The following is a 111,566-nucleotide window of genomic DNA, read 5'->3' on the forward strand; positions in this document are numbered from 1 at the left end:
GGGGGCCCCCCCCCCCCGCCCGCCCCCGCCCCGGGGCGCCCCCCGGTCTTCTCCTCCCCCTCCCGGTTTGCGGGCCCCGGGGGGGGGCGCCCCCGCCCGGCGCGCCCCGGCCCCGCCCCTCCCCCGCCTCCGTCAAGGAGCCGCCATGACCGCGATCACCGATCCGACGACACGAAGGCGCGTCGGCAACCGCGTCCGCACCACGGGGTCACTCATCTCCCTGGGTGCCCTGCTCGCCACCTCCATCACCCTGCTCACCTCCGCGCCCGCCATGTCCGCGCCCGTCCCGTCCGCCACCGCCCAGTACGACGCGCTCATCGACCTCCTGCCCCCGCACTTCCGCTTCGGTGCCGCCACCTCCGCCTTCCAGATCGAGGGCGCCGCCGACGAGGACGGCCGCACGCCGTCCATCTGGGACACCTTCTGCCGCGTCCCGGGGGCCGTCGACAACGGCGACACCGGTGACGTGGCGTGCGACCACTACCACCGCATGCCCGAGGACGTCGCCCTGCTGGCCTCGCCGGTGATCGCGTCGCCCACTGGACCACCCTCAACGAGCCCTTCTGTTCGGCGGTCCTCGGCCATGTCGAGGGCGTCCACGCCCCCGGAGGCCGTTCCCCGGCCGACGGGGTGAAGGCCGTGCACCACCTGCACCTGGCACACGGCCTCGTGGTCCGGCGGTTGCGTTCCGCCGCCCGCCGCCCGCTCGACCTGGCCGTCACCCATCTCCTCGGCACCAGCCGGGCCGCGACGGACAGCGCCGTCGATCGCGAGGCCGCCCGCCGGGCCGACGCCCTGGGCTTCCGCTTCTACCTCGATCCGATCCTGCGCGGCCGGTACCCCGAGGACCTCGTCGACGACCTGGCCGCCCACGCCGTCGAGATCCCCGTCAGGGACGGCGACCTCGACGTCATCGCCGCCCCCATCGACACCCTGGGTGTCAACTACTACCGCTCGATGCGCACCTCCGGGACCGACGAGCACGGCGCCACCGCCGATGCCCGGGGCGTCCCCGTCACCCGGAACCTGCCGCACGGCGGCCTCCCGGTCACCGGCCTGGGCTGGGAGGTGATGCCGCACGACCTCACCGATCTGCTGCTCCGGGTCTCCCGCGACTACCCCGGCACGCCGATGGTGGTGACCGAGAACGGTACGGCGTACGAGGACCGTCCCGACGCCGGCGGCTTCGTCGAGGACGGCGAGCGGACCGCGTACCTCGCGGCCCATCTGGCCGCCGTGGCCCGCGCCCGGACACTCGGCGCCGATGTGCGCGGCTACTTCGCCTGGTCGCTCCTGGACAACTTCGAATGGGCGTACGGCTACGACAAGCGCTTCGGTCTCGTGCGCGTCGACTACGCCACCCAGAGCCGTACGCCCAAGCGCAGCGCCCTGTGGCTGCGCGACACCGCCCGCCGCGTCCGGGGCGGCGCCTCTGCCGGCGGGTGACGCGGCCGGCGGTACGGAGTGGCGTGCGGCGCGGCGGACCGGGGGGCGCGGCCGGTCCGCCGCAGGTGCGTCAGGACGGGAGCCAGGCCCGCCAGGTGGACTCGTTCTCCTTCACCCAGCGGCCCGCCGCTTCCTCCGGGGACAGCTTCTGCTCCGCGATCATCAGCGCGACGTCGTTCTGCATCTCGGTCGTCCACCGGAACTTCTTCAGGAAGGCGGCGGCGTCACCTCCGCCGTCCGCGAAGCGGGCGTTGAGGAACTTCTGCAGCGGGGTGTGCGGGTAGGCACAGGCCACCTTCTCCGGTTCTGCGTCGCAGCCCTCCTTGTACGCGGGCAGCTTCACCTCCGTCATCGGGACCTTCTCGAACAGCCACTGGGGTTTGTACCAGTAGCTCAGGAACGGCTTCCGCTCCTTGGCGAACTGTTTGATCTGGGTGATCTGCGCCGCCTCCGAGCCCGCGAACACGACGTGGTAGTCGAGGTCCAGGTTGTCCACGAGCGCCTTGTCGTTCGTGACGTAGGACGGGGAGCCGTCGAGGAGCTGGCCCTTGCCGCCGCTCTCCGCGGTGCGGAACGCGTCGGCGTACTTGTTCAGGTTCTTCCAGTCGGTGACGTCCGGGTGCTTCTCGGCGAAGTACGTCGGCACGAACCAGCCGATGTGGCCGGTCACCCCGAGGTCGCCACCCCGGGTGATCGTCCCCTTGTCGTCGATGTACCGCTTCTCCTGCTCCGGGTGGCCCCAGTCCTCCAGGATGGCGTCGACCCGGCCCTGGCTGAGCGCGTCCCACGCGGGTACCTCGTCGATCTGGACGGTGTCCACCCGGTAGCCGAGCTCGTGCTCCAGGAGGTACTGGGCGACGGCGACGTTGGCCTGCGCGCCCACCCAGGACTGGACGGAGAGGGTCACCGTGCGGGAGCTCCTGGCATCGGCGTACGGGGAGGCCTGGCTGGTCATGTCGGCGGCGCCGCAGCCGGCGAGGGCCGTCAGGGCGGCGGCGGCCGCGAGGGCGGCGCCGCCGCGTGCGAAGCGTGAGCGAGTCATCTCAGGCCTCCTTTCCCGCAAGGTCGCGGCGTTCCGTCGGCTGGGTGAGGCGGTCGAGCGTCAGGCCGAGGCAGACGATCGCCGCACCGGCCACGAGACCGGTCGCGAGGTCGCCCTGGGCGAGGCCGAAGACCGCGTCGTAGCCGAGCGCGCCGCCGCCCACGAGGCCGCCGATGACGACGACGGCGAGGACGAGGACCACGCCCTGGTTGACGGCGAGGAGCAGCGCGGGCCGGGCGAGCGGCAGTTGGACCTGGAGGAGCTGCTGCCGTCCGGTCGCGCCGAGCGAGCGGGAGGACTCCATCGCGGCCGGGTCCACCGCGCTGACGCCCTGGGCCGTGATCCGTACGACGGCGGGCAGCGCGTAGACGACGGCGGCGGCGACCGCGGGGGCGCGGCCCACACCGAAGAGGGCGACCACGGGGATCAGGTAGACGAACTGCGGCAACGTCTGGAAGACGTCGAGCACCGGGCGCAGTGCGCGTCCCAGGCGGCTGCGACGGGCCGCGGCGACGCCGAGGGCGACGCCGATCAGCAGGGTCACGGCGACGGCGGCCAGTACCTGCGACAGCGTGTCGAGCGCCGGGTCCCAGACGCCGAGCGCGCCGATCGCGGCCATCGCGAGGACGGCGGTGGCGGCGGTGCGCCAGGTGCCGATGAGCAGGGCGAGTGCTCCGACGGTCAGCAGGACGGCCCACCAGGGCAGCCACTGGAGGCCGTCGCGCAGGGGGTTGAGGATCCAGGTGGTGAACCGTGCGGCCCAGTCGGCGGTGCCGCCGACGAGGGGCACACCGGAGTAGAGGTGGGCGGTCATCCAGTCCACCGTGCCGTTGACGGGTCCGGCGATGTCCACCGTCCACGCGGTGGGCCAGGAGAGCCGGTCGGTCAGGCGGCCCGCCACGGCGACGGCGGCGGTCGCCGCGAGGGCGACGGCCCGGCCGAGCCGGGCCCGGGGGGCCGGAGCCGTGCCGGCGCGCTCGCCGGCCGCGGCGGTGACCCGGTCGAGGACGACGGCGAGCAGCACGATCGGCACGCCGGCGGCGAGCGCGGCTCCGACGTCGACGGAGGCCAGCGCCTGGTAGACACGGTCGCCGAGGCCACCCGCGCCGATGACGGAGGCGATCACGGCCATGCCGAGGGCCATCATGATCGACTGGTTGACGCCGAGCAGCAGCTCCTTGCGGGCCAGGGGAAGCCTGGCCGACAGCAGCCGCTGCCTGCCGGTCGCACCGAGGGAGGCGACGGCCTCCATGACGCCGGCGTCCGCGCCGCGCAGTCCGAGTGCGGTGAGGCGGGCCATGGGCGGGGCGGCGTAGACGACGGTGGCGAGGACGGCGGCGGGCACGCCGATGCCGAAGACGAGGACGACGGGCAGGAGGTACGCGAAGGCCGGCAGCACCTGCATGGTGTCGAGGACCGGTCGCAGGATCCGGTGCATGCGGTCCGAAAGACCGGCGGCCAGGCCGAGGAGCCCTCCGACCAGGACGGACGCGCCGACGGCGACGACCATGAGGGCGAGCGTCTGCATGGTGGGCACCCACATGCCGAGCAGCCCGCACACCGCGAAGGCGGCGACGGATGTCAGCGCGAGCCTGACGCCCGCGACCCGCCAGGCCACGAGCCCGGCGGCGGCGGTGACGCCGGCCCAGCCGAGAGCGAGCAGGACGAGGTACACCGCGCGGACGGAGAGGACGACGACGTTGCTGACGTGGCCGAGGAAGTAGAGGAACAGCGGGTGGCTGTCGCGGTTGTCGATGATCCAGTCGCTGGTGCGGTCGAGCGGTCCTGACAGGTCGACGGCGAGCGACGCGGGCCAGCTGCCGCCGCCCAGGAGCAGGGCGCCGAGGAGGAGCGCGACGGCGGTGACGGCTCCGATGAGCCGGCCGCGGTGGCGCGTGAGCGCGCGGAGCGCACCGGTCTCGGCCTTGACCGCGGTCGTGGTCTTGTCGGCGGTGGTGGTGCCGCCCGCGGTCCTGGGGCCGGGCGGGGCGGGGGTGAGGGTGACGGTCATCGGTCCCACCGCCCGGGGGCGGGGGCACCGGTCGTGCCGCACGGCGGCGGCCAGGTCGTATGGGAGTACATCAGGCCACCGCCTTCCCGGTCGCTGCGGGGACCCCGGCGACGACGCCGAGGAGTGCGGCGTGGTCGACGACGCCGAGGCACCGGCCGTCCTCGACGATCCGCGCGTTGGCTCCCGTGCGGGCGACGGCCTCGATGGCCTCGTGGACGGTGGCGCTCGGGGCGAGCGCGGGGCCGGCCCCTTGTTCGCCGGCGAGCGCGGGGCGCATCGCGGAGCGGACGGTCAGTACCTGTTCGCGCGGCACGTCCCGGACGAAGTCCCGCACGTAGTCGTCGGCGGGGGCGCCCACGATCTCCTCGGGTGTGCCGAGCTGTACGACGCGGCCGTCCCGCATCAGGGCGATGCGGTCGCCGAGTTTCAGTGCCTCGGTGAGGTCGTGGGTGATGAACACCATGGTGCGGCCCTCCTCCTGGTGGAGGCGTACGACCTCTTCCTGCATGTCTCGGCGGATGAGCGGGTCGAGGGCGCTGAACGGCTCGTCGAACAGCAGGACCTCGGGGTCGACGGCGAGCGCGCGGGCCAGTCCGACCCGCTGCTGCTGGCCGCCGGACAGCTGGCTGGGCCTGCGGTGCTCCATGCCGTCCAGACCGACCTTGGTGACGAACTCCGCTGCCCGCTCCCGCCGTTCGGCGCGTCCCACGCCCTGGATCTCGAGGCCGTAGGCGACGTTGTCGAGCACGGTCCGGTGCGGCAGGAGCCCGAAGTGCTGGAAGACCATCGCGGCGCGGTGCCGGCGCAGCTCGCGGAGCCGGCCGGAGTCCATGGACAGCACGTCCTCGCCGTCGATGGTGATCGTGCCCGAGGTCGGTTCGATGAGCCGGGTCAGGCAGCGTACGAGCGTCGACTTGCCCGAGCCGGACAGGCCCATGACGACGAACACCTCGCCCTTGCGGACGTCGAAGGAGACGTCGCGGACGGCGGCGGTGCAGCCCGTGCGTTCGCGCAGTTCGGTGGCGTCGAGGCCGGCGAGCTCCGGGTTGTCGGGCACGCGGTCGGCCTTCGGGCCGAAGACCTTCCACAGGTCGCGTACGGAGAAGACGGGGGACGCCTGGGTCCGCGGCGGATTCGCGGTGTGCGGCGGAGTGTGCGGAGTTGTCATCGGGTCGTGCCTCCCAGCAGGTCGGCGCATTTCTCGCCGACCATGAGGACGCCGATCATGGGGTTGACGGCGGTCATGGTCGGGAAGACGGACGCGTCGGCGATCCGGATGCCGTCGAGCCCCCGGATCCTGAGATCGGGGGTGACGACGGCGAGTTCGTCGTCGGCGGCCCCCATCCGGCAGGTGCCGGCCGGGTGGTAGACAGTGTGGGCGACATGACGGGCGTACGCGCCGAGCTCCTCGTCGGAGGTGACCTCGGGCCCGGGGCACACCTCGCGCTTCAGCCACCCGGCCAGCGGCTCGCTGGCCGCGATCCGCCGGGCCATGCGGATCCCGTCGACGAGGGTGCGGCCGTCGTAGTCGTCCTCGTCGGTGAAGTACCGGAAGTCGAGCGCGGGCTTGTCCTCGGGGTCGGCGCTCGTCAGGTAGAGGCGGCCCCGGCTGCGCGGCTTGGGGATGTTGGGGGTCATCGACACGCCGTGCGCGGGCCGTTCGTAGCCCAGCCGTTCGGGGTTGTCGGTGAAGGGGATCTGGTAGAAGTGGAACATCAGGTCCGGCCCCTCCGACTCCGGGTCCCGGCGGACGAAGAGTCCGGCGTCGGAGTCCATGGCGGAGTTCTCGGGGATCGGGCCGTGCGTCTCCCACACGATGACGGACTCGGGGTGGTCGAGCAGGTTCTCCCCGACGCCCGGCAGGTCGTGCACGACGGGTATGCCGAGCTTCTCCAGGTCGGCTCGCGGCCCGATGCCGGAGTGCAGCAGCAGACGCGGGGTGTCCACGGCGCCCGCGCAGACCAGGACCTCGCGTCGGGCGCGTACGACGTGCTCCGTGCCCTCCTTGGTGCGGATGTGGACGCCGGTGGCGCGGGTGCCTTCGAGTTCCAGGCGGAAGGCCCAGGTCTCCAGGGCGATGTGCAGGTTCGGCCGGTCCAGGAAGGGGTGGAGGTAGGCGACGGAGGCGGACGACCGCTTGTTGTTCTCCGGGTGGTAGGCGAGGTCGAAGAACCCGGCGCCTTCGTGGAAGGGCTGCTTGTTGAAGCCCTCGACGCGCGGGACACCGAGCGCGGTCTGCGCCGCGTCGACGAAGTCGCGGGCGATGGCGTTGCGGTCGGCCTCGTCGACGGGGACGATGTTGTTGCGCAGCCGGGCGAAGTACGGGTCCATGGCCGCCGCGTCCCACCCTTCGGCACCGGCCTCGGCCCACTCGTCCCAGTCGGAGGGGAGGGGCTTGAACGCGATGAGGGTGTTGTGCGAGGAGCAGCCGCCGAGGACCCGCGCGCGGCTGTGACGGATGTACGAGTTGCCCCGGGGCTGCTCGGTGGTGGGGTAGTCGTAGTCGAGTTCGCCGCCGAGCAGGCCCATCCAGCGGCGCAGGGTCAGGACGTCGTCGCGGCCGACGTCGCTGGGGCCGCCCTCGATGACGGCGACGCTGACGTCCGGGTCCTCGGTCAGCCGGGAGGCGATGACGGAGCCCGCCGTGCCGCCGCCGACGACGACGTAGTCGTACACCTGCTGGTCGTTCATGCCTGGTCCTTCTGCGTCTCGCCCGCGAACCAGCGCACGGGGCGCGGGGCGAGGTTCTGGTAGATGTGCTTGGTCTCGCGGTACTCGGCGAGGCCGCTGGGGCCCAGTTCCCGGCCGATGCCGGACTTCCCGAAGCCGCCCCATTCGGCCTGCGGAAGGTAGGGGTGGAAGTCGTTGATCCAGACGGTGCCGTGGCGCAGCCGGGCCGCGACCCGTCGGGCGCGGTCCTCGTCGGAGCTCCACACCGCTCCCGCGAGGCCGTACTCGGTGTCGTTGGCGAGGGTGACGGCCTCTTCCTCGGTGCGGAAGGTCTCCACGGTGAGGACGGGGCCGAAGATCTCCTCGCGGACGACCCTCATGCGGCGGTGACACCGGTCGAGGACCGTGGGCCGGTAGAAGTAGCCGGGGCCCGCGGGCTTCTCGCCGCCGGCCCGCAGGACCGCGCCCTCGCCGAGGGCGGAGGCCACGTACTCCTCGGTCCTGGCGAGCTGGGCGGCGGAGACGAGGGGCCCGCACTCGACGCCCTCGTCGGTGCCGCGTCCGAGCCGGATCCGTCCGGCGCGGTGGGCGAGTTCGGTGACGAAGCGCTCGCGCAGGGACTCCTCGACGATGAGGCGGGAGCCCGCGGAGCAGACCTGGCCGCTGTGGATGAAGGCGGCGTTGAGCGCTTGGTCGACGGCGGTGTCGAACGCCTCGGGCGTGGCGCAGGCGTCGGCGAAGACGACGTTGGGGTTCTTGCCGCCGAGTTCCAGGGCCACCTTCTTGACGCTGTCGGCGGCTGCCCTGGCGACCTTCGTGCCGCTGGCGAGACCGCCCGTGAACGAGACGAGGTCGACGTCGGGGTGCTCGGCGAGCCGGGCGCCGACGGTGTGGCCGGGTCCGGTGACGATGTTGGCGGCGCCGAGCGGCAGTCCGGCCTCCAGGAGGAGTTCGATCAGCGCGACGGTGGTCAGCGGGGTGATCTCGCTGGGCTTGATCACGAAGGTGTTGCCGGCGGCGAGGGCGGGCGCGATCTTCCAACTGGCCTGGAGGAGGGGGTAGTTCCAGGGTGTGATCAGGGCGCAGACGCCGACCGGCTCGTACACGACGACGCTGTGGATGTCCGCCGAACCGGCGTCGACGACCCGTCCGCCGTCATCCTTCTCGACGAGGTCGGCGAAGTAGAGGAAGGCGTCACGGACGCAGTCGACGTCGACGCGGCCCTCTTCCAGCGTCTTGCCCGCGTCCTGGCTCTCCAGGGCACCGATCCGCTCGCGGTCGCGTTCGAGCAGGGCCGCGACGCGTCGCAGCAGGGCGGCCCGGTCGGCGACCGGCGTACGCGGCCAGGCGCCGTCGTCGAACGCGGCTCGCGCCGCGGCCACGGCGTCGTCGGCGTCCTGGGCACCGCCCTCCGCCACGACCGCGAAGGCGGTCGCGTCGACGGGGTCGATGATGTCGCGCGTGTCGCCGGTGAGGGCTGAGCGCCACTCTCCGCCGACATGGATGGTCTGTTGTACTGCGGTCACGTCGTGCACGGCCTTTCGTTCCTTCGAGTCCCCCTGCCGGCAGCACCGGCGGTTCGGCCGCCTGCCCTGGGCCTGGGGATCCATGCGCAATACCTAGCGGAGAGTGCTGTGCCTCACGTCCAGACGGGCAGTAAAGCGCATATATCGGACAGTGCTTCGTGGACTTCCGGGCGGCGTGGGCACCTCGACGGCGCCGCCGCGGCGCAGCATGAGACGTGGGCCACTCGGCCGACATCCCGGGTTGATCCTTTGGCGGCGGGGTAGCGAAGCGGCATGGCCTCCGACAACGCGTCCACCCCTGCGACCGGCTATGTACGGCCCGACATCGACGTCCGGACACTGGCCTCGGTGCTCGACGGCGAGTACGCCGGGATCCGCGGCCTCGTCCGGACCAACCTGGCGACGTACGCCTCCCTCCTCGAAGAGGCCGACGACCTCGGCATCGACGCGTTCCGCGAGCGGGTGCGCGAGGTCGTCGTCGAGATGGCCGCGACGGGCCAGACCGGCATGGGTTTCCCCGAGGCGTACGGCGGAGGCGGCGACGTCGGCGCCTCGATCGCCGCGTTCGAGACGCTGGCCTTCGGTGACCTGTCGGTCCTGGTGAAGGTCGGTGTGCAGTTCGGGCTCTTCGGCGGCGCGATCCTCCACCTGGGCACCGAGCGCCACCACGAGGCCTACCTGCCGGGCCTGATCACCGGGGAGCTGATGGGCTGCTTCGCGATGACGGAGACCGGGCACGGCTCCCATGTGCAGGCGCTCGGTACCGTCGCGCGCTACGACGCCGAGCGCCAGGAGTTCGTCGTCACCACCCCCGGCGACCAGGCACGCAAGGACTACATCGGCAACGCGGCCCGCCACGCCGAACTGGCGGTCGTCTTCGCCCAGCTGGAGGTGGGCGGCAGGTCCGAGGGCGTGCACGCCTTCGTCGTGCCCGTCCGGGTCGGCGGCGAGGTGGCGCCGGGTGTCCGCATCGAGGACGACGGCCGCAAGATGGGTCTCAACGGCGTGGACAACGGCCGCATCTGGTTCGACGGGGTGCGTGTGCCGCGCGAGGCGCTCCTCAACAGGTTCGCCGACGTCAGCCCCGAAGGCGTTTACGAGAGCTCGATCGACAACCCCGACCGGCGCTTCTTCACCATGCTCGGCACGCTCGTGCAGGGCCGGGTCAGCGTCGGCGGCGCCGGGATCAGCGTCGCCAAGGTCGCCCTCGCGGTGGCCACGAAGTACGCCGTGCGGCGGCGGCAGTTCGCGACCGCCCCGGGCGCCGAGGAGCAGGTGCTCCTCGACTACGGCCTGCATCAGCGCCGGCTGCTGCCCCTCATCGCCCGGACGTACGCCCTGCACTTCGCGCAGGACGTGGTGCGTGCCCAGCTGCACGACGTCTTCTCGGGCGCCGGGGAGGACGCGCGGGCGCGGCGGCGGCTCGAGTCACGAGCCGCGGGCCTCAAGGCGCTCGGCACCTGGCACGCCACCCGGGTCGTCCAGGAGTGCCGCGAGGCGTGCGGCGGCGCCGGCTACCTCACCGTCAACCGGTTCGCGGCGCTCAAGAGCGACAGCGACGTCTTCACGACCTTCGAGGGCGACAACCACGTCCTGCTGCAGCTCGTGGCCAAGGGACTGCTCACCGACCACGCGAGCGAGTTCGAGGGCCTCGACCAGCGCGGCATGATCCGCTACGTCACCGGCCTCGCCGTCGAGACGGTGATCGAGCGGACCTCCGCCCACAAGCTGCTCGAACGGGTACGCGATCTGCTGCCCGGCGGCGAGGAGTGGGACCGGGAGGCCGGTCTGCTCGACCCGGAGTACCAGCTCGCCATGGTCCGCTTCCGGGAGGAGCACATGCTCGCCGGCGTGGCCCGCCGGATCAAACGCGGGATCGACCAGAAGCGCGATCCCGGCGTCGTCTTCTCGCAGGTGCAGGACCACGTCATCGCGCTCGCCCGCGCGCACGTCGAGCGGCTGGTGACGGAGGCCTTCGTCGACAGGGTGCGCGCGATGCCCGAGGGCGGAGAGAAGGCGGCGCTCGCCCTGCTGTGCGATCTGTTCGCCCTGTCGACGATCGAGGCGGACCGGGCCTGGTTCATGGAGCACGGCCGGCTGACCGTGCAGCGTTCCAAGGCGATCAGCCGTGAGGTGAACGACCTCTGCCGCAAGGTCCGGCCCCTCGCGGTCGACCTCGTCGACGCGTGGGGCATCCCGCCCGAGCTGCTGCGCGCTCCGGATCTGGTGGGCTGATCCGGCTCGGGCCTTCCCTCCTGGGGACGGGAGCCCGCGGCCCGTACGTACCGGCTGCCTCCCCCGCTCCGCCGAGTCCGCGTCAGCGCCGGAGCAGGGCGCAGACGAAGTCCTCCTGGACGGCGCGGACCTTGGCCAGAAGCTCCGGCTTGAGGCTCTTGCTCGTCTGGGTGCTGATCGAGAACGTGAGGGCCCGTTCGCCGTCCGCGGTGCCGACCGCGAGCTGGGTGTAGCCCGGGAAGTTGCCGGTGTGGCCGTAGACCGTGCCGCACCGTGTCGTGTAGCGGAAGATCGCCAGTCCGCCGGCGTTGACGCCGGGGCCGGCGGGCTCCGAGGCCGCGCCGGGGATGAAGCTCCGCTGCCGGCGGCGGGTCTCCTCCGACAGGAAGCCACGGCCGCCGGCCCAGGCGCGGGCGAAGGCGCTGAGGTCCTCGGGTGTCGAGACGATTCCGCCGGAGGCCCAGACGCCCGACGCGCCGAGGACCTCGCTGATGTCCTCAGGCGGGGCGGGCGGCGTCACGTCGTAACCGTGCAGATACGGTCTCGGCAGCCGGTGGCCCTGGGGCAGGCTGGTCTCCCTCAGGTCGAGCGGCCGGTACACGAGCTTGTCGAGCAGCCGTTCGTACGGCTCTCCCGTGACCGCCTCGGCCATCAGCGCGACGGCGATGTTGTCGGAGTTCGAGTAGTGGTACTGCGAGCCGGGCGGGAAGCGCAGGCCCTCGTCGGCGATGAAGTCGAGCAGTCGCCGGGAGTCGAACCGATGCCGGGGGTCCGCCCGGACGATCTCGACGAACGACGGCGCCGTCGAGAAGTCGGGCAGTCCGCTGGTGTGGGCGAGGAGCTGGCGCAGCGTCACCTGGTGCCACGCCGCCGGCAGGGACGGCAGGCGCTCGCCGATCGTGTCGTCGAGGTCCAGCTTGTGCCGGTCCACCAGGCGCAGGGCGACCGCTCCGCTGAAGGCCTTGGCGACGCTCGCGATCCGCATGTGGTCGGTCGTACGGGGCGGGCGCCCGGTGCTCGTGTCGGCGACGCCCGCCCGGTGGGCCACCGTCCGGTCGCCCAGCCGCATGAGGGCGATCACTCCGGGCGGTCCACCGGGCGTACGGACGAGGTCGTCCAACTGCTTCCGCAGGGCCTTGTCCGGGGCCGGGGGCGTGCCGGTGGCCTGGACGGGCTGGACCAGGACGGCGAGCGCCGCGGACGCGGCCAGGACGGCGAGGGACAGACGCGGACGTACGCGCGAGCGGGAGCGGACTCCAGAACGTGCCGGCACAGGGGCTCCTTCACGGTGACACGGGCGGGCGGGTCCCCCTGTCCAAGGGGTCCGCACCAGCATCGGCCGCACCGCGGTCACCCGCCTTTCCGCTGCTCCAAGCGGCCCAGGGGCGGGGATGCGGTGGCGCGGTGGTGCGGTGGTGCGGTGGTGCGGTGTATCGCGGGCGTATCGAGAACCGCATACGTCACCGCAACGGCTCTCCGGCTCTCATGGGTGCATGAACGACTACGCATCCCTGTCGGATCCGCCCCGCCGCGCGCGCGGGATCGTCCTCATCGGCCTGGCGGTCCTCGGCGTGGCGGGCGCCCTGTTCGTCCTCCGGAGGCCGCTGATGATGGCCGCTCCGAGGTGCGCGGCCGGGCGGTGGCACGGCTGCTACGACACGTTCAACGGTGTGGTGCTCATGACGCTTGTCACGATCCCGGCGGCCGTGCTGGTGGCGTGGGCTCTGGCGCGCCGGCGGCGCGCCGCCGGTGTCGCGTCGGCGTGGCGGACGTCGCTGGCCGAGGTGGGCATGGTCCACGGGACGGTGCCGTTCCTGTGGCTGACGATGATGCCGGGAGGCGGGGCCGGCGTCGTGCCCGCCCGGGTGAGCCTGGTACCGCTGCGGGACCTGGTCACGATGGGTCCCCTCGGGGTCGGCGGCAACCTGCTGGTCTTCGCGTCGCTGGGGTTCTTCGCCCCGATGCGGTTCGCGGCGCTCGCGTCGCTGCCGCGGGTCCTGGCGCTCGGGGCGGGCTGCTCGATCCTGGTGGAGACGGCACAGTACGTCCTGCGTCTCGACCGGGTGTCCTCGGTGGACGACGTGCTGGTCAACGCCGCCGGCGCCGTGCTGGCCGCGCTGGCGTCGCGCCGCTGGTGGCGCACCACGGCGGAGACGCCGTCGGACCGGCTTCGCCCGGTGCCGGCGCGGGTGGGCTGAGCGGCGCCGGACCGGCGGGGCGAGGAGCGGCGCCGGAGCGGCCTCTGCCCCGTCCCGGCCCCGCGCCGGCGGGCCGGGTCGCGTGTCCGGTGTGCGCACGTCTTGTTGCATACGTCGGCGATATGTCGTGCTGCTTAGGCTTCGGTCATGCGCGTACTGATCGTGGAGGACGAGCCGTACCTGGCCGAAGCCGTCCGGGACGGCCTGAGGCTCGAGGCGATCGCCGCCGACATCGCCGGCGACGGCGACTCCGCCCTGGAACTGCTCAGCGTCAACTCCTACGACCTCGCGGTCCTCGACCGCGACATCCCCGGCCCCTCGGGCGACGAGGTCGCCCGGCGCATCGTCGCGTCCGGCAGCGGCATCCCGATCCTCATGCTCACCGCCGCCGACCGGATCGACGACAAGGCCTCCGGTTTCGGGCTCGGGGCCGACGACTACCTCACCAAGCCGTTCGAACTGCGGGAGCTCGTCCTGCGGCTGAGGGCGCTCGACCGCAGACGCGCGTACGCCCGGCCCCCGGTCCGCGAGATCGCGGGCCTGCGGCTGGACCCCTTCCGACGGGAGGTCTTCCGCGACGGACGCTACGTCGCGCTCACCCGTAAACAGTTCGCCGTCCTCGACGTCCTCGTCGCCGCCGAGGGCGGGGTGGTCAGCGCCGAGGAGCTGCTCGAACGGGCCTGGGACGAGAACGCCGACCCTCTCACCAACGCCGTGCGCATCACCGTCTCCGCGCTGCGCAAACGGCTGGGCGAACCATGGATCATCGCGACGGTGCCCGGCGTCGGCTACCGGATCGGCATCGACCCCGCCACCACCCGTCCCGGCGGCCCCCGTGCGTAGACGGTCAGGGCTCAGCGCCCGGCTGAGACTCGCCCTCAGCTACGCCGGGTTCCTCGCCGTCGCCGGAGCTCTCATGCTGGCCGTGGTGTGGGTGTTCCTGCTCCGCTACGTCCCCGACAACTCGCAGGGTCTCCTCTGGACCTCGCCCAACCGCTTCCTCCTCGTGCGCACCTTCGCGCCCGCCGCTGCCGTGGCGATGGGGTTCCTGCTCGTGTTCGGCCTCGTCGGGGGCTGGATCCTCGCCGGGCGGATGCTCGCGCCGCTCACCCGGATCACGAGCGCGGCGCGGACGGCCGGGAGCGGATCGTTGTCCCACCGGATCCGTATGGAAGGCCGCCAGGACGAATTCCGGGAACTCGCCGACGCGTTCGACACCATGCTCGAACAGCTCGAGTCGCATGTCGCCGAGCAGCAGAGGTTCGCCGCGAACGCCTCCCATGAACTGCGCACCCCGCTGGCGATCTCGCGGGCGCTTCTCGACGTCGCCCGCAAGGACCCCACACGGGACCGGGGCGAACTCCTCGAACGCCTGCACGTCGTCAATACGAGGGCGATCGACCTCACCGAGGCCCTTCTGCTGCTCAGCCGTGGCGACCGCGGGCACTTCAGCCGCGAGAGCGTCGACCTCTCCCTCATCGCCGAGGAGGCCGCCGAGACGCTGCTTCCCCTGGCCGAGCGGCGCCGGATCACGCTCGACGTCACCGGCGGGGCGGCCCGGACCGGCGGATCCGCGGAGCTCCTGCTGCGGATGGTGACGAACCTCGTCCAGAACGCCCTCGTCCACAACCTCCCCGCGGGCGGCACCGTGACCGTCCACACCGAGGCGCACGGTGCCACGAGCTCGCTGCGGGTCGAGAACACGGGACCTCGGCTCCCACCGGAGCTGGTACCGACCCTCACCGAACCCTTCCGGCGCGGCACGGAGCGCGTCCGTACCGGCGAGCACGCGGGCGTCGGCCTGGGCCTGGCCATCGTCAGCAGCATCGTCCGCGCCCACGACGGGACCCTCGACCTCCTCCCCCGCCCCGGCGGCGGCCTCGTCGTCACGGTCCGGCTTCCCGGCGCGACGGCGTAGGCCTCGGCCGGGCCGGCGGAGGCGATACTGATCCTGACCGTCGTCCCGCCACCGAGTCGGCTCCGGACGGCCCCGGCCCGGCCGGCGGGGACGTACCCATGTCGATGTCTCCGAGAAGGAGCCGTTCATGACCACGGCGAAAGACCTGTTCATCATCTCCTTGGAGCCGCGGCCGGCGCATGCCGCGGTGGGCCAGGGCGATCTGTCGCTCGCGCTGGCGGGAGCCGAGCTGATCGATCTCCTCGGCATGGGCGCCATCACCGTGGACGGCGACCGCATCGTGCCGGGCGGGCCGCCCACGCCGGACGACCGGCTCCTCGGCGAGGCCGCGGAACAGGTCACTCGGCAGCCGCCCTACGAGCGGATCGAGGACTGGTTGTGGCGCCGGGGCCGCGACCTGTCGGCCACGTACCGGGCCGCGCTGGAGGAGGACGGCGAGCTGACGCGGAAGCGGAGCGGCCTGTTTCCCTTCGGCTCACAGCGTCTGGAGGCCGCCGACACCCCCACCCGTCGGCGGGCAGCCGCGCGCCGGGACGAGAGGGAACCCGTTCTGGCCGTCCTCGCCTCGGCCCTGGGCATCGGCGGCGCGCGAGCCGATGACGAGCCCGACCTCGACGACGAGGCGGCGACGACCGTGGTGGCCGCCGTCCACGACGCGGTGATGGAGCTGGAGGCCGTACGGCAGAGGCGGAACATCGAGAACGCCGCGTTCGCCAACCTCTGGCGCGGCCCCTGAGCCGGCGCCGGGTCCCGGTCCCGGTCCCCGTTCCGCCTCGCCGGGGTGCTCCCCCGGTCCGCACACACACCACGACGTTCGACCCGCCACCGACCGCGGCCCCCGCGCCCTCACCTCCAGGAGCCCGCCCATGCGCCACTTCGATGTCGAGACACTGACGGCGGGCCGGTGGCGCAACGGCGGGGGCGCGACCAGGGAGATCGTCTCCCGACCGGTGGACGCCCGGGCGTTCGGGTGGCGCGCGAGCATCGCCGACATCGACCGGGACGGGCCGTTCTCCACGTTCCCGGGTGTCGACCGGACGCTGACCCTCCTCGCGGGCGACGGCGTTCGTCTGCGCTGCCCCGGCGTGTTCGACCGGCTGCTGACGCGGGCGGGTGAGCAGGCGGCGTTCTCCGGTGACCTCGCACTCGACGCCGAACTCCCCTCGGGTGCCTGCCGGGTGCTCAACATCATGGTGGGGCACGGGCGTTGGTCGGCACGAGTGGAGCAGGTCGCGGGCCCGGTCGTCCCGCCGTCCGGACACGCCGGGGTGTTCCACGTGCTGCGCGGCCGCTGGCAGTCCGGCGTCGACGGGCGTGTCCTGACCTCCGGTCAGGGCATGTGGTGGGACGAGGACGAGCCCGCGTCGGGCAGGGGAGTCGTACCGCTCTCGGCCGATGCCTTGGCCTTGTGGGCGGACGTCGCACCGGCGGGGTGACGCCTGGTCACCCGCCGGGCGTGCCGCACGGTTCCCAGCTGAATAACCGTTCGACCGACCGCGGTGTGCCGTTCTAAGGTCGGCGACGTGGCAACGAAACTCAATCAGATCATCGCCGTGGAGAAGGGCGTCAAGTCCCGGGCGCACCAGGACCTGACGGCGGCCCATCACGGCCTGCAGAAGCCCGCGTTGCTCGCCGGCATCTCCCGTACGTACCAGCCGAAGGACGAGGAGGGCGAGCAGCTGCCGCCCGAGTCGACGCTGGTGCAGGTGAAGGCGGAGGACGTGCTGCGCGACACCGCGCGGGCGCTGACCCGTCTCTTCGACGTGACGGCCACCAAGGACTGGGCGAACTGCGACGCGCGGGCCGACGTCAGCGTCGACGGGCGGGTGCTCGTGGGGCAGGTGCCCGTCGCGTACCTCCTCTTCCTGGAGAAGCAGCTGACGGACATCAACACCTTCGTCCGCAGGCTTCCGGTGCTCGACGCCGCCGAGTCGTGGACGCAGGACCCGTCGACCGACGCGTGGAAGACCGACGTCGTCCGCACGGTCCGTACGAAGAAGGTGCCGCGCAACCACGTCAAGGCGGAGGCCACGGACAAGCACCCGGCGCAGGTCGACGTCTACTACGAGGACGTGCCGGTCGGCTACTGGACCACGGTGAAGTTCTCGGGCGCGCTTCCGGCCCGGCGGGTCAACGAACTGCTGGAGCGGGTGGAGAAGCTCCAGCAGGCGGTGAAGTTCGCCCGCGAGGAGGCCAACAGCGCCGAAGTCACCGACCAGCGGGTCGGCGACGCCGTCTTCGGCTACCTCTTCGGGTAGCGGGGACACCACAGACTCCCCGGCCACAGAACACGGCCGGGGTGCGCGAGGAGCGCAAAGCTGAAGCTGAGCCTTGTCATGACATCCGCGGTTCCAGTGGAGGTTCGAGTCCTCCTCCCGGCTCTTCCCGCCGGGATGGCCCAACAGGCAGAGGCAGACCGCGGTCAATCTCAGACTATTGCTCCAGACTCAGCATGCGCCGCTCATCGCCGGATCGACCGGGCCCGGGCCCTGGTGCGTCGAAATGCCAGTTCGAATCTGGTCCGCCGAGCTCGATCGGCGGTGGTCCAAAGGCAGGACGCGACGCAATGACGAATGACCCGGGTCCTCAAGCGTGCCGGCGTGTGATGTGAGCGGCATCGACAGGGTCCGGGGGCAGGCTACGCCCCCGGACCCGCTCCTTTTTCCCTCGCGAAGCCTCGGGCCTCGGACCCGCCGCGGCGCGGCGCGGCGCGTACGGGGTGTACGGGTGTACGGGTGTACGAGTCCCACCGCGCCGACTCCGTTTCCTGTCACGGCGCTGCGGTGCCGGAGCGGCGCTGGTCGCTTTCGTGGCGGAGGTGGGCCGTGCGGCTGGTGAGGGTGCCGACGCGCTCGGCCAGGTCGGGATGCGGGCCCGCGAGGTGCGTGAGGGTACGGGTGAGCGGCTCCACGAGGAGGGCCGCGTCGCTCTCGGCCAGGGCCTCGGACAGGGCGTCCCTGGTGGCTGCCGGAAGGGTGTCGAGGGCGGTGATCTGTCCTGCCAGCCGGCGCAGTTCGGCGGCGTTCCCCCGGGCCCACGCGGTGACCGAACGGTCGGCGGCGCGGCGGTCGCGGGTGGCCTGGACGCGCTGCTCGGCGGTGGTGCCGGAGCCTCCCGGCCGTACCCGAAGATAGCGGCGCTCGGCGGCCTGCCGACTGGTGACGCCGAGCGGGTGGGCGAGTTCGGCCCAGCTGGCGCCGGCGTCCCGGGCCGCCTCGATGAATCCGGGCTCCCATTCGGCGAGCTGCTCGCGGAGCTCGCGCAGGAGGAGGAGCGCGGTGAGCGCCTCCTCCGGGGAGCCGTGCGGTGCGGCGGCATCGGGGGTGGTGACGGCTCGGGCTGTCCGTACGGCTTCGTCGATCGCGGCGAGGGCCGCGAGCGCCGCACGGAAAGCGACCGGCTGGTCCGCTTCTGTCACGGAATCGCATCCTCTCCGTCATGTCGTCCATTCGTTGACATGAAACTTGTCGTCGTTTGGATGACATGGTACAACGGAGTCAGATGAAGCGCATTGGCAGTCACTGCCCGACTCGACTGGAGGTGTTTCGCGATGTTGATGCGCACCGACCCGTTCCGCGAACTCGACCGCCTCACCCAGCAGCTGCTGGGTACCACAGGGACGTGGTCACGGCCTTCCGCGGTGCCGATGGACGCCTACCGCGAGGGCGACGTCTACGTCATCGCCCTTGACCTTCCCGGCGTCTCGCCGGACGCGATCGACATCGACGTCGAACGGAACATGCTGACGGTCAAGGCCGAGCGCCGGCCGGTCGCGAAGGCCGACGACGTCCAGATGGAGCTGTCCGAGCGGCCCCTCGGCGTCTTCTCCCGGCAGCTGATGCTGGCCGACACCCTCGACACCGAGAAGATCGCGGCCGCGTACGAGGCGGGAGTGCTCACGCTGCGCATTCCGATCGCCGAGCGCGCGAAGCCCCGCAAGATCACGATCGGCGGGGGCGACGACCGCAAGCAGATCAGCGGCTGAGTCCTCAGGAAGCAGGGAGCGGAGGGCGGAAGCCCCTCCCCCTCCTTCGCCCTCCGCTCCCCGTCACCCCGTATCCCTCCCTGCGAAGGGGACCGTGATGAGACTGCGATGGCAGGCGTTCCTCGACAAGGTCATGGAACGCGGCGACTACAGCACACCCCACGAGGCCGAACGCGCCGCCCGCACCGTGCTGGCGCTGCTCGGCGCCCACCTGGTCGGTGACGTACGGGGCGCGCTCGCCGCCCGCCTGCCGGAGACCTTCGCCATGGTGCTCCTCAACCCACTCCAGGCCGCCGAGCCCCTCTCACCGGAGCGCTTCGTGCGCGCGACGGCCGCCTGGATCGAGGGAGCCACCGAGCAGACCGCGGCCTGGGACGTCAGTGCCGTCCTCAGCGTCGCGGCCGACGCGGCCGGCGAGGAACTCACCGGCCGGATCCTCCTTCAGCTCCCGCCCGGCTACGACCTCCTCTTCGGTCGGCCGCACCACCCCGCGTCAGCCGGCACACCCTGACCCGTGTTCGCTCCGCCCGGTCGACGGACCGGGCCCGAAGAGAACGGTGATCCCCACCAGCATGACTCTTCAGACCGAGACCCTGGCAGCGCCCGCGCCCCACGGCGTCACCGTCGCGGCGTCCTACTCCGACCTGCTCGAGCGGGTGCGTTACGAGGGCGCCTATCCCACGCGCGAGCGCGCCGAGGAGGTCGTCCACTCCGTGCTCGCCGCTCTGGGCCGACAGATCGTCGGCGACGAACGGGTCGACCTCGCCGCCCTGCTCCCCACCGAGGCCGCTCTGGTCCTCACCGCCCAGGTCCCGGCCGTCACGCCTCTCACGGGCTGGGAGTTCGTCAAGGACCTCGCCCAGCGCACCGGCGGCACGCCCGCCACCGCCCGCTGGAACGTCGGCGCCGTCCTCGCCGCCGTGTCGCGGCTCGCCGGACCGGAACTCGTCGACCGCGTCATCAGCCGGCTCCCCTCCGGCTACGCCCTCCTGTTCGGGAAGGCCGAACTCCACCAGCCGTGGCGCGGCTCCGGCGCATCGTCCACCTGACGCCCGGCCCGGTCCGACGCCCGGCTCGGCGAGGTGTCTCCGGTGCATACGGCGACGCGTAGGCGTCCATACCGTTGCAGGAACCATTCACCACACAACGGGCACGAGATGATCCGCTTCGGTGGAACGCTGCGGACTCGCAGCGGCTCCCCTCCCCCGAAGCGAGACCCACCCTCGGAGCCTGACCACGAGTTACGGGAACACCCTGCGCCACGCCCTCGCGGAGCCGGGCACCACGCCTTTGATCGGCGTGTACGACATGCACTCGGCGTCCGTCGCAGCCGGGCACTACGACGGACTGTTCGTGTCCGGGTTCGGCTTCGCGGCCTCCCACTACGGTCTGCCCGACATCGGGTTCATCGCCTGGCCGGACATGATGGCGTTCGCGCAGCGGCTACGCGGAGCCTTTCCGCGCCACCACCTCCTGGTCGACATCGACGACGGGTACGTCGACGACCGAAGTGGCGTGCCACGTCGTGGAGGGCCTGGAGCGGATCGGCGCCTCCGGCGTCATCCTCGAGGACCAGAAACGGCCCCGCCGTTGCGGGCACGCCGACGGCAAGCAGGTGCTCCCGCCGGCGGAGTACCTGGAGAAGCTGGAGATGGTGCTCGCCACACGGAAGGACCTGGTCGTCGTCGCCCGCACCGACGCCACGGAGGAGGCCGACATCATCGCCCGCGCGGGGGCCCTGACCGCCACCGACGCCGACGTCGTCCTGGTCGACGGCGTCCGCAGCGTCGAGTGGATCGAGCGGATCCGCGAGGTCGTCGGCGGAAAACCACTGCTCTTCAACCAGATCGCCGGCGGCAGGTCCCCCGTGCTCTCACTCAGCGAACTCGACGGGCTCGGAGTGGACGTCGCGATCTACAGCACCCCGTTGCTGTTCGCCGCGCACCGGGCGATGGACACCGCCCTGACCGAACTCCGGCTCGCGGACGGGCGGCTGCCCGCCGCCGACGGAGGTGATGAGGTCGGCGTCGCCGAGTCCACTCGACTGCTGGCCAGGAACATCGCCCGCCACCGCACGGTCCCCGCGGTCCGGGACAGTACGACCGTGAGCGTAGGCCGCCTGCCGGTACGCCTCGGAGTCCGGCTTCGGGGTGTACAGGCGGCCGCCCTCCGAGCCGGAGACAGTCGAGGACACACCAGCGGCCCGTGAGTCCTCCGAGCCGGAGGGGCCAGCGGGCACGCCGGCCGCCGCGGAGGGGGGGCCCGGCCGACAGGGCGGCCGCGAGAACCAGGGGCAGCGCGAGCACGTGGGCGGCGGTTCTACGGCGCATGAGTGGCGACCTCCGTCGACGGCACCATTCGGAACACTCGGACAGAGGAACGCTCCCGTGAGGTTCCCGTGGCTTCTGTCACGCCGTCAAGGCCACCGTACGGCCACCGGGCGTTACGAGAACGGGGCCGCACCGGTCTCGTACCGCCCGGTGGCCGTACATCGGCGATTCGGCCACCCACCCGCCCGACCACGACCCTCGCGCCGCAAGGGTCGGTGCACCCCGCACGAACGTACTTTCGCTCCGCCACGGGGTTCGTACAGCGTCCGAAACACGTGTGTTCGACAGGCCGGACCTCGTCGTTGAGCCCCACGACACCCGAACCCGCCGTCTGGAGAACTCCATGCACCCCCTTCCCGACCGCCACTCCGCTCCCCTCCCCGCCGGGCCCCCGCGGCTCCGCGTGCCTCGGAGCAGCCTTGCGAGCCCCCTCCGGGGCGCCGGCGCCTTCCGTCCGGCACGTCCGGATACGAGGTGGGGCGCATGACGGCCACGGCGCAGGGCGCCTCCCCGACGGACGGGGCGGAGACGCTCTCGGCGTCCGAGAAGCTGCTGTTCGGCGGTGAACTGGCTTTCGATCACGGCTGGAGCACACACCGAGGTACCTGGGTGAAGCTGGGCCTGTGGAACATGGCGGTGAGCTTTCCCCGGCAGGTCGGAACCGCCGTACGGCTGGCCCGGCGGGCCGACCGGCGCGCCCTGTACACCGTGGCCGTCAGCGAGGTCGGTCGTGGGGTGGCGCAGGCGTTCTCCCTCGTGGCGGTGAACGCGCTGCTGACCGAGCTCCTGGCCTCGGGCACGCTGGTCGACCGGCTGCGCGCGTCCGTCCCGTCGCTGGTGTTCGTAGCGGTCATGGGCGTCGTCGCATCACTGCTGAAATCGGCGTCGACCGCCTCGACGGGGGTCCTGGAACCGAAGGTCCAACGGGTCGCCACCGAGCGGTATCTGGGTCTCGTCGCCCGGGTGGAGATGGACGCGATCGAGGACGACGCCTTCCACAAGTTGATGGACTCGGCGCAGTGGGGCGCCGAGGGGGCACGGCGGATGGTGGGTTACTGCACGGCCGCGGTCGCCTCGGGCATCTCGCTGATCGCCGCGGCGAGCGTGCTGACGGTCCTGCACCCCGTGCTGCTGCCCCTGCTGGTCGCGATGGCGCTGCCCAGCGCGTGGGGATCCCTGACGATGGCCCGGGCGCGGTACGAGAGCTGGCACCGGTTCATCCAGCACGCGCGCGCCGCGCAACTGCTCAGCCGGTTGCTGATCGACCAGCAGGCGGCGAGTGAGGTGCGGGTCCATGACGTGGGCCCGTTCCTCCTGGAGCACTTCCGGGGCATGGCTGAGACGAGCGAGCGGGAGCAGACCCGGCTCGCCTGGATCGGGGCGCGCACGGGCCTGGCCGCCGACGGGGCCCGCGGTCTGGCGACGGTCGCCGCGTACGGGGCGCTCGGTCTGCTGCTGTGGAACGGGCAGATGGCGCTCGCGGTCGGCGGCACCGCCGTGCTCGCGATCCGCGCCGGGTCGGCGAGCATCACGGACCTCGTGCTGCGGGTCGCCGACATCCAGGAGGAGTCCCTCTTCGTCGCCGACCTGGAGCGGCTCTGCGCCGAGGCGGAACGGCGGGCCATCCCGGAGGAAGGACTGGATCTGCCCGAGGACTTCGACGCGATCCGGTTCGAGAAGGTCACCTTCTCCTACCGGGGCGCCGACAAGCCCTCCCTGAGGGATGTGGACCTGGTCATCCCTCGCGGCAGTACCGTGGCGCTGGTGGGCGCGAACGGATCCGGCAAGACCACGGTGTCCAAGCTGCTGTGCGGCCTTCACACGCCCGCCGCGGGACGGGTGACGTGGGGCGACGTGGATGCCGCCGAGATCCGCAGGTCCCAGCTCTTCTCGCAGGTCGCGATGGTCGCGCAGAACTTCCAGCGGTGGCCCTTCACCGCGCGGGTGAACATCGGGATCGGCCGCCCCGGCCGCACGATCGACGACCCCGCCGTCGGCGCCGCGGCCGCCTACGCGGGCGCGGACGAGGTCCTGGCGAAGCTGCCCCGTGGCCTGGACACCCTGCTCGCCCGCGGCTACCGGGGCGGCCAGGAGATCTCCGGCGGACAGTGGCAGAAGGTCGGCCTGGCCCGGGCGAGGTACCGCAACGGGCAGGTCCTGGTCGTCGACGAGCCGACCAGCGCCCTGGACCCGGTGGCCGAGCAGCGGGTCTTCGACCAGATCCACCGGCTCGCCGGCACCGGCCAGACCACCGTCCTGATCACCCACCGTCTGCACAGCGTCCGGCACGCCGACCTCATCTACGTCCTGGAGGAGGGGCGGGTCATCGAGCACGGCTCGTTCGAGGAGCTCATGGACCCGGCCACCGGCCGCGGCACGTTCCGCGAGGCGTACGAGCTGCAGGCCCGGCAGTTCCACGCGCCCGCTGTTCCCGGGCAGGCCGGGCCCGCCGACGTGGTCGCCGCGGCGGAAGGGACGACCACATGAGCGCCGCCGCCTCCGGCCGCGCGTCGGCCGAAGCGCACGGGCCGGGCCGCCTAGCCGCCGCCTGTCATTGGCTCCATCCGACGGGCCCCGTCGCCGGGTTGGTGAGCCAGGTGCGGCTGACGGCCGCGTACCTGGGGTGCACCGTGTACCCGCTCGACGCCGTCATGGACGGCCGTCATCGGAGTGGTACGCCCGAGCGCGCGTCAAGGCTGCCGTCGTACTCCGTGAGCGGCTGGACGAGGCGGAGGAAGTGCTGCGTGAGCACCTCCGGTGACCGCCCGGCGATCGAGCCGTACCGGACGAGGCTCCCGGCCTCGGTGTTCCTCCCCCGGCGCCCTGGCGGTGTCTCTTGAGCGGCGGGGCGCGGCACACGGTGCCGGTGGACGTGCACCTGATCGCCGTCCGTGACGGGGAGAGGGGCCCAGAGGTCCTGCTGTCCCGGCGGGCCGGTGCGGTCTACGCCGCAGGGCACTGGCACTTTCCGTCCGGTCACGTCGACGGGCCCTTCGAGGACGTCGTCACCGCGCTCGTCCGCGAGGCGCGGGAGGAAACCGGCCTGGTCGTGGATCCGGACGACGTACGCGGCGCGGTCACCGTGCATCACCGCTCGCCGGCCGGAGGGGCGCGCGTCGGCTTCTTCTTCGAGGTCCTCCGATGGACCGGGACGCCGAGGGTCATGGAGCGCGAGGTGTGCGACGGCATGGGCTGGTTCCCGCTCGACGCGCTGCCGGAGCCGATGGTGGCCTACTGCCGCGCCGGACTGGACGCGTACCGGACAGGTGCCGGGATCGCGCTGCACTTCCAGGAGCCGGGGGACCCGATCGGCTACGACCCGTCCGTCGACCGGCTCCGGCTGGTCCGGGTCGGTCAAGCCGACGGTCCGTTGCTCCGTTCGTGGCGCGCGTCGACATGAACTCACAGGAGAGTCATGGGATTTGATCCCCCTGTGCGGCCCATCACCGGGCGGCCGCGTGCCGGGCCGGGGCTCCGTCCGGCGACGCGACCGGTTCACCGGGGGTCGTGATGGGCCAGGTTCACGGCCGGAGCGGCCGTGGGCAGCACGCATCGCGAACACGCGGGGCTCCTTCATCCTGAGCGAGAAACGACAGCAGTCCGGTCGCCGCCCGCGCGCCCGTCAGGTCAGGTGGTCGGCGACCAGTTCGGCGAAGGCCTCCGGTGTCAGGACCTCGACCCCGAGTTCGGTGGCCTTGACGGCCTTCGAGCTCGGCTTTCCGTTCGCGGACGGTGCCGCGACGAGTATCGACGTCCTGGCGCTGACGCCGCTGCCGGCCCGTCCACCGGCCTTCTCGATCAGCGCGTTCATCTCGGACCGGCCCAGGCCCTCCAGAGGCCCGGTCATCTTGCCGGTGACCACGACCACCTTGCCCTCCAGCGGGCCCCCGCCGGGCGCCGCCGCCGGGTCCGCGGGCTCGGTCATGTTGACTCCGGCCGCGATCAGTTTGTCGATGACGGGTGCCAGCGCGGCGACCTGCTCGACGACGACCGGTGCCTTCTCCGGCCCGATCCCCTCCACGTCCTGCATCCCGGACGCGTCGGCCCCGCGGATGGCTTCCATCGTGCCGAAGTGCCGGGCGATGCGGCGGGACATGCTGCGTCCGGTGCCGAGCACGCCCAGGGCGCAGAAGACACGGTTGAGGGGGCGGGACTTGGCGGCCTCGATCTGTTCGGCGAGCTTGGCGGCACGCTTGGAACTGCCCGACGCGGCGGTGAGCCGGTCGATCGTCAGGGTGAAGAGGTCGGCGACGTCGCGGACGTCCCCGGACTCGACCAGGGCCGCCACGTACGTCTTGCCCAGGCCGTCGATGTCGAGCATCTCGCGCCCGGCGGCGTACTCGATGAGCGCCGGGAGCGCGCAGGAGGTGCCCTGGGCGCACCGCCACCGCTCCTGGGCGGTGTTGATCTCGCCGCCGCAGCGCGGGCACGCCTCGGGCAGCGGCACGGGCGTCGCCCCGTCCGGGCGGAGCTGGACCACGGCCGCCTGGACGCGCGGGATGATGTCGCCGGCCTTGTACACCGTCACGGTGTCGCCGAGGTGCAGGTCCCGGCGTCGGATGTCCGCCGGGTTGTGCAGGGTGGCCCGGGTGACGGTGGACCCGTCGATCTCCACGGGGACGAGGATGGCAGTGGGAGCCAGGACTCCGGTTCGGCCGACCTCCCAGACGACGTCCTGAAGCACCGTCTGCCGCTCGACGGCGGGCAGCTTCACCGCGATGGCCCAGTACGGGAACCGGGAGCCGCTGCCGATCTCCTCCTGCTCGGCGGAGTCGTCCAGCTTGATCACCACGCCGTCGATACCGACGGGGAGTTCCGCGCGCATCGCGGCGATCGCGTCGACCCGCGCCTGGGCCTCGGCGAGGTCGGAGACGACGATGAGCCCGGCGGCGGTGGCCGCGGTCGTCCGCACCCCTGCCGTGGCCACCGCCGCCAGCGCGTCGGCGTGCGTCGCGCCGGCGGGCAGGAACGGCACGCCGTCCAGCTCGACCACGCCGTAGGCCCAAAACGTCATCCGCAGCCGGTACGGGCGGTCCTTGGCCCTCAGGGTGCCCGCCGTGCCGTTGCGGGGGTTGACGAAGACCTGCGCGCCGTGGGCCGTACGGACCTCGTTCGCCGTCTCGAACTGCTCCTGGGTGAAGGCGACCTCGCCCCGCACCTCGACGGTGACCGGCTCGGCGAGCTGCTCGGGCAGGCCGTCGATCTGGCCGATGACATGGCTGACGTCCTCGCCGTGGCTGCCGTCGCCCCGGGTGATGACCTGCACGAGGCGGCCCTCGCGGTAACGGGCGGCCACGGCCGCGCCGTCGATCTTCGGCTCGACGGTGAATCCGCCGGCCGGAGCACGGCCCAGCCGGCGCTGGACGGACGCGCCCCAGGCCACAAGACCGTCGGCGTCGAAGACGTTGTCCAGGCTCAGCAGCCGGGTGGTGTGCGCGACATCGCCGACGGGGGCTGCACCGTCCGCGACCAGGCCGGTGGGAGAGTCGGGTGAGACCTCGGCCGGGTTCTCTTCCTCCCAGGCGAGGACGGCCAGCCGGAGCCGGTCGTACGTGGCGTCGTCGCAGACGCTGTCGCCGTCTCCGTAGTACGACCGGGAGGCGTCGTGCAGGCGTCGCAGCGCGGCCTCGTACGCGGCGCGGGTGGACAGGCTGGTCAGCGCCTCATCGGCGGGAGAGATCGTCATGGGGTGATCCTCTCGCGAGGGTCTGACAATGGCCCTCGGCCGCCGCGGCCGTTGCCGCGGCCGTGGCGCGGTCGGTCCCCCGGCTCCGACGTCAGGGATGTGCGTAGGCCCGGGCGAGGCTCGCCACGGTGGCGGCCATGGCCCGGCGGAGCTCGGGGGGTGCCATGACCTCGACGTCGGCACCGAGTCGGAGCAGCTCGCCGAGGGCGTGGTCGGTGCTCTCGGTGGGGATGACCGCCTCGACCCATCCGAGGTCTCCGGTGGGGGTCGCGGTGGACTCGACGGCCCGCACCACCTCTTGGGGGACGTTGTCGGGGAGCCTTCGGCGTCCCGCCGGGGACAGGCGGACGGTGGCTGTTCCGGTGTAGCGGCGGGCGTGGAAGTCTTCGAGGTGGGCGGCCCAGTACGCGCCGAGGTCGAAGTCCTCGGGCCGGTCGAACCGCTCGTCGCCCAGGAGCGCGGCGAGGACCTGGGCGACGCGGTACGTCGCGGTCCCCCGTTCCGTGGCGGCCACGACGTACCAGGTGCCGGATTTCAGGACGAGGCCGTACGGGCGCAGGCGGCGGTCCACCTCCTGCGGGGCACGCCAGCGGCGGTAACGGACGTCCACCACGCGCCGGGTGAGCACCGCGTCGACGAACAGCGCGAGGTGAGGCGTCTGTTCGGGTGCTCGGTACCAGCCCGGGGCGTCCAGGTGGAACACCTCCGCGAGCTGTGACGCCTCTTCACGCAGTCCCGCCGGCAGCGCGGCGAGCAGCTTGAGCCGGGCGGCCGTCGCCTCGGCCGCGAGGCCCAGGTCGGCCGCGGGGCCCGGCAGTCCGGCGAAGAACAGAGCCCGGGCCTCGCCCTCGTTCATGCCGGTCAGGCGGGTGCGGTAGCCGTCGACCAGCTGGTAGCCGCCCCCGGGGCCGGGTTCGGCGTAGACCGGGACGCCGGCGGCCTGCAGGCGTGCCAGGTCGCGGTAGGCGGTGCGTACGGACACGTTCAGTTCGTCGGCGATCGTCCCCGCGGACACGCGGCCACGCGATTGCAGGAGGAGAAGGACCGAGAGCAGACGACCAGCGGACATGCGCGCATTCTCCTCGTAAACCCTGACAGGACCTGTCACAGGATCCTCCTATCGTCTGACCACGCCCGGATCCGACCGAACGACCGGGACACTCACCCCAGAACGCCGAACAGGAGTCCACCTGTGCCCACCGCCCCGTCCGGCCCGCCACCCGCCGACCTCGCGGGTCCGCCGTCCGCCGTGATCGAGCTCCGCCAGTACACGCTGCGGCCCCGCCGCCGCGACGAACTCGTCGAGCTGTTCGACCGGGAATTCATCGAGACCCAGGAAGAGGCGGGGATGAGCGTGCTCGGCCAGTTCCGCGACCTCGACGACCCGGACCGTTTCGTCTGGCTGCGCGGATTCACGGATATGACGGCACGTCACCGCGCGCTCACGGCCTTCTACGGAGGTCCCGTCTGGTCCGCGCACGGGCCCCGGGCGAACGACACCATGATCGACTCGGACGACGTCCTGCTGCTGCGCCCCGCGACGGCCGGCAGCGGCTTCGACGTTTCCCCGTCCGCTCGGCCGCCGGTCGGCGCCACGCCACCGGACCGGTTCGTGGCCGCCACCCTGTGGTCCTTCCCTCCCGGACGGAACGACGGCATCGCACTGATCCGGGACGGCGTCCTGCCCCTGCTCGCGGAGACGGGGCCCGCGCCTCTCGCCTGCCTGGCCACCGAACCGGCGCACAACACGTTCTCCCGGCTTCCGGTCCGTACGGGCGAGAACGTCGCCGCGGTCTTCACCGCGTACGCCGACGAGAACGCGCACCGACTCCACGTCGCCGCCATGCGCGCCCATCCGCGGCTGCGGGACGAGATCCTGCCGGCCATCGAGCGCGAACAGACGGCGGCGCCGCGGATGCTCCGTCTGTCACCCACCGGCCGCTCGCTCGTCGCCTGATCCCGGTTCTCGGACCGTGTGATCACTTGGTGCGGCGTGATGTGATCGACGGCGCGCCCGATCTCCGGGTGGAGCTCGTCGTCCCGTCGGAGGTGGCCGACAGTGGTACCTCGACGGCGAAGAACAGGAAGCAGGGCTTGGTCGACAGGGCGTCGAAGGCGTCGGGGAACAGCTCCCGGGCCGCGGGGTCGGGCTGTGGCTCGCTGATGGCGGTGAGGCGGAAGCCGGCGGTGGTGAAGGCGTCGGTCATCGCGTGCAGCGGCCTGCGCCAGAACCTCATCGGGACGGACCGGCCGTCGAAGGTCCAGTCGAAGCTGTAGCTGGTGGTCGCGGAGTAGTCGGGCCGGGGGTCGTGGAAGGTGTAGGCCACGAACGGGTGATCCACCGAGGCGATCAGACGGCCGCCGGGCCTGAGCACCCGTCGTATCTCGGCCAGCGTCGGACCCCAGTCCTCCAGGTAGTGCAGCACCAGCGACGCGACCACGTCGTCGAACGCGCCGTCGTCGAACGGCAGGGGCTCGCCCAGATCGGCCAGGTGCAGAGCCGCGTCGTCACCGAGCCGCCGTCTGGCCAGCGTCAGCATCCCGGCGCTGGCGTCGATGCCGGTGACGACGGCGCCGCGGTCGCGGAGCGCGGCGGACAGGGCGCCCGAGCCGCAGCCGGCGTCCAGGAGCCGGCGTCCGGCCACGTCTCCGGCGAGGGCCAGCATCGCGGGCCGCTCGTAGTGGGCGTTCACGAGACTCCGCTCGTTCTCCGCGGCGTACGCCTCGGCGAAACGGTCGTAGTCGTTCGCCCGGACCGGAGCCAAGGACGCCTGGGTGTGACGCTCGGGCACAGCGGATACGTGTTCCATCGTCGCAGCCTAGTAGTCAGATGAGGCGCCGGATCGGAGCGGCCGGCGGTGACCTCGCCGACGGTGCGGCGGTGCACCGCGCCCGGTGCCGCGGCCGACCGGTCCACCTCAGCCGGTGGGCGTGCGGGCGGAGTTCGCGTACCCGTTCCGCCGCCGCCTCGATGTCGTCGGCCCGGACGAGCCGGGCGCCCGTGAGCAGCGCGGTCTCCTCCGGCAGCGCCGCCTCGTACCGGGCGCTGTCCAGCAGCTGCCCTCGCGGCCGGGAGATCGTCGCAGGGAGGGCCTGGTACTCCCCCCCCGGCCGGTGCCGGACGGAAACCGCGTAGCCCTCGCGTTCCCGGCGCCGGTATCGTCCGGGCTCACCCGCCATGGCGGCATCCCCATCCAGAGAGCGACGTACACCCATGACCAGCCGGCGAGCGACGACGACCCTGTGGCGCCCCACCGGCCCCGTGGAGCTGGACCTGGTCCGCCGGCTGGACTGGCGTGCCTGGCCTCCTCGGCTCCCCGAGCAGCCGATCTTCTACCCCGTCCTCGACGAGGAGTACGCGATCACGATCGCGAGGGACTGGAACGTGAAGCACGACGGTGCCGGCTTCGTGACCCGCTTCGAGGTCGAGTCCGCGTTCCTGAGCCGTTATCCCGTCCGGCAGGCCGGGGGGCGGACGATCCTGGAGCTGTGGGTGCCGGCCGAGGAGCTCGACGAGTTCAACGCTCATCTGGTCGGCGAGATCCAGGTCGTCCACACGTTCCGCTGACCCCTCGTGGCCCGGCGGGGGAAGCCGTCGCCGCCGTCCGCCTCCGCACCGCATCGCCGCCGGGCGGAGCGGGTACGCGCGGGGTGGAGGTCACTGTGAGGAACAGGTACAGCGACTGGATGCTCACCGTACGTGAACGCGGGAACGGCTCCACCCGTCTCGACAGGCGCCATCCCGACGGAGCCGCCTGGACCCGCGGCAACGACGTCCGGCCGCTGGTGCACGGCGCCGTCTACTTCGCCGAGCTCCTGCGGGCGATCCGGGCCCAGCGCTCCGGTGACCTGCTGCTCTTCACCGACTGGCGCGGTGACCCCGACGAACGTCTCGACGGCCCCGGGACGGAGATCAGCACCGTCCTGGGCGAGGCGGCCGGGCGCGGAGTGATCGTGAAGGGGCTTGTCTGGCGCTCCCACCTGGACAGGTTCCAGTTCAGCGAGAGCGAGAACCGCCATCTGGGCGAGGAGCTGGAGGAGGCCGGGGCCGAGTGTCTGCTCGACATGCGGGTGCGGCCCGGCGGCTCCCACCACCAGAAGCTCGTCGTCCTGCGCCACCCCGGAAGGCCCGGCCTCGATGTCGCGTACATCGGCGGCATCGACCTGTGCCATAGCCGCAACGACGACGCCTCCCATCGCGGCGACCCCCAGGCGGTGCCGTTCGCTTCCGCCTACGCCCCCCGGCCCCCTTGGCACGACGTCCAGCTGGCCGTCCGGGGCCCGGCGGTCGGCGACCTCGAAGCCACCTTCCGCGAGCGGTGGGAGGACCCCTCGCCGCTCAGCCGCAGCCCTCTGGTCCGCCTCCGCGAGGTCATGCACCACGAGGACACGTCCGCCGGAGAGCTGCCGCCGCAGCTGCCCGACCCGGGGCCGTGCGGCGATCACACCGTGCAGGTGCTGCGCACCTACCCGAACCGGCTCCTGCGTGGCTACCCCTTCGCTCCGGACGGCGAGCGGAGCATCGCGCGCAGCTATCTGAAAGCCCTGCGCCGGGCTCGGTCGCTGATCTACCTGGAGGACCAGTACCTGTGGTCCCCGAACGTCGTGGGGTTCTTCGCCCGGGCCCTGCACGAGAACCCCGGCCTGCGGCTGATGGCCGTCATACCCAGCGTCCCCGAGCAGGACGGCCGGCTCACGCTGCCGATGAACCTGGTCGGACGTGTCACGGCGCTGGAGCGGCTGCGCCGCGGCGGCGGCGGGCGGGTGGCCGTGTACGGCCTCGAGAACACCGCCGGGGCTCCCGTGTACGTGCATGCCAAGGTGTGCCTGATCGACGACGTGTGGGCCTCGGTCGGCTCCGACAACATCAACCTCCGCTCGTGGACGCATGATTCGGAGCTCAACTGCGTCGTCCTCGACGACCGTGCGGACCCGCGTGCGCCGCGCGACCCCGGCGGGCTCGGGGACCAGGCCCGTCGTTTCGCGCGGGATCTGCGGCTGGAGCTCTCCCACGAGCACCTCGGCGGCCCGGGGGACGAGGGGCCGTCTCCCGTTTCCGGTCCGGACGGCCTCTGCGATCCTGCGAAGGCCTTCGACGCCTTCGCCGCGAGCGCCGCTGCCCTGGACGCCTGGTACGAGGGCGGCCGCCGCGGTCCCCGGCCGCCCGGCCGGCTGCGGGCCTACCACCCGCCCGGCATGTCCCGCCTGGCCCGCGGCCTGGCCATGCCGCCGTACCGCCTCCTGGTGGACCCGGACGGGCGCCCGGCCAGGCTGCGCCGGCACAACGCGTACTGAGCGCAGGACGGCGGGTCCCCGCCCCGGTCCGCGGCCCCGTGGTGGGATGGACATCGATGGACGCGTCGTCCGGCCCCTCGGGGACGGGGCGCGGAGACGTGCTGCGGCGGTCGGCTGCCGTGGCCCGCGACGCCACGCGACGCGTGGGGGCAGGGGAGGAACATGGACGGTTCGCTCTGGCTCGTGGTGGCCGTGGTGCTCGTGCTCGGGGTGGCGGGCTGCGCGGCCGTGCTGCTCGTACGCGTCTTCCGGGCCCGCAGGCTGCTGCTCGACGCCGGTGTCCCGTTGCGGTCCAAGGCGCTCTTCTGGACGGCCGTGGTGTACACCGTGTCGCCGGTCGACCTGATCCCCGACCCGGTCTACCTGGACGACATCGGCGTCCTCCTGGTGGCCCTCCGGGCCCTGCACGCGGCGGCCGCCAGGAGCGAGGAGGAACGGAAGGAGCTGCCGGGCTGAGGCGGGGGCCGGGCGGTCAGGTCCGTTCCCGGGTCAACCGGTCGGGTCCACGAGCGTGATGACCTCACGGCACACCCGGCGGGGGCGTTCCGATGACACCTCCAGGGTCCAGAGCCCAGGGCCGCCCTCCAGTTGCACCCGCATGCCGCCGTCGCCGTCGGGCGCGAAGGAGACCGGTGCCGGCGGTGCTTCGCCCTCGCGGGTCAGTGTGGCCCGGAGGTTGCGTTCGGCGAGGCCGGGCCCGGTCGCGAACACCTCGAAGGGCTCCCCCGCGAGTGCGCACTCGGGCACGTCGAGGCCGAATTCCTCGTCACCGGCGAGCATGTCGCGGGCCTGCCTGCCCTCGCGGATCACGGAGAGCTGGTGGCCCACGGAGCCGCCTCCCGCCATGTCGGCGTGGCGGTATCCGTTCCAGATGCCGTCGTCCTCGTAGTCCAGCGCCCACCCGGCGAAGGACGAGTCCCTCGGCACCGTCCCGTCCCCCGACCAGGGGCGGTCCGGGTCCAGCCGGGTGGTGAACCTCAGCTTGTCGGGCGAGAGGATGACGCCGTGCACCGTGGGGTGTGCCATGCCGCCCAGGCTGTGCACCCGGTACGGCAGCCGGCCGCCGGGGTCGGTACGACGGTTCGTCTCCCGAGCGGCTTCGAACTCGTCGTGGAAGGCGAAGGCGTCGCGGACGAGCGCCGTCGGCAGGTCCGGGACGGAGTGGCGGCGGTCGTCGAGGCTCCGCCGCCGCTCCTTGCCCGGGACGAGGACCGCTTCGTACACGGGGAGCAGCTGCGCCACCGACGGCAGGGTGACGGCCAGTTCGCGCAGCGACTCGTTCACCAGCCTCCCGGCCGCGCCGAGGCCCGCGCTCCGTATCCGGCCGTCGCCGACCAGGGGCCCGACGCCGTTTCCCGTGAGGAACGGGACGGCCTTCGCCGCGCCCCGGTGCGGGGTGCCGAGCGTGACCAGCGTCCTGGCCGTCTCCCTGCCGCCCAGGCACTCCAGGTAGTAGCGGCCGACGAGGCCTCCCATCGAGTGGCAGACGAGGATGACCTTCGGCTCGTCGGCCCGGTCGGGATAGTACGTGTCGACCCGCTCGCTCCAGCGGGTGAGTTCGCGGGTGACGTGTGCCTTGAGGTCCCGGGCGGTGAGCCGGTTGGAAAGCCGCCAGTCGTAGGCGAAGGGCGCGTACTGGCCGTCGGCGAGGTCCCCGAGGGCCGCGCGGATGTCGGGGTAGCCGAGGCAGGACAGCAGCCCGGGCAGCGAGTCGGGGGTCTTGAGCAGTCCGTCGGCGACCAGCGCGCAGCCGGGTTCGGGCCGTTCGTCGCCGATCCCCGGCGGCAGGGCGAGGCCCGCGAGGGCGCGGCCGGGGCGGCGCAGCGAGAACAGGGCCTGCCGGGACTGGTTCCAGACGTCCCTGCCGTCCCGGGTCAGCCTGCTGCCCAGGATGCCGGGGACGAACACCACGAGGTCGTGCTTCATCTCTGTCTCTCCTCCGTCACCCGTCGCGGGGATCCAGCGTGTGTCCGAGGGCGCCTTCGGCGCCCCGGTCGAAGAAGGCGTGCGGCAGCCGGATGAGGTCGCAGCGGTGGTCGCCCTGGAGTGCCACGACCAGGCCCCGCGGATCCACGGCCGCGTCAGCGGCCCGTACCGCGTAGCCCCGGGGCGGGACCGCCGCCTCGCCGTCCAGCCAGGCCTTGGACCGTACGTCCCACAGGCCGGGGGCCCGGCGCTCGTCGCAGACGAGCAGCAGCGGCCGCTCGGGGGGCCCGGCGAAGACCAGCGAGGTGACGCCACGGACGGGGCCCGTCAACCGGTGCCGTTTCCCCCGGGGCAGGCCCTCGGTGACGTGCACCGCGCCGGCGTCGACCCAGGCGAGCAACGGGACGGACTCCTCGTCGTCGGTGTCGTACCACTCGCCGAGTGCGAGCCGGGTGCCCTGGTGGTCCTCGGCCCGGTCGGGCAGCAGGTCCCACTCCTCCGGCCGGGCCGGCCGGGCGTCGCGGCCTTCGCCGGCACGGTCCTCGCCCCGGCCCGGCAGGACGACCCGGAGGGCCTGGTCGAACCGCCCGTCGCGGTGCTCCCAGAGCAGCAGCTCGTCGCCGAGGTCGGCGGCCAGCCAGCTCGTGCCGTCGCGCATGGTGCGCGCGTCCACGGCGTGGGAGCGCAGTCCGGCCGGCAGGGGCTCGCCCCTGCGCCAGTCGCGTGCCGCGTCGAGGGGCAGCTCGGCGTGGACGATCCACTGCCGGTCCGGGGCGTACACCCGTACGCGGCCGGTGGCCTCGTCGACCACCAGGCCGAGCGACGGCACCCGTTCGCCGGCGTCCCCGCCGAGTCGGAGGTCGTGGGTGGCCCGTACGGTCAGATCGTCGGCGAGCTCCCACAGCCGTACCGTCCGCCGGGCCGCGGCGGCCACGATCCACGCGTCCCCGCAGCGCGCGGCCCGCACGGCGGACACCGGTGCGAGGTGGGTCAGGGTCTCGGCCCGTTCGGCGGCCGGGGCGCCCGGGGCGGGCCGTGAGACCAGGATCCGCTCGCCCCACACCCGGCACAGCAGCGGTGGTCCGCCGGGAGTGTCGGCGAGGGCCACCACCGGGCGCTGATCGTGGGCGCGTTGGGGTACGCCGTGCCGGGACGCCAGCGCGGAGCCCACGTGGAGCATGCGGAGGTCGGGGCCGTCGGCCACCGCGAGGACTCCCTGGCCGCCGGGGTCGAAGGCCATCGCCTCGTCCCTCGGGTCGCTCACCGCGAACCGGGCCTCGCGGCTCCGGTCCAGGATGTCCCGGACGCGGACGACGAACGCCTCATGGACGGCGAGGAGCGTGTCGTCGCCGTGCCGGCCGAAGGCGAGGCCGCGGGCCGCCGAGTCGAAGCCGAGCACCTCGTGGACCCGGGGCGGCGCGGAGGGCGCCGTGCCGTCCGTCTCGCAGAGCCAGACCGTAACCCGGCTGCCGTCCGCGACGGCCAGCCAGCCCTGGGAGCGCCCATCGGGGCCGGGTGGGGCCGCCGCGGCGGCCGCCGCGTACGCGGGCGCCGTCAGTTCGCCGAGTTCCACTCCCGTGCCGAGCAGCCGGCCGGTGGCGCGCATGCCGCGGTCGATCTCGTGCAGCGTCGCCTTCCGGCCGGCCGCCAGGAGGAAGAGGCGGGGCCCGAGGGTGAGCGCCGCGAGCCGTTCGGTGTCGGACATCCGGATGTCGACGAGGCTTCCGCCCCTGTCCCGTGCGGCTCCGCGCCGCCACCGCCAGGCCCAGACGCGTTCGCCGTCGGCCGCCAGGACCACGGTCTCGCCGCGCCGTTCGGCCGCGGCGAGGGTCCGCACCGTCCCGCCCCACCGGTAGACGGACTCGGGCAGCCGGGCGCCGGAGCGCCAGAAGTACAGGGCCTGGTCGTCGCGGGCGACAGTGGTCCGGTCGGGGCCGGTGCCCACGTCCCGTACCTCGGTGAGCGTTTCCCCCCTGGTCCGGTCGGACGTGCGGGTGCGCCGGGTGAGGAGCCGCTTGCCGGACTCCGCGTCGAGGACGAGCACCTCGCCACGGCCGGCGGCCGTCAGGGTCGCGCCGGTGAGGAGCTCCGCCGCGCCCGGACCGCCGTGCCAGCTGAGGGCGCGGGCACCGCCCAGGGGTGCGGGTCTGCGCCATTCGAAGGGGTCGGGCGGCTGGTCCGTCCAGTACTCCTGCCAGGGCAGGAAGCCGGGGTCGCGGGCCAGTGCGGCATACGCCGTGTCCCGGTGGCTCACGAACGCCGCCGCCCGCAGCAGCGCGCGGCGGGCCCGCTGGTCGCCGTCCTCGGGGAGGGCGCGGAACGCCGCGCCGACCCTGCCGTACACCGCCGCCCCCTCGCTCTCGCGGGCGAGGCCCGACGCGAGCGGCAGCATGACGTCGGGGTCGGTCCGCAGCAGGAACTCCATGTCGTCGAAGAGCGCCCGCAGTTCCTCGGGTCCCGCCTGTGCCGCGTGTGCGCCGAGGTAGTGGCGGGTGTACGCGTCGGCGTGCTGCCAGCCGTCGGCGGCGCGGGCACGGAGCGCCGTCACCACCTTGCGGTGTGCCTCGGGGGCGTCGAGCCCGGCGCGTCGCAGGAAGTGGGCCCCGTAGCTGGGGTGCGCCAGGTGGTGGGAGGTGTCCTGCCCTTCGGGTGCGTGCTGGGCGGTGACGATGCCGCCGGCCGAGGTGAGGGCCACCCGGTGGAGGTCGCCCGTGGTCAGCTCGGGAGTCCCCCCGTCGCGCAGGGCGTTGGCGAGCGCGAGCCACGGTCCGCGCCGGGACAGGCCCGGCTCCTGGCAGACGGCGAGGGGGCGCAGGATCTCCTCGGCGCGCTCGGCGCCCGGCTGGGAGGTGAGGTGGGCGATCTCCTCGGCGAGCCGCTCGTCCAGGCCCATGCCGCCCTGCGCCATCCAGTCCCCGAGTTCGTTCTCGGTCACGGGCCTGCGGCGGCGGGCGAGTTCGCGCGCGGTGAGCCGGGCGACCAGGAAGGAGCCCCGGCTGTGGGCGGCGACGAGGCGGGCGGTCCAGCGGCGGTCGTCCTCGGGGGCGGGGTCGGAGGCGTCCGTGTCGGAAGCGTCCTCGGGGGCTGCGTCCTCGGAGCCGGGGGCGTCCCGCTGCTGCGCGTACGGTGAGCCCGGCGCGGAGAGCAGGGAGTGCACCATGGTCTCGATGCTGCGGCCCGCCTCCTCGTCGTCGCCGAGGACGAGCGGCGCGGCCGACTGGTCGAGCGTGTCGAGCAGCGTCTCCTCCAGGACGCGGACCGTGGTGCGGCGGCGCGGTTGCGGGCGAGTGCCGACGACCAGGCGGACTCCCCAGAGCGCCGAGAGCGGGTTCAGCAGATGGCGCGCGATCTCGTGGGCCTGCTCGGGCATCGCTTCGTCGAGGGCGTCGAAGAGCAGGTTCAGGGAGCCGGCGCGGCCGACGAGCCGGTCGACGGCGTCGCGGCACTCCTCCGGTGTCGCCGTCCCCTCGGGTGGCGGTTCCATGCCGTCCAACCGGGCGAGCACCTGCCACAGCGCGGCGGTGAGGGAGTGCAGCGACCGGCCCCGGCAGGACAGCGCCGCGTGGATGGTGCCCGTCCTGGGCAGGGTGGCGGGCGGCAGGCCGGGCCCGAGGGCGTCGCGCCACTCGGGCAGCGAGGTCAGGGCGAGCCGGCCGAGCAGGGCGGTCTTGCCCGTGCCCGCGGGGCCGGTGACCGCGAGCAGTCCCCTGGGGTGGGTGTCCATCCAACGGACGATCCGGCCGAGGGCCCCGGTCCGCCCCGCGAAGTGCCGTCGTACATGGCCGTCGTCCTCCAGGCCGAACTCCTCGGTGCCGAACCAGGGCGTGCGGTCGCGGAGCACCGCCGGGGTGTGGATCGCGCGGCGGGGGTCGACGAAGTACGGGTTGGCGAGGAAGTTGTTGGGCAGCGCGCGCACCTCGACGTGGTGGGGGCGCTGGGCGGCCTCGTCGATGCCTGAGTACTCGGCGGCCGCGTCGACGGCTTCGAGCAGGTACGGCACGGGGAGGTAGAGCGCCGCCGGGTCGAAGGGGCGGGCGTGGTCGGCCGCGGTGAACTCGGGCGTGCCGAGGACCTGTTCCAGCCATTCGACCCATCGGCCGTCGGGGACGGTGGCGTCGAGGCCGGAGGTGCCGACGACGACGAAGCCGGTCCTGCGGTGCCGGCGGGCCCGGTCGACGCTCTCCCGCTGGACGGCGAATGCCCGGTCGAGGGCGGCGGGCAGGTGGCCGTGGGAGAAGCAGGCGTCGACGACGAGGAGGGTGTCGGTGTCGGTGTCGGCCCGCAGCAGCCGGTCCACGAGGTCGGTGAGGGCGACAGCCCGTGCGGGGTCGAAGGGACCGTCCGCGCAGGAGTCCTCGCAGGCCAGGTAGTAGCCCTCGCGGCCCCGGTCGAGGCCGTGGCCGGTCCAGTAGAGGATCTTCCGTTCGGCGTCGTGGGCGAGGAAGCTGTCGAGGCCCTCCCACAGGGCTCGCCGGGTGGCGCCCTCGCCGTCGATGCGGACGTGGTCGCCGAATCCGAGCTTCGCGCGGGTGACATCGGCGAACCGTGCCCTGACGTCGGCCACGTTGCGCAGGTCGGGCAGGAGTCCGCGGACTCCCGGCGGGTGGGCGTGGCGGGCGACGGCCACCGTGCCGACCAGCGCGGAGGAGGCCCGCTCGGATCTGATCATCGCCAGGTGCTCGACCACATCACGTCCGTATCATGTCCGGGTCACGGTGCCGTCCTCTGTACGAGTCCATGCGAACGCAGTTTATTTAAGGGGTAGTTGATGAGTCGAGACAGATTCACGCTGCTTGGCCGGGAGACGGACTGCCACATCTTCGAGGGGGAGGGTGTCCGTCCCGTCAAGGAGGACGACGTCCGCATCCGCTACCGGCCGGTGAGCGTCGGCTTCCCGGCCGAGATCGCCGGGTGGCGGCATGCCGTGCAGGAGGCCGAGGAGCGCAAGGAGGCCCTCGGCCAGCCGTACCGCTGGAACAACAAGCGGTTCGCGGTGGACCGGATCGTGGTGACGCGGACCCATCTCGCCGAGGACCCCGTGGTCACGATAACCCTGCAGGACGCCGACTACTACGACTTCCTGACGACGTCGCTCCACCTCGACCGCCGGCAGCAGAACGGTCTGACCCTGCGCCAGCAGTACATGGAGAGCCGCGACCCGGTCGACGCGCCCGCCTTCATGAACTGCAGCTTCGGGGTGAACGTGGCGGTGGAGACGGGCCGGGACGGCAAGATGCTCTTCTCCCACCGCAGCGTCAAGGTCGTCGGTCTGAACAGCGACCGCTGGAACTCCTCCGCCAACGAGGGCCTCGCCCGCGATCACGACCTGCCCGCCGACGGCGGCCCGATCAGCCTCCACGCGGTCGCCCGCCGGGCGCTCTTCGAGGAGCTCGCGATCCACGCCAGCGACAGCCTCGACCTGGAACTCCTCGGGTTCGGTCTCGACCTCGGCAACAACCAGTGGGCGGCGTTCTTCCGGGCGGTCCTGCCCGACCTGGACGAGGAGACCCTTCGGCGGCGCTGGTCGCGCGGTGTCGCCGACAAGTGGGAGCACGACCGCTTCGCCTTCGTTCCGGCGGATCCGGAGTCCGTCCTCGGCTTCATCGCGGACCAGCCGGCGGAGGCCTGGACCCCCTGCGCGCCGGCGCTCTTCTACCTCGCTCTCGTACGGGGAGCGGTACGGCGCGCGGACGGTGACGCCGCCGCGCGCTTCGAGGTGGAGGAGGCCGAGCAGCGGGTGATGGAGAGCCGGGGCCTGTAGCGCGCGGCGCTTCGGCGCCCCGCGTGTTTGGCGGGGGGCACGGCGGTGAGGCGGTCAGGAACGACCTCGTTCCACTCATCGACTGGGGAGCCATGGAAAGCGTTGTTCGACTGGCGATCGTCCTCGGCGGCTCGGCACTGCTCGCCCTCGCCGTCGGCCGCGCTGCGGACCTCTTCGCGGGGTACGCGGACGCGCGCCGCCGCGACACCCCGCTGTGGGGACTGCTGCGGCGTTGCCGCACCCCGCTGTACGTCGTCCTGCTGACCGTCGCGTTCCGGTGGACCTACCGCGCGACGGAGTGGCCCCCGCTCCTCGACCACACGGAAGGGGTGGACCGGTTCCTGCTGTTGTGCCTGATCGGCGGCGGCGCCTGGCTGACCGTACGGTTCGTCTCGGCCGTCGTCGAGTCCTCGTTCGCGCGGTACGCCGCGCGTGCGCGTGACGCGGCACGGCTGCGGCGTGTCCGTACGCAGGTCACGCTGCTCACCCGGGTGACGTCGGTCGTCATAGGCGTGCTCGCCACCGCCTTCGCCCTCGTCACCTTCCCCTCGTTCCGGGGGCTCGGCACGTCTCTGCTCGCCTCGGCCGGGATCATCGGCATCGTCGCCGGCGTGGCGGCGCAGTCCACGCTCGGCAATCTCTTCGCCGGTTTCCAGATCGCCTTCGGCGACATGGTCCGCCTCGGTGACACCGTGGTCGTCGACGGGGAGTGGGGCACGGTGGAGGAGGTGACCCTCACCTTCCTCACCGTCCGGACCTGGGACGAACGCCGGGTGACCCTGCCCGTCTCGTACTTCACCTCGCGGCCCTTCGAGAACTGGACGCGGGGCGGCAACGAGCTGACCGGTTCGGTGTTCGTCCACTGCGACCACTCCGCACCCGTCGCGCTGATGCGGGCCCACCTCCGGGAGTTCCTCGGCACCCGCTCCGCCTGGGACGGGCGGGGATGGGACCTCGCCGTCACCGACACCTCGCCCACCGGCATCACCGTGCGCGCCCTCGTGACCGCCAAGGACGCCGACGACCTGTGGACGATCCGCTGTGCCGTACGGGAGGAGCTCGTCGACTGGCTGACGCGGGAGCACCCCGGAGCCCTCCCCCGCATCGTCACCGCGCAGGCGGCCGACGTGCCGCGGCGCTGATCCGGTCGTCGTGCCGGCTACGCCGGCCTGGCGGCGCTGCCGAGGATCTTGGTCGGGGTGATGCGGACGACCACGCGGACCTCCTCCGGCGGGGCCTCCAGGTACTCCTTGCCGCCGCCCGGGCCGAGGTACTCCTCGGCGACGCGGACGGCGAACGCGCGGCCGGTGTCCTCCGTGACGGTGGCCTCGCCGCGGATCTCGACGTACAGGTTCGGGTCGGCCGGGTCGAAGACGGTCAGGCCGACGCGGGGATCGCGGAGTATGTTCCGCTCCTTGCGCCGGCCCTGTTGGGTGGAGATCAGCAGCTCGCCGCCGTCTCGGCTGACCCAGACCAGCGAACTCTGGGGCGCGCCGTCGGGGTTGAGGGTGCAGAGGACGGCGGTGTGGGGGGCGTCCAGCAGGCGGCGCACGGTGTCGTTCATCTCAAGAGGCATGCGGGACAGGTTAGTCGGCCGCTCCTGTGCACACACCGGCATACCCGCTGGTGGCGACGCCGCAGGGGGTGTCTTGTCGATCAGGCCACAAGACACCCCCTACGGCCGTTCGCCGACGCCCGCCATCGCGTCGGGGGTCCCCTGCCCCTCTCCCTCCTCCCCTTCCTCCGCTTCCCAGCGCAGCAGGTCTCCCGGCTGGCACGCGAGCGCCTCGCAGAGGGCCGCGAGCGTGGTGAAACGCACTGCCTTGGCGCGGCCGTTCTTGAGTACGGCGAGATTGGCCGGGGTGATGTCCACGCGTTCCGCGAGCTGCCCCACGGACATCTTGCGTCGGGCGAGCATCACGTCGATGTCCACGACGATGGGCATCAGATCACCTCGGCGAGCTCGGCCCGCATCCGTGCCGCCTCGGCATCGCGGTCCACGGCCTGGGCGAGCAGCGTCCGCAGGACGAGCACGATCAGCGCGATGCCGAGCACCGCGAGGCTCGCGCCGCAGATCAGGAGGACGATGCCCGGGGCGACCGCCTCCCCCGGTGCCAGGACGACGGCGAAGGCGAACACCAGGACCGCGCCCACCGCGAAGGCTCCGGTGATGATGTCCACGTACCGGAAGGCGGCGGGCGAGAACACCGTTCCGCGCCGCACCATCGTCACCAGCCGCCACACGGAGACGAGGATGGTCTGGGCCGTCAGGAGGCCGAGGACCATGATGACGAGAAACGGCGTGCGCAGGTACGCGTACTCGGGCCTCAGCCCGTTCAGGTCGCTCGCGAGCAGCGGGACCATCACCGCCTCCACGAAGACCGAGCCGGCGAACAGCATCGCGAGCACGGTGCGCAGCGCGAGCACCTTCAGTTTTCCCATGACGTCTCCTTCTATCGACCAGCGATAGCAATCTATCGATATTCGATAGGTCCGGCAAGCCGTCCAGGTCTCAGGGCCGGCGACGGAGGAGCAGCAGAGCCACGTCGTCGGTGCGGTGCGCCGCGTCCTCGACATGCCGGGTCAGGCCGTCGGCCAGGGCTTCGAGGTCATCGGTCCGCGACCGGGAGAAGCGCTCGGCCAGCTCGGCCGTGGTGGTGCCGATGTCGAGACCCGGCCTCTCGACGAGTCCGTCGGTGTAGAGGGCGAGGACGGAACCCGGCTCCCACGGCACCTCGGTGGTCACGTACTCGACCTCCGGGGCGATCCCCAGCAGGAGGCCCGGCGGCACGTCCATCAGCTGGGTCCGGCCGTCGGGGCGGCGCAGGAGTGGGGGCGGGTGGCCCGCGGTGGCCAGCCGGAGGCGGTGGTGAGCGAGGTCCAGTTCCGCGATCAGACAGCTGGTGAACCGGTCGGGGTCGAGGTCCTTCAGGAGCCGGTTGGTACGGGCGAGGATGTCGCCGGGAGACGCGCCGGCCGTCGCGTGGGCGTGGACGGCCGTGCGCACCTGCCCCATGAGGGCGGCGGCGTTGGAGTCATGTCCCTGTACGTCGCCGATGACGGCGATGACGGCGGCGGGTGCCGCCTGGATCAGGTCGTAGAAGTCCCCTCCGACGTCCATGCCGTGCCCCGCGGGCAGGTAGCGGGCGGCCACGGAGACGCCCGGGAGCGGAAGCAGACTGTGCGGGAGCAGGCTGGTCTGGAGGCTGTGCGCGAGGGAGTGCTTGGCGTCGTAGAGACGGGCCCTCGCGAGCGCCTGCGCGATCAGTCCCGCGAGGGAGGTGAGCAGGGCCCGCTCGGCCGCGGGGAAGGGACGCGGCCGGTCGTACGACAGGATGAGGGAGCCCACGGGCCGGCCGGAGGCGATCAGGGGCAGGAACGCCCAGGCGTTCCGCCCTTCGTAGCGCGGGGCGTGCGGGTGGGCGCGGAAGAGGTCGTCGGGCGTCGGGACGAACTCCGCCAGGCCGGTGGCGAGCACCTGGGCGTCGGCGACGTCCGCCGTCAGGGGCGTACCGTCGAAGCGGTCGATGAACTCCCGGTCGTAGCCACGGTGTCCGATGATGCGCAGCCGCCCCTCGTCGGCGCTCATCAGGACGAGGCCCTGAGGACCGAAGGCGGGCACGATCTGGTCGGCGACGAGTTCGACGACGTCCTGGACACCGGCCGCTTCGGCGAGGGCAGCCGCCAGGTTCATGAGCTGGTACACGGCGGCCGCGCCGATGGGTTCGGCGTACCGGGGGGCTTCCGTCGCGGCTCCGGCCGCGGCGGCGGCTTCCCTGGCGGCTCCCTCCGCCGCCCCGGCCGTCGCCTCGGTTCTCACGGACGCCTCCGCCCCGGCGGCGTCCGTCGCCGTCGGTCCGGGCACAGGGGTGATGTGGAGGCTGATGCCGGTGTCGTCCGGATAGAGCACGAAGAGCAGCGACTGGTCCGGCCGCCGCCTGACCGTGAACGACGTCGGACGCCGGGTGACCACCGCCGCGCGGTAGCGGTCCTCGAAGACGGGGTCGTTCAGCCACAGCAGCACCTCCCACGGCCGCCTCCCGAGCAGCAACGCCGCACCCGCGTCCACGAGTTCGGCGGCGGCGGTGTTGATGAAGGTGATGCGGCCGTCGAGGTCCAGGCCGCAGCACCCCACGGGCAGGCGCTCTGCGAAGTCGACGGCGGCCACCGCCACGGCGGGGTCCTCCTCGGAGGGCCGCGAGGCGTGCACGACGCGGGGCTCGGCGGGGTCGAGCGCCAGGCCCTGGTCGGCTGCCCGCCGGAAGGCCTCCGCCGCCCGGCGGCAGTAGCCGTCGAGCATGGCGCGCTCGCGTTCGTCGAGATGGGGCGCGTGCCAGACCGGCCACAGCAGGACGAAGCCGCCCCAGGTGGTGGCGGCGTCGGCGATCGGGGCGGCCGCCAGCATGAAGTCGTACGGCAGCACGATCCCCAGCCTCGGATAGCGGTGGGCGATCTCCTGCCGGCCCCCCAGCCAGACGAGTCTCCCGTCCCGCATGGCGTCCGCCACCGGGATCGGGGCGTCCACGGGAATGCGTACCCAGGGAGCGGCGATCGCCTGGGAGACACCCGACACCAGGGCGAGGCGCAGCATCCGGTCCCCCGGCACCCGGAGGTAGACCATGCCGATCGAGGCCCCAGTGCCTGTCATCACGTCCGCGAGGACGGCGTCCATGCGGCCCGAACCGAAGGCGTCCCCGGCGTCCGTCCCCGTGGGCTCAGCCACGTCGCTCACCCACCCGCGTCGGCCGACGACGGTGCGTGCGGGCACGGGTACCGGGAGCCGGCCGGACACCATGGCGGCGGCGCGGGTACTGACCCATATGCGGACCATACGTCGGCCCGCGCACGGCCGCCCGACGAGCTCCGGACCGCCCATGCGGCAGACCTGGGAGCGGGAGGGAAAGCGCCGCCCGGACGCATGAAGTGCCCGCGAAGGGGTCAGACGCCGCTGCATGAGAAGGCGTGGCACGGTCCGCACACGGCCCCCGGTCGTCGTGGTCACCGGCGCTTCCAGCGGGATCGGGCGCGCGGTGGCCCTCGCCTTCGCCGGGCACGGCGCCCGTGTCGTGCTCGGCGCGCGCAGCGCGGCCGCACTGGAGGAGGTGGCCGGGCAGTGCGCGGACGCACACCGCGCGGCCGACGCGCTCGCCGTTCCCACCGACGTCACCGACGCCCGCGCCGTGGAGGCCCTGGCGGCCGCGGCGACGGCGCGCCACGGCCGGATCGACGTCTGGGTGAACGCGGCGGGCGTCGGCATCCTCGGCCGGGCCGACCGGACGTCGCCCGAGGACGTACGCCGGCTGTTCGACGTCAACGTGATGGGGGTGGTCCACGGGGCCCGCGCCGCCGTTCCCGTCATGCGCGCCCAGGGCAGCGGCGTCCTCGTCGACATCTCCTCCGTCCTCGGCGGCGTCGTACAGGCGCCCTACATGTCGGCGTACGCGATGTCCAAGGCCGCGCTGGTCACGTTCGACGACGTGCTCCGACAGGAGCTGGAGCTCGCCGGGGCACGCGGCGTCTCCGTCTGCAGCGTCCTGCCGGCCGGGGTGGACACGCCGTTCTTCCGGCACGCCGCCAACGGCACCGGGCGCCGGGTCCAGGCACTGCCCCCGCTCGTCCGCCCCGAACGCGTCGCACGGGCCGTCGTCCGCGCGGCACGGCACCGCAGGAGGCGTGTCGTCGTCGGCGGCTCCGGGCGCCTCCTCACCTGGGGATACGCCGTGGCCCCCGGCCTCGTCCGCACGGCCATCGGCCGCCGTACGGAACACCACTATCTGTCACCCCCCGGCGAGACCCCCGCCACGACCGGCATCCTCTACGCCCCGTCCGGAGCCACGGCGGCACCGGACGGCGGTCGTGGCGGCTGACGGGCACCGCTCACGAGTCACAGGAGGCCTCTCATGGCCGTGCGCCATCAGCTCATCCGCAAGCCCCCCGCCGAGGTCTGGTCGGTCCTGCGCGACGGCGACCTCTACAGCCGGTGGGTGGTCGGCACCGACGACTCCTGGAACCGGGACGGACGGTGGCCGGCCGAGGGTTCGGAGATCGGGTACGCGGTGCGGTTCGGGCCGCTGGAGTACCGCGGACGTACCGTCTCGCGCGTGTACGAGCCCGGAAAGCGCCTCGAACTGGAGTCGATGGGCGGCAGGTCGGGGAGCGTCCGCATCGCCATCACGGTCCAGGCCTGGGCGGAGGACACCCTCGTCATCGTCGACGAGCACCCGCTGAGCGGGCCGACGGCACGCTGGCACAACGCGGTCCTGGACGCCGCGATCCAGGTGCGCCACCGCGCCATGCTGACCCGGCTGGCCCGGCTCGTGGAATCGGAGCCCGCGTCCGGGCCGGCGTCGGACCCTGACGCGGAGAAGGGCACGGAGGCGGGGCCGGGGAGGGGCGGTCCCCGTGTCGATGCCTGACGCCGTGGTGATCGGCGCAGGCCCCAACGGTCTGGTGGCGGCCAACACGCTCGCCGACGCCGGGTGGCGGGTCGTCGTCCTGGAGGCACAGGACGAGCCGGGCGGAGCCGTGCGCAGTGACCGCGGTGTCCATCCCGACTACACGCACGACCTGTTCAGCGCCTTCTACCCGCTGGCCGCCGCCTCACCGGTGATGCGGGACATGCGCCTCGAGGAGCAGGGGCTGCGCTGGACGCACGCCCCGGCCGTCCTCGCCCATCCGCTCCCCGACGGCCGGTGTCCGGTGCTCTCCCGGGACCTCGAAACGACGACCGCGTCCCTCGCCGCCTTCGCGGCGCCCGACGGCGACGCCTGGGAACGGCTCCACCGCCTGTGGCGCCGGGTCGGCGACGATCTGATCGGCTGCCTCTTCACCCCGTTCCCGCCGGTCCTGCCAGGGCTGCGGCTCGCCGCCCGCACCGGCCCCTCCGACGGACTCCGGCTGGCCAGGACCATGCTGCTGCCGGCCCGGCGGTTCGGCGAGGAGTACTTCGCCGGCGAAGGCGGCAGAATCCTGATCGCGGGCAACGCCCTCCACGCCGACCTGGGACCCGAGTCCGCCCTCGGAGGAGGCTTCGGCTGGCTCATGTCCATGCTCGGCCAGGCCTACGGCTTCCCCGTGCCCACCGGTGGGGCGGCCGCTCTCACCCGGGCGCTCGTCCGGCGGCTCCAGGCCCGCGGTGGAGTCCTGCACTGCCGTCGGACGGTGACGCGCGTCGTCGTACGCGGTGGCCGGGCCGTCGCCGTCCGCACCGAGGACGGCAGCGAGTTTCCCGCGCGCCGCGCCGTCCTCGCCGATGTTCCCGCACCGCTGTTGTACGGGCAGCTGGTCGCGGAGGAGGACGTACCACCGCGGCTCCGCGCGGATCTGCGCCACTTCCAGTGGGACCTGTCCACGGTCAAGGTCGACTGGGCCCTCGCGCGTCCGATCCCCTGGACGGCCGAGGGAGCGCACGGTGCCGGGACCGTCCATGTCGCCGACGGCGTCGACGCCCTCACCCGGTTCGCCGCCCAGCTCGCGACGGGACGGGTGCCCGACGTGCCCTTCACCGTCCTCGGCCAGATGACCACGGCCGACGCGACGCGTTCCCCGGCGGGCACCGAGTCGGCCTGGGGATATACGCACGTACCGCAGGAGATCAGGGGCGACGCGGGCGACGACGGTCTGCGGGGGCGGTGGGACGAGCGGGAGAAGGACATCGTGGCCGCGCGCGTGGAGGCGGGCATCGAGCGCCTCGCGCCCGGGTTCCGCGCGTCGGTGCTCGCCCGGCGCGTCCTCGGTCCCCCCGACCTGGAACGGCTGAACGCCTCCCTCGTCGGGGGCGCCGTCAACCAGGGCACCACCAGCCTGCACCAGCAGCTGTTCTTCCGTCCCGTGCCCGGCACGGGGCGCCCCGGGACGCCGATCCGCGGGCTCTACCTCGCCTCGGCCACCGCGCATCCGGGCGGCGGCGTCCACGGCGCGCCCGGCGCCAACGCCGCCCGCGCCGCCCTTCGCTCCCACCGGCCGGCCCCGACGGCCCGTCGGTCGAGGTCTCGGCCGTTCCGCTGAGAGGCCCCGTCGCCCCAAGGCCCCCTTGCCACCCCCTACCGATATCGACCCAATTGGCGTAATTCCATACGCTCTCCCATTTTCAGGGCATGAGTGACGGGGCAGGCGTGAAGAGCGAGACAGACGCCCATCGGACCATCGCACCAGGAGTGACCCCCGCCATGACAGCGAATCCGACCCCGGACCCGTCCCCCGAGCCCGACGTCCCCGGCCGGCCCGGTGCCAAACCCTCGTCCCTCGAGGAGCCCACCCAGCCCCACGGCCCGCTGCCGCCCAAGCCGGACCAGAGCGGCCCCGAGACCGTCAGCCCCACGGGACAGGCCACCGGGGAGGACCCCGCCAGGTCGGCGCAGAGCGGCGCGTACCTCACGACGGCGCAGGGCGCCCGGCTCTACGAGACCGACCGCTCGCTCAAGGCCGGCAGCCGCGGCCCTGTGCTGCTCCAGGACCACCACCTGCGCGAGAAGATCACCCACTTCGACCACGAGCGCATCCCCGAGCGTGTGGTCCACGCGCGCGGTGCGGCGGCCCACGGAGTGTTCCGGAGTTACGGGACGGCGAGCCGGCTGACGAAGGCCGCGTTCCTCGCCGACGAGGTCGAGACTCCCGTGTTCGTACGGTTCTCCACGGTCCTCGGCTCGCGCGGCTCGGCGGACACCGTCCGCGACACACGGGGCTTCGCGACGAAGTTCTACACCGAGGAGGGGACGTTCGACCTCGTCGGGAACAACATCCCGGTCTTCTTCATCCAGGACGCCATCAAGTTCCCCGACGTCATCCACGCCGGCAAGCCGCACCCCGACCGGGAGATCCCGCAGGCGCAGAGCGCCCACGACACCTTCTGGGACTTCGTCTCGCTGCACACCGAGGCCACCCACCACACGCTGTGGAACATGTCCGACCGGGGCATCCCCCGCTCGTACCGGATGATGGAGGGCTTCGGCGTCCACACCTTCCGTCTCGTCGACGGCGACGGCGGGACGACGCTGGTCAAGTTCCACTGGAAGCCCCGCCTCGGCGTGCACTCGCTCGTCTGGGAGGAGGCGCAGATCATCGGCGGCATGGATCCCGACTTCCACCGGAGGGACCTGTTCGACGCCATCGAGGCAGGCGCCCATCCGCAGTGGGAGCTCGGCGTCCAGACGTTCCCCGACACCCCGGAGCAGACCTTCGAGGGCATCGACCTGCTCGACCCGACGAAGATCGTGCCGGAGGAGCTGGCCCCCGTGCAGCCGATCGGCCTGATGACCCTCAACGCGAACACGAAGAACTTCTTCGCCGAGACGGAGCAGGTGGCCTTCCATCCCGGCCACCTGGTGCCCGGCATCGACGTCACCGACGACCCGCTGCTCGCCGGTCGCCTCTTCTCCTACCTCGACACCCAGATCAGCAGGCTCGGCGGCCCCAACTTCGGCCAGATCCCCATCAACCGCCCGCACGCCCCGGTCAACGACATGCTGCGTGACGGCATGCACCAGACGGCCGTCCACACCGGGGTCGCCCCCTACCACCCCAACTCCCTCGACGGGGGATGTCCGTTCCTCGCCGGGGCGGACACCGGCGCGTACATCGAGGCGCCCGTCCCTGTCCCGGAGTCGACCAAGGGACGCGAAGCGCCCCAGTCGTTCTCCGACCACTTCGGGCAGCCCCGCCTCTTCTGGCTGAGCATGACGCCGACGGAACGCGAGCACATCATCGCGGCGTACACCTTCGAGCTGAGCAAATGCTACGAACAGGCGGTGAAGGAACGTGTCCTGACGGTCCTCGCCAACATCGACCCCGTCCTCTGCGAAGGCGTCGCCGCGGGTCTCGGACTCTCCGTGCCGCCGGCGACGGAGCCGTACGCCGAGGTCCGTCCCAGCCCCGCGCTCTCGCAGCTCGGTGAGGATTGGCCGCTCGACGGGCGGGTCATCGGCATCGTCGCCGACGAGACCGACGCCGCCGGCATGGCAGCCGTACGGTCGTTCCGCGAGGCCGCCCTGAGCGCGGGGACGGTCCCCCTCGTGATCGCCGCGACCGGGGGCGTCCTCGACGCCGGCGGGGAGCCGGTCACGGTGCAGCGGTCGTTCGCCGCGGCGCGGTCCACCGAGTTCGACGCCCTGTACGTCGCCGCGTGCCCCGCTCCCGGTCTCGACGCGCAGGGTGTACGGGACGCGAAGGCCGGCCACGTCACGACGGACGCGCCGCTCCTCGACCCTCGGGTGGCGCTGCTGCTCACCGAGGCCTACCGCCACGGCAAGGCCGTGTGCGCGACGGGCGAGGGAGCCGCGGCTCTGGAAGCGGCCCGGCTGTCCTCGGACGCGCCGGGGGTCGTCCTGGGCGAGGACCCGGGGCAGGTGTTCTCCGAGCTGACCGGACTGCTCAGCCGCCACCGCGTGTGGCAGCGCTTCCCCGCCTCGGTCTGACGCCCACGCCTACAGAGACACGCGCACAGGAGGACAGGCACAGCCATGGACACGCACCACGGAGAGGCGGAGGCGGGCACCGGCTCGTCCGCCGTACCGGGCGGTCTCGCCTTCCGCCCCCTCACCGCCCTGGTCACCGGTGCGGACTCCGGCATCGGGCGGGCCGTCGCCGTCCGGCTCGCCGAGCAGGGCCTGGACGTCGGCATCACCTGGCACAGCGACGAGGAGGGCGCCCACGCCACCGCCGAGGAGGTGCGGGGGCACGGCCGCCGTGCCGTGGTGGAGCATCTGGATCTCACCCGGCTCCCGGAGGCGGCGGACGTCGTCGACCGGCTCGCGGACGCGCTCGGCAGGATCGACGTCCTCGTCAACAACGCCGGGACCGGCACCGCCACGGCCTTCCTCGATCTGGACCTGGCGACCGTCCGGGACGTCCTTGACGTGGACCTGGTGGGGCCGCTGCTCTGCTCCCAGCGAGCGGCCCGGCGCATGATCGCCCAGGGCGGCGGCGGCCGGATCGTGAACGTCACGTCCGTCCACGAGCACCAGCCGCGCGTCGGCGCGGGGCCGTACTGCGCGGCCAAGGGCGGCCTGGGGCTCCTGACCCAGGTCATGGCCCTGGAACTGGCCGAGCACGGCATCACGGTCAACGCCGTGGCCCCCGGCGAGATCGCCACGCCGATGACCGGACAGGAGGACACCGACGTACGGCGGGAGTCGCGGCCCGGCGTGCCGCTGGGGCGCCCGGGGGACGCGCGGGAGGTCGCCGCCGTGATCGCGTTCCTGGCCGGCCCCGACTCCTCGTACGTCACTGGCGCGTCCTGGGCCGTGGACGGCGGCATGCTGCGTATGGGTCCCATGGCCGGATCGCATCTGCGGGAGGACGACTGGCGGCGCCCCTGACCGGCCGCGGGAAGGGGGCGCCCGGGGCAGGGTCCGGGACGTGGCGCAGAATGGGCGGCTCGGACCGGAACACGTATCGAACAGGGGGGTCGCGGCGTGCGGGTGCTGTTGTCGACGTACGGATCGCGTGGAAGCGTCGAACCGATGGTGGGGCTCGCGGTGCGGTTGCGGGAGCTCGGTGCCGAGGTGCGGGTGTGCGCGCCGCCGGACGAGGAGTTCGGGAAGCTACTGGCCGGTGTCGGCGTGCCGATGGTGCCGGTGGGGCAGCCGGTGCGCCCCCTGGTCTCCTCGGTGAAGCCGGGGTCCGCGGTCGGCCTGGCCCAGCGGGCCGCCGATCTGATCGCCGCCCAGCTCGGCACGGTCGCCGCGGCCGCGGAGGGGTGCGACGCGATCGTGGCGACCGGCCCGCTGCCCGTCACGGCCGGCGCGCGGTCGGCGGCCGAGAAGCTGGGCATCCGCTATGTGCACGCGAGTCACCAGCCGGTCGTCCTGCCGTCGCCCTACCAGCCGCCGCCCGCGCGGCGGGGCAGGCCGCTGCCCCCGGGGGTGGACGACAACCGGGTGCTGTGGGAGCAGGACGCGCGGAACGCGAACGACATGTTCGGTGCGATGCTCAACGCGCATCGGGCGTCGGTCGGGCTGCCCCCCGTGGACGACGTCCGCGGCTACGCCTTCACCGACCGCCCGTGGCTGGCCACCGACCCGGTCCTGAGCCCGTGGCGGCCCACGGACCTCGGCGTGGTGCAGACCGGTGCCTGGCTCCGCTCGGACGAGCGGCCGCTGCCGCCGGAGCTGACGGCGTTCCTGGACGCCGGAGCGCCTCCGGTGTACGTGGGTTTCGGCAGCATGCCGCTGGACGCCTTGAAGAATGTCGCCCGGGTGGCCGTCGAGGCGATCCGCGCGCGGGGCCTTCGGGTGATCCTCTCCCGTGGCTGGGCGGGGATCGACCTCGCCGACGACCGGGACGACTGCCTCGCCGTCGACGAGGTGAACCATCAGAGGCTGTTCGCACGGGTGGCCGCCGTCGTGCACCACGGCAGCGCGGGTACCACGACGACGGCCGCGCGGGCGGGGGCGCCCCAGGTGGTGGTGGCGCAGGGCGCGGATCAGCCGTACTGGGCGGAGAGGGTGGCCGAGTTGGGTGTCGGCGTGGCGCACGACGGCCCGATGCCGACCGTCGCGTCCCTGTCGGCCGCGCTCGGGACGGCGCTGGACACCGGGACCCGGGCACGGGCGACCGCCGTGGCCGGTACGGTCCGCACGGACGGGGCGACGGTGGCCGCGCGCCTGCTCCTCGACGCGGCGGGCTGAGACAGGGGCCGCGGCTTATTTCGACCGGGGTCGAAGGCGCACAAGAGCGGCGAGCTCGCGCCACTCCCGCTCCGGCAGCGTGGTCGGATCAGCGCTCAGTACCTGCAGACAGACGTGGTCCGCTCCGGCGTCGAAGTGTTCCTGGACACGGCGGCGGATCGCCTCCACGTCTCCGTACGCGACGATCGCGTCCACCAGTCGGCGGCTCGGCCCGCCGATGATGTCCGGGTCGCCGAAGCCCAGCCTCCGGATGTTCGCCTGCTGGTGCGGTGCCGCCGCGACATATCCGGCGACGTGCGTCCTGGAGGCGGCGAGCGGTCTGCTCAGCCGGGCACAGGAGCGGGGAACGGCGCGCGCCGACCTGACCGTCGGCGAGCTCGTTCAGCTCGTCATCGGCATCGCGCTCTCCACGGCCGGCGACGGGCACGCGGAGCCGCGGCCCCACCGGCTGCTGGATCTGGTACTCGACGCGGTCCACGGGAGCCCCCGCCGAAACGCCTGACTCGGCCCTGTGACCACCACCCGCGGCGGGAGGCCCGGCGCCCCGGTCCGGGGCGGGCTTGCGCCCGGGTCTCGAAAGCCGGGGCACCCCGGGTCTCGAAAGCCGGGTCCCGTCGTCGATTTCCGGCGCCGAAGCGGGTAGTCGCCCGTTCGGCCGGGCTTTCGGCGGTGTGCGTCCTGGCGGTGGCGCCCGGCCCCACGGACGGAAGGATGATCTCCGATGCGGTTCCACGATCATCGACAGGCCGGACGGGAACTGGCCGACCGGCTCGTCGAGCGGGCGGGCCACGGCGATCTCGTCGATCCCCTCGTCCTCGCTCTGCCGCGCGGTGGGGTGCCGGTCGCGGCGGAGGTCGCACGGGCACTCGGCACCACGATGGACGTGCTGGTGGCACGCAAGATCGGCATGCCGGACCGGCCGGAGGTCGGTGTCGGGGCCGTCGTGGACGAGGACCCGCCCGTGTTCGACGAGGACAGCCTGGCCATGCTCGGGATGAGCGAGGACGAGTTCGCCTCCGAGGTCGCACGCCAGCGCGCCGAGCTGCACCGCCGCGAGGATCTGTACCGGCAGGGCAGGCCCGCGCCGGCGACGGCGGGCCGGACCGTCGTCCTCGTCGACGACGGGCTCGCCACGGGCGTGACCGCGCGTGCGGCCCTCCGCCATCTCCGTGGCACGCGCCCGGCCCGGCTGATCCTCGCCGTGCCGGTCTGCTCACCGGAGGCCCACGCCGCCATGCTCCGGGAGGCCGACGAGGTCTTCTGTCTGCACCGGCCGGAATCCTTCCGGTCGGTCGGCCAGTGGTACGAGGAGTTTCCCCAGATCACCGACAACCAGGTGATCTCCACCCTGCGCACCCCACGGATCAGCCCCGCCGGGCCGGCCGGACCGCGCTGACGTTCACCGACGGGGGCAGCGTCGAGGCGATCCGGTCGCCGGTACGGGCGCCCTGTTTGCGGCACGGTCGCGGGGGCACCGCTGGGAGTGGTGCGCCCGCACCGCCGTGTCCGTCCGTCACCGGAGGTGACCCATGCCAGGGCGAGAGGAGCTTCCTTCGACGCTGGAGCGTTCCCCCGAGCAGGCGCGGCGTACCTGGATCGAGGCCCACGACTCGGCCGTGGAGCAGTACGGGGAGGGCGAGCGGGCCCACCGGGTGGCCTTCAGCGCGCTCAAGCACTCGTACGAGAAGGTCGGCGACCACTGGGAGCGCAAGGAGCACGGCCGGAGGGGGCCCTCCGACCCCCGCGCCAGGACGCCCAGGGAGCGGCCGGCCCGCAGCGGTGAGGGCGTCGACGAGCAGGCCACCAAGGAGCATCTGTACGAGTTGGCCCGGCGTCTGGACATCCCCGGCCGTTCACGGATGAGCAGGCCCGAGCTCTTGGAAGCGATACGCAAGGAGAACCGTTCGAGGACGCGCGAAGCCCGTTCCCGGTAGCGGTCGGCGCGTTCCGGACCGCCGTGCGCCGGTGTGCCTCCTTCGCGACGGTACGGGCCCTCGGACCCAGGTGAAAGGACCTCCGTCATGACCGCGTCCGCCACGACCACCGCGCTCGGCCCCGACAGCGATCTCGCCCAGGTGTTCGAGCTCGCGCAGCAGCTCCGGGTGGACTCCGTGCGGGCCAGCACGGCCGCGGGGTCCGGGCATCCCACGTCCAGTCTGTCCGCGGCCGACCTGATGGCGGTCCTGATGACCCGCCACCTGCGGTACGACTGGGACGCGCCCGACAACCCGGCGGCCGACCACCTCGTCTTCTCGAAGGGGCACGCCTCGCCGCTGCTGTACGCGATGTTCAAGGCGGCCGGCGCGATCGGGGACGACGAGCTGATGACGACCTACCGCCGCTTCGGCCACCGTCTGCAGGGCCACCCCACGCCCGTACTGCCCTGGGTGGACGTGGCGACCGGCTCGCTCGGCCAGGGCGTGGCGTACGGCGTCGGGATCGCGCTGGCGGGCCGGGAGCTGGAGAAGCGCGACTACCGGGTGTGGGTGCTGTGCGGCGACAGCGAGATGACCGAGGGCTCCGTGTGGGAGGCCCTCGACAAGGCGGGGCACCACCGGCTGGCGGGCTTCACCGCACTCGTCGACGTGAACCGCCTCGGTCAGTGCGGTCCCACCGAGCTGGAGTGGGACACGGACGCGTACGCCCGCCGGGTGGAGGCGTTCGGGTGCCGGGCACTCGTCGTCGACGGCCATGACCTCGAAGCGATCGACGGGGCTCTGACCACCGCCGCGGACGGGCGGGCGCCCACGGTCGTCGTCGCGAGGACCGTCAAGGGGCGGGGCGTCGCCGAGGTCGCCGACAAGAACGGCTGGCACGGCAAGCCGCTGCCCGACGACATGGCGGAACGAGCCGTCTCCGCACTCGGCGGCGTACGCGATCTGAGGGTGCGCGGCCCCCGGCCGCCCGCCACCCCGCCCACCGTCGTGCCCACCGGCGGCACGGAGGGCCGGGGCGTCGAGCCCCCTCCCCCGCCCCGCTTCGAGGTCGGCGAAAAGGTCGCCACCCGCGTCGCCTACGGCAGCGCTCTCGTCGCCCTTGGCGCTCGCCCCGACGTCGTCGTCCTGGACGCCGAGGTCGGCAACTCCACGCACACCGAGGACTTCCGGGACGCCCACCCCGAGCGGTTCTTCCAGACCTACATCGCCGAGCAGCAGATGATCGCCGATGCCGTCGGGATGGCCGTGCGCGGCTTCCGTCCGTACGCCACGACCTTCGCCGCCTTCCTGACGCGCGCGCACGACTTCATCCGCATGGCCGCCGTCTCACAGGTCAGCATGGCCCTGTGCGGCACGCACTGCGGCGTCGAGATCGGCGCGGACGGCCCCTCGCAGATGGGGCTCGAAGACCTGGCCATGATGCGGGCCGTCCTCGGCTCCACCGTTCTCTACCCCAGCGACGCGACCTCGGCGGCGGCCCTGACCGTCGCCATGGCCGATCTCGACGGCATCTCCTATCTGCGCACCACCCGTGGCGCCCACCCCGTGCTCTATCCGGAGGGCGAGACGTTCCCCGTGGGGGGCGCGAAGGTCCTCCGCCGGAGCGAGCACGACGAAATCACCCTCGTCGGCGCCGGTGTCACCCTCCACGAGTGCCTCGCCGCAGCCGAGCGACTGGCCGGCGACGGCGTGCACGCGCGCGTGGTCGACCTGTACTCCGTCAAGCCCGTCGACACGGAGGTCCTCGCCCGCGCCGCGGAGGAGACCGGTGCTCTCGTCGTCGTCGAGGACCACCGGCCCCAGGGCGGGATCGGTGAAGCCGTGCTCTCCGCCCTCGCCGCGGCCGGGCAGCGGCCCGCCTTCGCCCACCTCGCCGTGACCGGTCTGCCCGGCTCCGGCACCACCGACGAGCTCCTCGGCGCCGCCGGGATCTCGCGCGGGCATGTCGTCAGGGCCGCTCACCGGCTCGTCGGACGGTAGCCCCCTCGGCTCGTCCGGCCGGGGCCCCCTCCCCGTGTTCCGGTGCCGCTGCCCGGCAGGGAGGGGAAGCATCCGGGCAGCGGCACCGGGCTGCTGCCCCGACACCGCGCACCCATGCCTCATCGTTTCTCCGGAAATCTCCGTATTCGGTGAGTAGCGCTGCTCGGTAGGGGTAACCGCCCGACCGGACTCCAGCGGGACACTCCGGGACATGCGGCCCGGCCCGGAAAACCGCCCGGCGTGCGCCCCCGGTCCCTCCCCCGACCTCTCGCTCCCGCGTACCGGGACAAGCCCGCCCGCCGACACCGGAAAGGTCTCCCATGCGTGTTCTCGGCGTCAACGCCCTCTTCCACGACCCCGCCGCCGCCCTGGTCGTCGACGGCATCACCGTCGCCGCGGCCGAGGAGGAACGGTTCTCGCGCCGCAAGCACGGCAAGCGGCCGGTGCCGTTCTCGGCCTGGGAGCTGCCCGAGCAGGCCGCGCGATGGTGCCTGGACCTGGCCGGGCTGCGCCCCGGGGACCTGGACCTGGTCGCCTACTCGTACGACCCCGCTCTGGCCCGTCCCGCCGCGGACATGGGCCTCGACGACCCCTGGGACAGCCTGCGTCAGGCGTACGCCCGGCACGCCCCCGGGTTCCTGGCGACCGCGCTGCCCGGCCTCGATCCGGCGCGCGTCCGGTTCGTCGGTCACCACATGGCGCACGCCGCGTCCGGCGCGTTCGGTGCCGAGGCGGCCGAGAGCTCGTCGGTCCTGGTGCTCGACGGACGTGGCGAATCGGCCTCCCACCTGGCCGCGCGACGGCTCGGCGACCGCCTCGAACCCCTGCGTGCCCAGGCCCTGCCCGATTCGCTGGGGCTCGTCTACGAGGAGCTGACCGAGCACCTCGGCTTCCTGCGGTCGTCCGACGAGTTCAAGGTGATGGCGCTCGCCTCGCACGGGACGCCCCGGATGCTCGGTGAGCTCCGGCGGTACGTCCACCCGACCGGCGACGGCGGGTTCGTGGCGCATGGCGTGCCCTGGGGGGAGCTGTGTCCGCCCCGGAGGGCCGACGAGCCGTGGACCGGCGCGCACGCCGACGTGGCCGCAAGTACCCAGGCGGTGCTGGAGGAGACGCTGCTCGACCTGGTGCGATGGCTGCACGGGAGGACCCACGACGAGGTGCTCACCCTGGCCGGCGGCGTCGCCCTGAACTGCGTGGCGAATTCACGTATCGCCCGGGAAGGCCCGTTCTCCCGCGTCTGGGTGCAGCCGGCCGCCGGTGACGCCGGTACGGCCCTGGGCGCCGCGCTGCTGCTCGCGGCGGAGGCGGGCGAGGACCCGGCCCCGATGCCCGGCGCCGCGCTCGGCAGGGAATGGACGGACGCCGAGCTCGCGGGTCGGCTGAAGACGGCGGCCGTTCCCTTCGAACGTCCTCCCGACATCGCCGTCACCGTGGCGGAGACCCTGGCCGCGAACGGGGTCGTGGCCTGGTTCCAGGGGCGTTCCGAGTACGGTCCGAGAGCCCTCGGCCACCGTTCGCTGCTCGCGCACCCGGGGCACGCGGGGAACCTGGAACGGCTCAACGACATCAAGGGGCGCGAGCAGTTCCGGCCGGTCGCGCCGATGGTGCTGACGGAACGGTCCGCGGAGATTTTCGACGGCCCGCTGCCGAGCCCGTACATGCTGTTCGTCCACGGCGTGGCCCCGGCCTGGCGTGAGCGGATCCCGGCGGTCGTGCACGTCGACGGCACCGCCCGGATCCAGACGGTGGACCGGCTGCTCGAGCCGCTGGTGGCGCGGATGCTGGAGGAGTTCGAGCGGCGGACCGGGCTGCCCGTCGTGGTCAACACCAGCCTCAACACGGCGGGCCGGCCGATGGTGGACGATCCCAGGGACGCGCTGGAGTGCTTCGGTTCGACCCCGGTGGACCTGCTGGCGATCGGCCCGTTCGCGGTCCGCAGGGCCGACCTGTTCCAGGCGGGCCGCCAGGACTGGAACGCCGGGACCGGCGAGGGCGGCGTCCGGTGAACGGCCGCGCACCGGCCCCGCGTTACGCGGTGGTCATCCCGACCACCGGGCGCCCCAGCCTCACCCGCTGCCTGGAGGCCCTCGCGGGGGCGGCCGGCCCTCCGCCGTCCAGGGTGGTCATCGTCCACGACCGGCCGGGCAGTGGCGGAGCCGTGCCCGAGCTGTCCGTGCCCGAGGCGCTGCGCCCGGTCACCACGGTCGTGGCGGGGCGGGCCCGGGGCCCGGCCGCCGCACGGAACACCGGCGCCCGCCGGGTCGGAAAGGTGCCCTGGGTCGTCTTCCTCGACGACGACGTCGTGCCGTCCGCCACCTGGGGCGAGGATCTCGCCCGTGACCTGGCGGCGGCCTCCGCCCGTACGGCCGCCGTGGCGGCCCGTATCGAGGTGCCGCTGCCCGCCGGGCGGAGGCCGACCGACGGGGAGCGCAACACCGCCGCCCTTGCGACGGCCCGCTGGATCACCGCCGACATGGCCGTCAGACGACAGGCCCTGAACGCCGCCGGAGGCTTCGACGAACGTTTCCGCCGCGCCTTCCGTGAGGACGCGGACCTCGCCCTCCGGCTGCTCGCCGGCGGCTGGGAGCTGGCGCAGGGCGCGCGGCTCACCGCCCATCCCCCGCGTCAGGCCGACCGCTGGATCTCGGTCCGCCAGCAGGCGGGGAACGGCGACGACGTCCTGATGGGCCGCCTCCACGGTCCGCACTGGCGTGACCCGGCAGGAGCGCCCCGTGGCCGGCTGCCCCGCCACAGGGCCGTCACGGTCGCCGCCTGCGCCGCCGTGGCCTGCGCCCTGGCCGGGCGGCCACGGGCCGCCGCGCTCTGCGGGGCCCTCTGGTTCGCCGGTACGGCGGAGTTCACCGTCGCCCGCGTGCTGCCCGGCCCGCGTACCCGCGCCGAGATCGTCGACATGGTCCTGACCAGTGTCGTCATTCCGCCGGTCGCCACCTGGCACTGGCTGCGCGGGTCCGTGGCGCACCGAGCGGCGCGCCCCCGTGGCCCCGCCCGTCCACCGGTCGTGCCGGTCGGGCTGCCACGTCCCAGCGAGCGGCCGGAGGCGGTCTCATGAGCCCCGGGCGGCCCCTGCCGCCGACGGCCCGTACGGGTACGCCGGTCGGAGGCGGGCCGGTCGGGGGCCCCTGGGTGTCCACCGGCCCCCGGGCCGGTGCGGTCGGGCGCGGCACCCGGGCGACGGGTCCCGACGCCGTGCTGTTCGACCGGGACGGCACGCTCGTCGTGGACGTGCCGTACAACGGGGATCCGCGCCGGGTGCTCCTCCGGCCGGGGGCCGAGGAGGCGGTGGCGCTGCTGCGGTCGTTGGGGATCGCCGTCGGCGTGGTCAGCAACCAGTCCGGGGTGGCGCGCGGCCTGCTGACACCGGGTCAGGTGACGGCGGTACGCCGACGGGTGGACCGGCTCCTGGGGCCGTTCGCGGTGTGGGCGGTGTGCCCGCACGGTCCCGACGACGGCTGCGGCTGCCGGAAGCCCGCACCGGGACTCGTCCTCGCCGCCTGTGACCGGCTGGAGGTACGCCCCTCGCGTTCCGTCGTGATCGGGGACATCGGCAGCGACATGGAGGCCGCCCGCTCGGCGGGGGCCCTGGGCGTCCTCGTCCCGACGGAGGCGACGCTCGCCGCCGAGATCGCCTCGGCCCCCCGAACGGCGCCGGACCTCCTCGCGGCCGTACGGATCACCCTCGCCACGCGGTTCACGGACGCGGGAGCCACGGACGGTGGCCCGTGAGAGCCGCCCCGCGCACGCTCGTCGTGCGTCTCGACAGCGTCGGCGACGTCCTCCTGGCCGGGCCGGCCGCCCGGGCCGTCGCGGCGGGGTCCTCGTGGACGGCGATGCTCTGCGGCCCGGCGGGCGTCCCCGCCGGGCGGCTGCTGCCCGGCGTGGACGAGGTGCTGGAGCACGAGGCACCGTGGGTGGGTCTCGATCCGCCGCCGGTCTCGCCCGAGGCCAGCCGCGCACTGATCGACGCGGTGGCCGCGCGCCGCTTCGACCGGGCGCTGATCCTCGTCTCGTACCACCAGAGCCCGCTGCCCGCCGCGCTGCTGCTCCGCCTCGCGGGCGTTCCGTGGATCGGAGCCGACAGCGAGGACTACCCCGGGGCGCTGCTCGACCTGCGGCACCGCCGCGGTGACGGGCGGCACGAGGCGGAGGCGGCGCTCGACCTGGCACGAGCGGCGGGCTTCGGCCTGCCGCCGGGGGACGACGCCGGGCTCCGGGTCACACACCCGCCGGACACGGCGGGGCTGACCGGCGCCGGGCCGTACGTCGTGGTGCATCCCGGGGCCGCGGTGCCCGCGCGGGCGTGGAGCCCCGAACGGGCGGCGCGGGCCGTGGCGGCCCTGCACGAGGCCGGGCACCGGGTGGTGGTGACGGGGGCCCCGGCGGATCGCGCGCTGACGGCCCGCGTGGCGGGCCGCCACGGACTGGACCTCGGGGGCGCGACGGTCGGCCTCGATGCCCTGGCGGGCGTCCTCGCGCGGGCCGGCGCGGTGGTCGCGGGGAACACGGGTCCCGCGCATCTGGCCGCCGCCGTGCGGACCCCTGTGGTGTGCCTCTTCGCGCCGGTCGTGCCGGCCGGGCGCTGGCGTCCGTACGGCGTCCGGCACGTGCTGCTCGGCGACCAGCACGCGCCGTGCGCGATGACGCGGGCGCGTGTCTGCCCCGTACCGGGACATCCCTGCCTCGACGGGGTGCGGGACGACGACGTGGTGGACGCGGTGGCCTCGCTCGTGGGGTCCCCGGGCCGCGCCGCCGGACGAGGTGGACCGGAGCCGGTCCGCGCCCCGGACGGCGCCGGGCCGCGTCGCCCCGAGCCGACGCGCGACGCGCACCACGCGGGAGGGGGCGTCCGTCTGTGAACAACCCGCTCCTCGAACACCCCTCTCCTCCCCGGAGGCCCGCTCATGTCTTCCCCCACCCCGCACCCCCTCTCCATCGCGTTGGTCTCGGAGCACGCGAGCCCGCTCGCCACGCTCGGCGGCGTCGACGCGGGAGGCCAGAACGTGCACGTGGCCCAGCTCGCGGGGGCGCTCGCCGACCGGGGACACCGCGTGACGGTGTACACCCGGCGCGACGACGCCACGCTGCCGACGGTCGCCCCGCTGCGCGACGGGGTCCGGGTCCACCACGTCCCGGCCGGTCCGCCGGAGCGGCTGCCGAAGGACGAACTCCTGCCGCACATGCGGGCGTTCAGCCGCTGTCTGGCCGAGCAGTGGCAGACGGACGCGCCCGACGTGGTCCATTCGCACTTCTGGATGTCGGGGCTCGCGACGCTGTGGGCCACGCGAGGATCACCGGTCCCGTTCCTGCACACGTATCACGCGTTGGGCACCGTGAAGCGGCGTCATCAGGGCGCGGCCGACACGAGTCCGCCGACGCGCGTCGCGTACGAGACCGAGGTCGGCATGGGCTGCGACCGCGTGCTGGCCACCTGCCGGGACGAGGTCGAGGAGCTGGCCGCGATGGGTACTCCCCGCGCGAAGTGCGACATCGTGCCCTGTGGTGTCGATCCGGCCGCCTTCCGGCCCGACGGACCGGCCGTGGCCCGTGGTCCGCACCGCTACCGGCTGCTGCACCTGGGGCGTCTCGTGCCCCGCAAGGGCGCGGCGGTCTCGGTGGCGGCGCTCGGCAGGCTGCCCGACACCGAGCTCGTGGTGGCGGGCGGGCCGCCGCCCGGTGAGGTGGACGCGGATCCCGAGGTCCGGCGTCTGCGGGCCGCCGCCGACGAAGCCGGTGTGGCGGACCGCGTACGGTTCACCGGCGCCGTGCCGCCCGCGCTGGTCCCGCCGCTCATGCGGGGCGCCGACGTCGTGCTGTGCCCGGCGGACTACGAACCGTTCGGCATCGTGCCGCTCGAGGCCATGTCCTGCGGCCGGCCCCTGGTGGCGAGCGCCGTGGGAGGCCAGCTGGACTCGGTCGCCGACGGCGTGAACGGGCGGCTGGTCCCACCGGGGAACCCGCCCCTCCTGGCGGCCGCGGTACGGCTTCTGCTCGCCGATCCGGCCCTGCGCGCGGAGTACGGGCGGGCCGGGCGGCGGCGCGTACTCGAACGGTTCACCTGGTCGCGTGTCGCGGCCGCGACGGAGGAGTCCTACCGGGCGGTCATCGCCGCCCGCGTACCGATGGCCGCGACGCCGTGAGGCACCCGGCGCGGTGGGAGACGGGAAGGTGGCAGCGATGAAGGCGCTCACGTGGCAGGGCCGGCGGAAGGTCTCGGTGGAGACGGTGCCGGACCCGGTGATCCAGGAACCCACCGACGTGATCGTGCGGATCACGTCGACCGGCCTGTGCGGGTCCGACCTCCATCTGTACGAGGTGCTGGGGCCGTTCCTCGATCCGGGGGACGTGCTCGGGCACGAGCCGATGGGTGTCGTCGAGGAGGTGGGTTCCGAGGTGAGCCGGCTCCGGCCGGGCAGCCGTGTCGTGGTGCCGTTCAACGTCTCGTGCGGCACATGCGCGATGTGCGCGCGGGGGCTGCACTCCCAGTGCGAGACGACGCAGGTGCACGCGTACCACTCGGGCGCGGCGCTGTTCGGGTACACCAAGCTGTACGGGCAGGTGCCGGGCGGTCAGGCCGAGTACCTGCGGGTCCCTTTCGGGAACAGCCTCCCGATCCCGGTGCCGGAGGGGCCGCCGGACGACCGTTTCGTCTACCTCTCGGACGTGCTGCCCACGGCGTGGCAGGCCGTCCAGTACGCGGAGGTGCCGCCCGGCGGTTCGGTCGCGGTGCTGGGCCTCGGGCCGATCGGGGACATGGCGTGCCGGATCGCGCTCCTGCGGGGCGCGGACCTCGTCATCGGCGTCGATCCCGTGCGTGAGCGGCTCGATCGCGCGGCGGCCCGCGGCGTGCACACCCTGGACCCGTCCGAGGCCGGTGGCGAACTGGTCGACCGGGTACGGGACCTGACGAACGGCCGGGGGCCGGACGCGGTCATCGACGCGGTCGGCATGGAGGCCCACGGGGCCCCGGTCGCCAAGGGCCTCCAGACGCTGGTCGGCCATCTGCCCGACGCCGTCGCCGCGCCCCTGATGCGCCGCTACGGCGTCGACCGGCTCTCCGCGCTGCACCTGGCGGTCGAGCTGGTCCGCCGTGGCGGCACGGTGTCGCTGGCCGGGGTGTACGGAGGCGCGGCCGACCCGATGCCGCTCCTCGCCATGTTCGACAAGCAGATCCGGCTCCACATGGGGCAGGCGAACGTCCTGCGCTGGGTCGAGGATCTGCGGCCCCTGCTCACCGACGACGACCCGCTGGGCGTGGACGACTTCGCCACGCACCGCCTTCCGCTCTCCGGGGCGCCGGACGCCTACGAGATGTTCCAGGCCAAACGGGACGGGGCCGTGAAGATCCTGTTCAGGCCGTGAGGCCGCGGTGCGACCGCGCGGCGGCCCGCGCGAACGCCCGGGAAGCAACCGCTCCGCGGGCGAGTGCGGGCCTCCCCAACGGGTACCCGCCGCGGCGAGACGACCGCGCACGAGAGGTGCCTACCGAGGAGGTGGTGCGTGATGTCCCCCAGCACCGTACGAAGGACCGCGGGCCGGTGGCACCGGACGGCGCCGGGCGTCCTGGTGGCCGCGAGCGCGGCGGCCGTGCTCGCCCTGGCCGGCTGCTCGGACGGAGACGGCGGGGACGGCGCCGCCGACGACCGGGCGGACGCCAACGCGGCCGTCTGCGAGGAGCTGTCCGGCCTCCAGGGCCACAGCAGCGAGATGCGGAACGTGGACACGTCCGAGACCGTCCAGGGCATCCAGGACATCAGGGCCGACATGACCGACGACATGGGCGGCATCCGGGACGCCGCCGAGGAGGCGGGGGTGAACACCGACGCGCTCCAGGCCGCCTTCCGGGAGCTGGACGTCAGCATGGACCGCCTGGACCGGAACATGAACGCCCCGGCCGCGCTCGACCAGGTCCGCCCGCACCTGGACAAGCTGGACAAGGAGATCATGAACACGGAGGATCTGGCCGGCTGTGTCCGGGAATGAGACTCCGACGATGATGCCCCGGACCGGGACGCCCCGCCGGTCGTGAGCGGGGGCGGGACCGCCCGACGGCTCACGTGCACCGGCGTCGCACACCCCTGACGAGCGCGTTTCGCTCGTCAGGGGTGCTTCCGTCACGTTCTGCGGCAAGCCGGGCAAACGAAGGGAACGGAGTATCGGCCGCTTCGGTGAGGCATGGCCCGGCGCGCTGTGGGTATCGGCAGGAGGCGTCAGGAGACGTAGCTCACCGTGAGCGGTCTCCGTGAGGACGCCATCGACCGCACGCGAGCCGCGTGAGCACTCCGCCCGCACTCCATACGGGCGACCGTCCGGCCCGGAGCCGGACCGCGCGACGCTCGTCGTTCCGGGTCGGTCGGTGCGCCGTTCCGGGCCGCGGGGCCGTCGTCCCCCGGCTTCCCCGGACGCGGCGATCCCTCCCCGCTCCCCCTCGGAGGAGACACCATGGCAACGTCATTTCCGCGCCGTCCGCAGCACGCGGTCGTCACCGGCGGCGCCGGCTTCGTCGGTTCCCATCTGTGCGCCGCGCTGCTCGACTCGGGTGCGACGGTGACCTGTGTCGACGACTTCAGCACCGGACGCGTGGCGAACATCGCCGGCTTCCTCCCCCACGGCGGCTTCCGCCTGCACGAGGCGAACGTCTCGGAGCCGTTCCGGGTCGACCCGCCGCCCGATCTCGTCCTGCACTTCGCGTCCCCCGCCTCGCCCGCCGACTATCTGCGGCTTCCCCTGCACACCCTGGAGGCGGGCAGCCTGGGCACCCGTAACGCCCTGGCGCTCGCCCGCGCCGCGCGGGCCCGCTTCGTGCTGGCGTCGACGTCGGAGGTGTACGGCGATCCGCGGGAACACCCGCAGAGCGAGCGCTACTGGGGCAACGTGAACCCGGTGGGCCCGCGCAGCGTCTACGACGAGGCGAAGCGTTTCGGGGAGGCGCTGACGACGGCGGAGGCCTCGGAGCACGGCACCGACACCTGCGTCGTACGCCTCTTCAACACGTACGGGCCGCGGATGCGCGGATACGACGGCCGCGCCGTCCCCACCTTCATCCGCCAGGCGCTCGCGGGAGAGTCACTGACGGTCACGGGCGACGGGCTGCAGACCCGGTCCCTGTGTTACGTCGACGACACCGTGCGCGGCATTCTCGCGGCCGCTGCGCACGGGATGAGCGGGCCGGTGAACCTCGGCAACCCGACCGAGATCACCATGCTGGATCTGGCCCGCTGGATCGTGGAGCTGACCGGGTCCCGCTCGGAGGTCCGGTTCATCGAGCGTCCCACGGACGACCCGGCGGTCCGCTGCCCCGACATCACCCTGGCCCGGGACAAGCTCCAGTGGGAGCCGCTGATCCCGGCCGAGGAGGGGCTGCGGCGCACGATCGCGTGGTTCCGGGACACGCAGGACGGCTGAGCCGGCGGCCGGACCGTACAGGAACGCGCGGTATCTCACGGATCATCTCTGTTCCGCACTCTTCTTCCGCACCCGAGCATCCCACCCGAGGTTCCCGAGGAGCGCCGCATGAACATTCTTCTGTGGCATGTACACGGTTCCTGGACCACCGCCTTCGTGCAGGGTCCGCACACCTATCTGGTTCCCGTCACCCCGGACCGGGGGCCGGACGGGCGTGGCCGCGCCGAGACGTTCACCTGGCCGTCCTCGGTGCGGGAGGTGACCCCGGCGGAGCTCGCGGAGGCCCCGGTCGACCTCGTCGTGCTCCAGCGTCCGCACGAGGAGGAGCTCGCCGCCCGCCTGCTTGGCGGCCGCCGGCCCGGCCGTGACGTCCCCGCCGTCTACCTGGAGCACAACACGCCACGCGGGGACGTCCCCGACACCCGCCATCCGGTGGCGGACCGGCCGGATCTGACCCTGGTGCACGTCACCCATTTCAACCGGCTCTTCTGGGACAACGGTTCCACCCCCACCGCCGTCATCGAGCACGGCATCGTCGACCCCGGCCACCTGTACACCGGTCGGCTGCCCCGCGCGGCGGTGGTCGTCAACGAACCTGTGCGGCGCCGTCGTCACGTCGGTACGGATCTGCTCCCCGGCCTTGCGGAGGCGGCGCCGCTCGACGTCTTCGGGATGCGGACGGAAGGTCTCGCCGAGGAGCTCGGGCTGTCCGCCGACCGGTGCCGGTCGGCGGACCTGCCCCAGAGCCGGCTGCACGCCGCCATGGCCGAACGGCGCCTCTATCTGCACCCGGTGCGGTGGACGTCGCTCGGTCTCTCCCTCCTTGAGGCGATGCACCTGGGGATGCCCGTGGTGGTCCTCGCCACGACGGAGGCGGTGGAGGCCGTCCCGGCCGGGGCCGGCGTCCTGTCCACCCGTCCGGAGGAGCTGGCGCGGGCCGCCCGGCGCTATCTCGCCGACCCGGAGGCCGCGGCACGGGACGGCGCCCGCGCCCGGCAGGCGGCGCTCGAAAGGTACGGCCTCAAACGCTTCCTGGACGACTGGGAGCGGCTCATCGCGGAGGTGCGGTCATGACGTCATCGTTCTCGTCCTCGTTCTCGTCCCCGTCGTCGTCCTTTCCTGACGGCCGTCCCCTGGAGCTGGCCCTCGTCTCCGAGCACGCGAGCCCGCTCGCGACCCTGGGCGGGGTCGACGCCGGTGGCCAGAACGTGCATGTCGCGCAGCTCGCGGGGGCGCTCGCCGACCGGGGTCACCGGGTGACCGTGTACACCCGGTGCGACGACCCCGGCCTCCCGGTCCGGATGCCGCTGCGCCCCGGGGTGACGGTGCACCACGTCCCCGCGGGCCCGCCCGAGCCGGTACCGAAGGACGAACTCCTGCCGTACATGGAGGAGTTCGCCCGCCATCTGATCGCCCAGTGGCGGTCCCGTCCTCCGGGTGCCGCCGGGGACACCGCTCCTGACCTGGTGCACGCGCACTTCTGGATGTCGGGGCTCGCGTCTCTGTGGGCGACCCGCGAGACGGGCCTGCCGCTGCTGCAGACCTACCACGCCCTCGGCACGGTGAAGCGCCGGCACCAGGGCGACGCGGACACCAGCCCCGCGGGGCGCGTCGGCTGCGAGACGGACGTGGGGCGGGGGTGCGACCGGGTGATCGCCACCTGCCGGGACGAGGTGGACGAGCTCGCCGCCATGGGCGTCGACCGCCGCAAGGTGGACGTCGTGCCCTGCGGAGTCGACCCGGAGGTGTTCCGGCCGGACGGACCGGCGGCGCCCCGGGGCCCGTACACGTACCGCCTGCTGCATCTGGGCCGGCTGGTGCCGCGCAAGGGCGCCGCGGTCGCCGTCACGGCGCTGCGGCGGCTGCCGGACACGGAGCTCGTGGTGGTGGGCGGACCGCCCGCCGACCGTGCCGGCGGCGACCCCGAGGTACGGCGGCTGCGCGCCCTGGCCAGGGAGGCGGGGGTGGGTGAGCGCGTGCGTCTGCTGGGCGGCGTGCCGGCCGCCGCGGTGCCCGCCCTGATGCGGGGCGCGGACGTGGTGCTCTGCCCGGCGGACTACGAGCCCTTCGGCATCGTCCCGCTGGAGGCCATGGCCTGTGGGCGTCCGCTCGTCGCCTCCGCCGTGGGCGGTCAGCTGGACAGCGTCGCCGACGGCGTCAACGGGCGCCTCGTACCGCCCCGGGACCCGGAGGCGCTCGCGGCGGCGGTGGCGGAACTGCTGGCCTCGGCCGAACTCCGCGCGGTGTACGGAGCCGCGGGACGGCGGCGGGTCCTCGAACGGTTCTGCTGGACGAGGGTGGCCGCCGCCACGGCGGCGTCCTACCTCAGCGTGCTCGGCGGCCGCGCCGGGCAGGCCGCCCGGACCCCCGGCGACCGCCACGCCGACCGGAGCCCTGTGGGCCCGGCGGGCCGTACCCCCACGGGCGTCTGACCCGTCCCGAAGCCGGAAGGAGGTGGGCCGGGCCGTCCACCGGACGCCCGACCCGCGCACCATGAGCGAATCACCCACGTACGAGAGCGCCGAGCGCCACTGCCGGTCGCTCCAGCTCGCCCTGGAACAGCTCCACGGCCACGGTCTCGAACGCCTGGAGCGATGGGGCGGCCGGCTCGCCGAAGTGCTGCCCCCGGGCGCCCGGCTGCTCGCCGCGGGCAACGGCGGCAGCGCCGCGCAGGCCCAGCATCTGACCGCCGAACTCGTCGGGCGCTATCTGCGCGAGCGGCCCGCCTACTCGGCGATCTCCCTGCACGCCGAGACGTCGAGCGTCACCGCGATCGGGAACGACTACGGCTTCGAGCAGGTCTTCGCCCGTCAGGTCTCCGCCCACGGCCGCGCCGGGGACGTGCTGCTGCTGCTCTCGACGTCCGGTCGCAGCGCCAATCTGCTCTCCGCGGCGATGACGGCACGTTCCGCCGGCATCGCCGTCTGGGCGCTGACCGGTCCGTCGCCGAACCCCCTGGCCGAGGCCGCCGACGACGCGCTGTGTGTGGACGCGGACACGACGGCGACCGTCCAGGAGGTCCATCTCGTGGCGGTCCATCTGCTCTGCGAGTTCTTCGACGCGGCGGTCGCCGACGGTGCGGGCGCCCAGGGCCGGCCGGCCGGCGCCCGAGCCGGCGGGGAGACCGCAGGACGCGGGGCCCGTACGAGGACCGGGGCGGACGCCGGACACGCGGCGGGCCCCGCCGTGCCGACGGGCGTACCGGCGCGGCCCTCGGTCAACGGGGCGCCGCATCCGGCGCCGCTGCCCGCGTTCCATGCCCTGAGGAGGTCCTCGTGACCACGACAGGACCGCTCGTCGTCGTAGGAGACCTCCTCCTCGACCGGGACATCGTGGGTGACGCCACCCGCCTGGCCCCCGACGCTCCCGTGCCCGTGGTGGACGTCGGGGAGGAGCGCTCGCGGCCGGGTGGCGCCGGGCTCGCCGCCCTCCTTGCCGCGCGGCACCGCTCCGACGTCGTCCTCGTAGCCGCCCTCGGCGACGACGAGGCCGGCGCGGCCGCCCGCCGGCTCCTCGGTGACCGGGTGGACCTCGCACCGGTCCCGCTGGCCGGGACACTGCCGGTCAAGACCCGGGTCCTCGCGGGCGGGCGTCCCGTCGTGCGGTTCGACCAGGGTGGCGGCATCCCGGGACGCCCGGACGCGCGGACCCTGGCCGCGCTCGCCGGGGCCGGCGCCGTGCTGGTCGCGGATTACGGGCGGGGGACGGCGGACTCCCTGCGGCCCGCGCTCGCGGCGGCCGCCCAGCGGGTGCCCGTCGTCTGGGACCCGCATCCCCGGGGCGGCCCGCCGGTGGCGGGGACGCGCCTCGCCACCCCGAACGCCGCCGAGGCGTGCGGCCCGGACGATCGGCGGACCTCTCTGCGGGCGCACGCGGAGCGCGGCGCCGAGCTCGCGGCCCGCTGGGGCGCGGGTTGTGTGGCCGTCACGCTCGGCGAGCGGGGCGCGCTCCTCACCCGGCCGGGTGGTACGGCTCCGGTACTCGTCCCCGCGCCCTACCACGCCGAAGGCGACCCCTGCGGGGCCGGTGACTGTTTCGCGGCGACGGCGGCGACGGCCCTCGCGGCCGGGGCCCTGCCGGAGGAGGCCGTGGAACGGGCGGTGGCCGAGGCGGCGGCGTTCGTCCGGGCGGGCGGCGCGGGGAACCGGTTCCTGTGGGAGGGGGCGCCTCCCGCCGAGGAGGTGGAGCCGGCGCCGAGGGACGCCTTCGAACTCTCCCGCCGGGTCCACGCCCGCGGGGGGACGGTCGTCGCGACCGGTGGCTGCTTCGATCTGCTGCACGCGGGCCATGTGGGGCTTCTGGAGAACGCCGGGCGGATCGGCGACTGCCTGATCGTCTGCGTCAACTCCGACACCTCCCTGGCACGGCTCAAGGGCCCCGGCCGGCCGCTGAACCCGCTGTCGGACCGGATGAGGGTCCTCTCCGCCCTGGGCAGCGTCGACGCGGTCGTCGCCTTCGACGAGGACACCCCCGTACGTCTCCTCGAATCGCTCCGCCCCGACGTGTGGGTCAAGGGCGGCGACTACCGGGCCGACGACCTGCCGGAGGCGCGGGTGCTGCGGTCCTGGGGTGGCCAGGCTGTGGCCCTGCCCTATCTCGACGGTCACTCCACGACGACCCTGGCCCACCGCGCCGCCCGCTCGCTCCCGGCCCGGGAGGCGGCGTGACCGGCCCCCGCGCGGGCGGGGAAGCCGGTGGCGGGCGGGCGCCGGCGGGCCGCGCGCGGCCCACGGTCCTGGTGCTGCGCGCGCTGGGGCTCGGGGACGCGCTGACGGGGCTGCCGGCGCTGCGGGCGCTGCGCCGGGGGCTGCCCGGCCACGAGATCGTGCTCGCCGCGCCGGCCGGTCTCGCGCCGGTCGTGCGGGCGACGGGTGCCGTGGACCGGCTGCTGATCACCCGCGCCCCCGGCCGTGAGGTTCCTGCCGTGCTGCCGTGGGCGGGGCGCCCGCCGGAACTCGCCGTCGACCTGCACGGCAGGGGGCCCCTCAGTCACCGGCTGCTCGTCCGCCTCGCGCCCGGCCGGATCTGGGCGTTCCGCCATCCGGAGGTTCCGGAGGTCACCGGGCCGGAGTGGGAGGCCGGGGAACACGAGCGGGACCGCTGGTGCCGCCTGCTGCGCTGGTACGGCCTCGACGCGGACCCGGGAGACGTGCGGCTGCCGCCGCCCCCACGGCCCTCCCCCGCGCCGGACGCCGTGGTGCTCCATCCGGGGGCGGACGCGCCCGCGCGCCGCTGGCCCCCCGACCGGTTCGCGGCCGTCGCGCGGGCCCTGCGCGGCGCGCGGCTGCGGGTCGTGGTGACGGCGGGCCCCGGCGAGGAGGCGTACGCCCGTGAGGTGGCCCGGCGGGCGGGGCTGCCGCCGGGATCGGTGCGCGGCGGACGGCGGGGGGTCCCCTTTGGCGAGCTGTGCGCGCTCGTCGCGGGTGCGCGCTGCGTGGTGGTGGGCGACACGGGTCTGGCGCATCTCGCCACGGCGTTCGGCACGCCCTCGGTGGTGTTGTTCGGCCCGGTGTCGCCGCTTCTGTGGGGGCCGCCGGCCGAGGGACCGCACCGGGCGCTGTGGCATCCGGCCGCGGGCGACGGCGAGGCTCTGAGGCCCGGCGACGCCCATGGCACGGCGCCCGACCCGCGTCTGCTGCGGGTGACGGTGGACGAGGTGCTCACGGCCGTGGGCGACGTGGCCGGAGGCTCCGCTCCGGAGTCCCCCGCGGCCTTGGGGAACGCCCCGTGAGCCGCCTCGGGCCGGAGCTCCGTGGCTCGGGAGCCGGGACGGCGTCGGGGTCAGACGGCGGTGCCGAGCTCCGCACGGCCGGCTGCCCCGGTGGCGGGGGCCGTCAGGGCCTCGGGCACACGGGCCGCCGGAACCAGGGGCCGTACGGCGGAGGGCGCGACGGCCGGAGCCGGGTGCCCCTTGATGGCGTCCGGATCCGGGAGGTCCATGACGGCGACCGGTTCGGTGGCGGGGACCGGAGCCGGGAGGCTCTTGACGGCGACCGGGGAGACCGCGACCACCAGCGATCCGGTCTCCCGGACGCCGGAGGCCGACGGGCCCTCGGCCCGCGCCGTACGGCGGGCGTGGGTGAGCAGGCCCGAGGCGACGACGGCCGACACCAGCAGGCCGCCCGCCACCAGGGCTCCACGGGCCCCGAGCAGTTCCATGAGCAGGCCGAGGGTCGGGGGCGCGGCGAGCCCCCAGAGCGTCCGGATGCTGCTCCAGGCGCCGAGGACCCGGCCGCGCAGGGCGGGCGGGGGGTCGGTCTGCAGGACAGTGTTCTGGGCGGTGTCGGCGACCGACTCGGCGACCGCCATGGGCAGGACGAGGACGAGCAGGACCGCGACCGAGGGCGCCAGGCCCGCGAGGACCTGGAGCAGCGCACCGGCGAGGGTCAGCAGCGCCACGAGCCGTACGGCGGGGCGGCGCAGCCGGGCGCCGAGCACCGCACCGAGGATGCCTCCGACGGCGAGCACGGTGGAGACCGTGCTGAAGGTGCCCGCGTCGCCGGCGAGCGGGCCGGTGACGAGCACCACGAGGGTCAGCGAGTAGTTGCGCCCGAAGAGGGCGCTGACGCCGTTGAGGCCGGCGAGGGCGACGAGACGCGGGCGCCGGGCGAAGAAGGTGAGGCCCTCGCGTACGCCGGTGCCCGTGGATTCGGGTGCCTCCGGCGTACCTCCGACAGCCTTCTCGGCACCGGCGACGCGCGCCGCGGCCGTGCGGGCCGGCTTGAGGAAGGGGATGACGCAGGCGACGAAGAGGAAGGAGAGCCCGTTGACGCCGTAGGCGGCGCCCGTGCCGAGGACCGAGACCGTCACGCCGGCCAGCGCGGCGCCCGCGAGCCGTCCGCCGCTGTGGGCGAGGGAGCCGATGCCGATGGCGGAGGGGACGTCGTCGGTCTCGACGAGATCGTTGCCGAGCAGCGCGCAGGCGGGGCCGTCCACGGTGGCGATGATCCCGGTGAGGGCGGCGAGCGCCATCAGGAGCGGCAGGTCGAGGCGGTCGGTCGCCACGAGCACGGCGGTGACGACGGCCACGACGGCGAGGAGGACCTGCCCGGCGGCGGCCGTCAGCTTCCGGGGCCAGCGGTCCACGGCCGCTCCGCCGAGCGCCCCCATGAGCAGGCCGGGCGCGGCCTGGACGGACATGGAGAGGCCGGTGGCGGCTGCGGAGCCGGTGATCTGGAGCACCAGCAGGTTCTGGACGGTGAGCTGCATCCAGGTGCCGGCGTTGGAGACGAAGTTGGCGACGGCCCACCAGCGCATGCTGCGATGACGCAGCGCTCGCCAGGGGGAACGGTCGGCGGACGAGACCTTCGAGGGGGCGCGGGTGAGCCCGCGAGCAGAGAAAAGAGGCACAGGAGGGATACCGGGGAAGAGCGCGGCGGCGCGGACGGTGGGGTCGGAGGGGGCCCTGCGAGGCCTCCGCGCGCCGGAAGGGTGATGCGCGAGGGCGGGGATGCTGTGGCTGTTCTGGCCCGGCGCCCATCGTGGCAGACGGTTCCCGGGAAGAGGGGGGAGCAGTGCGCCGAGGCGCGCGCCAGGAGCCCCGGAATCTTCCAACTCCTCTGCCAGGAAGCCTGTTTGGACTTCTGGTGTGCTTGCTCACACGCGGCGAGGAGGGCACCCGCACAGGGTCGGACAGTGGCACGGCAACGGAAGGGGACATCATGAACAGCGGGGTACAGGTCGGACTCGAAGGCAGGCGGGCCCTGGTCACCGGCGGCGGCCGGGGGCTCGGCGCCGCGATCGTGCGGAGGCTCGCCCGCTCCGGTGCCGAGGTGATCGTCGCCGATGTGCGCGAGGACCTCGCCAAGGAGCTGTGCGAGAGCCTGACCGGCGAGGGGTGCCGGGCCTTTCCCGTCGTCCTGGACGTACGGGACGCGGAGGCGGTGGCCGAGGTCTTCCGGGACCTGGACGAGACGGGGCAGCCCGTGGACATCCTGGTCAACAACGCGGCGGTCGACGTCACGAAGGCGGTGAAGGAGCTGACGGCCGAGGAGATGACCCGGGTCGTCACCACGAACCTGCTCGCCCCGATGTACCTGTGCCGGGAGGGTTACCGGCGCATGATGGCGCGGGGCGGCGGCCACATCGTGAACATCCTCTCCACGGCGGCGCTGCGGACCTGGACGGAGGCGGGCCCGTACGCGGCCGCCAAGACGGGACTGCGGGCCTTCACCCACACCCTCTTCAAGGAGGCGCAGCGGGACTGCCCGGGCATCGGCGTGACGGGTGTCGTCGCGGGCGGCATGGAGACGCCGTTCATCATGGACCGCTTCCCCGACACGGACGTGGCCGTCCTGCAGAGTCCGGAGATCGTGGCAGACACCGTGATGTACGCCCTGTCGGTGCCGCCCGGCAGCGCGCTCGCCGAGCTCGTCGTCGTACCGCGCCGGGAGACGTCCTGGCCCTGAGAACCGGCCGAGGACGGTGGAGGGCCGGGCAGAGGACGGTGGAGGGCGCGTGGGTCAGCCCTCCACCCCGGTCGCACTGTGGGCGGCGCCCACCGGCTTGGACTCCGGGGAGCCGCGCTGCCTCAGGTAGACGGCGAGGATGACCATGGAGGCGACGGCGAGCAGCTCGGACTGCCAGTTCTGGAGCGTGCGGTTCCAGAACTCGGCGGAGCGGACGTACGTGCTCCAGCCGACCGGGTCCTGGAGCTGGCGGAGCTGGTCCTCGTTGAAGGTGACCACACCGGTGACGGACTGGGCCAGCCAGGACATCAGGAAGATCAGGCACATGACGATGCCGAGGGAGTTCGAGTAGAGGGTCTGCCGCAGTCCGCCGGCGGAGGCCGAGCGGGGCGACTCGGGGGTGGCGTACGCGCCGGTCTTCTGCTGCTCGTCCGTCTCCCGGCCGATCCGGTCGAGCGGCTTGGACTCCGGCGAACCGCGCTGCACCAGCCAGACGGTGCCGAACACGAAGAGGAAGAACTGCAGGAACTCCGACTGCCAGTTCTCGGTGACGTCCACCATGAAGTCGGAGGTCAGCACGTACGCGCCACACCCCATCGGGTGCAGGTCGGCCGCGGTGAGAACCGTGTTGAGCTCCGCGCACCCGGCGAAGGCCTGGCCGACGAGCGTGAGCAGGAACGCCGTGCCGAAGGCGAGGGTCAGACCGTTCCGGCGGAGGAACCGCGCGGCGCCGCTCATCGCTGGGTCAGCCCCGTCGTGACGGCGAGCGCGAGGCCCGCGGAGACCAGTACCAGACAGAGCACGAACAGCAGACGCATCTCAGCCCCCCTTCACTTCGCACCGGGCCGGGTGCCCCGGCCTCGGCGTGCAGCCGGCCGCCGTCACCTTCCAGCCGTCCGGGAAGGAGGCGAGGAAGACGCTGTCGTGCGCGAACACGACCCGGGCCTGCTCCCCGTAGACGTCGGTGGCGATCGGTTCGCCGGCGGCGGTCGCGGGGCCGAGGCCGGCCAGGACGGTGGGGCAAGGCCCGTCCTCCTCCACCTCCTCACGGGTGCCGGGCGCCAGCGCCTCGCACGCGCGCCCGGCGTCGGCGCCACGCAGCGCCGCCCCGAAGTCCACGGCCGCCGACCGTGCGGCGTCCTGTCTCTGTTCGACGTCACCGCATCCGGCAAGCCCGAGACCCAGGGCGCTCATCAGGAGGAGAGCGGTGGTGGCACGCATGGGACGAGGATGACCCGTCGGGTGGCGGCCACCCCCCGATCAGGTGGTCTGACACGCGCGGGGTTGACCCATGCGGCGTACGCGCCGCGTGAGGACACGTGTCGGGCGGGGTGGGACGGGGCGTCGCGGAAGGCCGTCGACCCGCCAGGGCCGGATCATCGGCCTCGGGACCCGACCCGAACCCCCCGGTCACCTGCGGAGGACGGGCTTCGCGGACTGCCGCGAACCCCGTCCTCCACCGCCGGGGGCGGCGGTCAGGGCGTGGCCGCCGGAGAGGACGGCCGGCCCGGAGTCCAGCGCAGCACCGCACCGAGCCCGCCGGCCGGCCCCCGCATGTCCTCGGGGATCACGAGCACCTCGGAGTCAGCGGCCACACAGGCACGCAGCAGGGCGTCGTCGGCGCGGGCCTCCTCGGGCCCGCCGTAGCCCCAGCTCCTGGCCTCGGTGCGACCGAGGGCGATGTCGGCCGCGCCGGAGCCCACCCACACGGACCGCCCCGCGTCGGAGGCCGCGCGGCCGAGCAGCAGGGTGGCCACCTGGTGTCCTCTGGCGGCCTCCACCACCGCCGGTACGCCTTCGGCGGCGGGGCCGGGGCCGGTGTCGACGGTCGCCTCACGGTGCTCGCCGGGCCGACCGCGACCCGCGCGGAAGGCATCCAGCGCGCGTTCCACCCGTTCGCGGGCGAACCGCGCGCGTGCCTCCTCGATCTGGCGGGCGAAGTGCTCGGACGACGCCCCGGGGGCCCGGCTGCCGTGGTCCACCTCCACGGCGACGCTCCTCAGCGCCTGCGGAAGCCGTTCCCGTACCGCCTTTCGTTCCCGTGCGTCCCCGGCCAGGACGAGCAGCGTCCCGCCGTCCTGCGGGCAGCGCCGCGCGAGTTCGGCGGCGATGATCTCGGCCGTCTCCTCCCACGCGTCCTCGACCTTGTTGCTGTAGTGCCACTCGTACCGGTCCTGGGGCATGCTGCGGTGGCCACGCCCCTGCCACTCCTCCCCCTCGACCTGCCCGACGTGCTCCCTGCCCAGGGGTCCCCACATCTCCAGATCGGCCCCCGTACGGTCGATCAGGGCCACCTGGCATCGCGGTTCGTCGTCGCGCAGGAACATCAGCGGGGCGATGTGCGGCAGGCTCGACCAGGTCACCTCGGCGGCGGGCGGGGCCGCCGCGAGGGGGAGGTCGAGCACGACTTCCCCGGCGGTCGCGAAGAGGGCCCGCCCCGGCGGGGCCCCGGAGGCGGGAGCGGCGCGCAGCTGCTGGGCGAGCACGCCGATCGTGGCCGGATCGACGCCCGCGTCGACGAGTTCCCCGAGGACGGCACGGTCACGCAGTTTCTGGATCTGCGCCGCGTCCTCGGTGGCCCTGCTCGTCTCGATGAAGACGGAGGCCCAGGGGCCGGGCCGTTCGAGGAGCGGTTTGAGGAAATCGAGGTCCATGGTGTCCACCAGAAATGTCGGAACGGACAGAGCGCCTCACCGGAGTCTTCGCCCGGCGTCACATTCCGTGGCGCCCCTTCATCTCCTGCTTCTCGTCCTCCTCCTTCCCGCGCTCGCCCTCCGCCTGGGAAGGGGTGGTCTGCCGCATCGCGTCGTCGCCGTCCCCCTGGAGTTGCTCCTGCCGGGCACGATCGGCGTCGCGCTGCGCCTGACGCTGTCTCGCCGACTCGTCCTTGTCGCGCGCGTTCATGGGGTTCCTCCGCGTCGTCAGGGTCGTCAGGGTCTTGAGGGTCTTGAGGGTCTTCAGGGGCGAGTGCCCCCGCCGGGGCCCGGCATGCGGTTCGCGCGACCGCTACGGCTCGCGCCCCGCGTCCGCCCCGGCCCCGTCGGCGGCCGTGTCCACATGCATCGCCGCCTCCTCCGCGGGCGCGGCCCCGTCGTCAAGGCCGACATCCCGGGCGACGGCGTGGTCGTCGCGGCCCGGGGGCGTGTCGACCGGGGCGAGGCGACCGGCCCTGGTGGCCCCGGCCTGCTCGTCGACGGGTTCGCCGGCGCCTTCCGGGAGGTCGCCGATGCCGTCGCCCTCGGGTGCCGCCTCCTCGGGGACCTCCTGGGCGAGCCGTTCGTCGAGCGATTCCCCCTCCCGCTGCTCGCGCTGGGTGGTGCCGTGCCGGGTGACGCCGCGCGGACGCTCGGGCGGGGAGTAGCCGGGCACGGACAGGTCTTCGAGGGGCTCCGTCACGATCGCGTTGTCCGGGTCGAGATCCCCGGAGGGGCGGTTGGCCGCGTCGGAGTGGGTGGGCTGGTACACGTCGTCGCCGCGGGCCTCGTCCGGGCCGGGCCGGTCACCGGAGGCGTCCGCGTCGGACTCGTTGCGGGCCATGGCCGGCTCCTTTCGTCTCGGTGGTACGGGGTGGGGCCGGGCCCGTCAGTCGGTGACGAGCACGATGGCGTACACGAGGAAGAACAGCGCGCACACGATGCCCAGCGCCCACACGATCAGGAGGGGTCCCTTCCCCCAGCCGCGCCGGAGTGGCCGGTAGGGACCGGTGCCGGTGCTGGTGCCCGACTCCGCCGGCGGTGTCTCGCCGGGCCGGATCTCGCCGCCGCCGGTGATGTTCCGACGGGCGGCGTCGGGGGTGCTGCGGGGGTCCTGCTCGGGGATGTCCCGGGGGTCGGGGTCGGGGTTGCTCGGTCTGGTCATGACGTTCATCTCCCTGCGAATTGCGGAAGGGCGACGGCCCGACGTCCGGGCACCGCGGCGACCTGACGTGTCCGAGGAGGTCCCTGCCTACAGTGCGCGGAGGGCGGGCAGGAGGGACGTCTCCGCCCAGCGGAGGAAGGACATCTGGTGGGCACCGCCGACCTGGACGAGGGCGAGGTCGGTGAAGCCCGCCTCGGCATAGGGCCGGACCGCTTCCACGACGGCGTCGACGTCGTCGCCGCAGGGGATGCTCTCGGCCACGTCCTCCGGGCGGGTGTGCTCGGTCGCCTGGACGAACCCAGCGGGCAGCGGGAGTTCGGCGTTGAGGCGCCAGCCGCCGAGGGACCAGCGGAACTGTTCGTGGGCGCGGGCCACCGCCGCCTCCCGGTCCGTGTCGTAGCAGACGGGCAGCTGCCCGATGCGGGGCTTGCCCGCGCCGCCCCGCGCGTCGAAGGCGTCCAGCAGCTCACGTTTCGGTTCCGTGGCGATCAGCAGGTCCGCGTGGCGCCCGGCGACGGCGCAGGAGCGGGGGCCCGAGACGGCGATGCCCACGGGTGGCGGTGTGCCGGGGACGTCCCACAGCTTGGCGTCGTCGACCTGGAAGTGGCGTCCGTGATGTGTCACGTGGTCGCCCTTGAAGAGGGCGTGGATGATCTCGGCGGCCTCGTCGAGCATCGCGAGGCGGACACGGGCCGAGGGCCAGCCCCTGCCGACGACGTGCTCGTTGAGGTTCTCGCCGGAGCCGAGACCCAGCCGGAACCGGCCTTCGGACAGCAGTTGCAGGGTCGCCGCCTTCTGCGCGACCACCACGGGGTGGTAGCGGAAGGTCGGACAGGTCACGAAGGTCATGAGGGGGATGCGGGAGGTCGCCTGCGCGGCGGCTCCGAGGACGCTCCACGCGTACGGTGCGTGCCCCTGCGCCTCCAGCCAGGGGAAGGAGTGGTCGGAGATCACGGAGAAGTCGAATCCCACCCGCTCCGCCTCGACCACGTGCCCGACGAGCTCACGCGGGCCTGACTGCTCGGTCATCATGGTGTATCCGATACGCATCATGCCCCGCGACTTGCCACGGCGGGCACCCCTGAAACGGGCCTTCGCCGAGACTCTTGCGCCCGCGCGGCCGGCCCGTTCACATGCCCTCCCGAGGCTTGGGGTCGTGGGGGCCGGGCGGGACGGGCCAGGACCGCTCGGCCTCGGACGCGTCGGCCGGTCCGGTCCGGGTGGTCGACGCGGCGTCGCTGTCCGGCGCGGGCAGGGTCTTCGGCGCGGCGGGCTCCACGACCGGTCCGGATCCCTGGGCTCCCGTGGGGCTCTGTCCGGTGGCAGCGCCCGGGTCGGTTCCGGCGCCGGCGTCGGCGGGGCGGACCCGGCCGCGCCAGCCGCCCGTTTCACCGCCCTGCTCCTCGATGAACCCCTTGAACCGCTTCAGGTCACCCTTCACCCGACGGTCGAGGACACCCATCATGTCGCCGGCCTTCTCCACCACGCCCTCCGGCTCCACGTCCATCGCCAGCCGCACCCGCGTGTGCTCCGCGTCCAGCGGCTGGAAGCTCACCACACCCTTCTGACGCGTCTCCCCCGCCACCGTCCGCCACGAGATCCGCTCGTCGGGAAGCTGGTCCACGATCTCGGTGTCGAACTCGCGCCGCACCCCCGCCACCTTCGTCCGCCAGTGACAGTGCCGGTCGTCGACCTGACGCACGTCCTCCACACCCTCCATGAACCGCGGGAACTCCTCGAACTGCGTCCACTGGTCGTACACCGTCCGCAGCGGCACATCCACGTCGATGGTCTGCTCGACCCTGCTCATCGCCCTGCCTCCAGAAAGTCGTCATGGCACTGTGCGGTCGACCCGCGCGTACCCGACGGCACGCACCTCACTCACCGGCGTACGCCGCGTCGCGGGCGGGCCGGTAGCGTGGACATCATGGGATGAATCAGCCCATACCGACGTGCCCGGCCGGGCGCTGAACCCTCGCGGATCCGGGAGACGACCTTGGCGAAACAGGCGCTCGTCGTCATCGACATGCTCAACACCTATCGGCACGACGACGCGGACCGGCTCGTGCCGTCGGTGACACGCGCCCTCCCCGGCATCGTCGACCTGCTGGGGCGTGCCCGGGCGGCTGGGGTCCCGGTCATCTACGCGAACGACAACTTCGGCCGCTGGCGGTCGCATCACGGACAGATCCTCGACATGGCCCTGGCGGGCCGTCACCCCGAGCTCGTCGACCCGGTCCGGCCCGACGACGAGTCCCTGTTCGTGGTGAAGGCACGCCATTCCATCTTCTACGAGACGCCTCTCGCCTATCTGCTCGGCACCCTGGACGTCGACGCGCTCGTCCTCACGGGCCAGGTCACCGAGCAGTGCGTGCTCTACTCCGCCCTGGACGCCCACATCCGGCACCTCGGCGTCACCGTCCCCCGGGACGCTGTGGCCCACATCCACGGCGACCTCGCGGACGCCGCTCTGCGCATGGTGGAGCGGAACATGGGCGGGCGGATCGTCGACGCCGCCGACATCCCCTGGTGACCCCGCAGGCCGGGGCCGGCCGAGCCCGGCCTGATCGACAAGGCACCCCCTAGGCGTCGGCGCTGGGCACGGCGAGGGGGCTTCCCGGTGCGTCCTTCCTGGCCGCCTCCATGCGGTCGCCCAGTTCGAGCAGCCGCTTGCGTCCCATGGCCTTGCGCACGTCGGGGAACCAGTCCTGCTCCTCCTCCTCGACGTGGTGGCGCACGTTCTCCATGAGGACGGTCATCTTGGCGTCGAACCGTTCGTCCGTGGGGTCGAGCCCGTCGAGTTCCGAGAGCATCCAGAGCACGGCGTGGTGTTCCTCGACGCTTTCGAGGACGTGGTCCTTGGTGTCGGGGGCGGCCTCGCGGGCCGCGGGGTAGAAGACCTGCTCCTCGATCCATGTGTGGGTCGTGAGTTCCCGGATCACCTGGTCCGCGATGTCCCGCTTCCGGTCGTACGCGTCGTCCCCCGCCCTCTCGAACTCCTTGAACAGCTTCTCCACGGTCTTGTGGTCGTCCCTGAGCATCACGATCCCGTCCATCACGGGCCCCTTCCACGTCGGTCATCGGCCGGCAGATGAGCTGACGGGGCGGTCCGGTGACGGGCGTACCGCCACGGGACCGCCCTCCGTCACGAGTCCTCGGAGACCGTCTCGACGAGGTCGCCCACCTGGCGCTCGGGCAGGGCCCGGGCGACGTCGGCCTGGGCGATGATGCCGACGAGGACGTGCTCGTCGATGACGGGGACCCGGCGGATCTTGTGCTCGCTCATGACACTCAGGACCCGTTCCACACTGTCGTCGGCCTGAACGGTGATGATCTCGCCCTCCGCGCAGTCGCCCGCCGTGCACTGCCCGGGGTCCTTGCCCTGGGCGACGGCCTTCACGACGATGTCGCGGTCGGTGAGCATGCCCTTCAGCTTCTCGTCGGGTCCGCAGATGGGCAGCGCGCCCACGTCCAGCTCGACCATCTTGCGAGCGGCCTCGACGAGGGTCTCGGAGGAGCGCACACAGGTCGCGTCGGGGGTCATGATGTCGCGTGCGTTGGTCATGGCTATCGCCTGCACTCAAGGTCGTGGGTGGCTGGGTCTGACGGGCGCCTGCCCGGTGGCGGGCCCCTCAATCCTGCTCGTCCCGGTCGCGGCGGCCCGCGCCCCCGGCGGCACGGGCCGACGGGGACGCGGGTGGTCCGAGCGTCCGCGGTCTAGGTGGTGCCGCGCTTCTTCAGGTCGTCGACGGCCTTCGTACCGCCCCGGCGCCCCTTCTCGGTGGCCTCTCGGGCCTTGCCCTTCAGCTGTTCAGCCCTGCCTTCGGCCTCCATCCCCTTCTTGCCCGTCATCTTGCCGACGGTCTCCTTGACCTTGCCCTTGCCCTTCTCCATACCGCTCTTGGCCATGAGTGGATTCCTTTCTCGTCATCCCCGGTTCTCGCCGCCGAGGGCGTCGATGATCGCCGCCGAGAAGGCGTCGAGGTCGTCGGGCTTGCGGGAAGTGATCAGGGGGTGGCCTCCGGAGGTGTCGACGACGACCTCCTTGTCCCGCCACGCGCCTCCGGCGTTCTCGAGGTCGGGACGGAGCGACGGGTACGAGGTGAGTTCGCGGTCCCGGGCCAGTCCGCTGTCGACGAGGAGCCAGGGGCCGTGGCAGACGGCGGCCACCGGTTTGCCGGCCTCCGCGAAGGCGGAGACGAGACGCCGGGCCTCGCTGTCGGTGCGCAGCCGGTCGGCGTTGAGGGTGCCACCCGGAACGACGACGGCGTCGTACGCGTCCGCCGTGACGGTCGCGAGCGTCGTATCGGGGTGGAGGACGGATCCTGGCCGGCGGTCCGAGACGAGGGTCTGGACGGGCTCGTCCTTCTGCGCGGCCAGGGTGACACCGGCGCCGGCCTCGCGCAGGGCGGCCATCGGCTTCTCCAGCTCGTCCTGTTCCGTCCCGTAGTTCGTGGTGAGGACGAGGACGTTCTTTCCGTCGAGCGACACGACGTGTTCCTCTCTCGGTCGGCCCCCCGTTCCGGCGTTCTTGCCCCCGCCCTCCCTGCGGCTCACCGCAGGGGCGCCGCTCAAACCTCCTGAAGGGGACCGGAGCGGATACGGAGTGCCGGGCCCCGCGCTTCGGACCGGGGGGCGCCGAGGCGGGCGCGGAAGCTCCTGGGGGGCCACGGCGCACATGACTCGGAGAGAAAAGGGCAAGCGCACGGCAACCGAGGGTTTCGCGCCGAGGACCGGCGGGCCCCCGAGGCACTGGAGGTGTCACCATGGTTCCCCTTCTTCTCGTCCTCCTCGTGATCCTGATCCTCTTCGGCGCCGGGTTCGCGGTCGAGGTGCTCTGGTACATCGCGATCGCCGTGCTCGTGTTGTGGCTGCTGGGCTTCCTGATGCGGAGCGGCAGTGGGCGCTGGTACCGGTGGTAAGGCGGGGGCCGCTCCTCTGGAGACCCCGCGCCTCGACGATGCCGTGCCCCGGACGATGTCCGGGGCACGGGCGCGTGATCGGCTCGTCACGGCACGGCAGACCTGCATGAATTAGCCGATAATCGTGTCAAACCGGACGATAGCGGGCACGCTTTCTTCAGGACGCTCGACCGATGGACCGCAGCCGCCCGCTCCCCCGGGGCCGCGCGACGCAGGCCCATCGCCCTGTCGAAGGAGCCCTTTCATGTCCACCGTCAGAGACCGCTCGGCCATCTCCCAGGCCACCCCGGACACCGCAGGGACGCCGGGAGCCGTGACGCGCCAGGCTGCGCTCGACGGCCTCCCGGAGCCCATCCGGCCCACCGCCGTCTCCACGGACGACGCCCGGACCCTTTCCGTCGCACTCTTCGAACGGCTTCGGGTACTGGAGGAGGGGACCCCCGAGTACGCATACGTACGCAACACCCTCGTGGAGCTCAACCTCAGCCTGGTCAAGTTCGCCTCCCGCCGGTTCAGGAACCGCGCCGAGCCGGTGGAGGACATCATCCAGGTCGGCACGATCGGCCTGATCAAGGCGATCGACCGGTTCGACCCCGACCGCGCGGTCGACTTCTCCGCATTCGCCCTGCCGACGATCGTCGGCGAGATGAAGCGCTTCTTCCGTGACACCAGCTGGGCCGTACGCGTGCCCCGCCGTCTCCAGGAGATGCGGATCGACCTCGCCAAGGCGGCGGACACCCTGGAGCAGGGTCTGGGGCGCCGTCCGAGCCGCGCGGAGCTCGCCGCGCAACTCCACCTCACGGAGGACGACGTCACCGAGGGCCAGCTCGCGGCGCACGGCTATGCCGCCCGCTCCCTGGACGTCCCCGCGGGCGACGAGGACTCGGCCCCCGGCGCGAGCCCGCGCCACCTGGCCACCTGCGAGCCCTCGTACGAGCTGATCGAGTCCCTGACCTCGCTGCGCCCCCTGCTCGAACGGCTTCCCGAACGCGACCGGACCATTCTCGAACTGCGCTTCGGCGAGGAGCTCACCCAGGCGGAGATAGGCCGGCGCATCGGTCTCTCCCAGATGCACGTCTCACGTCTGCTCACCCGGATCCTCGGCGAGCTCAGGACGGGCCTGCTCCAGGAGGACTCCACGGAGGACGAGACGGACTGCTGACCTCCAGCCACACCACCTTGCCCGCCGCTCCCGAGCCCTTGTCCTCGCTGCCCCAGTCACCGGCCAGCCTGTCCAGCACCATGAGGCCGTGACCGCCGGGCAGCGCGGGCGAGCGGGAGCCGTGCGCGCGCGGATGCTCGGGGCTCGCGTCGGCCACCTCGACGCGCAGCGACCCACCGCCGTGCCGGAGGACCAGCTCCTCCGGGCCGCCGGCGTGCAGACACGCGTTGGTCACGACTTCCGAGACCAGGAGCAGCACGTCCTCGAGCCGCTGCTCCGCCTCCTCGGTCTTCGGGGGGATCCACCCCCAGTCCGTGAGGGCCTGGGCCGTGAAGTCCCGGCACCGCGCCACCACGCCGCGGGTCCCGTACAGCCTGAGTCTGCGCACCTGCTCCGGGGAGCCGTCAACGGTCTCGGACATGTCGTCCGCCGCCTTCGTGGCCGCGCGCGGCGAGTGCCTCGTCCGTGCTCTCGTACACCTGGAAGACCTCCCGGGCACCGGTGATGTCGAACATCCGGTCCACCGGCGGGCGCAGTCCGGAGAGTTCCAGCCTTCCACCCGCCCGCATCCTCCGGAGACGGGACCTGAGGAGAACGTTGAGGCCGGACGAGTCGCAGAAACCGAGACCGGAGCAGTCGACGATGATCCGCCCGCTGCCGTCACCCTGCTCCAGGGCCTCCCGCAGCGGGTCGACGGCATCGCGGTCGAGCTCCCCCGTCAGCACCAGGACGACGGTGTCCGTTCCCGGGACGAGCCGGCTCTCGACACCGAACCGGTCGGACAGGTCCCGCTCCCCTTCTTCTTCCGCGCGCTCTTCGTCCGCCATGCGCTCACCCGCCTTCTCGTTGCTTTTTGCCCTTTCTACACCTTTTACACGTGCCCACCGTGGCGGGCTTGCGCCCCGGGTGTCGACGGGAACGCGGGACGCGCGCCGGGGCACGCAGACGGCGCCCGCACAGGGTGCGGACGCCGTCACAGCGGGATGCACGGGGCTCCCGGGTCAGCCGCGGACGATGTTCTCCGCCTGCGGGCCCTTCTGGCCCTGCGTGATGTCGAAGGTCACGGCCTCGCCCTCGTTGAGCTCGCGATATCCGTTGCCCGAGATGTTGGAGTAGTGAGCGAAGACGTCCGGTCCGCCTCCGTCCTGGGCGATGAAGCCGAAGCCCTTCTCGGAGTTGAACCACTTCACGGTGCCGCTGGCCATGCTCGTCCTTCTGGTCAATCCGGCAGCCGCCCCGAGGTCGGGCGGCTGCGGCGCCCTCTTGCGGGCGTCCACCTCAGTTCTCCCCCGCCCCGCCCTTCCCTACACCCACCATTCCGATCTTCTTACAGGGCCTTTCCGCCGCGTCCTCCGGAGCGCCGGGAAGGGCCGCCGCGGTGGGCGTCCCCTCCCGTCGCGGAGGCGCGTCGATCCGTACACCCACGCGAGATGATCACTCGTTCGTGAGTTGCGCCGTCGCCCCGCCCGGCGTACCGCGAGCCTTGCGGGGGTGGCGCGCGACCGGTGCCGCCCTGTCGCAGCGGTTGTCGGTGGAGGGATGTCATGACGCGGGAAGCGGGACGCCGTGGGGGCCCGGGTGAGCAGGCGGTGCTCCTTGCGGCCGGGCTCGCGGACATCGCGGTGAGCACGCTGGGTTCGGCGCTCGGCGCGGTACGGGGGCTTGCCCGCCGTTCGGACACGGCGGAGCTGGTGGCGGAGGCCGAACGGGACCTGACGGCGCGGGGCCGCCTGATGCTCGACCGCTGCACGACCGTGCCCCCGGCCCATCTGGAGGTGCTCGCCCAGCACGTCCTGGCGCGGCGGGCGGCCGACGGTGACTGAGCGCTGGGAGCCGGCGGCGTTCAAGGCCCGTGTCGACGAGGTGCTGCACCGTTTCGTCGCCGGGGAAGCCGATCTCCTGGCGGCGGTCGACCCGGCTCTCGGGCCGGTGGCCGAGCAGCTGGAGGCGGCGGTCGCGGTCGGCAAGCGGCTTCGGTCGGCGTTCTGCTACTGGGGCTGGCGCGCCGCCCGGCAGCCCGAGAGCGAGGCACTGCTGAGGGCGGCGGCGTCCATGGAGCTGGTGCACGCGGCCGCGGTCGTCCACGACGACCTGATCGACGACAGCCCGCTGCGGCACGGCCGGCCCACCGTCCACATGGCCCTCGGCGGTGCCGTGGCGCACCATCCGCGGGCCGCGGACGCCGGGCGGTCGCTCGCGATGCTGGTGGGTGATCTGCTGATGTCGCTGGCCGGGCAGCTGTTCGCGACCAGCGGTCTGCCCGCCGCGTACCTCGGCCGGGCCCGGCCCCTGTGGGCGGCGCTCGCGCGGGACCTGATCGCGGGTGAGTGTCTGGAGATCCTCCACACCGGTGCCGTTCCGGACACGGCGGCGTCGCTGAAGGTGATCCGCTACAAGACCGCCAAGTACACCGTCGAGCAGCCCCTCTTGATCGGGGGCGCCCTGGCCGGGGCTGGTGAGGGGCTGAGGGAGGGGTACAGCGCGTACGGGCTGCCGCTGGGCGAGGCCTTCCAGCTGAGGGACGATCTGCTCGGCCTGTTCGGGGATCCGCGGCACACCGGGAAGGCCACCTGTGACGACGTACGCGGCCATCGGCCCACCGCTCTCCTCGCGGAGACCTGGCGCATCGCGGGTCCCGGCGAGCGGGAGCGGCTGAGCGCGCTGCTCGGCCGGGCCGATCTGGACGAGGACGGCCTGGAGGCCGTACGCGGGGTGATGCGCCGGCTCGGGGCGCCCGACCGCGTCGAGAAGATGATCACCGTCCGGGTCGGGGAAGCGCTGGGCGCCCTCCACGACCTCGACGTGCCCGCGCCCGCCACCGCCGCCCTGACCGCCCTGGCGCATTCGGCGGCGGTCCGGCTGTCCTGACCTCGCGTCACAGAGTAGGAGCCTTCCCATGTCCCCCACCGACGCATCGACGAACGCCCTCCGGCAGACCGGCGACGAGCTCGCCGACGCCACCGTCGCCGCTCTCTTCGCGCGCGGCGAGATGGGCACGTTCAACACCCTGATGCGCTTCTTCTCCACCGCCGGCGCCCCGGTGCCGGACGGGCTGCCGGACGTCGCGAGGGAGTACCTGCGGGCCACGAGCGCCCCGCCGGCCTGGGTGGACTGGGAGGAGATGGAGCGGGCCCGGCTGTTCTTCATCGACAACGACGTGCACATCGCGACCGCCCTGTCCTTCGCCTCCATGCCCGCCTGCTACCTCGTCCCCCACGTGGCGAAGCTGCTCTCCACGACACACGGTCTGAACTACCCGTCCACGCGGATGGCGGCGACCGGCCAGTTCACCGTGCATCTGATGCGGCCCGACGCGTTCGAGGCCGGCAGCCGCTTCCTTCCCGCCGCGCAGAAGGTCCGTCTGCTGCACGCCTCCATCCGCCACCACCTCACGCGCGAGAACCGCTGGGACGCCCGGGCGTCGGGGGTTCCGATCTGTCAGGAGGACATGATCGGCGGGCAGATGTTCTTCTCGCTGCTCGTCCTCGACAGTCTGCACCGCCTCGGGATCCACATGTCCCAGGAGGGAGCGGAGGCCTACTACTACGCCTGGCGGGTGGTCGGGGCCATGCTGGGGGTCGACCAGGACGCGGTCCCCGCGACCCTCGACGACGCCCGCGTGTTCCTCGACCGGTACATGACCCGGTACATGGGGCCGTCCCCGGAGGGCGCGCACCTGACGCGGCAGCTCATCGAGCTGTACGAGGACATCGTGCCCGGGACCTTCCTCGACCCGGTCGTCCCCGCACTCGTCCGCTACCTCGTCGGGGACACGTGCGGCGACTGGCTGGAGGTCCCCAGCACGCCCTGGGACACGGTCGTCAGGACGGTGCCGCATCTCCTGGGCGTCCTCGAGACCATCGAGGACCGCTCCCCGCTCGGCGCGTGGGCCCTGGACCGGCTCGGCCATCTCACCACCCGCTTCGAGCTGTCCTCGCTCACCCGTGGGCGGGTCATGCACTACGCCGTCCCCGAGCACCTCAGGAAGGACTTCGGCCTCCCCGACGCCCCGTCCCGCACCCGTCGCTGGACACCGCCCGCCGCGACGCTCGTACCGTAGTCCGCGTGGGCCCCTCGCCCGGTGGTGCCGAGCCTCATCGCCCGGTCCACTCCTTCAGGACCGCCGCGACCTGACGGACGTCGATCAGGCCCTCCGCCACCCGCTCGACGAGGTGGATCGCCTCTTCCGCGGACACCTCGACCGGGAAACCGGAGGCGTGGAGGTAGGCCGCCGCGACGACCACGCCGTACAGCTCGTTGGAGTGTTCGAGCGCCGGGACCCGTACGAACTGCTCCAGGAGCGCGGCGGCCCGGTGGTGCGGCTGGTCGTAGACCGGCGTGTCCATCACACGGAAGGCGTGGCGCGCACGGGCCGCCTCGAACGCTCCCCAGTCGGAGATCTCCGGGTCGCCGGGGATCTCCTGCTGTGCGACGTCGAGCAGCCAGGACAGATCTATCTGCAGCAACATTCCGGCGCGCGGCTCAGACGGCGCCGGCGCCGGTCTTCGTGGGGCGGCCGAACCGCTCCGCGAAGGCCTGCCCGTGCCGGCCGACGAAGAAGCGCGCACCCTCGACGAACCGGGTGCGCATCAGATCGGCGTCCAGAACCCGGCCCGCGTAGTCCTCCGCGGGTACGTGCTTCTCCGCCGCGACCCGCTCCAGCGCCGCGTACGCCTCGTCGCTGATCTCGATCCTGAGTTCCCGTGCCATGCGCCCACGGTAGCGGTCCACGGCCGGTCGCGGCAGAGGGCGGTCGATCCGCCCGTACGGCGCCCCCGCCCCACGCCCCCGGACTCCCCTCGGGACGCGGACGGCCTCTGTGATCGGATAGGGCCATGGATTCTCGGACCCTGTACCTGTTCAGCGGCGCGGCCTCGCCCGTCTTCGACGTCGCCCGGGTCATCGAGGAGGCGCAGGCCGACGGCTGGGACGTCTGCCTCGGCCTCACGCCGACGGCCGCCCGCTGGCTCGCTCACTCCCTCGACGGGCTCGCCGCGCTGACGGGCCATCCGGTGCGCTGGGACTACAGGCTGCCCGGCGAGCCCGACATGTGGCCGCGCGCGGACGCGATCGTCGTCGCGCCGGCCACGTTCAGCACGGTGAACCAGTGGGCGCTCGGAATCACCGACAAGTGGCTCGTCGGGGTGGTGGCGGAGGGGATCGGCAAGGGAACCCCGATGGCGGTGATGCCCTGTGTGAACTCCGCCTTCGCCGCGCACCCGCAGTTCGAGCGGTCACTCGAGACGCTGCGGGGTGCCGGCGTCAGGGTCCTGTACGGCGAGGGCGGATTCGTGCCCCACGAGCCCGGCCAGGGAGACCCCACGGCGTATCCCTGGCGTGACGCCCTGGACGCCGTGGTGGACGTCCTTCACGTCTCCGCCTGACGGGCGTCCACCCTCGACCTCACACCCTCGGGGAGCGCGGGTCGTCCCGCCGTCCGCTACTGCCCCACCCGACCGTCGACGCATTCGCGCAGCAGGTCGGCGTGTCCGCAGTGGCGGGCGTACTCCTCGACCCTGTGGACCCACAGTTCCCGGACCGAGGTGTCGTCCTGGATCACCCGCGCGCCCAGATCCGTGCAGGCGGCCAGAGCCTCGTCGGTCGCCGCCTGTTCGCGGGCGAGGTCGGCGAACGCGCCGTCGACGACCGTCTGTTCCGCGACGGCGCCGTTGAAGTCGCCGTCGGCGTCCCCGTACAGCGTGGGTTCCGGGTCGCCCGGCAGGATCCAGTTGCGCCAGTCCCGCTCCACCTCGGCCAGATGGCGCACGAGGCCGAGCAGGGACATGGTGGACGGGGGCACCGAACGGCGCGCCAGCTCCTCGGGGTTCAGACCCTCGCACTTCATCCGAAGGGTCAGCCGGTAGCCGCCGAGGAAGTCCCGCAGCGTCGCCAACTCGCCGTCCTGGCTCGCCGCCTCACTGTGGCGGGGGTCCTTGTCGGGGTCCACCCACATGTCGGGGTGGACGTTCGCCTGGCTCCACCGTTCGGGCACGCCGCTCACTGTGTTCACGTGCCGAGGGTGGTGAGCGGCGGCCCGAGGCGCAAGCGATTTTCCCGCGCCGCCGCCGACCGCCCGCAAGAACTGAGGCCGCGTTCGCGCGGCGCAGCGAGAACGTGCCCATTCGCCGGAGAAGTTCGTCAGACCGCGTGTGCCCCGTGGAGACGGTGCGGAGAGATCATTCAGAAACCTTGTTGAAGAAGCCCGTACCCCGGGTTCACTCTTGATTTGCTCCTGCCAATCCGCACAGGGTTCTCTCGAACGTTTGACGCCCCACACGTCAACACGAGGAGAGATCCCCTTTCATGGCAACTCACAAGCGATCCCACGGTCTTCGTCACGCGGCCATAGCCACTGGTGTGGCAGGCGCCGCCGCCGCGGCACTGTTCGCGACCAACATCGCCGGGGCGGCCGCCCCGGCCGAAGGGACCGTGCACGGTCTCGGCGCCCCGGGCGCCGTCGCCGGCAGCTTCGTCGTCATCCTCGACGCATCCGCGAACAAGGCGGATCTCGCGAAGAAGTACGGCGGCACGCTGGTGCGCTCCTACGGCTCCGAGGTCAACGGCTTCTCCGCGTCCGGCCTCAGCGTCGAGGAGGCCAAGCGGCTCGCCGCCGATCCCGCTGTCGGGACGGTCGTCCAGAACAAGCGGTTCAGCATCAACGAGACGCAGGAGAAGCCCCCGTCCTGGGGCCTGGACCGGATCGACCAGGCCGACCCGGCGGGCGACCAGAAGTACACCTACCCGGACAACGGCGGCGAGGGTGTGACCGCGTACGTCATCGACACCGGCGTACGGATCTCGCACCAGGACTTCGGCGGCCGGGCGACCCACGGCTTCGACGCCGTGGACAACGACGGCACCGCCGACGACGGCAACGGCCACGGCACCCACGTGGCGGGCACCATCGCCGGCACCTCGCACGGCGTCGCCAAGAAGTCCAAGGTCGTCGCCGTCCGCGTCCTGGACGACAACGGCTCCGGCACCACCGAACAGGTCGTGGCGGGCATCGACTGGGTCACCAAGAACCACTCGGGGCCCTCGGTCGCGAACATGAGCCTCGGCGGCGGCGCCGACGAGGCGCTCGACGCGGCGGTCAAGCGGGCCATCGACTCCGGGGTGACCTTCGCGGTGGCCGCCGGCAACGAGTCCGCCGACGCCGGACAGGGCTCGCCGTCCCGGGTGCCGGAGGCGCTCACCGTGGCGTCCAGCACCAAGGACGACGAGCAGTCGGACTTCTCGAACTTCGGCGCCGTCATCGACCTGTACGCTCCCGGTTCGGACATCACGTCGGCCTGGAACGACAGCGACACCGGCACCAAGACGATCTCCGGCACGTCCATGGCCGCTCCGCACGTGGCGGGCGCCGCCGTCCTGTACCTGGCGGCCAACCCGTCCGCGACGCCCGCCGACACCGCGGCGGCGCTGACCGGCGGGGCCACCGCCGACGCCATCAAGAACCCCTCCTCCGGCACCGCGAACAAGCTGCTGAAGGTGGCGCCGTAACAGCACCGCACCCCAGGTCGGCCGACCACTGAGCCACGACGAGGTGGCCCTCCACACACCGGTGGAGGGCCGCTTTCGTGGGCGGGATGCCGGATACTGCTGCGATGCCGCAGACGCCGCCCGCCGTGGAGCCGGAACCCATATCGGCCGATCCGCCGCACCGCGCGGACCTCACCCTGCTCACGCAGTCCTGGCTCGACCTGGCGTTCCTGCACTGGGCCGTGGACCCCGCCGACGTGGCCCCGCTGCTGCCCGCCGGCACCGTGCCCGACACCCTCGACGGCGTCACCTATGCCGGCCTCGTCGCCTTCCGGATGCACCGGGTCGGCTGGTTCCGCCTGCCCGGGCTCCCCTATCTCGGCACCTTCCCCGAGACGAACGTCCGGCTCTACTCGGTGGACGGCCACGGCCGTCGCGGTGTCGTCTTCCGCTCGCTCGACGCGTCCCGGCTGATCCCCGTGACCGTCGGCCGGTGGGCGTTCCGGCTCCCCTACGTCTGGTCGAGGATGAGCGTCCGCAACGACGGGTCGACCGTGACGTACGCCAGCAGCAGGCGGTGGCCCGGGCCCCGCGGTGCCCGCAGCGCGATCAGCGTCGCCATCGGGGAGCGGGTCGAGGAGCCCACCGCGCTGGAACACTTCCTGACCGCGCGCTGGGGCATGCACAGTTCCTTCCTCGGGCGGCAGCTCTACCTTCCGAACACCCACCCCCGCTGGCCGTTGCACCGCGCCCGGCTCCTCGACTGCGACGAGACGCTGCTCGCCGCGGCCGGTCTCGCCCGGCCCCTCGGGCCGCCCGTGAGCGTGCTCTACTCGCCGGGCGTTCCGGTGCGCTTCGGTGGTCCGCCGCGCCGGCCGCGCCTCACGTCGGTCCCGCGGCCCCGGGGCGGCTGACCTCCCTTCTCCGCGCGTTCCCCTCACCCCAGCCGGTACGTCCTCACCGCCGTGCCGCCGAAGACCGCCGCCCGTTCCGCCCGGCTCAGCGCGCCCGTGAGCTCCCGGGCCGTCGCCAGCGTGTCGCCGTACGAGGCCGCCAGGGTGCACACCGGCCAGTCGGAGCCGAACATCAGACGCTCCGGGCCGAACGCGTCGAGCAGGGTGTCGGCGTACGGGCGCAGGTCGCCCACGGTCCAGGTGTCCCGTTCGGCCTCGGTGAGGAGGCCCGAGAGCTTGCCCACGGTGTTCGGCAGGGCGGCGAAGGCCCGCAGGCGGGTCGCCCACGGTTCGAGCCGTCCGGTCGCGACCGGCGGTTTCGCCGCGTGGTCGAGCACGAACGTCAGCCCGGGCAGTTCCGCCGCCGCCGCGGTCGCGGCGGGCAGCTGGTGCGGAAGGATCACCAGGTCGTACGCGAGCCCGGCGCCGGCCACCGCACCGAGACCGCGCAGGACCTCGGGGCGCAGCAGCCACGCGGGGTCCGGTTCCGACTGGACCTGGTGGCGCACACCCACCAGGTGCTCGCCGCCCGGCAGGCCGAGCAGGGCGGCCAGGGTGTCCGCCACGTCGGGTGCCGTGAGGTCCGTCCAGCCCACCACACCGGCGACGAGATCGCTGCCGTCGGCGGTCGCGAGCATCTCGGGGGTCTCCTCGGCCACGGTCACCGTCTGTACGAGCACGGTGGCCGTCACCCCCGATGCCTCGGTCTCGGCCCTCAGGTCGCGCTCCGTGAAGGTGCGGCGCAGCGGGGCGAGCGCGGGTCCCGTGATCCACTCCTGGTCCCGGACGGAGAGGTCCCAGAGGTGGTGGTGGGCGTCGACGACGAGGGGGCCGGTCACAGCTGCCACACCACGGGCAGTACGGCGTCCGCGCCGTCGCCGGAGTAGTCGTGCGCGACGTCGAGGAGTCCGGCCATGCGGGCCTGCCACTCGACGTTGACGGGGAGGGTCTCCAGTGCGGCGAGGAGGCGGGTGTAGTCCTCGCAGTCGAGCAGGTGGAAGAGGTCCGTGCCGCTGCGCCAGATCGTCCAGGAGGTGCAGCCGGCCGCCCGGATCGCCCGGGTGAGCTCGGCGGGGACATCACGGTGGGCCTGTTCGTACGCGTCGACGCGGTCGGCGCGGACCCGTGTGTGCAGGGCGACTCTCATCGGCAGGTCCTCCGGCTCGGGGCGGGTGCGTCCTCGGGGAGGTGGCGTTCGCGTCGCAGTTCGTCCCAGAGGGCGGGCGGGATGTCGCGGCCCAGCATGTCGGCGGCGTCCGCGGCCTCGTCCGCGCTGCGCAGGCCCAGGAGGACGCCCGCGACGGCGGGGTGGCCGAGTGGGAACCTCGCGGCCGCGGCCCGCAGGGGCACCCCGTGGCGCTCGCAGATCTCCCGCAGCCGGTGGGCCCGCCGCAGTGTCTCCGGTGGCGCCTCGGCGTAGTCGTACGTGGCGCCCGGCCGGGGATCGGCGAGCAGGCCCGAGTTGAAGACGCCTCCGGCGACGACGGAGACTCCTCGGCGCCGCGCGGCCGGCAGCAGGTCGGCCAGGCCGCTCTGGTCGAGCAGGGTGTAGCGGCCCGCGAGGAGGACGGCGTCGATGTCGGTCTCGGTGACGAAGCGGGTGGGGAGGCCGGTCTGGTTCATGCCGATGCCGACGGCCCTGACGACTCCTTCGGCGCGCAGCCGTTCCAGGGCCGGGTACGCCTCGCGCAGGGCCTGCTCGGCGTGGTCGTCGGGGTCGTGCAGGTACACGGTGTCGACGCGGTCGAGGCCGAGCCGTGCCAGGCTGGCTTCGAGGGCGCGCCGGACGCCGTCCGCGCTGAAGTCCCACACCCGGCGGTGAGCGGCGGGAACGGCGAAGCCGTGCGCGAGGTCGTCGCCGGTGGCGCCGGGGTCGGGGACGAGGAGCCGCCCGACCTTGGTGGAGACGGTGTACGTGTCGCGGGGCCGGTCGCGCAGGAACGCGCCGAGCCGCCGCTCGGACAGGCCGAGGCCGTAGTGCGGCGCGGTGTCGAAGGACCGGATGCCGCGGTCCCACGCGGTCGCGAGGGTCCGGGCGGCCTCCTCGTCGGTGACGCCCCGGTAGAGGTTGCCGATCCCGGCCGCGCCGAAGGCGAGACGGGTCGTCCAGGCGTCCGACGTTCCGAGGGGGACGCGGTCGGGGACGGGCCGGTCCGTCGGCTGTGCGCGGGGGTGGTCGCCGCCGGGGCGGTCGGGGGCGGCGCTCATGTGGTCGCCGGCCGCGGGCGGAGCCCGGACATGCCGCCGTCGACGGCGAGCGCGGTGCCCGTCACGGAGCCGGCGGCCGGGGAGGCGAGGTAGACGACGGCCGCCGCGACCTCGTCCGCGCTCACGAGCCGGCCGGTGGGCTGGCGCGCGCCGAGCGCCGCGCGTTCGGCCTCCGGGTCGTCGGCGGCTTCGAGCAGCCGGGCGACCCAGGGGGTGTCCACGGTACCGGGGTTGACGCAGTTGACGCGGATGCCCTCCCGGACGTGGTCGGCGGCCATGGCGAGCGTCAGGGAGAGCACGGCTCCCTTGCTCGCCGAGTACAGCGCCCGCTGGGGCAGGCCCGCGGTGGCGGCGATGGAGCAGACGTTGACGACGGCGGCGTGCTCCGAGCGGCGCAGGTGGGGCAGGGCGGCCCGGGTCGTACGGACGACGCCGAGGACGTTGACGTCGAGGACATCGTGCCATTGGCCGTCGGGGTTGTCCTCGACGGTCCCGGCCGCGCCGATGCCGGCGTTGTTGACCAGGATGTCGATGCCGCCGAGGGCGGTGGCGGCGGCCGTGACCGCCGCACGCACGGAGGCGTCGTCGCCGACGTCCGCGCGGAGGGCGGTGAGCGCGCCGGGTGCCGCGTCCGGGTTCAGGTCCAGGACGGCGACGGCGGCGCCGTGGGCGTCCAGCATCCGGGCGACGGCGCGTCCGATGCCGGAGGCTCCGCCGGTGACGACGGCGCGCAGGCCGGCGAGGGGCGGTGTGGTCATGCCGTCACCTCGGCGGGGGCGGTCGCCGCCAGGTCGGCCGCCCAGAACGTGCCGTCGGGGTAGGCGAAGGTGGCAAGGGAGGCCTGGTGCATGTCGGCGGAGAAGCCCGGTGCCGTGGGCGCCGTGTAGGAGCCCTCGCGGACGACGGCCGGGTGGGTGAAGTGCTCGTGGAGGTGGTCGACGAATTCGATGACCCGGTCCTCCGTGGTTCCGCTGAGTGCCACGTAGTCGAACATCGCCAGGTGCTGGACGAGTTCGCAGAGGCCCACGCCGCCCGCGTGCGGGCAGACGGGGACTCCGTACTTGGCCGCGAGGAGCAGGATGGCGAGGTTCTCGTTGACCCCGCCGACCCGGGCCGCGTCCAGCTGGACGATGTCCACGGCGTCGGCCTGGAGGAGCTGCTTGAACACGATGCGGTTCTGTACGTGCTCCCCCGTGGCCACCTTGACCGGGGCGACGGCGGCACGGACCCGGGCGTGTCCCAGGATGTCGTCGGGACTGGTGGGTTCCTCGATCCAGTACGGGTCGAACTCGGCGAGCGCCCGTGTCCACTCGATGGCCTCGGCCACGTTCCATCGCTGGTTGGCGTCGACGGCCAGGCGGACGTCCGCGCCGACGGCGGCACGGGCGGCGCGGCAGCGGCGTACGTCGTCCGCGAGGTCGGCGCCCACCTTCAGCTTGATCTGGGTGAATCCCGCGGCCACCGCCTCCTTGGCCAGCCGGGTGAGCTTCTCGTCGGAGTAGCCGAGCCAGCCCGGCGAGGTCGTGTAGGCGGGGTAGCCCCGGGCGCGCAGGGTTCTCTCGCGTTCGGCCCGCCCCTCCCGGCCGCGCCGCAGCAGGTCCAGGGCCTCTTCGGGGGTGAGCGCGTCGGCGATGTAGCGGAAGTCGACCTGGGAGACGAGCCATTCGGGGTCGGCGTCGGCGAGCAGCTTCCACAGGGGCTTGTTCCGTCGTTTGGCGGCGAGGTCCCAGACGGCGTTGACCACGGCCCCGACGGCCATGTGCATGACACCCTTCTCCGGTCCGAGCCAGCGGAGCTGGCTGTCGCCGATCAGCGCTCGGCTGATCAGGCCGGGATCGGCGCACAGGTCGTCCACGGACCGGCCGATGACATGGGGGCGCAGTGCCTCGATGGCGGCGACCTGGACATCGTTGCCACGCCCGATGGTGAAGGTGAAACCGTGGCCGGTGAGGCCGTCGGGCTCGTCGGTGCGCAGGACGAGGTAGGCCGCGGAGTAGTCGGGGTCCGGGTTCATCGCGTCGGAGCCGTCGAGTTGGCGGGAGGTGGGGAAACGAATGTCGTGGGTGTCCATCGCGATGACCCGCGTGATGTCAGTGGACAACGGGGTTCCTTTCACACCTGGGCTGCCTGCTCGGTGTTCGGCGGCATCTGCCGGACCCACCCGGAGTGGCCCCAACCATCAGCACAGATCGGGTGATTGGCCTGTTGAGCGTGAACGATACGGCGCCCGCGAGAGCCGAGGCAAGTAGACATCGGATGTTTCTTCACGGTGGGCTTCCGGGTGGGCGTCCCATCTCCCGACCACGCCGGGGAGCTCTACCCGGGAGCGGATGCCCAGCCTGGCGAAGACGCTCCGCAGGTGGTGGTCCACGGTCCGGGGGCTGAGGGTGAGGCGGTCGGCGACCTCCCGGTTGGTGGCGCCCCCGGCGACGAGGCGGGCGATCCGCTGCTGCTGGGGCGTCAGCCGCCCCAGTGCCGCTGGGTCCGTGACCCCGCCCGAGGTGCCGCCGGTGGCACGCAGTTCGGAGCGGGCGTGCTCGGCCCAGCCGCCCGCCGCGGCCCGTTCGAAGGTGACCAGGGCGTCGCTCAGCGGACCACGCGCGTCGCCGGGCCGCCGGCGGCGCCGCAGCCACGTGCCATAGGCGAGGAGGGTCCGGGCGCGCTCGAAGTCGTTGCCGCAGCTGTCGTGGCGGCGGACTGCCTCACCGAACCAGTACGCCGGCTCCTCGCCCTGCGCGAGGAGCGCCCGGCAGCGGGCCAGTTGGGCCGGTGCCGTGCGGTCGATGCCCTGGACGGCCCAGACGGCGTACTCCTCCGCCGTTTCCCGCGCCTCCGCGCGCCGCCCGGCCACGACGGCCGCCTCCACGAAACAGGGGACCACCAGCATCCTCAGCGCGAAATGCCCGCTCCGGGGACCCGGCCGGACGAGCGGAAGCAGCCGCGCGGTCGCCTGGTCGGCGAGACCGCGCCCGAACTCGTCCCGGGCCAGCGCCCATTCGGCGAGGGTCGCCGCCTGGACGAGGCCGTGGGGGCGCGCCGTGTCGAGGGCCCGCCCCGCGTGTTCCGTCACGGTGTGCCCGTCACCGGACACGGAAGCCACGAGGGCCAGGACGGCGTGCTGGTGGGCGGCGACGTTGTGCTGGCCGGTCTGCTCGGCCGCCCGCAGTCCCTCCCTCGCGGTGCGCGCGGCCCTGCTGTACCAGCCGGCCCGGAGCTCTGCGTAGGCGAGGTGCTCCAGGACCCTGGGCACCAGGGCGGTCCGGTGCTCCGCCTCGGCGCGGGCGAGCGCCCGGGCGTGGACCCGGGACGCCGCCGCGGTGTCGCCGAGCACGAGCGCGGCCGAGCCCGCCCGCAGCAGCAGCCGCGGGTCGTCCTCCGCGTCGTCCCGCGCGACCACCCGCGCGAGGGAGGAACGGGCCTGGTCGAGCCGTACGTCGAGCGCGGCCCGCAGCCCCTCGACGAAGTCGCGTTCCGTGCCCCGGGCGGCCTTGCCCGGGTCGAGGGCGGCCAGGCAGGCGGCGACGTCGCCTCCCGCCCACGCCGCCTCCATGGCGAGGAACCGGGCGTCCGACGCCTCCGCCGGCGCACGGTCCCCCAGCAGCTCCGCCGCCTGGAGCAGCGCCTCGTGCGCGTCCATGACCGGGCCGGCCGCGAGCGCCGCGAGACCTCGGACGAGCTGGGCGCGGCCACGGACCACGGGGGCGAGGGCGCGAACGGCGGCGGGCGGGCCGAGCCGGTCGGCGCGGTGCCCCTCGCCGCGGACGAGCGTGGGGTCCACCCGCACGGCGGGGCCGTCGGGCGTGGTCCTGACGGGGGCGGGAGCCGGGCCGGCACCCGGGTGCCCCCCGTGCCAGGAGGCGGGCGCGGCGGCGAGCGCCGCCCCGCCGAGGAACGGGTCCTCGAAGCGGAGCGCGTCGCCACGGCGGCAGAGCAGTCCGTCCGCGACCAGACCGTCCAGCGGCTCGACGGAGGTACGGGTCACCCGCGCGGTGGCGAGCACCGCGCCGAGGTCGACCTCGTACGCCTTGAAGGGGCCTGGCGCGTGCGCCCCGGCGGGCTCGTGCGCCTGGAGCGGTCCTGGTCCGTTCGTCCGGCCGGGGTCGTACGCCTGGAGGGGTCCTGGTCCGTTCGTCCGGCCGGGGTCGTACGCCTGGAGGGGTGCGACCTCGCCCGGCCGGAGCGGTGAGGGGTCGTACGGCTGGACTGGTGAAGGGTCGTACGCCTGGAGCGGTGCGGGCCCGGCCGCCCGGGGCCGATCGCCGGCTTCGGTGCGGCCTGCCAGGGCCACCACCGCGAGCAGACGGCGGGAGTCCGCCGGGAGGCCGTCCATGAGACCGCCGTACACCTCGGCGAGGACGGCGCCGTCGACGAGGGGCGAGGAGGGGGCCGCGGCCCGGGTGCCGGTGACGGACCGGAGGCGCCGTACAGCGCAGGCGAGTACGCCGGGGTGTCCGGCCGCCTCGTCGAGCAGCCGCTCCGTCACGCCGGCCGAGGGCGGCACCGCGCACAGGTCGTCCAGGAGGGCCCGCGCGCCGGCCCGGGTGAGCCTCCCGAGCCGTACGGTCTCCGCCTCCGGCACGTCGGGGAGCCGGTGGTGACGGGCTGCCGACACGAGCCACACCGTGCCGCCCGACCGGCCGCCGGTCCCCCGCCAGGCCGTGGTGAGCGCGGCACGCGAGTGGGCGTCCCAGAGGTGCAGGTCGTCGAGGCAGATGAGTACCGGACGGCCGCCGGTCAGGCCGTCGACGGCCGCGGCCAGACCGGCCTCGCCCCGCGCGAGCCGCAGCGCGCGGCGCCCGCCGGACGGGTGGGGCGCGAGGGCGGCGCACAGACCCCGTACTCCGCTCCACGGGCCCCGGTGCGGGGGCGCGGCGACCCGGTGGGCGGTGCCGGGGAAGTCGTGGGCCGCTCGCGCGAGGAGGGCGGTACGGCCCTCGCCGGGGTCACCGGTGACGAACAGGACGCCGCCCGTTCCGCCGGCGGCCCGGGCCGAGAGCCGTGCCAGCGCGGCGAGTTCGGCCGTACGGTCGTAGAGCCGCGGGCCGGGGGCGGCGGCGTGGGTCGCTCCGCTCACGACAGGCACGTTACCGACCCGTAGGGAAGGGAGGAAGGCTCCCGGGCGGGGGCGTGGGCAGAGGCCCAGACCCGGGAGCCGTGTCCTGTGACGGCGCACAGAGCGTGCCCGCCGTCCCCTGTCAGGAACCGAGCGGGCAGGTGCCCCGGTACTCCTCGATCGTCAGACTGGGGCGGGGCAGCGGGCAGAGGAACTGCTCGTAGCGGGTGTCGTCGTCGATGAAGCGCTTGAGCCAGGAGACGCTGTACTTGGCGATCGTGGTGTTCGAGGTGTTCGGGGTGAAGTGCGTGGCGCCGTTCAGCTCCAGGTACGCCTTGTCGAGGGAGCTGGGCAGGCTCTCGTAGAAGGGCTCCGAGTGGCTGGCGACAGGGGCGACCGTGTCGCCGTCCGCGCCGATGACCAGGGTGGGGGTGGCGATCTCGGGCCAGGTCTTGTCCGTGTTCCACCCGGTCAGGGGGATCGCGGCCTTCAACGAGGGCCGGCTCTTGGCGGCTTCGAGGGATCCCCCGCCGCCCATGGAGTGGCCCATCACGCCGAGGCGGGACGCGTCGACCCTGCCCCGCACGGAGCTGCGCTGGGTGAGGTGGTCGAGCGCGGCCAGGAGCTGGCGTCCGCGGCTGTCCGGCTGGTCGAGGGTGGTGAGGGTGTCGATGGTGAACACCACGAAGCCCTGGGATGCCAGGCGCGGCCCCAGCCAGGCGATCGAGGACTCGTAGGCGGTGAAGCCCGGTGAGATCACCACCGCGCCGAACGTCCCGTCGCTCGTGGTCGTCGGGTAGTAGATGGTGCCGCCGCCGAAGCCGCCGGCGGCGAGGGAGGAGACGCTGGTCTGGGAGACGGCGTAGGGGCCGCGCAGCGCCTCGATGCTCGACTGGGTGGGTGCGGGGCCACGCTCGTAGGGGTTGGCGGCGGTGCCGGCGGCGCTGACGCCGGGGGTGGCGAGCAGGGTGAGGCAGGCTGCGGTGGCGGTGGCGGCCGCGGCGAGGTGTCGTTTCACGACGGAGTCGTCCTCTCGTGTCGTGTGACGGCCGGCCTCCGGCGGAACCGGCGGGCGGCGCGTCCTGGACTGGCCCGGTCACTGTCGGCGCGGCGCGGCGCGCGGGCATCGGCAGAACCACCGGTCTCCGTATCCGGACCGGTCACAGGACGCAGGACTCCGAATGCCGAATGCCGAATGCCGACGCCGATGCAGGACGCAGGACGCAGGACGCAGGACGCAGGACGCAGGACGCAGGGGAACGAGCTCCGCGGCATGTCACGGTCCCCGGACGCCACCCGGCCCGGGGACCGCGGGCGGTCAGTGCGCGCGGAGCCTCACAGCACGCTGTCGAGCCAGCGGACCACGTTGGAGATGTGGATCGTCGCCCAGGCCTCCGCGGTACGGGCGTCGCGCGCGGCGAGCGCGTCCAGGATCGCCCGGTGCTCGGACAGGGTCCTGGCCACGGCCGTCTCCTCGGTGATGCCCCGCCACAGCCGGGCCCGTACGGTGGCCCCGGAGATGCTGTCGAGGAGCGAGCAGAGCAGCGGGATCCCGGACGCCGCCGCGATCCTGCGGTGGAACTCCAGGTCGCTGGCGACGAGTTCCTCGAGACTCGGCTCGTCACCGAGCCGGTCCAGGAGTGCGCCGAGCTCCCGGATCTCGTCCTCGTCGATCCGCTGCGCCGCGAGCGCCGTCGCGGCGGGCTCCAGGATGCCCCGTACCTTCAGGGCCTGGAGCGCCTGGTCGTCCTGGTGGAAGTCCAGGACGAACGACACCGCTTCGAGCAGCAGGGGCGGTTCGAGGCTGGAGACGTACGTCCCGTCCCCCTGCCGCACGTCCAGGATGTTCAGCAGGGACAGGGCCTTGACCGCCTCCCGCAGGGAGTTGCGCGAGAGGCCGAGGCCTGCGGCGAGGTCGGCCTCCTTGGGCAGTCGGTCGCCCGGGCGCAGCGCACCGGAGACGATCATCTCCTTGATCTTCCCGATCGCCTCGTCCGTCACTGCCAAGGCGTCCTCCTGTGCGCGGCGAAATTCATCGGATGTGTCTGTCGGCCGCCACCCTACTGCAGGGTGGCGGCCGCTCACCGGGGCTGGTGGGGCGGGCGGTCAGCGGGCGTGGGGGCCCACGTCCGCCGGTGTCAGGGGCCGGTGCCTCGGAGGAGTCGTGGCGTACTCGTCGGCGCCGACGTCCCGCCGGCTGCCGCGCGGATCGCCGTCGATGTCATGGGTGACCGGCGGACGGCGCAGGGTGGCGGCATCGATCGCCCGGCTCGTACGGGACAGCCGGCGCACTCCGTCGGGGCCGCGGACCAGCCGGGGGTCGGCCCTGGTGAACCCGCCGGCGGGGATGTTGCCGTCGGCCGCGGCCCCGAACAGGATGTTGCCCTGCCAGACGAAGCGGACCGTGTGCGCCATCTCGACCAGCGTGCCGGTGCTGCCGACCAGCAGGTTGTCGGCGATGGTGACGTCGCGGGGCTCGTGCGGACGGTGGCTCTCGCCGGAGAGCGCGCCCGCGTTGTCCAGGAGCGTGTTGTGGGCGATGAGGACGCGGTCGGCCGCGTCGTTCCCTCGCCGGTCGGCGGCCGGTTCCCCGGGGAGGTGGTCGCGTGCCGTACCGCTGCCGATGACCATCGCACGGCCGGAGAGGCCCTCGATGTAGTTGTTGACGACGACGTGGTCGTTGCCGTAGATCCGTACTCCTTCCTCGCCGCCGATCAGGTAGTTGCTGTCGACCCGGGTGCGGTTGCCGTGGCGCAGCACGATGCCGCCGAGGCTGTTCCGGATGGTGTTGTGCCGGATGACGTTGTCGGAGCTCTTCACGGAGATGGCCTCGGGGTCGCCGTCGGCGCGCTCGAACAGGTTGTACTCGACGACCGCGTGCGCGCTGGACAGGGCGCGGGGGCTGACGCCGAGGCGGATCGGTTCGCCGCCGTTGGAGCCGGCGAAGGAGTGGTCGGAGAAGTGGTTCCGGTGGATGTGCACGCGTTGGGCCATGGCTTCGCCGCCCGCGCCCTCGATGCCCAGGTAGATGCCGAGGGTGGTCTTGCCGTGGAAGTGGTTGCGGTCGATGACGGTGTCGTCGGCGCGCACCATGACCCAGTGCAGGCCCTCGATGTCGGCGAGCTGGAAGTCGTTGCGGGTGAGCCGGATGCGGGAGCAGGTCGGCGGGATCTCCAGGGTGGTGCGCTGGCGGAAGGAGAAGCCGCTCACCGTGAGGTCGCTGGAGTCGTCGAGGACGAAGCTCCGTTCGCCGTGCAGCACGACGCCGCCCCGTGACGCGGCCACGAGCGTGATGGGCTCGCTCCGGGTGCCGTGCTTGCCGCGCACGGTGAGGGGTTTGCCCGCGGGGACGGTGTAGTCGCCGTCCGCGACGACGATGCGGGTGCCGGGGCGGGCCGTGTCGATGGCCTTCTGGAGTTCGTCCAGGGTGCCGACGTCGACGGTGGGGCCGAGCCGGCGCGCGGGGGTGCCGTGGGTGGTGTCCGCGAACGCCGGGACGGTCAGCGGCAGAGCGGCGGCCGCCGCCCCTGCGGCGGTGCCGGTGAGGAACGTGCGTCGTTGCATGGTGCCCTCCGTGTTCGGTCGGGGTGGTGCCGGGTCGGGCGGGGTGGCGGTGCTCAGTTCAGGTGGAGCTCGATGACGGGTACGGGGGTGTCGGGGCGCCGTACCGGGAGCTGGAGGGTGAGGGTGCCGGGCGGCTGGCCGCCCATCTGTGTGTTCATCGCCGGGCCGGTGGCGGGCGGGACCTGGACGATCTCCGAGGCGTCGTTCAGGAGCTGGGCGTAGCGCACCCGTCCTTCGAGGCCCGGCAGGTGGAGGTGGCGCAGCGGCCAGGCGAAGAGGTGGACGTAGAGGCGGTCGCCGCGCTGGGTGTACCGGCAGTCGGCGGGCGGGGTGAACGGGGAGGGGCCGCAGCCGCGTACGGACCGTTCGTGCAGGCCGGTCCAGCGGCCGATCTCCGCGAGGGCGGCGGTGTCGCGGGGGTCGAGTTCGCCGCGGCCGTTGGGGCCGACGTTGAGCAGGAGGTTGCCGCCCTTGGAGACGCCGTCGACGAGCATGCGGATGAGCAGGTCGGGGCTTTTGTGGTCGAGGTTGTCGCGGTCGTATCCCCAGCTGCCGTTGAGCGTCTGGCAGGCCTCCCAGAGGACCGGCCGGCCGTCGACGGTCATGGGGGCGGAGGGCTGGTACTGCTCGGGGGTGACGAAGTCCCCGGGGAGGCCGGCCCGGTCGTTGACGAGGATGTGCGGCTGAAGCTCGCGGACCATCGCCATGAGCCGGGGGGCGTCCCAGTCGTCGGCGCCCTTGCCGCCCCACCAGGCGCGGCCGGCGTAGGAGAAGTCGAAGAAGAGGTAGTCGATCCGTCCGTAGCCGGTGAGCAATTCGCGGACCTGGCCGTGCAGATGGCGCTGGTAGTCGCGGATGTCCCGGTCGGCGGCCGCGGCCTTGAACTCCTCGTCGTCGCGCTGCGGGTGGGTGCCGTCGACGGGGAACGACGGGTGGTGCCAGTCGATGAGGGAGTGGTAGAAGCCGACCTTGAGGCCCTCGGCGCGGCAGGCGTCGACGAACGGCCCGACGAGGTCGCGGCCGTGGGGGGTGCGGGTGACTTTGTACTCGGTGAGCCGGCTGTCCCACAGGCAGAAGCCGTCATGGTGCTTGGTGGTGAGGACGACGTACCGCATGCCGGCGGCCTTGGCCGTCCTGGCCCACTGGAGCGGGTCGTAGCGGTCGGGGTCGAAGTGGTCGAAGTACACCTGGTACTGCTCGTCGGTGAGCTTCTCCCTGTTCTTGACCCACTCGTGGCGCGCGGCGAGGGAGTACAGGCCCCAGTGGACGAACATGCCGAAGCGGTCGTGGGTGAACCAGGCGGTGTCCGGTACCCGGTTCTCCTGGGGCGAGGTCGGGGGAACCGGCGCGGGCCGGGGCGCGGGCTTCGGCACCGGCTTCGGCGCGTGGTCGGCTCGGGAGGAGGTGGTCATGGGGCATCGTTCCTGGGCGTCGGGATCGGTGGGCGGCGGAACCGGTGCCTGTTCAGCCCTTGAGGGCGCCGCTGGACAGGCCGTGGACGAAGGAGCGCTGGAAGAAGAGGAAGACGACGACCGAGGGAAGCAGGGCGAGCAGGGACGCGGCCATCACCACGCCGGGGGTGACGAGCGGGTCGACCCGCAGGGTCCGCAGGGCCAGCGGCAGGGTGTACGAGGAGGAGTCGGTGGCCACGAGCAGGGGCAGCAGGTACTGGTCCCAGATCATGGTGAAGCCGAAGACGCCGATGACGCCGAGCGCGGGCCTGCACATCGGGAGGATGATCTGGGCGAAGATCCGCAGGTCTCCGGCGCCGTCGATACGGGCGGCCTCCTCCAGTTCCCTGGGCACCTCCTTCATGAACTCGGTCATGACGAGGATGGAGAACGCCCAGGCGCCCACGGGCACGATCATGCCGGCGAGCGAGCCGATCAGGTTGATGTGGACGACCGGCAGGTCGGCGAGGATCACGGAGAGCGGGATGGCCAGGATCTCCTCCGGCAGCATCAGCGTCGCCAGGATCGCGACGAACGCCAGCGTCATCCCCTGGAACCGCTTCCTCGCCAGGGCGTAGCCCGCGAGGACGGAGACGGCCACCTGGAGCAGCAGTCCGAACCCGACGACGAAGAACGAGTTGAGGAGGTACGTCAGGACGCCCTGGTCGAAGGCGATCGTGAAGTTGTCCAGGGTGGGCTCGGACGGGATGACGCTGAGCTGCGTCGGGTCCTTGACGTGGTTGAACGCGCTGACGAGGAGGGCGAGGAGAGGCCCGGCGAAGACCAGAAGGACCAGGAGGTACGTGGCGGCCTTCAGGGCGCGGCCGCCGGCGCTCCGGCTCTCGGTCAGCCCCAGCGCGGTCTCGGTCGGCGCGCTCATTCGTTACCCCTCCGTCGGAACAGGTGGACGCAGACCGTCAGGAGCAGCGTCGCAAGGAACAGCAGGACCGCTCCGGCCGCGCCGACGCCGAGCCGGTTCTGTTCGAGGCCCAGCTTGTAGATCACGGTCATGACGACCTCGGTGGAGCCGTCGGGGCCGCCGTTGGTGAGCAGGAAGACCTCGGTGAAGACGCGCAGGCCCCGGATGGCCGCGAGGATGAACAGGATGGTCAGCACGGCGCGGAGACCGGGGATCGTGACGTGGCGGATGCGCTGGAACCTCGACGCCCCGTCGACCTTGGCGGCCTCGTACAGTCCTCGGTCCACGCCGGCGAGACCGGCCAGGAAGATCATCATGTCGTAGGGCGCTCCCCGCCAGATGCCGGTGAGCACGAGGGAGGCCATGGAGGTGTCGGGATCGTTGATGAACCCCGACGGACCGAGGCCCACCAGGCCGAGGAGGGAGTTGAGCATGCCGTCCCCGGTGGGGTGGTACATGATCCGCCAGAGTTCGGCGACGACAGCGATCGGCACGACGACCGGGAGGAACGCCGCCGAGCGTACGAAGCCGAGCCGGCGTCCCTGTCCTTCCATGAGCAGCGCCAGCGCGAGGCCGAGCAGCATCGATCCGGCGGTCTGGCCGAGGGCGAGGACGAGCGTGTGCCAGGCGGCCTCGCGGAAGCCGTCCGACGAGAGGACCGTGGCGTAGTTCTCGCCGCCGACCCACCGGTTGCCGAGGTAGGGCTGGACGTCCTGGAAGGACATGGTCAGCGCGCCGGCCATGGGGATGAACTTGAAGCAGAGGAAGAGGAGCAGGGCCGGCGCGAGGAACAGCCACGGCGTCCACCACCTGCCCCCACGGCGGTTCCGCACCCGGCGGGAGACGGGCGGCCCTTCCGGTCGTCGAGCCGGGGCGCCCGGCTCGGCGCGCGGGGTGGAGCCGGCCGCCGCGCGAGCGGCCGACGTCACCTGCTCGACGCTCGTCATCCGGCGATTCCCTGCTCCTGGAGGAGGGCGGCGAGCTTCTTGTCGAGCTCGCGCAGCTTCTCACCGGTGTCCAGGGAGCAGTCCGCCATCAGCGCGTTGACGGTCTCGGCCGTGGCCTGGCGCACCGGGGTCCAGTTGGGGATGGAGGGCGCGTAGCGACCGGAGGCGCGGTAGACCTCGGCGTACGTCTTCCAGCGCGGGTCGGGCCGTACCTCGGCGATGTCCACCGTCTTGTTGACGGGCAGCTGGACGGTGGAGCCGTCCTCGCCCTCCATGCCGAGCTTCTGGCCCTCGGCGGAGATGGCGTAGCCCGCGAAGGCGTCCTGCCCGGCGCGGTTCTCCGAACCGGCCATCAGGTAGACGGTGCCGCCCTCGGCGAGAACGGTGGCGTCCTTCGGCCCCTTGGGCATGGGGACGACCTCGTACTTCTCCTTGCCGAGCGACTTGTCGAAGCGGGGCATGAGGTAGGGGCCGACGACGAACATGCCGGTCCTGCCCGCCTCGAACGTCTCGTTCGTCGGCGGGGTGTCCATGGTGACGGCGCCGGGCTGGATGACCTTCCGGTCACAGCCGAGTGCGCGGAACCAGCGCACGGCCTCCGTCGACTCCTTGCCGGACATCGACGGCTTGTACGTCCCGCGGCCCGCCTCGGTGATGAAGTCGCCGCCTGCGGCCCAGAGGAAGTTGGAGAAGTACCAAGAGGCGTAGCCCCGCTTGGTGGAGAGCGGGGCGGCGAGGCCGTAGGTGTCCTGTCGGCCGTTGCCGTCGGGGTCGCGGGTGGTGAAGGCGTCGGCCATGGCGGCGAGGTCGTCCCAGCTCCGGGGGGTCCGCAGCTTCAGCTTCTCGCGCCAGTCCTTGCGGATGAGGAGGGCGCCGGCCTGGGCGGAGTAGGGGATGCCGTACTGCTTGCCGTCGACGCTCTTGCCGGAGTTCAGGCCCTGTTCGACGAGGTCCTCGCTGTTCTTGATCGCGCTCAGGTCGATCTCCCTGAGCAGCCCCTGACTGTGCATCGCGCCGAGCTGGGTGACATCGTTCATGACGATGTCGGGCAGGTTCCGCTGGGCGGCGCGCTGCTGGAGCTTCGTCTCGAAGTCGTCGAAGATCGCGGTGACCTTCACCTTGTGCCCGGTGGCCTTCTCGAAGCCCGCGACGAGTCTCAGCGTCGCCTTCTCGCCGGGGCCGCCGGGCGTGGTCCTGGTCCACAGCTCCAGCTCCGCCGTGGAGTCCTGCTTCGCGTCCACTCCCGCGGGGCCCGACGTACAGCTCGTCAGGGCCAGCGCGGAGGCGAGAAGTCCCGCACCGATCCAACGCGTTCTCTGCATGACCACTCCTGTTCGCCGCCTTCGGCAGCTGGCCTGTAAGCGCTTGCCGGGGACGCTAACCCTCGGCCGATCGGGGGTCAATAGTCCGATGACTGAAAAGAGTTGACGCGTGGGAGGGTGTCTCACCTGGGGCGTGGACCGTCTCGCTCATCACCCCCTTGAGCTGTATGGAAAGGGGATCGCAGGTGAAGCGCTTCACCTCGGCCGCGGGAGCGCTCCCGCACGATCATGATCGAAGCCCCCAAGAAAGATCCGATGTCTCATCGGTCTGGGAATCGTGAGGGCTCGACAATCAAGCCATGCTGACCGCGCTCCCGCGTCACGCCCTGGTCGCGGCCCTCGCCGGTTCGACGGCGTGCCGCAGGGGCTCCCCGCGGACCAGTCGGCGCAGTTCGTCGCGGACGAGCTCGCCCAGGCGGGCGCGCTCCCCGCCCATGGCGCCGGCGATGTGCGGGGTGAGGAGGACGTTCGGCAGGGTGAACAGCGGCGACCCGGGGTCTGGCGGCTCGGGCCAGGTCACGTCGAGCACGGCGGTGAGGTCGGGCCTGTCGCGGAGCACACCGATCACCTCCGGCTCGTCCAGTACGGCACCACGCGCGGTGTTGACGAGCGTGGCACCCTCGGGCAGGAGCGACATCAGCCGCGCGCCGACGAGCCCCTCGGTCTCGGGCAGCAGAGGCGCGTGGACGCTCACGACGTCGCTCGATGCGAACAGCACCTCGATGGCGACCAGCCGGACATCCAGCTCGCGGGCGGCGGCCGGCTCGACCACGGGGTCGCAGGCCAGCACCTCGACGTCGAAGTGCCGCAGGTGCTCCGCCACGAGCCGGCCGATCTCGCCGAGGCCGAGCAGGCCCACACGTGAGCCGTAGGCCCCTGGGACCCGGGGGTCGTGCGGGAAGCGGCGAGCCTCGGCCGCCTCACGGCCGAGGCGGTGGACCTGCTTCAGACCGAGCAGGATCTGGGCCAGGCTGAACTCGGCGACCGGGACGGCGTTGGCCCGGGCCGCGGAGACGATGGGGACGCCGCGGGCCCAGAACGCGGGGGTCGTCAGGTGCCGCACCGAGCCGGCCGCCACCATGACCGCGGACAGGTCCGGGGCGTGGGCCAGCAGGTCCGCGTCGAGCACCGGGGCTCCCCAGCCGGTGAGCAGGACGTCGACCCCTTCCAGTACTCCGGGATCGCGCAGGAGAGCGTCGCGGGTGAGCGCCGGGGCGCGCCAGCGCACCAGATGCCCGATGTCCGCGAGGACGTGCGCGGGGTAGACATCGGCTCTGCGCTCTTCCTCCATGACCAGCAGGGCATGGGGCGTCGTCGTCTCAGCTGCCATCGGATCGGCCTCCTGGGGGCGGGCGTTGTCGGCGCTCGCCGGCCGTCCGCGTCCGCCCTGCGTCGGTCGGCGCGCCACACGATACATCCGATGACACCGGGAAGCGATGACCGAGACCCTCACCCGTAGCCGACTGCCCCCACGCCCGGTCAACCTCGCCCCGAGCCCGGCGACGGGTGCTCCGATGACGGGTGCTGACCATCCCTCGCACGGGAGAACGGTGACGACGGCCGACGGGAATCCGCCGAACGGCTGGACAAAGCGCGGCTCTGTTGGTTGCATTCCCAGGGCCGAGACATCCGATGTCTCGGGGGATGACTCCACCACTTCTACGGCGAAGGACGGCCAGGGTGCGTGTGCTGCGAGTGGGTGAGGCCGGGGCGGAACGCCTCGCGGTCCTGGACGGGTCGGGCGGACTTCTCGACGCCTCCGGCATCGCCGACGACATCGACCACCGGTCCCTCTCCGACGGCGTGCTCGACCGCCTCGGCCGAGCCGTGACCGAGGGAGCCCTGCCCGCCCTGGACGCGCCCGGCGACCGCGGCCCCGACCAGGTACGCGTCGGCGCGCCGGTGGCGCGGCCCGGGAAGGTGGTGTGCATCGGCCTCAACTACCGGGACCACGCGGAGGAGACGGGGGTGGACCTGCCCTCCGAGCCGGTGGTGTTCATGAAGGACCCGTGGACGGTCGTGGGCCCGTACGACGAGGTGCTGATCCCCCGGGGCAGCGCCAAGACCGACTACGAGGTCGAGTTGGCCGTGGTGATCGGCAGGACCGCCCGCTATCTGCGGAGCGACGAGGACGCGCTCGCGTGCGTCGCCGGATACGCGGTCTCGCACGACGTCTCCGAGCGGGAGTTCCAGCTGGAGCGCGGCGGCCAGTGGGACAAGGGCAAGAGCTGTGAGACGTTCAACCCGCTCGGCCCCTGGCTCGTCACACCGGACGAGCTCCCCGACCCGCAGAAACTCGCGCTCCGGCTGTCGGTGAACGGAACGGAGCGTCAGCACGGTTCGACCGCGGACATGGTGTTCCCCGTCGCCGCGATCATCCGCTACCTGAGCCGCTTCATGGTGCTCCACCCCGGGGACGTCATCAACACCGGTACCCCGGCCGGTGTCGCCCTCGGCCGTCCCGAGTCCCGGCCGTACCTGCGCGACGGCGATGTGGTCGAGTGCGGCATCGAGGGGCTCGGCACCATGCGTCACACGTTCCGACAGGCCTGAGGAGAGTACGTACGTGCGGTTCACCCAAAGCGAGCGGCTGGTCTTCACCGGCGACTCCGTGACCGCCTCCGGCCGTGACCGCGAGGACCCGATGTCTCTCGGCGAGGGGTACGTGCGGATGATCGCCGAGGCGCTGCCCGCGTCGGCGACGGTCGTCAACACGGGCCTCGACGGCAACCGCGCCCGCGACCTGGAGGCGCGCTGGACCGCCGATGTCCTCGGTCTCGCCCCCTCGGTGGTGACGGTCCTCATCGGCATCAACGACACCTGGCGCCGGTACGACCGTGGTCTGCTCAGTCCGGTGCCGGAGTTCGAGGCCTGCCTCGACCGCCTTCTCACCGGCACCCTCGCTCCTGCCCCCGGCGAGCGGAGGGGCGCCCCACGTCTGTTCGTCATGACGCCGTTCCTGCTTCCCGTGGGGCCCGGGCAGCAGACCTGGTACGAGGACCTCGCCCCGCGTACCGAGGCCGTCGTACGGACCGCCACCGCCCACGGCGCGACGGTCGTCCGCACGGACCTGGCCCTGTCGCGCGCCGCCGGGGTGCACGGCGCGGCCGCCCTCGCCCCCGACGGGGTCCATCCGAGCCCGCTCGGTCACCGCGTCATCGCCGAGGCGTGGCTGGCGGCGGCGGAGGCGGCCGGTACGGACGGCGCGGCGGGGATCGGGCAGGACAGGGAGTGACTCGCCCCCGCCACGGGGGGGGACGAACCTCCGTCATCGTGGGCGTACGGAATCGTGAGCGTACGGAATCGTGGGTGTACGGAGAGC

The 111,566-nt window shown here is 73.1% G+C and carries 102 protein-coding genes and 3 pseudogenes; 55 read left to right on the forward strand and 50 right to left on the reverse strand.

Features of this window, described 5'->3' with window-relative positions; all coding sequences use genetic code 11:
* The first annotated feature begins 271 nt into the window (after nucleotides 1-271).
* Nucleotides 272-1,446, forward strand: a pseudogene (locus ACFVYX_RS22015) (glycoside hydrolase family 1 protein).
* Between the two features lie 70 nt (nucleotides 1,447-1,516).
* Here ACFVYX_RS22015 and ACFVYX_RS22020 read toward each other — a convergent pair.
* From ACFVYX_RS22020 to ACFVYX_RS22040, 5 genes are all read right to left on the reverse strand, one after another.
* Complete coding sequence (locus ACFVYX_RS22020) at nucleotides 1,517-2,488, reverse strand: ABC transporter substrate-binding protein (RefSeq protein ID WP_389683108.1); 972 nt, start codon at nucleotides 2,486-2,488, stop codon at nucleotides 1,517-1,519.
* 1 nt (nucleotide 2,489) lies between these two features.
* The gene (locus ACFVYX_RS22025; protein WP_389683109.1) at nucleotides 2,490-4,499 is read right to left on the reverse strand and encodes an ABC transporter permease subunit; all 2,010 of its coding nucleotides are present in this window, start codon (nucleotides 4,497-4,499) and stop codon (nucleotides 2,490-2,492) included.
* Between the two features lie 70 nt (nucleotides 4,500-4,569).
* A complete protein-coding gene (locus ACFVYX_RS22030; protein WP_389683110.1) occupies nucleotides 4,570-5,667 on the reverse strand; it encodes a glycine betaine/L-proline ABC transporter ATP-binding protein in 1,098 nt (365 codons plus the stop codon).
* Entirely contained in the window at nucleotides 5,664-7,190 is a 1,527-nt protein-coding gene (locus tag ACFVYX_RS22035; RefSeq protein WP_389683111.1) for a GMC family oxidoreductase, read from the reverse strand. Before ACFVYX_RS22035 ends, ACFVYX_RS22030 begins: the two co-directional genes overlap by 4 nt.
* Entirely contained in the window at nucleotides 7,187-8,695 is a 1,509-nt protein-coding gene (locus ACFVYX_RS22040; protein ID WP_389683303.1) for an aldehyde dehydrogenase family protein, read from the reverse strand. Before ACFVYX_RS22040 ends, ACFVYX_RS22035 begins: the two co-directional genes overlap by 4 nt.
* A 273-nt stretch (nucleotides 8,696-8,968) precedes the next feature.
* Here ACFVYX_RS22040 and ACFVYX_RS22045 point away from each other — a divergent pair, with 273 nt between their 5' ends.
* A complete protein-coding gene (locus tag ACFVYX_RS22045; RefSeq protein WP_389683112.1) occupies nucleotides 8,969-10,930 on the forward strand; it encodes an acyl-CoA dehydrogenase in 1,962 nt (653 codons plus the stop codon).
* 82 nt (nucleotides 10,931-11,012) lie between these two features.
* Here the strand turns inward: ACFVYX_RS22045 and ACFVYX_RS22050 are convergent, their stop codons facing one another.
* Nucleotides 11,013-12,203: a serine hydrolase domain-containing protein gene (locus ACFVYX_RS22050; protein WP_389683113.1), complete on the reverse strand. Its 1,191-nt coding sequence runs from the start codon at nucleotides 12,201-12,203 to the stop codon at nucleotides 11,013-11,015.
* Nucleotides 12,204-12,423: 220 nt separating this feature from the next.
* On the opposite strand from ACFVYX_RS22050, the gene ACFVYX_RS22055 reads away from it, so the two are divergent.
* From ACFVYX_RS22055 to ACFVYX_RS22080, 6 genes are all read left to right on the forward strand, one after another.
* Nucleotides 12,424-13,128, forward strand: coding sequence for a VanZ family protein (locus tag ACFVYX_RS22055; RefSeq protein ID WP_389683114.1), 705 nt, complete (start codon nucleotides 12,424-12,426; stop codon nucleotides 13,126-13,128).
* Between the two features lie 147 nt (nucleotides 13,129-13,275).
* Entirely contained in the window at nucleotides 13,276-13,971 is a 696-nt protein-coding gene (locus ACFVYX_RS22060; RefSeq protein WP_389683115.1) for a response regulator transcription factor, read from the forward strand.
* Nucleotides 13,964-15,046, forward strand: coding sequence for a sensor histidine kinase (locus tag ACFVYX_RS22065; protein WP_389683116.1), 1,083 nt, complete (start codon nucleotides 13,964-13,966; stop codon nucleotides 15,044-15,046). The genes ACFVYX_RS22060 and ACFVYX_RS22065 overlap by 8 nt, the downstream gene beginning before the upstream one ends.
* Before the next feature lie 127 nt (nucleotides 15,047-15,173).
* Entirely contained in the window at nucleotides 15,174-15,782 is a 609-nt protein-coding gene (locus tag ACFVYX_RS22070; RefSeq protein WP_389683117.1) for a GPP34 family phosphoprotein, read from the forward strand.
* Between the two features lie 130 nt (nucleotides 15,783-15,912).
* Nucleotides 15,913-16,482 carry a HutD family protein gene (locus tag ACFVYX_RS22075; RefSeq protein ID WP_389683118.1) on the forward strand — a complete coding sequence of 190 codons (570 nt, stop codon included), beginning with the start codon at nucleotides 15,913-15,915 and terminating at the stop codon, nucleotides 16,480-16,482.
* 87 nt (nucleotides 16,483-16,569) lie between these two features.
* Nucleotides 16,570-17,304, forward strand: coding sequence for a hypothetical protein (locus tag ACFVYX_RS22080; protein WP_389683119.1), 735 nt, complete (start codon nucleotides 16,570-16,572; stop codon nucleotides 17,302-17,304).
* A gap of 512 nt (nucleotides 17,305-17,816) precedes the next feature.
* Here the strand turns inward: ACFVYX_RS22080 and ACFVYX_RS22085 are convergent.
* Nucleotides 17,817-18,464, reverse strand: coding sequence for a type III effector protein (locus ACFVYX_RS22085; protein ID WP_389683120.1), 648 nt, complete (start codon nucleotides 18,462-18,464; stop codon nucleotides 17,817-17,819).
* Nucleotides 18,465-18,596: 132 nt separating this feature from the next.
* Between ACFVYX_RS22085 and ACFVYX_RS22090 the strand changes: the two genes are divergently transcribed.
* The 6 genes and pseudogenes from ACFVYX_RS22090 to ACFVYX_RS22115 all read left to right on the forward strand — a co-directional run bounded on the left by ACFVYX_RS22090 (nucleotide 18,597) and on the right by ACFVYX_RS22115 (nucleotide 24,761).
* Nucleotides 18,597-19,031 (forward strand): Hsp20/alpha crystallin family protein, encoded by a 435-nt coding sequence (locus tag ACFVYX_RS22090; protein ID WP_389683121.1) that lies wholly within the window; start codon nucleotides 18,597-18,599, stop codon nucleotides 19,029-19,031.
* Nucleotides 19,032-19,128: 97 nt separating this feature from the next.
* Nucleotides 19,129-19,542, forward strand: coding sequence for a DUF2267 domain-containing protein (locus ACFVYX_RS22095; RefSeq protein ID WP_389683122.1), 414 nt, complete (start codon nucleotides 19,129-19,131; stop codon nucleotides 19,540-19,542).
* Between the two features lie 61 nt (nucleotides 19,543-19,603).
* A complete protein-coding gene (locus ACFVYX_RS22100) occupies nucleotides 19,604-20,080 on the forward strand; it encodes a DUF2267 domain-containing protein (RefSeq protein ID WP_389683123.1) in 477 nt (158 codons plus the stop codon).
* Between the two features lie 181 nt (nucleotides 20,081-20,261).
* Nucleotides 20,262-21,240: pseudogene (locus tag ACFVYX_RS22105) on the forward strand (oxaloacetate decarboxylase).
* A 604-nt stretch (nucleotides 21,241-21,844) separates the two neighbouring features.
* Nucleotides 21,845-23,848: an ABC transporter ATP-binding protein gene (locus ACFVYX_RS22110; protein ID WP_389683124.1), complete on the forward strand. Its 2,004-nt coding sequence runs from the start codon at nucleotides 21,845-21,847 to the stop codon at nucleotides 23,846-23,848.
* A 379-nt stretch (nucleotides 23,849-24,227) separates the two neighbouring features.
* Complete coding sequence (locus ACFVYX_RS22115; protein ID WP_389683125.1) at nucleotides 24,228-24,761, forward strand: NUDIX domain-containing protein; 534 nt, start codon at nucleotides 24,228-24,230, stop codon at nucleotides 24,759-24,761.
* A 222-nt stretch (nucleotides 24,762-24,983) separates the two neighbouring features.
* Here the strand turns inward: ACFVYX_RS22115 and ligA are convergent, their stop codons facing one another.
* The gene (gene ligA / locus ACFVYX_RS22120; RefSeq protein WP_389683126.1) at nucleotides 24,984-27,047 is read right to left on the reverse strand and encodes an NAD-dependent DNA ligase LigA; all 2,064 of its coding nucleotides are present in this window, start codon (nucleotides 27,045-27,047) and stop codon (nucleotides 24,984-24,986) included.
* A 91-nt stretch (nucleotides 27,048-27,138) separates the two neighbouring features.
* Nucleotides 27,139-28,116 carry a helix-turn-helix transcriptional regulator gene (locus ACFVYX_RS22125; protein ID WP_389683127.1) on the reverse strand — a complete coding sequence of 326 codons (978 nt, stop codon included), beginning with the start codon at nucleotides 28,114-28,116 and terminating at the stop codon, nucleotides 27,139-27,141.
* Between the two features lie 123 nt (nucleotides 28,117-28,239).
* Here ACFVYX_RS22125 and ACFVYX_RS22130 point away from each other — a divergent pair, with 123 nt between their 5' ends.
* Entirely contained in the window at nucleotides 28,240-29,004 is a 765-nt protein-coding gene (locus tag ACFVYX_RS22130; RefSeq protein WP_389683128.1) for an NIPSNAP family protein, read from the forward strand.
* A gap of 22 nt (nucleotides 29,005-29,026) precedes the next feature.
* On the opposite strand, the gene ACFVYX_RS22135 is transcribed toward ACFVYX_RS22130, so the two are convergent.
* Both ACFVYX_RS22135 and ACFVYX_RS22140 read right to left on the reverse strand, forming a co-directional pair.
* Complete coding sequence (locus tag ACFVYX_RS22135) at nucleotides 29,027-29,857, reverse strand: class I SAM-dependent methyltransferase (protein WP_389683129.1); 831 nt, start codon at nucleotides 29,855-29,857, stop codon at nucleotides 29,027-29,029.
* Nucleotides 29,858-29,873: 16 nt separating this feature from the next.
* A complete protein-coding gene (locus tag ACFVYX_RS22140) occupies nucleotides 29,874-30,227 on the reverse strand; it encodes a hypothetical protein (RefSeq protein ID WP_389683130.1) in 354 nt (117 codons plus the stop codon).
* Nucleotides 30,228-30,261: 34 nt separating this feature from the next.
* Here ACFVYX_RS22140 and ACFVYX_RS22145 point away from each other — a divergent pair, with 34 nt between their 5' ends.
* The 3 genes from ACFVYX_RS22145 to ACFVYX_RS22155 all read left to right on the forward strand — a co-directional run bounded on the left by ACFVYX_RS22145 (nucleotide 30,262) and on the right by ACFVYX_RS22155 (nucleotide 32,798).
* Complete coding sequence (locus ACFVYX_RS22145) at nucleotides 30,262-30,615, forward strand: hypothetical protein (protein ID WP_389683131.1); 354 nt, start codon at nucleotides 30,262-30,264, stop codon at nucleotides 30,613-30,615.
* A 119-nt stretch (nucleotides 30,616-30,734) separates the two neighbouring features.
* The gene (locus tag ACFVYX_RS22150) at nucleotides 30,735-32,342 is read left to right on the forward strand and encodes a phospholipase D family protein (protein ID WP_389683132.1); all 1,608 of its coding nucleotides are present in this window, start codon (nucleotides 30,735-30,737) and stop codon (nucleotides 32,340-32,342) included.
* Nucleotides 32,343-32,504: 162 nt separating this feature from the next.
* A complete protein-coding gene (locus tag ACFVYX_RS22155; protein WP_389683133.1) occupies nucleotides 32,505-32,798 on the forward strand; it encodes a YkvA family protein in 294 nt (97 codons plus the stop codon).
* 33 nt (nucleotides 32,799-32,831) lie between these two features.
* On the opposite strand, the gene ACFVYX_RS22160 is transcribed toward ACFVYX_RS22155, so the two are convergent.
* Both ACFVYX_RS22160 and ACFVYX_RS22165 read right to left on the reverse strand, forming a co-directional pair.
* Nucleotides 32,832-34,268, reverse strand: coding sequence for a hypothetical protein (locus tag ACFVYX_RS22160; protein ID WP_389683134.1), 1,437 nt, complete (start codon nucleotides 34,266-34,268; stop codon nucleotides 32,832-32,834).
* A gap of 16 nt (nucleotides 34,269-34,284) precedes the next feature.
* Nucleotides 34,285-38,955 (reverse strand): peptidase C14 caspase catalytic subunit p20, encoded by a 4,671-nt coding sequence (locus ACFVYX_RS22165; RefSeq protein ID WP_389683135.1) that lies wholly within the window; start codon nucleotides 38,953-38,955, stop codon nucleotides 34,285-34,287.
* A gap of 81 nt (nucleotides 38,956-39,036) precedes the next feature.
* On the opposite strand from ACFVYX_RS22165, the gene ACFVYX_RS22170 reads away from it, so the two are divergent.
* A complete protein-coding gene (locus tag ACFVYX_RS22170; RefSeq protein WP_389683136.1) occupies nucleotides 39,037-40,029 on the forward strand; it encodes a translation initiation factor 2 in 993 nt (330 codons plus the stop codon).
* Between the two features lie 92 nt (nucleotides 40,030-40,121).
* Nucleotides 40,122-41,171, forward strand: a complete 1,050-nt coding sequence (locus ACFVYX_RS22175; RefSeq protein ID WP_389683137.1) for a mechanosensitive ion channel family protein — start codon at nucleotides 40,122-40,124, stop codon at nucleotides 41,169-41,171.
* A gap of 17 nt (nucleotides 41,172-41,188) precedes the next feature.
* On the opposite strand, the gene ACFVYX_RS22180 is transcribed toward ACFVYX_RS22175, so the two are convergent.
* The 4 genes from ACFVYX_RS22180 to ACFVYX_RS22195 form a co-directional block, all read right to left on the reverse strand.
* Nucleotides 41,189-41,605, reverse strand: coding sequence for a PPOX class F420-dependent oxidoreductase (locus ACFVYX_RS22180; protein WP_389683138.1), 417 nt, complete (start codon nucleotides 41,603-41,605; stop codon nucleotides 41,189-41,191).
* Between the two features lie 99 nt (nucleotides 41,606-41,704).
* Nucleotides 41,705-41,974 (reverse strand): helix-turn-helix domain-containing protein, encoded by a 270-nt coding sequence (locus ACFVYX_RS22185; protein WP_389683139.1) that lies wholly within the window; start codon nucleotides 41,972-41,974, stop codon nucleotides 41,705-41,707.
* The gene (locus ACFVYX_RS22190) at nucleotides 41,974-42,471 is read right to left on the reverse strand and encodes a DUF2975 domain-containing protein (RefSeq protein ID WP_389683140.1); all 498 of its coding nucleotides are present in this window, start codon (nucleotides 42,469-42,471) and stop codon (nucleotides 41,974-41,976) included. The genes ACFVYX_RS22185 and ACFVYX_RS22190 overlap by 1 nt, the downstream gene beginning before the upstream one ends.
* Before the next feature lie 70 nt (nucleotides 42,472-42,541).
* On the reverse strand, nucleotides 42,542-44,752 hold the full coding sequence (locus ACFVYX_RS22195; RefSeq protein WP_389683141.1) for a SpoIIE family protein phosphatase: 2,211 nt from the start codon (nucleotides 44,750-44,752) through the stop codon (nucleotides 42,542-42,544).
* A 229-nt stretch (nucleotides 44,753-44,981) separates the two neighbouring features.
* On the opposite strand from ACFVYX_RS22195, the gene ACFVYX_RS22200 reads away from it, so the two are divergent.
* The 23 genes from ACFVYX_RS22200 to ACFVYX_RS22310 all read left to right on the forward strand — a co-directional run bounded on the left by ACFVYX_RS22200 (nucleotide 44,982) and on the right by ACFVYX_RS22310 (nucleotide 71,726).
* On the forward strand, nucleotides 44,982-45,896 hold the full coding sequence (locus ACFVYX_RS22200; protein ID WP_389683142.1) for an SDR family NAD(P)-dependent oxidoreductase: 915 nt from the start codon (nucleotides 44,982-44,984) through the stop codon (nucleotides 45,894-45,896).
* Between the two features lie 33 nt (nucleotides 45,897-45,929).
* On the forward strand, nucleotides 45,930-46,445 hold the full coding sequence (locus tag ACFVYX_RS22205; protein WP_389683143.1) for an SRPBCC family protein: 516 nt from the start codon (nucleotides 45,930-45,932) through the stop codon (nucleotides 46,443-46,445).
* The gene (locus ACFVYX_RS22210; RefSeq protein WP_389683304.1) at nucleotides 46,438-48,036 is read left to right on the forward strand and encodes a phytoene desaturase family protein; all 1,599 of its coding nucleotides are present in this window, start codon (nucleotides 46,438-46,440) and stop codon (nucleotides 48,034-48,036) included. Before ACFVYX_RS22205 ends, ACFVYX_RS22210 begins: the two co-directional genes overlap by 8 nt.
* 161 nt (nucleotides 48,037-48,197) lie before the next feature.
* The gene (locus ACFVYX_RS22215) at nucleotides 48,198-50,441 is read left to right on the forward strand and encodes a catalase (protein ID WP_389683144.1); all 2,244 of its coding nucleotides are present in this window, start codon (nucleotides 48,198-48,200) and stop codon (nucleotides 50,439-50,441) included.
* 45 nt (nucleotides 50,442-50,486) lie between these two features.
* A complete protein-coding gene (locus tag ACFVYX_RS22220) occupies nucleotides 50,487-51,344 on the forward strand; it encodes an SDR family oxidoreductase (RefSeq protein WP_389683145.1) in 858 nt (285 codons plus the stop codon).
* Between the two features lie 144 nt (nucleotides 51,345-51,488).
* Nucleotides 51,489-52,655 carry a glycosyltransferase gene (locus tag ACFVYX_RS22225; RefSeq protein WP_389683146.1) on the forward strand — a complete coding sequence of 389 codons (1,167 nt, stop codon included), beginning with the start codon at nucleotides 51,489-51,491 and terminating at the stop codon, nucleotides 52,653-52,655.
* A gap of 217 nt (nucleotides 52,656-52,872) precedes the next feature.
* The gene (locus tag ACFVYX_RS22230; protein WP_389683147.1) at nucleotides 52,873-53,157 is read left to right on the forward strand and encodes a hypothetical protein; all 285 of its coding nucleotides are present in this window, start codon (nucleotides 52,873-52,875) and stop codon (nucleotides 53,155-53,157) included.
* A 219-nt stretch (nucleotides 53,158-53,376) separates the two neighbouring features.
* Nucleotides 53,377-54,051 carry a phosphoribosyltransferase gene (locus ACFVYX_RS22235; protein WP_389683148.1) on the forward strand — a complete coding sequence of 225 codons (675 nt, stop codon included), beginning with the start codon at nucleotides 53,377-53,379 and terminating at the stop codon, nucleotides 54,049-54,051.
* A gap of 133 nt (nucleotides 54,052-54,184) precedes the next feature.
* Nucleotides 54,185-54,589, forward strand: a complete 405-nt coding sequence (locus ACFVYX_RS22240; protein ID WP_389683149.1) for a ChaB family protein — start codon at nucleotides 54,185-54,187, stop codon at nucleotides 54,587-54,589.
* 87 nt (nucleotides 54,590-54,676) lie between these two features.
* Nucleotides 54,677-56,572 carry a transketolase gene (locus tag ACFVYX_RS22245; RefSeq protein ID WP_389683150.1) on the forward strand — a complete coding sequence of 632 codons (1,896 nt, stop codon included), beginning with the start codon at nucleotides 54,677-54,679 and terminating at the stop codon, nucleotides 56,570-56,572.
* Nucleotides 56,573-56,892: 320 nt separating this feature from the next.
* Nucleotides 56,893-58,581, forward strand: a complete 1,689-nt coding sequence (locus tag ACFVYX_RS22250; protein ID WP_389683151.1) for a carbamoyltransferase — start codon at nucleotides 56,893-56,895, stop codon at nucleotides 58,579-58,581.
* Nucleotides 58,578-59,645: a glycosyltransferase family 2 protein gene (locus ACFVYX_RS22255; protein ID WP_389683152.1), complete on the forward strand. Its 1,068-nt coding sequence runs from the start codon at nucleotides 58,578-58,580 to the stop codon at nucleotides 59,643-59,645. The genes ACFVYX_RS22250 and ACFVYX_RS22255 overlap by 4 nt, the downstream gene beginning before the upstream one ends.
* Nucleotides 59,642-60,319, forward strand: a complete 678-nt coding sequence (locus tag ACFVYX_RS22260) for a D-glycero-alpha-D-manno-heptose-1,7-bisphosphate 7-phosphatase (protein WP_389683153.1) — start codon at nucleotides 59,642-59,644, stop codon at nucleotides 60,317-60,319. Before ACFVYX_RS22255 ends, ACFVYX_RS22260 begins: the two co-directional genes overlap by 4 nt.
* Nucleotides 60,316-61,449: a glycosyltransferase family 9 protein gene (locus ACFVYX_RS22265; RefSeq protein WP_389683154.1), complete on the forward strand. Its 1,134-nt coding sequence runs from the start codon at nucleotides 60,316-60,318 to the stop codon at nucleotides 61,447-61,449. The genes ACFVYX_RS22260 and ACFVYX_RS22265 overlap by 4 nt, the downstream gene beginning before the upstream one ends.
* Before the next feature lie 45 nt (nucleotides 61,450-61,494).
* Nucleotides 61,495-62,730: a glycosyltransferase gene (locus ACFVYX_RS22270; protein ID WP_389683155.1), complete on the forward strand. Its 1,236-nt coding sequence runs from the start codon at nucleotides 61,495-61,497 to the stop codon at nucleotides 62,728-62,730.
* Nucleotides 62,731-62,767: 37 nt separating this feature from the next.
* Nucleotides 62,768-63,952, forward strand: a complete 1,185-nt coding sequence (locus ACFVYX_RS22275; RefSeq protein WP_389683156.1) for an alcohol dehydrogenase catalytic domain-containing protein — start codon at nucleotides 62,768-62,770, stop codon at nucleotides 63,950-63,952.
* A gap of 141 nt (nucleotides 63,953-64,093) precedes the next feature.
* The gene (locus ACFVYX_RS22280; protein ID WP_389683157.1) at nucleotides 64,094-64,573 is read left to right on the forward strand and encodes a hypothetical protein; all 480 of its coding nucleotides are present in this window, start codon (nucleotides 64,094-64,096) and stop codon (nucleotides 64,571-64,573) included.
* 459 nt (nucleotides 64,574-65,032) lie between these two features.
* Nucleotides 65,033-65,995 (forward strand): NAD-dependent epimerase/dehydratase family protein, encoded by a 963-nt coding sequence (locus ACFVYX_RS22285; RefSeq protein WP_389683158.1) that lies wholly within the window; start codon nucleotides 65,033-65,035, stop codon nucleotides 65,993-65,995.
* A gap of 108 nt (nucleotides 65,996-66,103) precedes the next feature.
* Complete coding sequence (locus ACFVYX_RS22290) at nucleotides 66,104-67,069, forward strand: glycosyltransferase (protein ID WP_389683159.1); 966 nt, start codon at nucleotides 66,104-66,106, stop codon at nucleotides 67,067-67,069.
* Nucleotides 67,066-68,427, forward strand: coding sequence for a glycosyltransferase (locus ACFVYX_RS22295; protein ID WP_389683160.1), 1,362 nt, complete (start codon nucleotides 67,066-67,068; stop codon nucleotides 68,425-68,427). The genes ACFVYX_RS22290 and ACFVYX_RS22295 overlap by 4 nt, the downstream gene beginning before the upstream one ends.
* A gap of 61 nt (nucleotides 68,428-68,488) precedes the next feature.
* Nucleotides 68,489-69,274, forward strand: coding sequence for an SIS domain-containing protein (locus tag ACFVYX_RS22300; RefSeq protein ID WP_389683161.1), 786 nt, complete (start codon nucleotides 68,489-68,491; stop codon nucleotides 69,272-69,274).
* Nucleotides 69,271-70,662, forward strand: a complete 1,392-nt coding sequence (rfaE2, locus tag ACFVYX_RS22305; RefSeq protein ID WP_389683162.1) for a D-glycero-beta-D-manno-heptose 1-phosphate adenylyltransferase — start codon at nucleotides 69,271-69,273, stop codon at nucleotides 70,660-70,662. Before ACFVYX_RS22300 ends, rfaE2 begins: the two co-directional genes overlap by 4 nt.
* Nucleotides 70,659-71,726 carry a glycosyltransferase family 9 protein gene (locus tag ACFVYX_RS22310; protein WP_389683163.1) on the forward strand — a complete coding sequence of 356 codons (1,068 nt, stop codon included), beginning with the start codon at nucleotides 70,659-70,661 and terminating at the stop codon, nucleotides 71,724-71,726. The genes rfaE2 and ACFVYX_RS22310 overlap by 4 nt, the downstream gene beginning before the upstream one ends.
* A gap of 50 nt (nucleotides 71,727-71,776) precedes the next feature.
* Here ACFVYX_RS22310 and ACFVYX_RS22315 read toward each other — a convergent pair whose 3' ends face one another.
* Entirely contained in the window at nucleotides 71,777-73,252 is a 1,476-nt protein-coding gene (locus ACFVYX_RS22315) for an MFS transporter (protein WP_389683164.1), read from the reverse strand.
* 404 nt (nucleotides 73,253-73,656) lie between these two features.
* Between ACFVYX_RS22315 and ACFVYX_RS22320 the strand changes: the two genes are divergently transcribed.
* Entirely contained in the window at nucleotides 73,657-74,403 is a 747-nt protein-coding gene (locus ACFVYX_RS22320) for an SDR family oxidoreductase (protein WP_389683165.1), read from the forward strand.
* A gap of 54 nt (nucleotides 74,404-74,457) precedes the next feature.
* Here ACFVYX_RS22320 and ACFVYX_RS22325 read toward each other — a convergent pair whose 3' ends face one another.
* The 8 genes and pseudogenes from ACFVYX_RS22325 to ACFVYX_RS22360 form a co-directional block, all read right to left on the reverse strand.
* Nucleotides 74,458-75,141 carry a DUF6766 family protein gene (locus ACFVYX_RS22325; RefSeq protein ID WP_389683166.1) on the reverse strand — a complete coding sequence of 228 codons (684 nt, stop codon included), beginning with the start codon at nucleotides 75,139-75,141 and terminating at the stop codon, nucleotides 74,458-74,460.
* 81 nt (nucleotides 75,142-75,222) lie between these two features.
* Nucleotides 75,223-75,624, reverse strand: coding sequence for a hypothetical protein (locus ACFVYX_RS22330; RefSeq protein ID WP_389683167.1), 402 nt, complete (start codon nucleotides 75,622-75,624; stop codon nucleotides 75,223-75,225).
* A gap of 254 nt (nucleotides 75,625-75,878) precedes the next feature.
* Entirely contained in the window at nucleotides 75,879-77,057 is a 1,179-nt protein-coding gene (locus ACFVYX_RS22335) for a hypothetical protein (RefSeq protein ID WP_389683168.1), read from the reverse strand.
* A gap of 58 nt (nucleotides 77,058-77,115) precedes the next feature.
* Entirely contained in the window at nucleotides 77,116-77,307 is a 192-nt protein-coding gene (locus ACFVYX_RS22340; RefSeq protein ID WP_389683169.1) for a hypothetical protein, read from the reverse strand.
* Nucleotides 77,308-77,409: 102 nt separating this feature from the next.
* A complete protein-coding gene (locus ACFVYX_RS22345) occupies nucleotides 77,410-77,940 on the reverse strand; it encodes a DUF5709 domain-containing protein (protein ID WP_389683170.1) in 531 nt (176 codons plus the stop codon).
* A gap of 45 nt (nucleotides 77,941-77,985) precedes the next feature.
* Nucleotides 77,986-78,261 carry a DUF6480 family protein gene (locus ACFVYX_RS22350; protein ID WP_389683171.1) on the reverse strand — a complete coding sequence of 92 codons (276 nt, stop codon included), beginning with the start codon at nucleotides 78,259-78,261 and terminating at the stop codon, nucleotides 77,986-77,988.
* 87 nt (nucleotides 78,262-78,348) lie between these two features.
* Nucleotides 78,349-79,314, reverse strand: coding sequence for an LLM class F420-dependent oxidoreductase (locus tag ACFVYX_RS22355; RefSeq protein WP_389683173.1), 966 nt, complete (start codon nucleotides 79,312-79,314; stop codon nucleotides 78,349-78,351).
* Between the two features lie 292 nt (nucleotides 79,315-79,606).
* Nucleotides 79,607-80,071: pseudogene (locus ACFVYX_RS22360) on the reverse strand (SRPBCC family protein); the annotation flags it as partial.
* A gap of 186 nt (nucleotides 80,072-80,257) precedes the next feature.
* On the opposite strand from ACFVYX_RS22360, the gene ACFVYX_RS22365 reads away from it, so the two are divergent.
* On the forward strand, nucleotides 80,258-80,794 hold the full coding sequence (locus tag ACFVYX_RS22365; RefSeq protein WP_389683174.1) for an isochorismatase family cysteine hydrolase: 537 nt from the start codon (nucleotides 80,258-80,260) through the stop codon (nucleotides 80,792-80,794).
* Between the two features lie 49 nt (nucleotides 80,795-80,843).
* Here the strand turns inward: ACFVYX_RS22365 and ACFVYX_RS22370 are convergent, their stop codons facing one another.
* The 4 genes from ACFVYX_RS22370 to ACFVYX_RS22385 form a co-directional block, all read right to left on the reverse strand.
* Nucleotides 80,844-81,317: a hemerythrin domain-containing protein gene (locus ACFVYX_RS22370; protein ID WP_389683175.1), complete on the reverse strand. Its 474-nt coding sequence runs from the start codon at nucleotides 81,315-81,317 to the stop codon at nucleotides 80,844-80,846.
* 89 nt (nucleotides 81,318-81,406) lie between these two features.
* Entirely contained in the window at nucleotides 81,407-81,826 is a 420-nt protein-coding gene (locus ACFVYX_RS22375; protein WP_389683176.1) for a CBS domain-containing protein, read from the reverse strand.
* A gap of 152 nt (nucleotides 81,827-81,978) precedes the next feature.
* Nucleotides 81,979-82,170 (reverse strand): CsbD family protein, encoded by a 192-nt coding sequence (locus ACFVYX_RS22380; RefSeq protein ID WP_389683177.1) that lies wholly within the window; start codon nucleotides 82,168-82,170, stop codon nucleotides 81,979-81,981.
* 18 nt (nucleotides 82,171-82,188) lie between these two features.
* The gene (locus ACFVYX_RS22385) at nucleotides 82,189-82,752 is read right to left on the reverse strand and encodes a type 1 glutamine amidotransferase domain-containing protein (RefSeq protein ID WP_389683178.1); all 564 of its coding nucleotides are present in this window, start codon (nucleotides 82,750-82,752) and stop codon (nucleotides 82,189-82,191) included.
* A gap of 275 nt (nucleotides 82,753-83,027) precedes the next feature.
* On the opposite strand from ACFVYX_RS22385, the gene ACFVYX_RS22390 reads away from it, so the two are divergent.
* Together ACFVYX_RS22390 and ACFVYX_RS22395 are read left to right on the forward strand one after the other, a co-directional pair.
* Nucleotides 83,028-83,183 (forward strand): hydrophobic protein, encoded by a 156-nt coding sequence (locus ACFVYX_RS22390; RefSeq protein ID WP_384119388.1) that lies wholly within the window; start codon nucleotides 83,028-83,030, stop codon nucleotides 83,181-83,183.
* Between the two features lie 244 nt (nucleotides 83,184-83,427).
* Nucleotides 83,428-84,345, forward strand: coding sequence for a SigB/SigF/SigG family RNA polymerase sigma factor (locus ACFVYX_RS22395; protein WP_389683179.1), 918 nt, complete (start codon nucleotides 83,428-83,430; stop codon nucleotides 84,343-84,345).
* On the opposite strand, the gene ACFVYX_RS22400 is transcribed toward ACFVYX_RS22395, so the two are convergent.
* The 3 genes from ACFVYX_RS22400 to ACFVYX_RS22410 form a co-directional block, all read right to left on the reverse strand.
* Entirely contained in the window at nucleotides 84,293-84,766 is a 474-nt protein-coding gene (locus tag ACFVYX_RS22400; RefSeq protein ID WP_389683180.1) for an ATP-binding protein, read from the reverse strand. The two genes, ACFVYX_RS22395 and ACFVYX_RS22400, sit on opposite strands and share 53 nt — an antisense overlap.
* Nucleotides 84,750-85,172, reverse strand: coding sequence for an STAS domain-containing protein (locus ACFVYX_RS22405; RefSeq protein WP_389683181.1), 423 nt, complete (start codon nucleotides 85,170-85,172; stop codon nucleotides 84,750-84,752). Before ACFVYX_RS22405 ends, ACFVYX_RS22400 begins: the two co-directional genes overlap by 17 nt.
* 174 nt (nucleotides 85,173-85,346) lie before the next feature.
* Nucleotides 85,347-85,550: a cold-shock protein gene (locus ACFVYX_RS22410; RefSeq protein WP_389683182.1), complete on the reverse strand. Its 204-nt coding sequence runs from the start codon at nucleotides 85,548-85,550 to the stop codon at nucleotides 85,347-85,349.
* A gap of 339 nt (nucleotides 85,551-85,889) precedes the next feature.
* On the opposite strand from ACFVYX_RS22410, the gene ACFVYX_RS22415 reads away from it, so the two are divergent.
* The 3 genes from ACFVYX_RS22415 to ACFVYX_RS22425 are packed head-to-tail and all read left to right on the forward strand — an operon-like array spanning nucleotide 85,890 to nucleotide 88,405.
* The gene (locus ACFVYX_RS22415) at nucleotides 85,890-86,168 is read left to right on the forward strand and encodes a polyprenyl synthetase (RefSeq protein ID WP_389683183.1); all 279 of its coding nucleotides are present in this window, start codon (nucleotides 85,890-85,892) and stop codon (nucleotides 86,166-86,168) included.
* Nucleotides 86,161-87,213 (forward strand): polyprenyl synthetase family protein, encoded by a 1,053-nt coding sequence (locus ACFVYX_RS22420; RefSeq protein WP_389683184.1) that lies wholly within the window; start codon nucleotides 86,161-86,163, stop codon nucleotides 87,211-87,213. The genes ACFVYX_RS22415 and ACFVYX_RS22420 overlap by 8 nt, the downstream gene beginning before the upstream one ends.
* Before the next feature lie 28 nt (nucleotides 87,214-87,241).
* Complete coding sequence (locus ACFVYX_RS22425; protein ID WP_389683185.1) at nucleotides 87,242-88,405, forward strand: oxygenase MpaB family protein; 1,164 nt, start codon at nucleotides 87,242-87,244, stop codon at nucleotides 88,403-88,405.
* A 34-nt stretch (nucleotides 88,406-88,439) separates the two neighbouring features.
* Here ACFVYX_RS22425 and ACFVYX_RS22430 read toward each other — a convergent pair whose 3' ends face one another.
* The gene (locus ACFVYX_RS22430; RefSeq protein WP_389683186.1) at nucleotides 88,440-88,814 is read right to left on the reverse strand and encodes a fic family toxin-antitoxin system, toxin component; all 375 of its coding nucleotides are present in this window, start codon (nucleotides 88,812-88,814) and stop codon (nucleotides 88,440-88,442) included.
* A 13-nt stretch (nucleotides 88,815-88,827) separates the two neighbouring features.
* On the reverse strand, nucleotides 88,828-89,055 hold the full coding sequence (locus tag ACFVYX_RS22435; RefSeq protein WP_389683187.1) for a hypothetical protein: 228 nt from the start codon (nucleotides 89,053-89,055) through the stop codon (nucleotides 88,828-88,830).
* A 125-nt stretch (nucleotides 89,056-89,180) separates the two neighbouring features.
* Between ACFVYX_RS22435 and ACFVYX_RS22440 the strand changes: the two genes are divergently transcribed.
* Nucleotides 89,181-89,729 (forward strand): flavoprotein, encoded by a 549-nt coding sequence (locus ACFVYX_RS22440; RefSeq protein ID WP_389683188.1) that lies wholly within the window; start codon nucleotides 89,181-89,183, stop codon nucleotides 89,727-89,729.
* A gap of 56 nt (nucleotides 89,730-89,785) precedes the next feature.
* Here ACFVYX_RS22440 and ACFVYX_RS22445 read toward each other — a convergent pair whose 3' ends face one another.
* Nucleotides 89,786-90,298: a DinB family protein gene (locus ACFVYX_RS22445; protein WP_389683305.1), complete on the reverse strand. Its 513-nt coding sequence runs from the start codon at nucleotides 90,296-90,298 to the stop codon at nucleotides 89,786-89,788.
* 350 nt (nucleotides 90,299-90,648) lie between these two features.
* Here ACFVYX_RS22445 and ACFVYX_RS22450 point away from each other — a divergent pair, with 350 nt between their 5' ends.
* Complete coding sequence (locus ACFVYX_RS22450; protein WP_389683189.1) at nucleotides 90,649-91,848, forward strand: S8 family serine peptidase; 1,200 nt, start codon at nucleotides 90,649-90,651, stop codon at nucleotides 91,846-91,848.
* Between the two features lie 104 nt (nucleotides 91,849-91,952).
* Nucleotides 91,953-92,741 carry a YqjF family protein gene (locus ACFVYX_RS22455; protein ID WP_389683190.1) on the forward strand — a complete coding sequence of 263 codons (789 nt, stop codon included), beginning with the start codon at nucleotides 91,953-91,955 and terminating at the stop codon, nucleotides 92,739-92,741.
* A 23-nt stretch (nucleotides 92,742-92,764) separates the two neighbouring features.
* On the opposite strand, the gene ACFVYX_RS22460 is transcribed toward ACFVYX_RS22455, so the two are convergent.
* From ACFVYX_RS22460 to ACFVYX_RS22525, 14 genes are all read right to left on the reverse strand, one after another.
* Entirely contained in the window at nucleotides 92,765-93,619 is an 855-nt protein-coding gene (locus ACFVYX_RS22460) for an amidohydrolase family protein (RefSeq protein ID WP_389683306.1), read from the reverse strand.
* The gene (locus ACFVYX_RS22465; protein ID WP_389683191.1) at nucleotides 93,616-93,927 is read right to left on the reverse strand and encodes an L-rhamnose mutarotase; all 312 of its coding nucleotides are present in this window, start codon (nucleotides 93,925-93,927) and stop codon (nucleotides 93,616-93,618) included. Before ACFVYX_RS22465 ends, ACFVYX_RS22460 begins: the two co-directional genes overlap by 4 nt.
* Nucleotides 93,924-94,988: an aldo/keto reductase gene (locus tag ACFVYX_RS22470; protein WP_389683192.1), complete on the reverse strand. Its 1,065-nt coding sequence runs from the start codon at nucleotides 94,986-94,988 to the stop codon at nucleotides 93,924-93,926. Before ACFVYX_RS22470 ends, ACFVYX_RS22465 begins: the two co-directional genes overlap by 4 nt.
* Nucleotides 94,985-95,746 carry an SDR family NAD(P)-dependent oxidoreductase gene (locus tag ACFVYX_RS22475; RefSeq protein WP_389683193.1) on the reverse strand — a complete coding sequence of 254 codons (762 nt, stop codon included), beginning with the start codon at nucleotides 95,744-95,746 and terminating at the stop codon, nucleotides 94,985-94,987. Before ACFVYX_RS22475 ends, ACFVYX_RS22470 begins: the two co-directional genes overlap by 4 nt.
* On the reverse strand, nucleotides 95,743-97,059 hold the full coding sequence (locus ACFVYX_RS22480) for an enolase C-terminal domain-like protein (protein ID WP_389683307.1): 1,317 nt from the start codon (nucleotides 97,057-97,059) through the stop codon (nucleotides 95,743-95,745). Before ACFVYX_RS22480 ends, ACFVYX_RS22475 begins: the two co-directional genes overlap by 4 nt.
* 108 nt (nucleotides 97,060-97,167) lie before the next feature.
* Entirely contained in the window at nucleotides 97,168-100,062 is a 2,895-nt protein-coding gene (locus ACFVYX_RS22485; protein WP_389683194.1) for a LuxR C-terminal-related transcriptional regulator, read from the reverse strand.
* 121 nt (nucleotides 100,063-100,183) lie between these two features.
* Nucleotides 100,184-101,059: an alpha/beta hydrolase family protein gene (locus ACFVYX_RS22490; protein ID WP_389683195.1), complete on the reverse strand. Its 876-nt coding sequence runs from the start codon at nucleotides 101,057-101,059 to the stop codon at nucleotides 100,184-100,186.
* A 317-nt stretch (nucleotides 101,060-101,376) separates the two neighbouring features.
* Nucleotides 101,377-102,048, reverse strand: coding sequence for a FadR/GntR family transcriptional regulator (locus tag ACFVYX_RS22495; protein WP_389683196.1), 672 nt, complete (start codon nucleotides 102,046-102,048; stop codon nucleotides 101,377-101,379).
* 99 nt (nucleotides 102,049-102,147) lie between these two features.
* Nucleotides 102,148-103,605 (reverse strand): polysaccharide lyase 6 family protein, encoded by a 1,458-nt coding sequence (locus tag ACFVYX_RS22500; protein WP_389683197.1) that lies wholly within the window; start codon nucleotides 103,603-103,605, stop codon nucleotides 102,148-102,150.
* Between the two features lie 53 nt (nucleotides 103,606-103,658).
* The gene (locus tag ACFVYX_RS22505) at nucleotides 103,659-105,017 is read right to left on the reverse strand and encodes an alpha-L-fucosidase (protein WP_389683198.1); all 1,359 of its coding nucleotides are present in this window, start codon (nucleotides 105,015-105,017) and stop codon (nucleotides 103,659-103,661) included.
* 52 nt (nucleotides 105,018-105,069) lie between these two features.
* A complete protein-coding gene (locus ACFVYX_RS22510; RefSeq protein WP_389683199.1) occupies nucleotides 105,070-105,936 on the reverse strand; it encodes a carbohydrate ABC transporter permease in 867 nt (288 codons plus the stop codon).
* Nucleotides 105,933-106,922, reverse strand: a complete 990-nt coding sequence (locus ACFVYX_RS22515; RefSeq protein ID WP_389683200.1) for a carbohydrate ABC transporter permease — start codon at nucleotides 106,920-106,922, stop codon at nucleotides 105,933-105,935. Before ACFVYX_RS22515 ends, ACFVYX_RS22510 begins: the two co-directional genes overlap by 4 nt.
* On the reverse strand, nucleotides 106,919-108,244 hold the full coding sequence (locus ACFVYX_RS22520; protein ID WP_389683201.1) for an extracellular solute-binding protein: 1,326 nt from the start codon (nucleotides 108,242-108,244) through the stop codon (nucleotides 106,919-106,921). Before ACFVYX_RS22520 ends, ACFVYX_RS22515 begins: the two co-directional genes overlap by 4 nt.
* A gap of 319 nt (nucleotides 108,245-108,563) precedes the next feature.
* Nucleotides 108,564-109,574 carry a hydroxyacid dehydrogenase gene (locus tag ACFVYX_RS22525; protein ID WP_389683202.1) on the reverse strand — a complete coding sequence of 337 codons (1,011 nt, stop codon included), beginning with the start codon at nucleotides 109,572-109,574 and terminating at the stop codon, nucleotides 108,564-108,566.
* 350 nt (nucleotides 109,575-109,924) lie between these two features.
* On the opposite strand from ACFVYX_RS22525, the gene ACFVYX_RS22530 reads away from it, so the two are divergent.
* The gene (locus ACFVYX_RS22530) at nucleotides 109,925-110,797 is read left to right on the forward strand and encodes a fumarylacetoacetate hydrolase family protein (RefSeq protein ID WP_389683203.1); all 873 of its coding nucleotides are present in this window, start codon (nucleotides 109,925-109,927) and stop codon (nucleotides 110,795-110,797) included.
* A gap of 13 nt (nucleotides 110,798-110,810) precedes the next feature.
* Nucleotides 110,811-111,479, forward strand: coding sequence for a GDSL-type esterase/lipase family protein (locus ACFVYX_RS22535; RefSeq protein ID WP_389683204.1), 669 nt, complete (start codon nucleotides 110,811-110,813; stop codon nucleotides 111,477-111,479).
* The last annotated feature ends 87 nt before the right edge of the window (nucleotides 111,480-111,566 follow it).

This window comes from Streptomyces sp. NPDC058326 (assembly GCF_042879855.1).
Classification (GTDB): Bacteria; Actinomycetota; Actinomycetes; order Streptomycetales; family Streptomycetaceae; genus Streptomyces.

Coding starts and splice junctions, on each gene's coding strand:
- ACFVYX_RS22020 (WP_389683108.1), bottom strand. CDS start 2,488: ATGACTCGCTCACGCTTCGCACGCGGCGGCGCCGCCCTCGCGGCCGCC.
- ACFVYX_RS22025 (WP_389683109.1), bottom strand. CDS start 4,499: ATGACCGTCACCCTCACCCCCGCCCCGCCCGGCCCCAGGACCGCGGGC.
- ACFVYX_RS22030 (WP_389683110.1), bottom strand. CDS start 5,667: ATGACAACTCCGCACACTCCGCCGCACACCGCGAATCCGCCGCGGACC.
- ACFVYX_RS22035 (WP_389683111.1), bottom strand. CDS start 7,190: ATGAACGACCAGCAGGTGTACGACTACGTCGTCGTCGGCGGCGGCACG.
- ACFVYX_RS22045 (WP_389683112.1), top strand. CDS start 8,969: ATGGCCTCCGACAACGCGTCCACCCCTGCGACCGGCTATGTACGGCCC.
- ACFVYX_RS22055 (WP_389683114.1), top strand. CDS start 12,424: ATGAACGACTACGCATCCCTGTCGGATCCGCCCCGCCGCGCGCGCGGG.
- ACFVYX_RS22060 (WP_389683115.1), top strand. CDS start 13,276: ATGCGCGTACTGATCGTGGAGGACGAGCCGTACCTGGCCGAAGCCGTC.
- ACFVYX_RS22070 (WP_389683117.1), top strand. CDS start 15,174: ATGACCACGGCGAAAGACCTGTTCATCATCTCCTTGGAGCCGCGGCCG.
- ACFVYX_RS22075 (WP_389683118.1), top strand. CDS start 15,913: ATGCGCCACTTCGATGTCGAGACACTGACGGCGGGCCGGTGGCGCAAC.
- ACFVYX_RS22090 (WP_389683121.1), top strand. CDS start 18,597: ATGTTGATGCGCACCGACCCGTTCCGCGAACTCGACCGCCTCACCCAG.
- ACFVYX_RS22095 (WP_389683122.1), top strand. CDS start 19,129: ATGAGACTGCGATGGCAGGCGTTCCTCGACAAGGTCATGGAACGCGGC.
- ACFVYX_RS22100 (WP_389683123.1), top strand. CDS start 19,604: ATGACTCTTCAGACCGAGACCCTGGCAGCGCCCGCGCCCCACGGCGTC.
- ACFVYX_RS22110 (WP_389683124.1), top strand. CDS start 21,845: ATGACGGCCACGGCGCAGGGCGCCTCCCCGACGGACGGGGCGGAGACG.
- ligA (WP_389683126.1), bottom strand. CDS start 27,047: ATGACGATCTCTCCCGCCGATGAGGCGCTGACCAGCCTGTCCACCCGC.
- ACFVYX_RS22125 (WP_389683127.1), bottom strand. CDS start 28,116: ATGTCCGCTGGTCGTCTGCTCTCGGTCCTTCTCCTCCTGCAATCGCGT.
- ACFVYX_RS22135 (WP_389683129.1), bottom strand. CDS start 29,857: ATGGAACACGTATCCGCTGTGCCCGAGCGTCACACCCAGGCGTCCTTG.
- ACFVYX_RS22140 (WP_389683130.1), bottom strand. CDS start 30,227: ATGGCGGGTGAGCCCGGACGATACCGGCGCCGGGAACGCGAGGGCTAC.
- ACFVYX_RS22145 (WP_389683131.1), top strand. CDS start 30,262: ATGACCAGCCGGCGAGCGACGACGACCCTGTGGCGCCCCACCGGCCCC.
- ACFVYX_RS22150 (WP_389683132.1), top strand. CDS start 30,735: ATGCTCACCGTACGTGAACGCGGGAACGGCTCCACCCGTCTCGACAGG.
- ACFVYX_RS22155 (WP_389683133.1), top strand. CDS start 32,505: ATGGACGGTTCGCTCTGGCTCGTGGTGGCCGTGGTGCTCGTGCTCGGG.
- ACFVYX_RS22160 (WP_389683134.1), bottom strand. CDS start 34,268: ATGAAGCACGACCTCGTGGTGTTCGTCCCCGGCATCCTGGGCAGCAGG.
- ACFVYX_RS22170 (WP_389683136.1), top strand. CDS start 39,037: ATGAGTCGAGACAGATTCACGCTGCTTGGCCGGGAGACGGACTGCCAC.
- ACFVYX_RS22175 (WP_389683137.1), top strand. CDS start 40,122: ATGGAAAGCGTTGTTCGACTGGCGATCGTCCTCGGCGGCTCGGCACTG.
- ACFVYX_RS22180 (WP_389683138.1), bottom strand. CDS start 41,605: ATGCCTCTTGAGATGAACGACACCGTGCGCCGCCTGCTGGACGCCCCC.
- ACFVYX_RS22185 (WP_389683139.1), bottom strand. CDS start 41,974: ATGCCCATCGTCGTGGACATCGACGTGATGCTCGCCCGACGCAAGATG.
- ACFVYX_RS22190 (WP_389683140.1), bottom strand. CDS start 42,471: ATGGGAAAACTGAAGGTGCTCGCGCTGCGCACCGTGCTCGCGATGCTG.
- ACFVYX_RS22200 (WP_389683142.1), top strand. CDS start 44,982: ATGAGAAGGCGTGGCACGGTCCGCACACGGCCCCCGGTCGTCGTGGTC.
- ACFVYX_RS22205 (WP_389683143.1), top strand. CDS start 45,930: ATGGCCGTGCGCCATCAGCTCATCCGCAAGCCCCCCGCCGAGGTCTGG.
- ACFVYX_RS22210 (WP_389683304.1), top strand. CDS start 46,438: ATGCCTGACGCCGTGGTGATCGGCGCAGGCCCCAACGGTCTGGTGGCG.
- ACFVYX_RS22215 (WP_389683144.1), top strand. CDS start 48,198: ATGACAGCGAATCCGACCCCGGACCCGTCCCCCGAGCCCGACGTCCCC.
- ACFVYX_RS22220 (WP_389683145.1), top strand. CDS start 50,487: ATGGACACGCACCACGGAGAGGCGGAGGCGGGCACCGGCTCGTCCGCC.
- ACFVYX_RS22225 (WP_389683146.1), top strand. CDS start 51,489: ATGGTGGGGCTCGCGGTGCGGTTGCGGGAGCTCGGTGCCGAGGTGCGG.
- ACFVYX_RS22230 (WP_389683147.1), top strand. CDS start 52,873: ATGATGTCCGGGTCGCCGAAGCCCAGCCTCCGGATGTTCGCCTGCTGG.
- ACFVYX_RS22235 (WP_389683148.1), top strand. CDS start 53,377: ATGCGGTTCCACGATCATCGACAGGCCGGACGGGAACTGGCCGACCGG.
- ACFVYX_RS22240 (WP_389683149.1), top strand. CDS start 54,185: ATGCCAGGGCGAGAGGAGCTTCCTTCGACGCTGGAGCGTTCCCCCGAG.
- ACFVYX_RS22245 (WP_389683150.1), top strand. CDS start 54,677: ATGACCGCGTCCGCCACGACCACCGCGCTCGGCCCCGACAGCGATCTC.
- ACFVYX_RS22250 (WP_389683151.1), top strand. CDS start 56,893: ATGCGTGTTCTCGGCGTCAACGCCCTCTTCCACGACCCCGCCGCCGCC.
- ACFVYX_RS22260 (WP_389683153.1), top strand. CDS start 59,642: ATGAGCCCCGGGCGGCCCCTGCCGCCGACGGCCCGTACGGGTACGCCG.
- ACFVYX_RS22270 (WP_389683155.1), top strand. CDS start 61,495: ATGTCTTCCCCCACCCCGCACCCCCTCTCCATCGCGTTGGTCTCGGAG.
- ACFVYX_RS22275 (WP_389683156.1), top strand. CDS start 62,768: ATGAAGGCGCTCACGTGGCAGGGCCGGCGGAAGGTCTCGGTGGAGACG.
- ACFVYX_RS22280 (WP_389683157.1), top strand. CDS start 64,094: ATGTCCCCCAGCACCGTACGAAGGACCGCGGGCCGGTGGCACCGGACG.
- ACFVYX_RS22285 (WP_389683158.1), top strand. CDS start 65,033: ATGGCAACGTCATTTCCGCGCCGTCCGCAGCACGCGGTCGTCACCGGC.
- ACFVYX_RS22290 (WP_389683159.1), top strand. CDS start 66,104: ATGAACATTCTTCTGTGGCATGTACACGGTTCCTGGACCACCGCCTTC.
- ACFVYX_RS22295 (WP_389683160.1), top strand. CDS start 67,066: ATGACGTCATCGTTCTCGTCCTCGTTCTCGTCCCCGTCGTCGTCCTTT.
- ACFVYX_RS22300 (WP_389683161.1), top strand. CDS start 68,489: ATGAGCGAATCACCCACGTACGAGAGCGCCGAGCGCCACTGCCGGTCG.
- ACFVYX_RS22315 (WP_389683164.1), bottom strand. CDS start 73,252: ATGCGCTGGTGGGCCGTCGCCAACTTCGTCTCCAACGCCGGCACCTGG.
- ACFVYX_RS22320 (WP_389683165.1), top strand. CDS start 73,657: ATGAACAGCGGGGTACAGGTCGGACTCGAAGGCAGGCGGGCCCTGGTC.
- ACFVYX_RS22325 (WP_389683166.1), bottom strand. CDS start 75,141: ATGAGCGGCGCCGCGCGGTTCCTCCGCCGGAACGGTCTGACCCTCGCC.
- ACFVYX_RS22330 (WP_389683167.1), bottom strand. CDS start 75,624: ATGCGTGCCACCACCGCTCTCCTCCTGATGAGCGCCCTGGGTCTCGGG.
- ACFVYX_RS22335 (WP_389683168.1), bottom strand. CDS start 77,057: ATGGACCTCGATTTCCTCAAACCGCTCCTCGAACGGCCCGGCCCCTGG.
- ACFVYX_RS22340 (WP_389683169.1), bottom strand. CDS start 77,307: ATGAACGCGCGCGACAAGGACGAGTCGGCGAGACAGCGTCAGGCGCAG.
- ACFVYX_RS22345 (WP_389683170.1), bottom strand. CDS start 77,940: ATGGCCCGCAACGAGTCCGACGCGGACGCCTCCGGTGACCGGCCCGGC.
- ACFVYX_RS22350 (WP_389683171.1), bottom strand. CDS start 78,261: ATGACCAGACCGAGCAACCCCGACCCCGACCCCCGGGACATCCCCGAG.
- ACFVYX_RS22355 (WP_389683173.1), bottom strand. CDS start 79,314: ATGATGCGTATCGGATACACCATGATGACCGAGCAGTCAGGCCCGCGT.
- ACFVYX_RS22370 (WP_389683175.1), bottom strand. CDS start 81,317: ATGGACGGGATCGTGATGCTCAGGGACGACCACAAGACCGTGGAGAAG.
- ACFVYX_RS22375 (WP_389683176.1), bottom strand. CDS start 81,826: ATGACCAACGCACGCGACATCATGACCCCCGACGCGACCTGTGTGCGC.
- ACFVYX_RS22380 (WP_389683177.1), bottom strand. CDS start 82,170: ATGGCCAAGAGCGGTATGGAGAAGGGCAAGGGCAAGGTCAAGGAGACC.
- ACFVYX_RS22390 (WP_384119388.1), top strand. CDS start 83,028: ATGGTTCCCCTTCTTCTCGTCCTCCTCGTGATCCTGATCCTCTTCGGC.
- ACFVYX_RS22395 (WP_389683179.1), top strand. CDS start 83,428: ATGTCCACCGTCAGAGACCGCTCGGCCATCTCCCAGGCCACCCCGGAC.
- ACFVYX_RS22400 (WP_389683180.1), bottom strand. CDS start 84,766: ATGTCCGAGACCGTTGACGGCTCCCCGGAGCAGGTGCGCAGACTCAGG.
- ACFVYX_RS22405 (WP_389683181.1), bottom strand. CDS start 85,172: ATGGCGGACGAAGAGCGCGCGGAAGAAGAAGGGGAGCGGGACCTGTCC.
- ACFVYX_RS22410 (WP_389683182.1), bottom strand. CDS start 85,550: ATGGCCAGCGGCACCGTGAAGTGGTTCAACTCCGAGAAGGGCTTCGGC.
- ACFVYX_RS22415 (WP_389683183.1), top strand. CDS start 85,890: ATGACGCGGGAAGCGGGACGCCGTGGGGGCCCGGGTGAGCAGGCGGTG.
- ACFVYX_RS22425 (WP_389683185.1), top strand. CDS start 87,242: ATGTCCCCCACCGACGCATCGACGAACGCCCTCCGGCAGACCGGCGAC.
- ACFVYX_RS22430 (WP_389683186.1), bottom strand. CDS start 88,814: ATGTTGCTGCAGATAGATCTGTCCTGGCTGCTCGACGTCGCACAGCAG.
- ACFVYX_RS22435 (WP_389683187.1), bottom strand. CDS start 89,055: ATGGCACGGGAACTCAGGATCGAGATCAGCGACGAGGCGTACGCGGCG.
- ACFVYX_RS22440 (WP_389683188.1), top strand. CDS start 89,181: ATGGATTCTCGGACCCTGTACCTGTTCAGCGGCGCGGCCTCGCCCGTC.
- ACFVYX_RS22445 (WP_389683305.1), bottom strand. CDS start 90,298: ATGTGGGTGGACCCCGACAAGGACCCCCGCCACAGTGAGGCGGCGAGC.
- ACFVYX_RS22450 (WP_389683189.1), top strand. CDS start 90,649: ATGGCAACTCACAAGCGATCCCACGGTCTTCGTCACGCGGCCATAGCC.
- ACFVYX_RS22455 (WP_389683190.1), top strand. CDS start 91,953: ATGCCGCAGACGCCGCCCGCCGTGGAGCCGGAACCCATATCGGCCGAT.
- ACFVYX_RS22465 (WP_389683191.1), bottom strand. CDS start 93,927: ATGAGAGTCGCCCTGCACACACGGGTCCGCGCCGACCGCGTCGACGCG.
- ACFVYX_RS22470 (WP_389683192.1), bottom strand. CDS start 94,988: ATGAGCGCCGCCCCCGACCGCCCCGGCGGCGACCACCCCCGCGCACAG.
- ACFVYX_RS22475 (WP_389683193.1), bottom strand. CDS start 95,746: ATGACCACACCGCCCCTCGCCGGCCTGCGCGCCGTCGTCACCGGCGGA.
- ACFVYX_RS22480 (WP_389683307.1), bottom strand. CDS start 97,059: ATGGACACCCACGACATTCGTTTCCCCACCTCCCGCCAACTCGACGGC.
- ACFVYX_RS22500 (WP_389683197.1), bottom strand. CDS start 103,605: ATGCAACGACGCACGTTCCTCACCGGCACCGCCGCAGGGGCGGCGGCC.
- ACFVYX_RS22505 (WP_389683198.1), bottom strand. CDS start 105,017: ATGACCACCTCCTCCCGAGCCGACCACGCGCCGAAGCCGGTGCCGAAG.
- ACFVYX_RS22510 (WP_389683199.1), bottom strand. CDS start 105,936: ATGAGCGCGCCGACCGAGACCGCGCTGGGGCTGACCGAGAGCCGGAGC.
- ACFVYX_RS22515 (WP_389683200.1), bottom strand. CDS start 106,922: ATGACGAGCGTCGAGCAGGTGACGTCGGCCGCTCGCGCGGCGGCCGGC.
- ACFVYX_RS22520 (WP_389683201.1), bottom strand. CDS start 108,244: ATGCAGAGAACGCGTTGGATCGGTGCGGGACTTCTCGCCTCCGCGCTG.
- ACFVYX_RS22525 (WP_389683202.1), bottom strand. CDS start 109,574: ATGGCAGCTGAGACGACGACGCCCCATGCCCTGCTGGTCATGGAGGAA.